The sequence below is a fragment of the Zoogloea sp. genome, from assembly GCF_028689785.1.
Taxonomy (GTDB): domain Bacteria; phylum Pseudomonadota; class Gammaproteobacteria; order Burkholderiales; family Rhodocyclaceae; genus Zoogloea.
Genome location: NZ_JAQVCN010000006.1, coordinates 57,672 through 152,110 on the forward strand (window position 1 = coordinate 57,672; position 94,439 = coordinate 152,110).

At 65.4% G+C, this 94,439-nt stretch carries 92 protein-coding genes (1 of these 92 only partly in view); 46 read left to right on the forward strand and 46 right to left on the reverse strand.

All coding sequences use genetic code 11. The features are described from left to right. Nucleotides 1-1,254, reverse strand: partial view of a methyl-accepting chemotaxis protein gene (locus PHI64_RS04880; protein WP_299879463.1) — the 5' portion only. The gene continues 30 nt to the left of window position 1, outside the view; the window shows 1,254 of its 1,284 coding nt (coding positions 1-1,254); its start codon is at nucleotides 1,252-1,254; its stop codon lies off the left edge, out of view. A gap of 8 nt (nucleotides 1,255-1,262) precedes the next feature. Further along, the gene (locus tag PHI64_RS04885; RefSeq protein ID WP_296570625.1) at nucleotides 1,263-1,628 is read right to left on the reverse strand and encodes a response regulator; all 366 of its coding nucleotides are present in this window, start codon (nucleotides 1,626-1,628) and stop codon (nucleotides 1,263-1,265) included. A 443-nt stretch (nucleotides 1,629-2,071) separates the two neighbouring features. Here PHI64_RS04885 and mnmG point away from each other — a divergent pair, with 443 nt between their 5' ends. Genes mnmG through PHI64_RS04905 form a run of 4 tightly spaced genes read left to right on the forward strand, consistent with a single transcriptional unit; the run spans nucleotide 2,072 to nucleotide 6,259 of the window. Then, on the forward strand, nucleotides 2,072-3,973 hold the full coding sequence (gene mnmG, locus PHI64_RS04890) for a tRNA uridine-5-carboxymethylaminomethyl(34) synthesis enzyme MnmG (RefSeq protein ID WP_299879466.1): 1,902 nt from the start codon (nucleotides 2,072-2,074) through the stop codon (nucleotides 3,971-3,973). After that, the gene (gene rsmG / locus PHI64_RS04895) at nucleotides 3,970-4,605 is read left to right on the forward strand and encodes a 16S rRNA (guanine(527)-N(7))-methyltransferase RsmG (protein WP_299879469.1); all 636 of its coding nucleotides are present in this window, start codon (nucleotides 3,970-3,972) and stop codon (nucleotides 4,603-4,605) included. Before mnmG ends, rsmG begins: the two co-directional genes overlap by 4 nt. Before the next feature lie 2 nt (nucleotides 4,606-4,607). Further along, the gene (locus PHI64_RS04900; protein WP_299879472.1) at nucleotides 4,608-5,378 is read left to right on the forward strand and encodes a ParA family protein; all 771 of its coding nucleotides are present in this window, start codon (nucleotides 4,608-4,610) and stop codon (nucleotides 5,376-5,378) included. 8 nt (nucleotides 5,379-5,386) lie between these two features. Further along, the gene (locus PHI64_RS04905; protein ID WP_299879475.1) at nucleotides 5,387-6,259 is read left to right on the forward strand and encodes a ParB/RepB/Spo0J family partition protein; all 873 of its coding nucleotides are present in this window, start codon (nucleotides 5,387-5,389) and stop codon (nucleotides 6,257-6,259) included. A gap of 157 nt (nucleotides 6,260-6,416) precedes the next feature. On the opposite strand, the gene PHI64_RS04910 is transcribed toward PHI64_RS04905, so the two are convergent. From PHI64_RS04910 to PHI64_RS04920, 3 genes are all read right to left on the reverse strand, one after another. Beyond that, complete coding sequence (locus PHI64_RS04910) at nucleotides 6,417-6,635, reverse strand: hypothetical protein (RefSeq protein WP_299879478.1); 219 nt, start codon at nucleotides 6,633-6,635, stop codon at nucleotides 6,417-6,419. A 3-nt stretch (nucleotides 6,636-6,638) separates the two neighbouring features. Next, nucleotides 6,639-6,851 (reverse strand): hypothetical protein, encoded by a 213-nt coding sequence (locus PHI64_RS04915; RefSeq protein WP_299879481.1) that lies wholly within the window; start codon nucleotides 6,849-6,851, stop codon nucleotides 6,639-6,641. Nucleotides 6,852-6,930: 79 nt separating this feature from the next. After that, nucleotides 6,931-7,581, reverse strand: coding sequence for a Crp/Fnr family transcriptional regulator (locus tag PHI64_RS04920; protein ID WP_299879484.1), 651 nt, complete (start codon nucleotides 7,579-7,581; stop codon nucleotides 6,931-6,933). Between the two features lie 56 nt (nucleotides 7,582-7,637). Here PHI64_RS04920 and PHI64_RS04925 point away from each other — a divergent pair, with 56 nt between their 5' ends. The 3 genes from PHI64_RS04925 to PHI64_RS04935 all read left to right on the forward strand — a co-directional run bounded on the left by PHI64_RS04925 (nucleotide 7,638) and on the right by PHI64_RS04935 (nucleotide 13,639). Then, nucleotides 7,638-9,650, forward strand: coding sequence for a CHASE2 domain-containing protein (locus PHI64_RS04925; RefSeq protein ID WP_299879487.1), 2,013 nt, complete (start codon nucleotides 7,638-7,640; stop codon nucleotides 9,648-9,650). A 120-nt stretch (nucleotides 9,651-9,770) separates the two neighbouring features. Next, nucleotides 9,771-13,199, forward strand: a complete 3,429-nt coding sequence (locus PHI64_RS04930) for a FecR domain-containing protein (RefSeq protein ID WP_299879489.1) — start codon at nucleotides 9,771-9,773, stop codon at nucleotides 13,197-13,199. A gap of 50 nt (nucleotides 13,200-13,249) precedes the next feature. Beyond that, nucleotides 13,250-13,639, forward strand: coding sequence for a hypothetical protein (locus PHI64_RS04935; RefSeq protein WP_299879492.1), 390 nt, complete (start codon nucleotides 13,250-13,252; stop codon nucleotides 13,637-13,639). 68 nt (nucleotides 13,640-13,707) lie between these two features. On the opposite strand, the gene PHI64_RS04940 is transcribed toward PHI64_RS04935, so the two are convergent. From PHI64_RS04940 to PHI64_RS04970, 7 genes are all read right to left on the reverse strand, one after another. After that, nucleotides 13,708-13,884, reverse strand: coding sequence for a hypothetical protein (locus PHI64_RS04940; RefSeq protein WP_299879495.1), 177 nt, complete (start codon nucleotides 13,882-13,884; stop codon nucleotides 13,708-13,710). A gap of 446 nt (nucleotides 13,885-14,330) precedes the next feature. Then, nucleotides 14,331-15,398: a septal ring lytic transglycosylase RlpA family protein gene (locus tag PHI64_RS04945; RefSeq protein ID WP_299879498.1), complete on the reverse strand. Its 1,068-nt coding sequence runs from the start codon at nucleotides 15,396-15,398 to the stop codon at nucleotides 14,331-14,333. Nucleotides 15,399-15,442: 44 nt separating this feature from the next. Beyond that, nucleotides 15,443-16,516, reverse strand: a complete 1,074-nt coding sequence (rodA, locus tag PHI64_RS04950; RefSeq protein ID WP_299879725.1) for a rod shape-determining protein RodA — start codon at nucleotides 16,514-16,516, stop codon at nucleotides 15,443-15,445. 62 nt (nucleotides 16,517-16,578) lie between these two features. Beyond that, the gene (gene mrdA, locus PHI64_RS04955) at nucleotides 16,579-18,480 is read right to left on the reverse strand and encodes a penicillin-binding protein 2 (RefSeq protein WP_299879500.1); all 1,902 of its coding nucleotides are present in this window, start codon (nucleotides 18,478-18,480) and stop codon (nucleotides 16,579-16,581) included. Between the two features lie 6 nt (nucleotides 18,481-18,486). Beyond that, the gene (gene mreD / locus PHI64_RS04960) at nucleotides 18,487-19,008 is read right to left on the reverse strand and encodes a rod shape-determining protein MreD (RefSeq protein ID WP_299879502.1); all 522 of its coding nucleotides are present in this window, start codon (nucleotides 19,006-19,008) and stop codon (nucleotides 18,487-18,489) included. Nucleotides 19,009-19,011: 3 nt separating this feature from the next. After that, nucleotides 19,012-19,923, reverse strand: a complete 912-nt coding sequence (gene mreC / locus PHI64_RS04965) for a rod shape-determining protein MreC (protein WP_299879504.1) — start codon at nucleotides 19,921-19,923, stop codon at nucleotides 19,012-19,014. A gap of 116 nt (nucleotides 19,924-20,039) precedes the next feature. Next, entirely contained in the window at nucleotides 20,040-21,083 is a 1,044-nt protein-coding gene (locus tag PHI64_RS04970; RefSeq protein ID WP_296407110.1) for a rod shape-determining protein, read from the reverse strand. A 108-nt stretch (nucleotides 21,084-21,191) separates the two neighbouring features. On the opposite strand from PHI64_RS04970, the gene gatC reads away from it, so the two are divergent. From gatC to gatB, 4 genes are read left to right on the forward strand one after another with little or no spacing between them, the layout of a single operon-like run. After that, nucleotides 21,192-21,479 (forward strand): Asp-tRNA(Asn)/Glu-tRNA(Gln) amidotransferase subunit GatC, encoded by a 288-nt coding sequence (gatC, locus tag PHI64_RS04975; protein WP_299879507.1) that lies wholly within the window; start codon nucleotides 21,192-21,194, stop codon nucleotides 21,477-21,479. Nucleotides 21,480-21,530: 51 nt separating this feature from the next. Next, nucleotides 21,531-22,997: an Asp-tRNA(Asn)/Glu-tRNA(Gln) amidotransferase subunit GatA gene (gatA, locus tag PHI64_RS04980; RefSeq protein ID WP_299879509.1), complete on the forward strand. Its 1,467-nt coding sequence runs from the start codon at nucleotides 21,531-21,533 to the stop codon at nucleotides 22,995-22,997. Nucleotides 22,998-23,008: 11 nt separating this feature from the next. Further along, nucleotides 23,009-23,527, forward strand: a complete 519-nt coding sequence (locus PHI64_RS04985; protein ID WP_299879511.1) for a hypothetical protein — start codon at nucleotides 23,009-23,011, stop codon at nucleotides 23,525-23,527. Nucleotides 23,528-23,551: 24 nt separating this feature from the next. Next, nucleotides 23,552-25,012, forward strand: coding sequence for an Asp-tRNA(Asn)/Glu-tRNA(Gln) amidotransferase subunit GatB (gene gatB / locus PHI64_RS04990; protein ID WP_299879513.1), 1,461 nt, complete (start codon nucleotides 23,552-23,554; stop codon nucleotides 25,010-25,012). Nucleotides 25,013-25,136: 124 nt separating this feature from the next. Here the strand turns inward: gatB and PHI64_RS04995 are convergent, their stop codons facing one another. Together PHI64_RS04995 and PHI64_RS05000 are read right to left on the reverse strand one after the other, a co-directional pair. After that, nucleotides 25,137-25,922 carry a hypothetical protein gene (locus PHI64_RS04995; protein ID WP_299879515.1) on the reverse strand — a complete coding sequence of 262 codons (786 nt, stop codon included), beginning with the start codon at nucleotides 25,920-25,922 and terminating at the stop codon, nucleotides 25,137-25,139. Between the two features lie 86 nt (nucleotides 25,923-26,008). Continuing rightward, nucleotides 26,009-31,195: a PAS domain S-box protein gene (locus tag PHI64_RS05000; protein WP_299879517.1), complete on the reverse strand. Its 5,187-nt coding sequence runs from the start codon at nucleotides 31,193-31,195 to the stop codon at nucleotides 26,009-26,011. A 185-nt stretch (nucleotides 31,196-31,380) separates the two neighbouring features. Here PHI64_RS05000 and PHI64_RS05005 point away from each other — a divergent pair, with 185 nt between their 5' ends. The 17 genes from PHI64_RS05005 to PHI64_RS05085 all read left to right on the forward strand — a co-directional run bounded on the left by PHI64_RS05005 (nucleotide 31,381) and on the right by PHI64_RS05085 (nucleotide 43,432). Then, the gene (locus tag PHI64_RS05005) at nucleotides 31,381-31,512 is read left to right on the forward strand and encodes a hypothetical protein (RefSeq protein WP_299879519.1); all 132 of its coding nucleotides are present in this window, start codon (nucleotides 31,381-31,383) and stop codon (nucleotides 31,510-31,512) included. A gap of 174 nt (nucleotides 31,513-31,686) precedes the next feature. Continuing rightward, nucleotides 31,687-32,121 (forward strand): CBS domain-containing protein, encoded by a 435-nt coding sequence (locus tag PHI64_RS05010; RefSeq protein ID WP_299879521.1) that lies wholly within the window; start codon nucleotides 31,687-31,689, stop codon nucleotides 32,119-32,121. Nucleotides 32,122-32,257: 136 nt separating this feature from the next. Further along, nucleotides 32,258-32,857, forward strand: coding sequence for a riboflavin synthase (locus PHI64_RS05015; protein ID WP_299879523.1), 600 nt, complete (start codon nucleotides 32,258-32,260; stop codon nucleotides 32,855-32,857). Nucleotides 32,858-33,222: 365 nt separating this feature from the next. Then, on the forward strand, nucleotides 33,223-34,323 hold the full coding sequence (ribBA, locus tag PHI64_RS05020) for a bifunctional 3,4-dihydroxy-2-butanone-4-phosphate synthase/GTP cyclohydrolase II (RefSeq protein WP_299879525.1): 1,101 nt from the start codon (nucleotides 33,223-33,225) through the stop codon (nucleotides 34,321-34,323). A 33-nt stretch (nucleotides 34,324-34,356) separates the two neighbouring features. Then, on the forward strand, nucleotides 34,357-34,827 hold the full coding sequence (gene ribH, locus PHI64_RS05025; RefSeq protein ID WP_299879527.1) for a 6,7-dimethyl-8-ribityllumazine synthase: 471 nt from the start codon (nucleotides 34,357-34,359) through the stop codon (nucleotides 34,825-34,827). Continuing rightward, the gene (gene nusB, locus PHI64_RS05030; RefSeq protein ID WP_296570542.1) at nucleotides 34,824-35,300 is read left to right on the forward strand and encodes a transcription antitermination factor NusB; all 477 of its coding nucleotides are present in this window, start codon (nucleotides 34,824-34,826) and stop codon (nucleotides 35,298-35,300) included. The genes ribH and nusB overlap by 4 nt, the downstream gene beginning before the upstream one ends. Nucleotides 35,301-35,331: 31 nt before the next feature. Further along, nucleotides 35,332-36,300: a thiamine-phosphate kinase gene (thiL, locus tag PHI64_RS05035; RefSeq protein WP_299879531.1), complete on the forward strand. Its 969-nt coding sequence runs from the start codon at nucleotides 35,332-35,334 to the stop codon at nucleotides 36,298-36,300. Then, a complete protein-coding gene (locus PHI64_RS05040) occupies nucleotides 36,297-36,776 on the forward strand; it encodes a phosphatidylglycerophosphatase A (RefSeq protein ID WP_299879533.1) in 480 nt (159 codons plus the stop codon). Before thiL ends, PHI64_RS05040 begins: the two co-directional genes overlap by 4 nt. Further along, a complete protein-coding gene (locus PHI64_RS05045) occupies nucleotides 36,776-37,261 on the forward strand; it encodes a CinA family protein (RefSeq protein ID WP_299879535.1) in 486 nt (161 codons plus the stop codon). The genes PHI64_RS05040 and PHI64_RS05045 overlap by 1 nt, the downstream gene beginning before the upstream one ends. 161 nt (nucleotides 37,262-37,422) lie before the next feature. Further along, nucleotides 37,423-38,460 carry a recombinase RecA gene (gene recA, locus PHI64_RS05050; RefSeq protein WP_299879537.1) on the forward strand — a complete coding sequence of 346 codons (1,038 nt, stop codon included), beginning with the start codon at nucleotides 37,423-37,425 and terminating at the stop codon, nucleotides 38,458-38,460. A gap of 14 nt (nucleotides 38,461-38,474) precedes the next feature. Continuing rightward, nucleotides 38,475-38,924 carry a recombination regulator RecX gene (recX, locus tag PHI64_RS05055; protein WP_299879539.1) on the forward strand — a complete coding sequence of 150 codons (450 nt, stop codon included), beginning with the start codon at nucleotides 38,475-38,477 and terminating at the stop codon, nucleotides 38,922-38,924. Beyond that, nucleotides 38,911-39,633 (forward strand): LPS export ABC transporter ATP-binding protein, encoded by a 723-nt coding sequence (gene lptB / locus PHI64_RS05060; RefSeq protein ID WP_296570515.1) that lies wholly within the window; start codon nucleotides 38,911-38,913, stop codon nucleotides 39,631-39,633. Before recX ends, lptB begins: the two co-directional genes overlap by 14 nt. A 15-nt stretch (nucleotides 39,634-39,648) precedes the next feature. Then, nucleotides 39,649-41,112: an RNA polymerase factor sigma-54 gene (locus tag PHI64_RS05065; RefSeq protein WP_299879542.1), complete on the forward strand. Its 1,464-nt coding sequence runs from the start codon at nucleotides 39,649-39,651 to the stop codon at nucleotides 41,110-41,112. Nucleotides 41,113-41,128: 16 nt separating this feature from the next. Continuing rightward, entirely contained in the window at nucleotides 41,129-41,452 is a 324-nt protein-coding gene (raiA, locus tag PHI64_RS05070; protein WP_296570510.1) for a ribosome-associated translation inhibitor RaiA, read from the forward strand. A 158-nt stretch (nucleotides 41,453-41,610) separates the two neighbouring features. Next, entirely contained in the window at nucleotides 41,611-42,096 is a 486-nt protein-coding gene (ptsN, locus tag PHI64_RS05075; protein WP_299879544.1) for a PTS IIA-like nitrogen regulatory protein PtsN, read from the forward strand. Further along, nucleotides 42,065-43,000, forward strand: coding sequence for an HPr(Ser) kinase/phosphatase (gene hprK, locus PHI64_RS05080; RefSeq protein ID WP_299879546.1), 936 nt, complete (start codon nucleotides 42,065-42,067; stop codon nucleotides 42,998-43,000). The genes ptsN and hprK overlap by 32 nt, the downstream gene beginning before the upstream one ends. A 138-nt stretch (nucleotides 43,001-43,138) precedes the next feature. After that, nucleotides 43,139-43,432: a PsiF family protein gene (locus tag PHI64_RS05085; RefSeq protein WP_299879548.1), complete on the forward strand. Its 294-nt coding sequence runs from the start codon at nucleotides 43,139-43,141 to the stop codon at nucleotides 43,430-43,432. A 72-nt stretch (nucleotides 43,433-43,504) separates the two neighbouring features. On the opposite strand, the gene PHI64_RS05090 is transcribed toward PHI64_RS05085, so the two are convergent. From PHI64_RS05090 to PHI64_RS05100, 3 genes are all read right to left on the reverse strand, one after another. Continuing rightward, entirely contained in the window at nucleotides 43,505-44,365 is an 861-nt protein-coding gene (locus PHI64_RS05090; protein ID WP_299879550.1) for an FHA domain-containing protein, read from the reverse strand. Between the two features lie 99 nt (nucleotides 44,366-44,464). Continuing rightward, nucleotides 44,465-45,403: a tRNA 2-thiocytidine(32) synthetase TtcA gene (gene ttcA, locus PHI64_RS05095; RefSeq protein ID WP_299879552.1), complete on the reverse strand. Its 939-nt coding sequence runs from the start codon at nucleotides 45,401-45,403 to the stop codon at nucleotides 44,465-44,467. 68 nt (nucleotides 45,404-45,471) lie between these two features. Continuing rightward, a complete protein-coding gene (locus PHI64_RS05100) occupies nucleotides 45,472-46,221 on the reverse strand; it encodes a pteridine reductase (RefSeq protein WP_299879728.1) in 750 nt (249 codons plus the stop codon). A gap of 111 nt (nucleotides 46,222-46,332) precedes the next feature. On the opposite strand from PHI64_RS05100, the gene PHI64_RS05105 reads away from it, so the two are divergent. Further along, entirely contained in the window at nucleotides 46,333-47,493 is a 1,161-nt protein-coding gene (locus PHI64_RS05105) for an SAM-dependent methyltransferase (protein ID WP_299879554.1), read from the forward strand. A 77-nt stretch (nucleotides 47,494-47,570) separates the two neighbouring features. On the opposite strand, the gene PHI64_RS05110 is transcribed toward PHI64_RS05105, so the two are convergent. Together PHI64_RS05110 and PHI64_RS05115 are read right to left on the reverse strand one after the other, a co-directional pair. Next, on the reverse strand, nucleotides 47,571-47,789 hold the full coding sequence (locus tag PHI64_RS05110) for a hypothetical protein (RefSeq protein WP_299879556.1): 219 nt from the start codon (nucleotides 47,787-47,789) through the stop codon (nucleotides 47,571-47,573). 210 nt (nucleotides 47,790-47,999) lie between these two features. Next, on the reverse strand, nucleotides 48,000-48,803 hold the full coding sequence (locus tag PHI64_RS05115) for an alpha/beta fold hydrolase (protein ID WP_299879558.1): 804 nt from the start codon (nucleotides 48,801-48,803) through the stop codon (nucleotides 48,000-48,002). Between the two features lie 188 nt (nucleotides 48,804-48,991). Here PHI64_RS05115 and PHI64_RS05120 point away from each other — a divergent pair, with 188 nt between their 5' ends. Further along, nucleotides 48,992-49,189, forward strand: coding sequence for a DUF2905 family protein (locus tag PHI64_RS05120; protein ID WP_296570482.1), 198 nt, complete (start codon nucleotides 48,992-48,994; stop codon nucleotides 49,187-49,189). A 7-nt stretch (nucleotides 49,190-49,196) separates the two neighbouring features. Here PHI64_RS05120 and PHI64_RS05125 read toward each other — a convergent pair whose 3' ends face one another. The 4 genes from PHI64_RS05125 to PHI64_RS05140 all read right to left on the reverse strand — a co-directional run bounded on the left by PHI64_RS05125 (nucleotide 49,197) and on the right by PHI64_RS05140 (nucleotide 55,475). Next, on the reverse strand, nucleotides 49,197-51,200 hold the full coding sequence (locus tag PHI64_RS05125; RefSeq protein WP_299879561.1) for a transglycosylase domain-containing protein: 2,004 nt from the start codon (nucleotides 51,198-51,200) through the stop codon (nucleotides 49,197-49,199). A 46-nt stretch (nucleotides 51,201-51,246) separates the two neighbouring features. Next, complete coding sequence (locus tag PHI64_RS05130; RefSeq protein WP_299879563.1) at nucleotides 51,247-52,515, reverse strand: multifunctional CCA addition/repair protein; 1,269 nt, start codon at nucleotides 52,513-52,515, stop codon at nucleotides 51,247-51,249. Further along, nucleotides 52,512-53,468 (reverse strand): complex I NDUFA9 subunit family protein, encoded by a 957-nt coding sequence (locus PHI64_RS05135; protein WP_299879565.1) that lies wholly within the window; start codon nucleotides 53,466-53,468, stop codon nucleotides 52,512-52,514. Before PHI64_RS05135 ends, PHI64_RS05130 begins: the two co-directional genes overlap by 4 nt. 69 nt (nucleotides 53,469-53,537) lie before the next feature. Beyond that, on the reverse strand, nucleotides 53,538-55,475 hold the full coding sequence (locus PHI64_RS05140) for a lytic transglycosylase domain-containing protein (RefSeq protein WP_299879568.1): 1,938 nt from the start codon (nucleotides 55,473-55,475) through the stop codon (nucleotides 53,538-53,540). Nucleotides 55,476-55,557: 82 nt separating this feature from the next. Here PHI64_RS05140 and PHI64_RS05145 point away from each other — a divergent pair, with 82 nt between their 5' ends. Continuing rightward, complete coding sequence (locus tag PHI64_RS05145) at nucleotides 55,558-56,172, forward strand: 5-formyltetrahydrofolate cyclo-ligase (RefSeq protein WP_299879571.1); 615 nt, start codon at nucleotides 55,558-55,560, stop codon at nucleotides 56,170-56,172. Here the strand turns inward: PHI64_RS05145 and PHI64_RS05150 are convergent. Next, nucleotides 56,162-57,079: a hydrogen peroxide-inducible genes activator gene (locus PHI64_RS05150; protein WP_299879574.1), complete on the reverse strand. Its 918-nt coding sequence runs from the start codon at nucleotides 57,077-57,079 to the stop codon at nucleotides 56,162-56,164. The genes PHI64_RS05145 and PHI64_RS05150 overlap by 11 nt on opposite strands. 188 nt (nucleotides 57,080-57,267) lie before the next feature. On the opposite strand from PHI64_RS05150, the gene PHI64_RS05155 reads away from it, so the two are divergent. Both PHI64_RS05155 and PHI64_RS05160 read left to right on the forward strand, forming a co-directional pair. Then, nucleotides 57,268-58,794 carry a DegQ family serine endoprotease gene (locus tag PHI64_RS05155; protein WP_299879577.1) on the forward strand — a complete coding sequence of 509 codons (1,527 nt, stop codon included), beginning with the start codon at nucleotides 57,268-57,270 and terminating at the stop codon, nucleotides 58,792-58,794. Nucleotides 58,795-58,973: 179 nt separating this feature from the next. Further along, nucleotides 58,974-61,019: a TonB-dependent siderophore receptor gene (locus PHI64_RS05160; RefSeq protein ID WP_299879580.1), complete on the forward strand. Its 2,046-nt coding sequence runs from the start codon at nucleotides 58,974-58,976 to the stop codon at nucleotides 61,017-61,019. A 34-nt stretch (nucleotides 61,020-61,053) separates the two neighbouring features. Here the strand turns inward: PHI64_RS05160 and PHI64_RS05165 are convergent, their stop codons facing one another. The 5 genes from PHI64_RS05165 to PHI64_RS05185 all read right to left on the reverse strand — a co-directional run bounded on the left by PHI64_RS05165 (nucleotide 61,054) and on the right by PHI64_RS05185 (nucleotide 67,353). Then, complete coding sequence (locus PHI64_RS05165; protein WP_299879583.1) at nucleotides 61,054-61,389, reverse strand: P-II family nitrogen regulator; 336 nt, start codon at nucleotides 61,387-61,389, stop codon at nucleotides 61,054-61,056. Between the two features lie 58 nt (nucleotides 61,390-61,447). Further along, a complete protein-coding gene (locus tag PHI64_RS05170; RefSeq protein ID WP_299879585.1) occupies nucleotides 61,448-64,546 on the reverse strand; it encodes a CusA/CzcA family heavy metal efflux RND transporter in 3,099 nt (1,032 codons plus the stop codon). Between the two features lie 9 nt (nucleotides 64,547-64,555). Next, nucleotides 64,556-65,758 carry an efflux RND transporter periplasmic adaptor subunit gene (locus PHI64_RS05175; RefSeq protein WP_299879588.1) on the reverse strand — a complete coding sequence of 401 codons (1,203 nt, stop codon included), beginning with the start codon at nucleotides 65,756-65,758 and terminating at the stop codon, nucleotides 64,556-64,558. A gap of 14 nt (nucleotides 65,759-65,772) precedes the next feature. Then, nucleotides 65,773-67,005, reverse strand: a complete 1,233-nt coding sequence (locus PHI64_RS05180; protein ID WP_299879590.1) for a TolC family protein — start codon at nucleotides 67,003-67,005, stop codon at nucleotides 65,773-65,775. A 111-nt stretch (nucleotides 67,006-67,116) separates the two neighbouring features. Then, the gene (locus PHI64_RS05185) at nucleotides 67,117-67,353 is read right to left on the reverse strand and encodes a hypothetical protein (RefSeq protein WP_299879593.1); all 237 of its coding nucleotides are present in this window, start codon (nucleotides 67,351-67,353) and stop codon (nucleotides 67,117-67,119) included. Nucleotides 67,354-67,538: 185 nt separating this feature from the next. Here PHI64_RS05185 and PHI64_RS05190 point away from each other — a divergent pair, with 185 nt between their 5' ends. From PHI64_RS05190 to lipA, 4 genes are read left to right on the forward strand one after another with little or no spacing between them, the layout of a single operon-like run. Beyond that, a complete protein-coding gene (locus PHI64_RS05190) occupies nucleotides 67,539-68,663 on the forward strand; it encodes a D-alanyl-D-alanine carboxypeptidase family protein (RefSeq protein ID WP_366945135.1) in 1,125 nt (374 codons plus the stop codon). 13 nt (nucleotides 68,664-68,676) lie between these two features. After that, nucleotides 68,677-68,946 (forward strand): DUF493 domain-containing protein, encoded by a 270-nt coding sequence (locus PHI64_RS05195; RefSeq protein WP_299879596.1) that lies wholly within the window; start codon nucleotides 68,677-68,679, stop codon nucleotides 68,944-68,946. Further along, nucleotides 68,943-69,560 carry a lipoyl(octanoyl) transferase LipB gene (lipB, locus tag PHI64_RS05200; RefSeq protein ID WP_299879599.1) on the forward strand — a complete coding sequence of 206 codons (618 nt, stop codon included), beginning with the start codon at nucleotides 68,943-68,945 and terminating at the stop codon, nucleotides 69,558-69,560. Before PHI64_RS05195 ends, lipB begins: the two co-directional genes overlap by 4 nt. Nucleotides 69,561-69,578: 18 nt before the next feature. Next, entirely contained in the window at nucleotides 69,579-70,526 is a 948-nt protein-coding gene (gene lipA / locus PHI64_RS05205) for a lipoyl synthase (RefSeq protein ID WP_299879602.1), read from the forward strand. Between the two features lie 68 nt (nucleotides 70,527-70,594). Here the strand turns inward: lipA and PHI64_RS05210 are convergent, their stop codons facing one another. Both PHI64_RS05210 and ppk2 read right to left on the reverse strand, forming a co-directional pair. After that, on the reverse strand, nucleotides 70,595-71,029 hold the full coding sequence (locus PHI64_RS05210) for an NUDIX hydrolase (protein ID WP_299879605.1): 435 nt from the start codon (nucleotides 71,027-71,029) through the stop codon (nucleotides 70,595-70,597). Nucleotides 71,030-71,233: 204 nt separating this feature from the next. Then, nucleotides 71,234-72,157, reverse strand: coding sequence for a polyphosphate kinase 2 (gene ppk2 / locus PHI64_RS05215; RefSeq protein WP_299879608.1), 924 nt, complete (start codon nucleotides 72,155-72,157; stop codon nucleotides 71,234-71,236). Nucleotides 72,158-72,293: 136 nt separating this feature from the next. On the opposite strand from ppk2, the gene PHI64_RS05220 reads away from it, so the two are divergent. After that, on the forward strand, nucleotides 72,294-74,078 hold the full coding sequence (locus PHI64_RS05220) for an alkaline phosphatase D family protein (RefSeq protein ID WP_299879611.1): 1,785 nt from the start codon (nucleotides 72,294-72,296) through the stop codon (nucleotides 74,076-74,078). A 156-nt stretch (nucleotides 74,079-74,234) separates the two neighbouring features. Next, nucleotides 74,235-75,221, forward strand: coding sequence for a LysR substrate-binding domain-containing protein (locus PHI64_RS05225; RefSeq protein ID WP_299879614.1), 987 nt, complete (start codon nucleotides 74,235-74,237; stop codon nucleotides 75,219-75,221). A 23-nt stretch (nucleotides 75,222-75,244) separates the two neighbouring features. On the opposite strand, the gene PHI64_RS05230 is transcribed toward PHI64_RS05225, so the two are convergent. Continuing rightward, nucleotides 75,245-77,158, reverse strand: coding sequence for a sigma-54-dependent Fis family transcriptional regulator (locus PHI64_RS05230; RefSeq protein ID WP_299879736.1), 1,914 nt, complete (start codon nucleotides 77,156-77,158; stop codon nucleotides 75,245-75,247). A gap of 493 nt (nucleotides 77,159-77,651) precedes the next feature. On the opposite strand from PHI64_RS05230, the gene PHI64_RS05235 reads away from it, so the two are divergent. The 5 genes from PHI64_RS05235 to aldA all read left to right on the forward strand — a co-directional run bounded on the left by PHI64_RS05235 (nucleotide 77,652) and on the right by aldA (nucleotide 83,037). Beyond that, on the forward strand, nucleotides 77,652-78,269 hold the full coding sequence (locus tag PHI64_RS05235) for a Rieske (2Fe-2S) protein (RefSeq protein WP_299879661.1): 618 nt from the start codon (nucleotides 77,652-77,654) through the stop codon (nucleotides 78,267-78,269). A gap of 72 nt (nucleotides 78,270-78,341) precedes the next feature. Further along, nucleotides 78,342-80,060 carry a methanol/ethanol family PQQ-dependent dehydrogenase gene (locus PHI64_RS05240; RefSeq protein ID WP_299879664.1) on the forward strand — a complete coding sequence of 573 codons (1,719 nt, stop codon included), beginning with the start codon at nucleotides 78,342-78,344 and terminating at the stop codon, nucleotides 80,058-80,060. A 100-nt stretch (nucleotides 80,061-80,160) separates the two neighbouring features. Beyond that, entirely contained in the window at nucleotides 80,161-81,039 is an 879-nt protein-coding gene (locus tag PHI64_RS05245; RefSeq protein ID WP_299879667.1) for a transporter, read from the forward strand. A 58-nt stretch (nucleotides 81,040-81,097) separates the two neighbouring features. Beyond that, entirely contained in the window at nucleotides 81,098-81,565 is a 468-nt protein-coding gene (locus PHI64_RS05250; protein WP_299879669.1) for a DUF1097 domain-containing protein, read from the forward strand. Nucleotides 81,566-81,597: 32 nt separating this feature from the next. Next, nucleotides 81,598-83,037 (forward strand): aldehyde dehydrogenase, encoded by a 1,440-nt coding sequence (aldA, locus tag PHI64_RS05255; protein ID WP_299879671.1) that lies wholly within the window; start codon nucleotides 81,598-81,600, stop codon nucleotides 83,035-83,037. Nucleotides 83,038-83,215: 178 nt separating this feature from the next. Here the strand turns inward: aldA and PHI64_RS05260 are convergent, their stop codons facing one another. The 12 genes from PHI64_RS05260 to PHI64_RS23555 form a co-directional block, all read right to left on the reverse strand. Next, on the reverse strand, nucleotides 83,216-83,479 hold the full coding sequence (locus PHI64_RS05260) for a hypothetical protein (protein ID WP_299879674.1): 264 nt from the start codon (nucleotides 83,477-83,479) through the stop codon (nucleotides 83,216-83,218). Between the two features lie 163 nt (nucleotides 83,480-83,642). After that, complete coding sequence (locus PHI64_RS05265; protein ID WP_299879677.1) at nucleotides 83,643-84,140, reverse strand: metal-dependent hydrolase; 498 nt, start codon at nucleotides 84,138-84,140, stop codon at nucleotides 83,643-83,645. A 50-nt stretch (nucleotides 84,141-84,190) separates the two neighbouring features. Then, nucleotides 84,191-84,550: a VOC family protein gene (locus PHI64_RS05270; protein ID WP_299879680.1), complete on the reverse strand. Its 360-nt coding sequence runs from the start codon at nucleotides 84,548-84,550 to the stop codon at nucleotides 84,191-84,193. A gap of 60 nt (nucleotides 84,551-84,610) precedes the next feature. Then, nucleotides 84,611-84,925, reverse strand: coding sequence for an antibiotic biosynthesis monooxygenase (locus tag PHI64_RS05275; protein ID WP_299879683.1), 315 nt, complete (start codon nucleotides 84,923-84,925; stop codon nucleotides 84,611-84,613). 75 nt (nucleotides 84,926-85,000) lie between these two features. Beyond that, complete coding sequence (locus PHI64_RS05280; protein ID WP_299879686.1) at nucleotides 85,001-85,387, reverse strand: VOC family protein; 387 nt, start codon at nucleotides 85,385-85,387, stop codon at nucleotides 85,001-85,003. Nucleotides 85,388-85,398: 11 nt separating this feature from the next. Further along, a complete protein-coding gene (locus PHI64_RS05285) occupies nucleotides 85,399-85,932 on the reverse strand; it encodes a DinB family protein (RefSeq protein WP_299879689.1) in 534 nt (177 codons plus the stop codon). Nucleotides 85,933-86,062: 130 nt separating this feature from the next. Next, on the reverse strand, nucleotides 86,063-86,563 hold the full coding sequence (locus PHI64_RS05290; RefSeq protein ID WP_299879692.1) for a hypothetical protein: 501 nt from the start codon (nucleotides 86,561-86,563) through the stop codon (nucleotides 86,063-86,065). 432 nt (nucleotides 86,564-86,995) lie between these two features. Continuing rightward, nucleotides 86,996-87,406 carry a hypothetical protein gene (locus tag PHI64_RS05295; protein WP_299879695.1) on the reverse strand — a complete coding sequence of 137 codons (411 nt, stop codon included), beginning with the start codon at nucleotides 87,404-87,406 and terminating at the stop codon, nucleotides 86,996-86,998. Between the two features lie 603 nt (nucleotides 87,407-88,009). Beyond that, nucleotides 88,010-88,459, reverse strand: coding sequence for a hypothetical protein (locus PHI64_RS05300; RefSeq protein WP_299879698.1), 450 nt, complete (start codon nucleotides 88,457-88,459; stop codon nucleotides 88,010-88,012). Between the two features lie 448 nt (nucleotides 88,460-88,907). Then, on the reverse strand, nucleotides 88,908-89,228 hold the full coding sequence (locus PHI64_RS05305) for a DUF6228 family protein (protein WP_299879701.1): 321 nt from the start codon (nucleotides 89,226-89,228) through the stop codon (nucleotides 88,908-88,910). A gap of 168 nt (nucleotides 89,229-89,396) precedes the next feature. Beyond that, entirely contained in the window at nucleotides 89,397-89,768 is a 372-nt protein-coding gene (locus PHI64_RS05310; protein WP_299879704.1) for a hypothetical protein, read from the reverse strand. A 40-nt stretch (nucleotides 89,769-89,808) separates the two neighbouring features. Next, a complete protein-coding gene (locus PHI64_RS23555) occupies nucleotides 89,809-90,351 on the reverse strand; it encodes a DUF2199 domain-containing protein (RefSeq protein ID WP_366945136.1) in 543 nt (180 codons plus the stop codon). A 138-nt stretch (nucleotides 90,352-90,489) separates the two neighbouring features. Here PHI64_RS23555 and PHI64_RS05320 point away from each other — a divergent pair, with 138 nt between their 5' ends. Continuing rightward, complete coding sequence (locus PHI64_RS05320; protein WP_299879710.1) at nucleotides 90,490-90,612, forward strand: hypothetical protein; 123 nt, start codon at nucleotides 90,490-90,492, stop codon at nucleotides 90,610-90,612. 221 nt (nucleotides 90,613-90,833) lie between these two features. Here the strand turns inward: PHI64_RS05320 and PHI64_RS05325 are convergent, their stop codons facing one another. Continuing rightward, on the reverse strand, nucleotides 90,834-91,538 hold the full coding sequence (locus PHI64_RS05325) for a tetratricopeptide repeat protein (RefSeq protein WP_299879713.1): 705 nt from the start codon (nucleotides 91,536-91,538) through the stop codon (nucleotides 90,834-90,836). 591 nt (nucleotides 91,539-92,129) lie between these two features. Beyond that, nucleotides 92,130-93,650: a transposase gene (locus PHI64_RS05330; RefSeq protein ID WP_299879716.1), complete on the reverse strand. Its 1,521-nt coding sequence runs from the start codon at nucleotides 93,648-93,650 to the stop codon at nucleotides 92,130-92,132. A 237-nt stretch (nucleotides 93,651-93,887) separates the two neighbouring features. Here PHI64_RS05330 and PHI64_RS05335 point away from each other — a divergent pair, with 237 nt between their 5' ends. Further along, entirely contained in the window at nucleotides 93,888-94,238 is a 351-nt protein-coding gene (locus PHI64_RS05335; protein WP_299879719.1) for a hypothetical protein, read from the forward strand. The last annotated feature ends 201 nt before the right edge of the window (nucleotides 94,239-94,439 follow it).

The window sequence follows — 94,439 nt, forward strand, 5'->3', positions numbered from 1 at the left end:
CGCCGCGCCGCTCATGCCCGAGGGCGCGGCCCGACCGCTGCGGCGCGCGTGTTCGTCGCGCTCCCGGTCCATCACGTAACTCTCGAACAGGCGATCGATCTGCTCCGTCATGGCCGGGATGTCGTCCGCCGCCACGGTGCCGGCGAGGCAGGCCGAGAGCTTGAGCACATGGGCATCAAGGCGCTCCAGGGCTTCGATCACATGCCCGATCTGCTGCCGGGTGACGTCCTGGAACTGCACGCTGGCCATGGTCTCCATGAACATGTCGGCCAGGCGGCCACTGGACTCCCGGAACACGCCGAGGATGCGGCCTTCGTGCTCAAGCAGCTGGGCGTAGCTCTGGCTGACCTCGTCGAACTGGTCGGCCACGGTGCGCAGGGCGCTCTCCTCGGCATTCGAGATCGACTGGTCGAGCTGGGCCCGGAACTTGGACTCGATGGTGTTCACCACCCGGTCGATGCCTTCATTGATCTTCAGCACGGCCTGGTCGGTCTGGCCGGCGAGCTTGCGCACCTCATCGGCCACCACCGCAAAACCCCGCCCGGCCTCGCCGGCCCGGGCCGCCTCGATGGCCGCGTTCAGGGCCAGCAGGTTGGTCTGACCGGAGATGTCGCGCACCAGGTTGACGAACTGGGCCAGGGAACGGGCTTCGGCCAGGGCCGACATCACGTGCTCCTGCTCCTCACCCACGTTCTCAAGGCGGCTGTGGATGTAGCGCTGCAGGGATTCGAGGGTCTTCTGGTTGCGGGCCGCGCGGGTGTTGGCCTCCTCGACGATCTGGCTCGACTCCTGGGAAAAGGCCTGCACCACCCCGTCCAGGTCACGCACCACGTCGTCCACTGCCTGCAGGCGCTGCACCATGCCCAGGGCGGCCGCTTCGGTCTGCTCGGTCACCGCGTTGAGCTGGCCGACCAGGATGCTGTTGAGATGGGGCACCTGATCCAGGGACTGGCCCACCTGCGCCGCCACCCCGTGCTGCCGCGCCGCCTCGTCACGGGCGTGCTGCAGGGCATTCTCGGCGCCGTAGCTCGGATCGCGGTAGCGGGCGATGGACAGCAGGTGGTGGGCCACAAAGCTGATGATGACCGCGAAGGCCGCACCGAGCGCATCACCCAGCGAGTGGCTGAGCCCGAAGCGGTCGAGGAGGACCTCGTGGTACAGGGGGTTGGCGAAGTACACCACGCCAAACACCCCGGCCGCCGTCACGCCGGACAGCAGCACCCTCCGCCGCAGGGACTTGTTCTGGATGGTCATGGAAGCGCTCAGCGCAGAACCAGCTTGATCGTATTGAGCAGGGTGTCGGCGGTGGCCGGCTTGACGATCCAGCCGGAGGCGCCGGCGGCCTTCGCCTCGGCCCGCTTGCTCTGCTGGGACTCGGTGGTGAGGAACAGGATGGGCATGAAGCGCAGCTCGGCCCGCTGGCGCACAACCTTGATGAACTCGATGCCGTTCATGCCGGGCATGTTGAGGTCGGTGATGAGCAGATCGGGCTTGGTCCCGGCGGCCAGCTTCTTCTGGCCGTCCTCGGCGCTGCTGGCGGTGACGACCTGGAAACCCGCCTTGGCGAGAATCCCGGAGATGGAAAGCAATACGGTGGCGGAATCGTCCACCAGCATGATGGTCTTCACGTGCTGACTCCCTGACCCTGACGGCCACATGCAGGCGCGGGCCCTACATTCATAATTGATTGACGACAGCTGCCCGGGTGGCGATCCTTCGCGCCCCTGCGAGGGCAGCCTTTGTGCTGCAAGGCTCAACGGACGCCCGGCGGCAAACTTGAGGCCAAAGTGGCATCCCAGGGCTGGAAGTTTGTTCAACCCAGCAATGGACCGGCCTGATCCGGGTGCCGGGCACCCGTACCACCAGCCCGGCCCGTGACAAACACGGCGGCAGGCTTGCGGCAACGCACCCGAAAAGCACCTGCAAAGCTCGCCCAAGGGCAGCCCCGAAATTGGGGTAAGCCGTTGTAAATCCGCCGTTTTTCGCCACAAACAGGGCCCACGGCGCTGTATTTTTGCAGCGCAAGGTCGTATCATTCGGCTCCCCCGATTCACCTTCCCCGGTTTTCTCCATGCTCCATCCCACCCGATTCGACGTCATCGTTGTCGGCGGCGGCCATGCCGGCACCGAAGCCGCGCTGGCAGCGGCACGGGCCGGGTGCGCCACCCTGCTGCTCACCCACAACATCGAAACCCTCGGCCAGATGAGCTGCAACCCGTCCATCGGCGGCATCGGCAAGGGGCACCTGGTGAAGGAAGTGGACGCCCTGGGGGGAGCCATGGCCGCGGCCACCGACGAAGGCGGCATCCAGTTCCGCATCCTCAACGCCAGCAAGGGCCCGGCCGTGCGCGCCACCCGCGCCCAGGCCGACCGGGTGCTGTACAAAGCCGCCATCCGCAAGCGCCTCGAAAACCAGCCCAATCTATGGCTGTTCCAGCAGGCCGTGGACGACCTCACCGTGGTGGGCGACCGGGTCACCGGCGTGGTCACCCAGATCGGGCTGCGCTTCGAGGCCCCCGCCGTAGTGCTCACCGCCGGCACCTTCCTCAATGGCCTGATCCACGTGGGCCTGCAAAATTACTCCGCCGGCCGCGCCGGCGACCCGCCGGCCATCAGCCTGGGCCAGCGCCTCAAGGAACTCGCCCTGCCCCAGGGCCGCCTCAAGACCGGCACCCCGCCGCGCCTGGACGCCCGCAGCATCGACTTCTCGGTGATGCAGGAGCAGCCCGGCGACGACCCCGTGCCGGTATTCAGCTTTCTCGGCAGCGCGGCCCAGCACCCGCGCCAGCTGCCGTGCTGGATCACCCACACCAACAGCCGCACCCACGACATCATCCGCGCCAACCTCGACCGCTCGCCCATGTATTCCGGCGTGATCGAGGGCGTGGGCCCGCGCTACTGCCCGAGCATCGAGGACAAGATCCACCGCTTCGCCGACAAGGACAGCCACCACGTCTTCCTCGAGCCCGAAGGCCTGGACACCCACGAGATCTACCCCAACGGCATCTCCACCAGCCTGCCCTTCGACGTGCAGCTGGACATCGTGCGCTCCATCAAGGGCCTGGAAAACTGCCACATCCTGCGCCCCGGCTACGCCATCGAGTACGACTACTTCGACCCGCGCAACCTCAAGTCCAGCCTCGAAACCAAGTCCATCGGCGGGCTGTTTTTCGCTGGCCAGATCAACGGCACCACCGGCTACGAAGAGGCCGCCGCCCAGGGCCTGCTGGCCGGCATCAACGCCTCCCTGCAGGTGAAGGGCCAGGAGGCCTGGTGCCCGCGCCGCGACGAAGCCTACCTGGGCGTGCTGGTGGATGACCTGATCACCCGCGGCGTCTCCGAGCCCTACCGCATGTTCACCTCCCGCGCCGAGTTCCGCCTGAGCCTGCGCGAAGACAACGCCGACCTGCGCCTCACCGAAGCCGGCCGCAAGCTGGGCCTGGTGGACGACGTACGCTGGGCCGCCTTCTGCGCCAAACGCGAGGCCATCGAGCGCGAAACCGCCCGTCTGCGCGCCACCTGGGCCACCCCGGCCAGGGTGCCGGCTGAAGCCGCCGAGGCCGTGCTCGGCAAGGCCATCGAGCGCGAATACCCCTTCTTCGAGCTGCTGCGCCGCCCCGACGTGCGCTACGCCGACCTGATGACCCTGCCCGGCGCCCCCGAAGGCCCCGAGACCGACCCCCAGGTGGTCGAGCAACTCGAGATCGCCGCCAAATACCAGGGCTACATCGACCGCCAGCTCGACGAAGTGGCCCGCCAGGCCGACGCTGAAGCCACCCGCCTGCCCGCCGATCTCGACTACGCCAGCGTGCGCGGCCTGTCCAAGGAGGTCCAGGGCCGCCTCAACCAGCACAAGCCCGAGACCATCGGCCAGGCCAGCCGCATCCAGGGCATCACCCCGGCGGCCATCAGCCTGCTGCTGGTGTGGCTCAAACGCAGCGAGCTGGCCCGCGGCCGGGAGAAGTCGGCATGAGCGCCATCGCGACCCTCGAACAGGGCATCGCCGCCCTTGGCCTGGACCTGCCCGCCGACACCGCAGAGCGCTTGCTCGCCTTCGGCCACCTGCTGATCAAGTGGAACAAGGTGTACAACCTCACGGCCATCCGCGACGAAGGCCAGCTGCTCACCCACCACCTGCTCGACTCCCTGTCGGTACTGCCCCACTTGAGCGGCCTCACCCGGCTGGTGGACGTGGGCTCCGGCGGCGGCCTGCCCGGCATCGTGCTGGCCCTGTGCCGCCCCGGCCTGCAGGTGGATTCCGTTGAAACGGTGCAGAAGAAAGCCAGCTTCCAGAATCAGGCGAAGATCGAGCTAAAGCTCGCCAACTTCCGCGCCCACCATGCGCGCATCGAAGCCTGGCAGCCGGCCTACGCCCCGCAGGCCCCCGACGGCATCATCTCCCGGGCCTTCGCCGACCTGGCCGACTTCGTCAACCTCACTGCCCACCTGGCCGGCCCCGACACCCGTCTGCTGGCCATGAAGGGCGTTTACCCCGAGGACGAGATCGCCCGGCTACCCGCCGGCTTCCGCCTCGAACAGGCCATTCGCCTCAGCGTGCCCGGCCTCGACGCCGAGCGCCACCTCCTCATCGTGAAACGGATCTGAGCATGGCCCGCATTTTCTGCATCGCCAACCAGAAGGGCGGCGTCGGCAAGACGACCACCTGCGTCAACCTGGCCGCCGGCCTCGCCACTGCCGGCCAGCGCGTGCTGCTCATCGACCTCGACCCCCAGGGCAACGCCACCATGGGCAGCGGTATCGACAAGCGCACCCTGAGCAAATCGGTGTACCACCTGCTGGTGGGCCTGGGCACCGTGGCCGACGCCCGGGTGCGCTCCGAGAGCGGCGGCTACGATCTGATCCCGGCCAACCGCGACCTGGCGGGTGCCGAAGTCGAGCTGGTCGGCCTCGACCGGCGCGAGAACCGCATGCGCGACGCCCTCGCCCTGCATCAGACCGAATACGACTTCGTGCTGGTGGACTGCCCGCCGTCCCTCTCGCTGCTCACCCTCAACGGTCTGTGCGCCGCCCACGGGGTGATCATCCCCATGCAGTGCGAGTACTACGCCCTCGAAGGCCTCTCCGACCTGGTGAATTCCATCAAGAAGGTGCACGCCAACCTCAACCGCGACCTGTCCATCATCGGCCTGCTGCGGGTCATGTTCGACCCCCGCGTCACCCTGCAGCAGCAGGTCTCGGCCCAGCTCGAGGCCCACTTCGGCGACAAGGTCTTCAAAGCCATCGTGCCGCGCAACGTGCGCCTCGCCGAAGCCCCCAGCCACGGCATCCCCGGCGTGGTCTTCGACCGCAGCGCCAAGGGCGCCCAGGCCTACCTGGCCTTCGCCAAAGAAATGATCGAACGGGTCAAGACCCTCTGAACCCCACCATGGCACCTCCCAAACTCAAAGGCCTCGGCCGCGGCCTCGACGCCCTCCTCGCCGCCAACAACGACAGCGAGCAGAGCCAGGGTGAGCTCCAGACCCTGCCCGCCGCCGAGCTGCAGCCGGGCAAATACCAGCCCCGCACCCGCATGGACCCGGGCTCCCTGGAAGAGCTGGCCGCCTCGATCAAGTCCCAGGGGGTGATGCAGCCCATCCTGGTGCGCCCCATCGGCGGCGCCTACGACGCAAAGCGCTACGAGATCATCGCCGGCGAACGCCGCTGGCGCGCCGCCCAGCTGGCCGGCTTGAACGACGTGCCCTGCCTGGTGCGCGAGATCCCGGACGAGGCCGCCCTGGCCATGTCCCTGATCGAGAACATCCAGCGCGAAGACCTCAACCCCCTCGAAGAAGCCGGCGGCATCCAGCGCCTCATCGACGAATTCGGCATGACCCACCAGCAGGCCGCCGACGCCGTCGGCCGCTCCCGCCCCGCCGCCTCCAACCTGCTGCGCCTGCTCCAGCTCGCCCCCCCGGTGCAGGAGCTGCTGATGGCCGGTGACATCGACATGGGTCACGCCCGCGCCCTGCTGCCCCTCGACGGCGCCTCCCAGGTCGGTCTCGCCAACCTCATCGCCGCCCGCGGCCTGTCGGTGCGTGAAGCCGAACGGCTGGTGCACCAGGCCCTCAACCCGAAATCGAAACAGCTCGCCCCGGCACCCGACCGGGACATCCTGCGCCTCGAAGAAGAAATCGCCGACCGCCTCGGCGCCACGGTGAAGATCAAGGCCAACAACAAGGGCGTCGGCGCCGTCACCATCCAGTTCGGCAGCCTCGACCAGCTCGACGGCCTGCTCGACCGGCTCAATCTGAAGTCCTGACCCGGCAGCCCGCTGCCCCGCGGGGGATCTGCCAGGACGACGCGGAGAGGGAGCGATGTGTAGGGGCGACTTCAGTCGCCCATCCACGCGTTGATCATCGGCATGCCCCTGGTCCGAAAGTCCGCGGGCGACTGAAGTCGCCCCTACAGAGTCGCCCCTACTGGTCTTCGTCCGTCCGGCTGCGCAGGATGCGTTGCGCTTCCTGGCGTTTGGCGCCCTGGGACTTTTCGTGGGGCCCGGCCTTGCGTTGCAGGGCGGGCACGACCAGCGGGTTGCGGGGCCCTTTGGGCACACCCTTGCCGCCCCCCTTCCCCGGCCCCTGATCGGGGCCGCGGAAGATCATTTTCTGGCGGGTTCCAAGCGTGCGATTGGCCATGGATCAGGCGGCGGGATGGGCGGCTGCGGCCTCGGCCACCGCACGCCGGGTGGTCTCTTCGGTGATGCCGGAAACCTCGGCAAAGCACCCGTCCAGCGGGCACTGACGCCCCGGCGGACATTCATGTTCATGGGCGCACTGGCCTTGGGTCTGGTCGGTCAGGACCATTTCACGGACGGCTTCGCAGCGGCTGATGGGTGTATCGATGAAGCTCATGATGTGTCTCCCTTGGTTTATTCCAGTGTAGTCAAGGGATGGGAAATTACCTTACCAACAGCAAGGTTTTTACATCAGGCTACCAGTGCTCGGGGAGCTTCTTGCGCAGGATGATGCGCTGGGGCTCGATCTCCACATAACCGCCGGAGACCATGTCGCGCAGGATGCGATTCACCATCTCCCGGGAGGCGCCGACCATGTTGGCCAGATCCTGCTGGGTGAGGCGGCGGTCGATGATGGCCACGCCATCCTCCTCCACAGCGAGGGAGTCGAACAGCCGCGAGATCCGCCCGAAGACATCCACCAGGGCCAGGGCGCGCACGCTCTCGGTCAGGGTGCGGATGCGCCCCACCAGGTTGCGCACCACGATCTGCATGCACGCAGGGTAGGCCTCGATGAGGGCCAGGAAGGCCACCCGGGGAATCTGCAGCACCTCGCTGCGACTCAGGGCGATGACCGAGGCGGAGCGAGGTGCGTCGTCGAGCAGGGCCAGCTCGCCAAAGTAATCACCCGGATCAAGGAGCGACAGGGTCACCTCGCGGCCGATGTTGTCGGTCAGGAAGACCTTCAGTGACCCGCTCTGCACCACGAACAGGCTGCTGCCATCGTCACCCTCATTGACGACAATGGTGTTGGGCGCAAAACTGCGGATGCGTGAACGCCCCCTCAGCACCTCGGCCTGCTCATCACTGAGGCCGTCGAACAGATCCACCCGATCCAGATACTTCACAGCCCGCTTCCCTCTCCGATGACAGCGTGCCCCCGAGCCCAGCCCTGAGACCGCCATTGCAACGCCTCGATAAAACCCTCTTCGGACTGGTCCTGGCCTCGCTGCTGACGATGGCCGCCGCCCTGTTTTCCCCCGCCCGGGACATGGAACAAGGTGCCGGGCTGGAGTTGCTGTATGCCCTGCGGGGAACACGCCAACCACCGCAGGAAGTGGTGATTATAACCCTCGATTCCCGCTCGGCCCGGGCCCTGGGCCAGTCCGAGCGCCCCGAGCGCTGGCCGCGCCACCTGCACGCCCGGCTGATCAACGGGCTGGTGGACCGGGGCGCCCGGGTGATCGGCTTCGACGTGCTCTTCGAGCGCGCCCGCGAGCCGGAGGGCGACCAGGCCCTGGCCGCAGCCATCCACCGGGCTGGCAACGTGGTGCTGATGGAGGGCCTGTCCCGGGAGGCCGTCACCCGCCCCGACGGGCAGATCATCGCCCACGTCGATCACATCACCCGCCCTCTGCCCATGCTCCAGGACGCAGCCTGGGCCAGCGGGCCCTTCATCATGCCCAAGACGCCGGAGGGCATCTTCGAGTTCTGGGGCTTCATCCCCAGCATCGGCGACCACCCCTCCCTGCCCATGCTGATGGCCCAGCTGATGACCGCCGGCACCCCCGCCGCCATCTCCCCCTCGCCGGACACCCGCCTGCACGCCCTCAACCTCTACGGCCCCCTCGGCAGCATCCGCACCCTGTCCTACACCGAAGCCCTAGAACGGGTGGCCGACCCCGTGAGCGGCGACGCCGCCTTCCGCGGCAAGGCCGTGCTGATCGGCTTCTCCGAGTTCAACCAGTCGCGCCAGGGTGACATCTTCCGCACCCCCTACAGCACCCCGGACGGGCTCGACATCAGCGGCGTGGAGCTGTGCGCCACGGCCCTCTCCAACCTCCTCGACGGCTCCACCCTGCTGCGCCCCCAGGGGGCCACCCTGCTCGCCGCCCTGCTGGCCTGGAGTGCCGCCCTCGCCGCCCTGTGGCGCTTCGCCTCCACCCCCCAGGCCCTGGCCCTCAGCGCCGGCCTCGGCCTGGCCTGGATCGGCCTCGCCGCCTGGAGCTTCGCCGGGCACCAGGTATGGCTGCCGGTGATCCTGCCGGGGCTCGTCGCCCCCCTCGCCGCCACCGCCTTCGGCCTGCTCAGCCATGGCCGGGCCGCCCGCCAGCGCGAGCGCGACCTGGAGAAAGCCCTCGCCCTGGGCCTCAGCCGCAAGGGCAGCGAAAAGCTCGTGGCCCTGCTGCGCGGCCACGACGGCGGGCGCAGCGTGCATGGGGTGTGCCTGTGCAGCGACATCGAGGCCTACACCGGGCTGTCCGAAACCCTCAGCCCCGCCGCCACCACCGAGGCCCTGAACCGCTACTTCGCCCGCTTCCTGCCCGTGGTCGAAGCCCACGGCGGGCATGTGATGGACATCGTCGGCGACTCCGCCATGTGCCTGTGGCTGGCCGACGACGACCCCGCCGAAGCCTGCCGCCGGGCCTGCGCAGCCGCCCTCGAACTGGACCGCCTGATGAACGAGGCCCCGCAGGAGGACGGCACCGCGCTGCGGACCCGCTTCGGCCTCCACTACGGCCCGGTCTTTCTCGGCGAAGTCGGTGCTGAAGCCCGCCGGGAGCTGCGCGTGGTGGGTGACATCGTCAACACCAGCAGCCGCATCCAGAGCGCCAACAAGGCACTCGGCACACGCATCCTGGCCTCGGCGGCGGTGCTCGACCAGCACACCGACACCCCTGGCGCGGGGTACGCGCGGCACCTCGGGCGCTTCGTGCTGGCCGGCAAGCGCAGCCCCATCGAACTCCACGAACTCAGCCCCACCCTCCCGCCTGCCGACGCCCGCCAGGCCTTCGACACCGCCCGCCAGGCCTATGCCGCCGACGCCCTCGACGTGGCTCGCCTGCACCTGCGCATCGCCCTCGCCGCCAGCCCCGGCGACGGCCCCGCCCACTTCTACGTGGAACGCTGCGAAAGCCGTCTGGCTGGCCAACCCACCCCCGACACCGACGGCTGCATCGTGCTCACCCAGAAATAAAAACCCAAGGACAACGGCAAACTGCGCGTGCAACGCTGTAAGTCACATCCTTTTGCAGTTAATATTCCAAATAATCTTGGCAAATCGCCACACACTGCCCTTAGCTCCGGTACGCCCGCAATGCAGTCCCCTGACCGACCGCCGCAGATATTCCTCCTGCGACCGCTCAGCCGCGGCCTGAGTCTCGCCATTGCCGGCCTGGCAACCCTGTCTCTCGACGCTCTCGCCTGCGAGCCGCCCAGCGGGCGCCTCGCCGCCACCGAGGGGCGCATCGAGGTACGCAGCGCCGGCAGCCCCCAGTGGCACACTGCCACCCCACGCCAGGCCCTGTGCCCCGGAGACCAGGTCGCCGTGCCCGGCCCCGGCCGGGCCGCCATAGTGCTGGCTCAGGACGTGTTGGTGCGCCTCGACCAGAACACCACCCTGACCCTGCCCGAGGCCAGTACCGCCGGCGAATTGCAGCTGCCCAAGGGCGTAGTGCACGTGATCAGCCGCTTCAACAAGCGCTTCGGCATCATCACGCCCTTCGTCAACGCCTTCGTAGACGGCACCGAGTTCACCGTAGCCACCGACGACGGCCAGGCCCGCGTAGTGGTGGCCGAAGGCCGCGTACGCACCGGCAACAGCGCCGGCGAGCAGCGCATCGGTGCCGGCCAGGCCATCGAAGCGCGCGCCGGCAGCGCCCCTGCCAGCATCACCGTACGCCCCCTCGACGCCGTGGCCTGGGCCATCCATTACCCGCAGGTGCAGCATCTCCGCCCCGCCGAACTGGCCACCTACCCCGATGCCACCCGCCAGGCCGTGAGCGCCGCCCAGGCCGATCTGGCCGCCGGCCGCGCCCGCGACGCCCTTGATCGCCTCGCCCCCCTCGCCGACGTGGACAGCACCCCTGCCCTGGCCGCCTTCAAGGCCGGCGTGCTGCTGGGCCTGGGCCGTGCCGACGAGGCCGGCGCCCTGCTGGCCCGCTTTGCCCCGGGTACCCACCCGGCCCTCGACGCCACCGCCGCCGTGATTCAGGTGGCCCGCAACAACCCCGCCGCCCTCGAAACTGCCCGCCAGAACGTCGAACGCAACCCCGATTCACCAGCCGCCCAGCTTGCCTACAGCTACGCTCTGCAGGCTGCCCGCCAGCTCCCCGCCGCCCTCGAAGCTGCCCGCCGGGCCACCGCCCTGGGCCCCGACGCCCCCCTCGCCCATGCCCGCCAGGCCGAGCTGGAACTCAGCCTGGGCCGCGCCGAAGCCGGCGGCGTCAGCGCCCGGCGCGCCCTGGCCCTGGCCTCCGACACGCCCCGGGCCGCCGCCCTGGCTGCCTTTGCCCGCCTGCTGGTGGGCGATACGGCCGCAGCCGCCGCCGACTTCCAGGCCACCCTGGCCCGCAACGACGCCGACCCCCTCGCCCACTTCGGCCTCGGCCTGGCCCTGATGCGCCAGGGCCAAACCGCCGACGGCCGCCGCGAAGTGGAGATCGCCGCCCTCCTCGACCCATCCAACGCCGAGCTGCGCAGCTACCTGGGCCGCGCCTACATGGAAGAAGCCCGCAGCAAGGTGGCCGGTGACCAGTTCGACCTGGCCCGCCGCCTCGACCCGGCCTCGCCCACCCCCTGGTATTTCGACGCCTTCCGCCAACTGCGCGAGGGCGAGCCCCTGGCCGCCCTCTACAACGGCGAAGAAGCCCTGGCCCGCAACACCAACCGCTCGGTACTGCGCTCCGGCACCCTGCTCGACCAGGACAGGGCCGCCCGCAGCGCCAGCCTGGGCGCCGCCTACCAGCAGGTGGGCCTGACCGCCCCGGCCCAGGGCGCCGCCATGAACGCCATCGAGGACGACCCGGCCAGCCCCGCCGCCCACCGCCTGCTGGCCGACGCCTACGCCGACATGCCGCGCTTCGAGGGCGCCCGCCTGTCCGAGCTGCTTCAGGCCAACCTGCGCCAGCCCATCGGCCAGTGGCCCCAGGCCCCCCAGTTCGTGATGCCGCCGCTGCCTCTGTTCGACGGCCCGCGGGCCGTGTCGCCCGACGAAGCCACCGCCTTCTTCGAGCGCAAGCCCACCCGCTTTGCCGCCACCCTGGGCGGCGGCAGCCACAGCGCCCTGGCCGCCAGCGCCCTGCTGTCCCATGCCTGGGAGCAGGGCCAGCTGTCCTTCGGCAGCTTTGACTACCGCTACGCCGGCCTCAAGCCCGCCGGCGCCGACACCCACCTGGCCGGCAGCCGCCTGGACGCCCGCTTCCAGCTCGCCCCGGGCACCACCCTGCTGGCCGAAGCCCGCCACACCGAGCGTAGCGCCAGCACCGCCTACCGCCCCCTGTTCGACAGCCAGGCCACCAACCTGCTGCAGCGCAACCTCAACGACCTGGGCCGCATCGCCCTGCGCCACGAGCTGGGCAACGGCGACGAAATCCTCGTCGAAGCCAACACCCAGCGCTTCCGCATCCTGCAGCAGGACTTCTTCCGCTACAGCGACCCCCTGTATGGGCTGGAGCTGGACATCAACAGCGAGGTCACCCCAGAACTCCGCACCCGCGGCCTGTCGGCCCTGTACACCCGCCAGCGCGACAGCTATGCCCTGAGCGCCGGCACCACCATCGCCCGCCAGTCCGGCAACCAGAACCTCACCGTGGCCACCGCCCTGAGCATGGACCCGAGCCTGGTGCTGGACGTGACCCGGCTGCCCACTGTGCCCCTCAAGACCGACCGGGACACCGCCTTCGGCTATGCCCAGTGGCGCGTGCTGCCCAGCCTGACCCTGCACGGCGGTGCCGACTTCGTGCGCTTCAAGGACCTGGATCTGCCCCACGCCGAACGCATCAACAGCAAGCTCGGCGCAGTGCTCCGCCCCGCCGGCGGCACCACCCTGCGCGCCGCCGTCTTCCAGGGCGTGTCAGGCTCCCGCTACGACGCCGAGAACCTGGCCCCCACCCAGTTTGCCGGTTTCAACCAGGTCTTCGACGAGATCGCCGGCACCCGCTGGCGCCGCGCCGCGGTGGCCGTGGACCAGCGCCTGGGCGAGCGCCTGAGCGGCGGGCTGGAGGCCTCCTGGCGCTGGCTCGATGCGCCCATGGTCGATTCCGGCGCGAGCACCGGCTACCACCTGGCCGACTGGAAAGAGACCCTGCACCGGGCCCACCTGGCCCTGCCCCTGGGCCGCCACGCCCTGCTCAGCGCCGAATGGCGCCACGAGACCATCCGCTACGACGCCGGTGACGGCCTGCTGCGGGACACCCCCTGGAAGGTGGCCACCGACCAGCTGCCCCTGCGCCTGTGGCTCAAGACCGGCCCGGTGGACACCCTGCTGGAGCACTGGGTGGTGCGCCAGCGGGCCAGCCAGATCGCCGGCGACGGCAGCGCCGCCGACGCCCGCTCCACCTTCACGGTGAGCAACCTGCGCCTGTCCCTGCCCGTGCTGCCCCAGCGCCTCAGCACCAGCCTGGGGGTGTACAACCTCTTCGACCGGGACTTCCGCTTCCACAACACCGACCTCAACGGCGACCCCCGGGTGGCCCTGTTCTACCCCCGGCGCACCCTGATGCTGCAGGCCCAGCTGCGCTTCTGAAACCCGCCTTCGAACCCGTTTCCCCCTCACGCTCCGGAGCACGCTCACCCATGAAATTCCGCCTGACCACCCTGCTGGCCCTCGGCCTCCTGGCCGGCAGTGCCCTGCCCGCCCAGGCCGCCGGCGGCCTCGCCCCCCTGGGGCGCGGCCTCATCGCCCCCGCCGACATCACCGGGGGCATCCTGTTCGGCAAGAACGGCGAAGTGATCCCCCTCGACGCCCAAGGCAAGCCCCAGTCCCCCTGCGTCATGTCCAAGGCCGTCGATGGCAAGGCCAAAGCCAGCAAGCTGCCCGAGTGCCCCAGCGGGCCCGAGGCCGGGCAAGGCGAGGGCAACGGCCCGAAACCCAAGGCCGCCGTGCCCTGCCAGGGCTACTACATCATTTGGATCAACAACAGGCCGGTGAAGGTCTGGTACCCCGCCGGCTGCACCCCGCCGTAAGCCCCGCACGGAGTACGGTCAACGACACAGGGCGCCCGGGGGCGCCCTGTGTCGTTGTGGAGGCCGGATCAGGCCGGCAGGCGTTCGCTGCAGGCGCCCCGGACCCGCGCCCACATCACCAGCAGCAGGTCGATCTCGTCGGGGATGGCCTCGGGGTCCATCTCGGCCATGGCCGCGCGACGGCAGGTCGCTTCTGAACACAGGGGGCAGGGTTGGGTGCAGCGAGGGGCAGAGGCGGCGGCCATGCGAGGACTCCCGTTCAGCCGGGCGGCGGAAAGACACCCCGATGAGCGCTCCGTTTGACCCGTAAGGCCGCTAGTCTAGGCAAAGCGGCATCGGGCCGAAGCCCCGGAAGGCACTACGGAAGTGTGACAAAGGTCACGCCGCCGGGCGGGGCTTGTGCCGAGTGGGGTCGGACTCACCCTGCTTTCCTCGGTTTGAAGTCGTCTGCCACCTCAAGCCCCGCCGCTTGTCCCGTGGGGTCGAATTCATTCGACCTCGGACGCGGGTCACAGGCAAGCCGATGATTCAAGGGACGAAGACCCCACAGGGAGAGGGATCGCGTCTGCGCGGCATTTTCCCGTGGGGTCGAATTTATTCGACCGCGGACGGTGGTGAGCGCCATGCCGATGATCAACGTGCCAAGGTCGAATGAATTCGACCCCACAGGAGAGAGCCTCAGGCGCGCCGCTCAGTCACGGCCCTTGAGTTCGGGGCGGAGCTTGAGGGTGGTGGCGATGCGCTCGGCAATGGCCCGGGCTTCGGGGGCTGAGGGGAAGGGGCCGAGCTGCAGGCGGTACTTGCCTTCGGCGGCCAGCACCGAGACCGATGACTTGAGCCACTTGAGCTCGTGCTCGACAAAGCCCTTGAAGTGCTCGGCATTGACGGCATTGGCGAAGGCCCCGAGTTGCAGGAAGACGGGTTCGCCGCTGCGGGCAGGGGCGGCGGCGACAAGCGGCGCCGACACGACGGGGGCCGGCGTAGCCTGGGCCAGGGCCGGCGCCTCGACGGGCCGGACGGGCTCGGCCAGGGCGGCCTGCGTTGCCGCCTGGGGAGCGGCCGGGCGGGCCGGTGCTGCGGCCAGATGCGCCGAGGGAGTGGGCGCACGCCGCCGGATGGGCGGCACACTGCGGCCGGGCTGCACCATGGCCACCCCCTCGGGCAGCATCAGCGCCACTTCGACGTTGGCATGGCCGTTATCGGTGTAGCCGAGCTTATAGGCGGCGGCATAGGAGAGGTCGATGATGCGCCCCGGGTGGAAAGGGCCACGGTCGTTGATGCGCACCACCGCCGAACGCCCGTTGGCCAGGTTGGTGACGCGCACGTAGCTGGGGATGGGCAGGCTGGGGTGGGCGGCGGTCATGGCGTACATGTCGAAGCTGTCGCCACTGGATGTCTTTTTGCCGTGGAAGGGCTTGCCGTACCAGCTGGCCACGCCCTTCTGGCGGAAGGAGCTGCCGCTGTTGCCCAGGGCCACGCCCTGGCCGAGGGCGTAGTCTTCCTTTTCGAAGCGCGGAGCTTCAAGGGAGGGCGTTTCATCGGCCGCGTCATCGGGGCCGTCATAGCGGAAGGGGCTGGAAAAAACCCGCTGAGGAGAACCGGCCTTGAGGCTGGACTGGAAGACGGGCTCTGCCTGGGTATCGGCGGCCACAGCGATAGTGCTCAGGGTACAAGCTGCGAGCACCGGGACAAGCGACTGGACACGACAAAGCTTGGCCAGCCGGAACCCGGCTCGCGGGTGTTTCGCTACAGGGTGCATGACGCTCTTTCCTGTTCGGGCGCGCGCGTCAGGCGCGCGCAGGTTCAGGTGCCTACCCGGCGTCGGTGTCGCTGAATGCTCATGAGCATTCCGACACCCAGACACAGGGTAACGAGTGCAGTGCCACCGTAACTGACGAAGGGTAACGGGACCCCGACAACGGGGAGAATTCCGCTCACCATGCCCATGTTCACCAACGCGTAAGTGAAGAAGATCAGCGTCAGGGCGCCGGCAAGCAGGCGCGAGAACAGGGTCGGGGCACCAGCGGCAATAAAAAGGCCGCGGAAAATCAATAGGATATAAATTACCACAAGTATGAGGGCGCCGACTAGCCCGAATTCTTCGGTGAGCACGGCGAAGATGAAGTCGGTGTGACGCTCGGGCAGAAAGTCGAGGTGGGTCTGGGTGCCGTTACCCCAGCCCTTGCCGACGACGCCGCCGGAACCGATGGCGATGGTGGACTGGATGATGTGAAAGCCCTTGCCGAGGGGGTCGGAAGTGGGGTCGAGCAGGGTGCACACCCGGTGTTTCTGGTATTCCCGCAGGCCCGGCCAATCCACCCCGGGCTGGCAGATGGTGTCGCCCATGGCCACGATGGAGGCAACGCCGACGATGCCGACCACCGCCACCGGCAGGATCAGGCGCCAGGTAAGGCCGGCGAAGAAGAGCACAAAGAAGCCCGAAGCCGTCACCAGAATGGCGGTGCCCAGGTCGGGCTGCTTGGCGATGAGCCCTACCGGCAGCAGGAGCAAGCTGGTGGCGATCAGAAAGTCGCGGCCACGGATCATGCCCTCACGACTCTGGAAGTACCAGGCGAGAGTCAGGGGCATGGCGATCTTCATGAGCTCGGAGGGCTGGATGCGGGTGATGCCGATGTTGAGCCAACGCCGGGCGCCCTTGGAGACGTCACCGAACAGGGCCACGGCGATGAGCAGCAGAATGCCGAGAACGTACAGGGGCAGGGCGATGCTCATGAGCCGCGGAGGGGGGGTGCGCGCCGCCAGCCACATGGCAAGAAAGGCGACCCCCGCATTGACGGCCAGGGTGCCGAGGCGCTCCGGTGAGGCGCTGACCATGATCACTGCCGAATAGGTGGTGAGGATGAGGATCAGCACCATCAAGGGGCCATCGAGGGGCGAGAGCAGAAAGTGCAGCCACTTGCGGGGGTCGAGACGCGGGTTCACTCGGCCCCCTCCGCGGACTCTTCAGCCGCCGGGTCTTCGGGGGCGATGCCCGCCGGCACCTTGCCCAGCAGGTAGTAGTCGAGGGCCTGGCGGGCGATGGGCGCCGCCGACTGGGCGCCGAAGCCGCCGTTTTCCACCAGCACGGCCAAGGCGATCTTGGGCTTGTCGGCGGGGGCGAAGGCAATGAACCAGGAATGGTCGCGCAGGCGCTCGGCGATCCGCCCTTCCACATACTTGCCCCCGCGCAGGGAATACACCTGGGCGGTGCCGGTTTTGCCGCCCACTTCATAGGGCGCCCCGGCAAACGCCCGGGCGCCGGTGCCGGCCTTGTTCACGCCGACCATGGCGCGTTTGATGAGGTCGATGTGGGCCTGCTTGAGGGGAATGGTGCGCAGCGGTTGAGGTTCGATGGTACGCCGCTCACCGGTCTTGGCATCAACCACGTGGCGGGCGAGGTGAGGGCGATAGAGCACGCCGTTATTGACCAGCGCAGCCAGCCCCTGAGCCATCTGCAAGGGGGTGTAGGCGTTGTAGCCCTGGCCAATGCCCACCGAGATGGTCTCACCGCCGAACCACTTTTGCTGTTCGGGCCGCTTGAAGCGCTTCTTCTTCCATTCGGGGGAGGGCAACACGCCCTCGGCCTCGCCGGGCAGATCGATGCCGGAGCGCTGGCCGAAACCGAAGGGGCGCATGAAGCCGGCGATGGCATCGATGCCCATGTCGTTGGCGAGGACGTAGTAGTAGGTGTTGCAGGAGACGACGATGGATTTGTAGAGATCGACGCTGCCATGCCCGCCAACCTTGTCATCCATGAAACGGTGCCCGCCGAAGTTGAAGTAGCCCGGGTCGGCGAGCGCCTGGTTGGGGGTGCGCTTGCCGGTGGTGAGGGCACCCAGGGCCATGAAGGGCTTGAAGGTGGAGCCCGGCGGGTAGGCGCTGTAGATGGCCCGGTTGAGCAGGGGCTTGTCCTGGTCGGTATTGAGCTGGTCCCAGTCCTGGGGGGCGATGCCGTCCACGAACAGGTTCGGATCGAAGGTGGGCGTGGACACCATGGCCAACACGCCGCCAGTTGAGGGCTCGATGGCCACCAGGGCGCCACGCCGATTGCCAAAGGCCTTTTCGACGATTTCCTGGAGCTTGAGGTCGAGAGTCAGGATGACGTTGTTGCCAGGCACCGCCGGGGTGCGGCGCAAGAGGCGCACGGCACGGCCGCCGGAATCCACCTCGACCTCCTCGAAGCCGGTGATGCCGTGGAGATCGCGCTCATAGCTCTTTTCGAGGCCGGACTTGCCGATGTGGTCGGTACCCCGATAGTTGGCCGCGTCGTCGTTCTCCTCGATGCGTTCGAGGTCGCGGTCATTGATGCGTCCGATGTAGCCGATGACGTGGGACGCGAAGCTGCCCATGGGGTAGTCACGGAACAGGCGGGCCTTCAATTCGACCCCCGGGAAACGGTAGCGCTGGGCGATGAAGCGGGCGACCTCTTCATCCGACAGGCGGTTGCGCAGGGGCAGGGATTCAAAGCTCTTGGATTCGTCCATGAGCTTCTTGAGGCGCTTGCGGTCTTTGGGCTGGATATCCACCAGCTTGGACAGCGCTTCGATGGTGGCTTCCAGATCGTCGACCTTGGAAGGAGTGATCTCGAGGGTGTAGGCCGAGTAGTTTCGCGCCAGTACGGTGCCGTTGCGATCGGTGATCAGGCCCCGGTTGGGGACGATGGGCACCAGGGAGATGCGGTTATCCTCGGCACGGGTGGAGTAGTAGTCGTAGCGCACCACCTGCAGGTAGGAGAAGCGCGCCACCAGCAGGCCGAAACCGATCAGGGCAACGATGCCGGCCACGGCCAGGCGGCCACGAAAACGGGCAAGCTCCTGCTCGGGGGTGCGGATGTCGGCCATGGGCGTTCAGATGGGGCGGTTCTCGTCCCGCTCCGTGGGCTGATACTGAGGCAGCAGCAACACGTAGTGCAGGGGAATCCACAGCACGGCGGCAACGAAGCTGCCGAAGAACATCCACCAGCCGGGAAACTCGGCACCGGCCATGAGACGCACGATGACCATCACCACCTGGGACAGGAAGAGCAGGGGCAGCACGTGCAAGGCCTGCTCCACCGGAGTGAACCAGAGCACCCGACGCGACAGCTCGTTGGCGGCGTAGGCCACCAACACGTAGGCAAAGGCGTGCTGGCCGAGGGCCGCGCCCACCCCGATGTCGGTCAGCAAACCAAACACGAAGCCCGCGCCGATGCCGATCTTGAGGGGCTCGCGGATGCACCAGAAAGCCAGCACCAGAGCCACGAAATCAGGTACGGCGGGCAGATGGCCGGTGGGGATGTAGTTGAGAAACAGGGCGGTGAAGAGGGTGGTGTAGACAAACCACATCTTCACCGGCAGCAGGATGCGACGGGAGCGGTTGGTGGGCTGCACGGCTTACTCCTTGGCAGGCCGGGCCTTGCGGCCCTTGAGCTTGCCCACCACCGGCTCCACCTCCGGCGGCCGGGCCGGCAGGCTCTCCCGGTGGCCGAGGACGAGCACATGGGTGAAGCGCTCGACGCCGGCAGCCGGCAGACAGGGAATGCGGGCAAAGGTCTGGGCCTGATCGCGCTCGACCCGGGCCACGGTAGCCACGGGCAGACCGGCCAGGAAGACCCCGTCGAGGCCCGAGGTGACGATCTTGTCGCCCGGCTGGACGTCGGCATTGGCGGCCAGGTAGCGCAGCTCCATCAGGCCGTCGCCGGAGCCGAAGAGCACGGCCCGGAGCCCGCTGCGTACCACCATCACAGGAATCGCCTGGTCTTTGTCGGTGAGCAGGGTCAGCTCGGACTGCATGGGGAAGACACGGGTGATCTGACCAACCACACCGACATCGTCCACCACCGCCTGGCCGGCTTCGATGCCGGCCTGGGCCCCCTTGTCGAGGATGACCTTGCGCGAAAACGGGTCCTTGGCGGTGTACATGATCTCCGCCACCGTGGATTTCACCGGCTGACGCTCGCGAGCTTCAAGGAGGGTGCGCAGGTGGCGGTTCTCCTGTTCGAGCTGCTCCAGACGCAGCAGACGCTCGCCGCCCTGCAACTGCTTGCTCTTGAGCTCCTTGTTCTCGATCTGCAGGCGCACCAGGGAGGCGAAGTAGTCGGAGGCGTTGCGCACGAAATCCGCCGGGGTGGCCGCCGCCATCTGCAGCGGGTAGGCCAGCACCGACAGCCCCTGGCGGAAAGCGTCGAGGTAGCGCAGCTTGAGGTCGCTTACCAACAACGCCAAAGACAGGACGAGAAAAAAGACGAGTTTGGCCAGCGGAGCCGGCCCGCGTTTGAAGAAGGGAGGGGGGGAATGGCCGACCATGGGACGGGATCGCTCAGGTCGATCGGCAAACGGCGGCGCCCGGGACAAGCCCGGGTGGGTGGCAGCGGCTGGAGAACACGGGGTTCAGCGCCGACGCCCTGGCCGCCAGGCCGACTTTATTCGCTGGTAAAGATGGAGCCGAGCTGGTCCATCTTTTCGAGGGCCATACCGGAACCGCGCACCACGCAGGTCAGAGGGTCGTCGGCGACGATGACGGGAAGACCGGTTTCTTCCATCAGCAGGCGGTCGAGGTCACGCAACAGGGCACCGCCACCGGTCAGCACCATGCCGCGTTCGGCGATGTCGGCGCCGAGTTCGGGCGGGGTCTGCTCCAGGCCGATCTTGACCGCGGAAACGATCTGGTTCAGGGGCTCGGTGAGGGCTTCGAGGATTTCGTTGGAGGAGATGGTGAAGGCCCGGGGGATACCCTCGGCCAGGTTGCGGCCCTTGACTTCCATTTCCTTGACTTCGGAGCCGGGGAAGGCGGAGCCGATTTCCTTCTTGATGGACTCGGCGGTGGTTTCACCGATGAGCATGCCGTAATTGCGGCGGATGTAATTGACGATGGCCTCGTCGAACTTGTCACCGCCGACGCGGATGGAGCCGGCATAGACCATGCCGCCCAGGGAGATCACCCCCACTTCGGTGGTGCCACCGCCGATATCGACGACCATCGAACCCGTCGCGTCGGCCACCGGCATGCCGGCACCGATGGCCGCGGCCATGGGTTCTTCGATGAGGTAAACATTGCTGGCACCGGCGCCGAGGGCTGATTCACGGATGGCGCGGCGCTCGACCTGGGTGGAGCCGCAGGGCACGCAGATGATGATGCGCGGGCTGGGAGAGAACAGGCGGGTGTCGTGAACCTTCTTGATGAACTGCTTGAGCATCTGCTCGGTGACGGTGAAGTCAGCGATCACACCATCCTTCATCGGCCGGATGGCCGTGATGTTGCCCGGCGTCTTGCCCAGCATCTGCTTGGCAGACATGCCCACCGACAGGATGGTTTTCTTGGCATTTGGCCCACCTTCGGTGCGGATCGCCACCACAGACGGTTCGTCGAGGACGATTCCCTTGCCGCGAACGTAGATCAGGGTGTTGGCGGTGCCGAGGTCGATGGCGAGATCGTTCGAAAAATAGGAGCGCAGAGAACCAAACATCGGAGAAAAATCCCGGAAAAACCGTTAGGAGGGGTTGGGAATTGGGGCAACAGAATCGCTTATGATAACCTACAAACCTTTGTCGTTTAAGCAACTTTGTAAATTACCATGTCCCTCTCCCTCGACGAAGTCCGGCATATTGCCAAGCTCGCCCGCCTCGAACTCGCCGGGGGCGACCTGGATGCCACCCAGGCCAAACTGAACGGTATTTTCGGTCTCATCGAGGAGATGCAGGCGGTCAATACCGACGGGGTCGAACCCATGAGCCACCCCCAGGACCTGGCCCAGCGCCTGCGTGAGGATCGTGTCGCCGAGAGCGACCGTCGCGCCGCCTACCAGTCCGTCGCCCCGCAGACCGAAGCCGGGCTGTACCTGGTGCCCAAGGTCATCGAATAAGCCCCGCCTCCCCGGCCCTCCTACACAGTCCCACGCCCAGCCCCACGCACCATGATCGACTCCAGCCTCAAGGACATCGCCGCGGCCCTCCGCGACAGGAAAGTCTCCGCCGTCGAACTCGCCACCGAGAGCCTGGCCCGCATCGACGCCGGCAACCCGAAGATCAACGCCTTCGTCACCGTTGACCGGGACGGCGCCCTCGCCGCGGCCCGCGCCGCTGACGAACGCCTGGCCGCCGGCAATGGCGGTCCGCTCACCGGCATCCCCCTGGCCCACAAGGATGTGTTCTGCACCGAAGGCGTGCTGACCACCTGCGGCTCGAAGATGCTGTCCAACTTCGTCAGCCCCTACGACGCCCACGTGGTGAGCCTGCTCAAGGCAGCCGGCACGGTTATGGTGGGCAAGGCCAACATGGACGAGTTCGCCATGGGCTCGTCCAACGAAAACTCCCACTTCGGCCCCACCCGCAACCCCTGGAACACCGACAAGGTGCCCGGCGGCTCGTCCGGCGGCTCGGCCGCGGCGGTGGCGGCGCGCATGGTGCCCATCGCCACCGGCACCGACACCGGCGGCTCGATCCGCCAGCCGGCGGCCCTGTGCGGCATCACCGGCATCAAGCCCACCTACGGCCGGGTGTCCCGCTACGGCATGATCGCCTACGCCTCGTCCCTCGATCAGGGCGGCGCCTTTGGCCGCTCGGCTGACGACTGCGCCGTGCTGCTGTCGGCCATGGCCGGCCACGACCCCCGCGACTCCACCAGCCTGGAGCAGGGCCCCGAGGACTTCGGCCGTGAGTGCACCCCGGCGAAGGCCCAGCCCCTCGCCGGCCTGCGCATCGGCCTGCCGAAGGAGTTCTTCGCCGAGGGCATGTCGGACGACGTGCGCGCTGCGGTGGATGCCGCCATTGCCGAGTACCGCAAGCTCGGCGCCACCATCGTCGAGGTGAGCCTGCCCAACACCCGCCTGGCCATCCCCGCCTATTACGTGATCGCCCCGGCCGAGGCAAGCTCCAACCTGTCCCGCTTCGACGGGGTTCGCTACGGGCACCGGGCTGCCGAATATGGCGATCTCAACGACATGTATTGCAAGAGCCGCGCCCAGGGCTTCGGCGGCGAGGTGCAGCGGCGCATCCTGGTGGGCACCTACGTGCTCTCCCACGGTTACTACGACGCTTACTACATCAAGGCCCAGAAGCTGCGCCGCCTGATTGCCAATGACTTCGCTGCCGCCTTTACCCAGTGCGACGTGATCGCCGGCCCGGTGAGCCCCAGCGTGGCCTTCGGCATCGGCGAGAAGAGCGACGACCCGGTGCAGATGTACCTTTCGGACATCTACACCATCGCCGTCAACCTGGCCGGCCTGCCCGCCCTGTCCCACCCGGCCGGCTTCGGTACCGGCGGCCTGCCGGTGGGTCTGCAGCTGATCGGCAACTACTTCGGCGAGGCACGCCTGCTGGGCACCGCCCACCAGTTCCAGCAGGCCACCGACTGGCACCGGCAGACGCCGGCCGGCTTCTGAGGCTGCCGCCGATGATGCCCCTGCGCGTCACAGGCCGCATCGCGGCCGGCCTGTCCCTCGCCGTACTGGCCGGGTGTGCCGCCGTGGATCAGGTCACCCACCGCCCCGAGACAGCCCCCGCCGCCCGCGGCCAGAGCCCCTCGGCGCCGGTGGAGCGCCCCGCCGGCAAGCTCAAGCCCATGCCCCTGCGCACCTTCACGGTGAAGACCGAATGCCGCTTTAAGGACGAAGCCGGCAACTTCGGCAAGGCCACCGTGGACGTGAGCGACTCCAAGGTGCGCGCCTTCAACGTGGAAATGACCATGCCGAAGCGCGGCAGCTGCCGCTACGACCTGGCCCAGTTCCGCCAGACCCAGGCCCTGCCGTCCATCGAGCTCACCGGCGCCCGCGAATGCCGGGTGCGCATGTGGGAACAGGGCGAGCAGATCACCGTGGCCTTCGCCGGTTGCCATCACCTGTGTTCCCCTTCCAGCGCCCACGACTACGTGTGGCCGCTGCTGATCGACAAGCCTACGGGCCAATGCGACTAAGCGACTAATTTAGAGAGCCTCCTCATGAGCAGAACCGACTGGGAAGTCGTCATCGGGCTGGAAGTGCATACCCAGCTCAACACGCAGTCCAAGATCTTCTCCGGCGCCAGCATCGCCTTCGGCGCGGAACCCAACGCCCAGGCCTGCGCTGTGGACATCGCCCTGCCCGGCGTGCTGCCGGTGCTCAACAAGGGTGCCGTGGAACGGGCCATCCGCTTCGGCCTGGCAGTGGGCGCCACCATCGCCCCGAAGAGCATCTTCGCCCGCAAGAACTACTTCTACCCCGACCTCCCCAAGGGCTACCAGATCAGCCAGTACGAGCTGCCCGTGGTGGTCGGCGGGCAGATCCCCCTGCTGGTGCCCGACGGCAAGGGCGGCACCTATGAGAAGACGGTCAACCTGACCCGCGCCCACCTGGAGGAAGACGCCGGCAAGAGCCTGCACGAAGACTTCCACGGCATGACCGGCATCGACCTCAACCGGGCCGGCACGCCGCTGCTGGAGATCGTCTCCGAACCCGAGATGCGCTCCTCCGCCGAGGCCGTGGCCTACGCCAAGGCCCTGCACGCCCTGGTGCGCTGGATCGACATCTGCGACGGCAACATGCAGGAAGGTTCCTTCCGCTGCGACGCCAACGTATCGGTGCGCCCCCGCGGCCAGGCCGAGTTCGGCACCCGCCGCGAGATCAAAAACCTCAACAGCTTCCGCTTCCTGCAGCAGGCCATCGACTTTGAAGTTCAGTGGCAGATCGACCTGATCGAGGACGGCGGCAAGGTCCAGCAGGCCACCGTGCTGTTCGACCCGGACAGCGGCGAGACCCGCGCCATGCGCAGCAAGGAAGACGCCCACGACTACCGCTACTTCCCCGACCCCGACCTGCTGCCGCTGGTCATCGACAACGCCTGGATCGAACGGGTGAAGGGCGAGCTGCCCGAGCTGCCGGCCGCCCTGTCGGGCCGCTTCCAGGGCGAGTACGGCCTGTCTGCCTACGACGCCACCACCCTCACCGCCAGCCGCGAAGTGGCCCAGTTCTACCTGGACACCGTCGCCGCCGCCGGCACCGCCAACGCCAAGACCTGCGCCAACTGGGTGATGGGCGATCTGGCCGCACGCCTCAACAAGGCCGAGCTCGACATCACCGCCAGCCCGCTGAGCGCGGCCCAGCTGGCCGGCCTGGTGGCGCGCATTGCCGACAACACCATCTCCAACGCCATCGCCAAAAAAGTCTTCGACGCGCTGTGGAACAAGGAAGGTGATTCGGCCGACGCCATCATCGACGCCCAGGGCCTCAAGCAGGTCACCGACACGGGAGCCATCGAGGCCATCATCGACGAGGTACTGGCCGCCAACCCGAAGTCGGTCGAGGAGTTCCGTGCCGGCAAGGAGAAAGCCTTCAACGCCCTTGTCGGCCAGTGCATGAAGGCGAGCGAGGGCAAGGCCAACCCGGCCCAGGTGAATGAGCTGCTGAAAAAGAAGCTCGGCTGAAAACCGTCCCCCGGGGCACGGCGCCTTTATGGATGCCGTGTCACGGACGATGAGGCGTGCAGGGTCGAAATCACTCGACCTCACGGGAGAGTCGACTCCCTGGTCGCCTGCCTCTGCCCACCTCTCAGGGAAAGTAGGGCAGCAAAGCCTTCGCGGCGTCAATGCGCAGCTCTGCACTGGCGCCCGGATCGTTCATCACCGCCAGCAGAAAGCTCTTCGGATCGACAAAGCCGCTGCCCACGGCCAGCCCGGCGGAGGGTGTTGTGCCAGGCCGGGCCGGTGCTTCCATCACCAGCCCCGTGACCGGCCCACCCAGCGCCGGCACCATCGCTCCGCCGGGCGCCAGCACGCCCAGCACACGCTGGAAATCCGCCAGGGCAATCGACTTGAAGCCCGCCAGCAGCTCGGCCTGACGCTCCGGGCTGGGAGCCATGTCGAGCCAAGTCTCGTCGGCGAACATGCCGCCCATGGCGGGGTCGATGAAGGCCGTCCAGCGGCCGTCGCCCCGCTCGTGGGCCGGCGCCAGGGGCACCGTACGCGCCGCAGCCGAGGGCAGCAGGCTCAGCTGAGCCACGGGCAGCTCGCCCAGGAAACGCGCCTGCAGCCCAGCGAGAAAGGCCTCTGCCCGGTCCAGGGGCACCGGGTCCGCCAGCGAGAACCACACCCGGAAGCCCGCCGGGCCGGCCACAGACACCGCCGGCGCCGGCAGCTCCAGTACGTTGACCACGCCTTCGCACAGGGCCACCACCGGCGTCCAGCCAGCCGCAGGCGCCAGGCCGATCACCATCGTCCACACCCACTCGTCCGGACTCACCAGATCCAGCGCCAGCCCCGTCTCCGGCAGCGGATCAGGCAGATCCTGGCCCGGCCGGCCGAAGAGACGCTGGAGTTCAGCACTCAGGGATTGCATGGCTACCCTCCATCAAGGTCATGTCGAAGGGGCCCGAATGTACAAGCCTCGCCCTCGCTTGCAAAGCCAGCAGCCAGGCCCCTGCCTCAGCCGCCTTGCTGCCCGCGGCGCAGCCAGCGCAGGAGGGTAGCGTAGAGGCGGTCCGGCTCCACCGGCTTGGACAGGAAATCGTCCATACCGGCCGCCATGCACTGGGCCCGGTCCTCGGCAAAGGCGTTGGCGGTCATGGCGACGATGGGCAGGTGCAGCCCGCCCGGCATGCGACGGATCTGGCGGGTGGCCTCAAGCCCGTCCATCTCGGGCATCTGCATGTCCATCAGCACAAGCTCGAAGGGCGAGTTGCGCACCATGTCCACGGCCACTGCACCATTACCGGCCACCGCCACGTCGAGCCCGGCGTCCTGGAGGAAGAGCCGCGCCACCTCCTGATTCACCGGCTCGTCCTCCACCAGCAGAATGTGGGTGCCCGCGTGCTCGCGGCGCAGAATCGCCTCTGCCCCTACTGCTGCCCCAGGGGCCGACAGGACATGGGGAATGCTGCTGCCAATCCCCAGCCAGGCGGTGAACCAGAAGGTGCTGCCCTCGCCCGGAGTACTGTGGGCGCCGGCCTCGCCGCCCATCAGCTCGGCCAGGCGCCGGGTGATGACCAGCCCGAGGCCGGTTCCCCCGTACTTGCGGGTATTCGAGGCATCCGCCTGCTCGAAGGCCCGGAACAGCTTGGGCAGGGCTTCGGGCGGAATGCCGATGCCGGTGTCACTGACCTCCACCCGAAGCAGCAGGCGCTCGCCCTCCCGCGCCGCCACACGGATGGTGAGGGTCACGCTGCCGGCTTCGGTGAATTTGACCGCGTTGCTGGCCAGGTTGAGCAGGGCCTGGGTGAGCCGCGTGGCATCCCCCCGCAGCAGGCACAGCAGCGGCTCGCACTCCACCGACAGCTGCAAGCCCTTGGCGCTGGCCTTTTCATGGACCATGGAGGCCACATTGGCCACCAGGCTGTCGAGGGCGAACAGGCCCTCATCAAGGAGAAACTTCTCTGCCTCGATCTTGGAGAGGTCAAGGATATCGTTGATCACCGCCAGCAGGTGGCGGGCCGCATTGTCGATCTTGCCAAGCTGCTCTGCCTGGCTGGGGCTGGCCCCTTCGCGCTGCATGATGCGGGTCATGCCGAGCACCGCATTGAGGGGGGTGCGAATCTCGTGGCTCATGTTGGCCAGGAAGGCGCTCTTGGCCCGGCTGGCACTTTCGGCGGCATCCTTGGCCAGGGCCAGCTCACGGGTCCGGGCCTCGACCAGGCTCTCAAGCTGGAGACGGTGGCGGGCCAACTCCGCCTCGTTGCGCTTCTGTTCGGTGATGTCCTGCTTGATTCCGAGGTAATGGGAGACACTGCCATCGGCCTGGCGCACCGGGGAGATGATCGCCGCCTCCACGTACACTTCCCCGGTCTTGCGCCGATTGACCAGTTCGCCCCGCCACACCTGGCCCTGGCTCAGGCAATCCCACAGCTCGCGGAAAACCTCGGGCGGGGTTTCACCAGAGTGCATGATCCGCGGGTTCTCACCACGCACCTCGTCGAGGGTGTAGCCGGAGGCCTGCTCGAAGGCCTTGTTGACGTAGAGGATGCGTGCATCCAGATCGGTCAGCACGATGCTGCCCGGGCTCTGCTCCACCGCGGTAGATAACATGCGTAGCTGCTCTTCGGCCCGTTTGCGCTCGGAGATGTCGGTGGAAATGCCACACAGGGCGTAGATGCTGCCATCCTCCCGGCGCAGGGGCAGCTTGATCGACAGGTAGCTGCGCGCCTCGCCAGTGCGGCGGTCCACGTTGGTCTCCTCGACCTCGATGCGCTCACCGCCCCTGATGATGCGGCGGTCGTTGACCCGCAGCGCGTTGGCGGTCGCTTTGTCGAAGTAGGCCGCGTCGGAAGTGCCGACGAGTTGCTCGCGGCTGACGCCGAACAGCTCGGCCAGCGCCCGGTTGGCGTAAGTGTAGTGGTACTCGTGATCCTTGATGTAGATGTAGGCACCCACGTTGTCGAGGATGGTCTCGAGCATCTCATCGCTTTGCCGGCGCAGGATCTCGGCCTGACGACGGGCGGTGACGTCAAGGACGATGCCGATGTAGCTGCCTATCCGACCATCATCGCCCACCACTGGCTGGCCCCGACACATCAGCCAGCGCGGCACCTCGCCGGGTTGCGGGCACAGCGGGTACTCTGCCTCGAAACCCTCACCCCTCTCCCGGGCTGCCCGGATGATCCCCTCAACCCGGTCCCGGTCATCGGGGCGGATCGTATTGCGCCAGGCCTCATAGGACGGAGTGCATGACTGGGCGGGCAGGCCGTAGAGCGCCCACAACTCGTCGGACCAGTAGCTGTTGTTAGTCTCCAGGAACCACTCCCAGGACCCGGCCCGGGCGGCATCCAGAGCCAGGCGCAAGCGTCGCTCGCTGGCCCGCAGCAAGGCCTCGGAGAGGCTGCGCTCAGTCACGTCGGAGACCGTAGCCAGCACATGCTCGATGCCATCCAGTTCGAGGCTGCCCAGGCTGATTTCGATGGCGATCTCGTCGCCAGACTTGCAGCGCCCACGCAGGTTGCGCCGGGCCATCAGGGCGTGGGCCTGCTCGGGTGCCCTGTGGTACAGGGCACGCTGGTTCGCGTGGGCGGGGCGCAGGGTTTCAGGGACAAGAATATCCACCGACTGTCCGGACAGCTCGCCCGGGGCATAACCGAACATGCGCTCCATGGCCGGATTGACCAGCACGATCCGCCCGTCCGGATCCGCCACCAGCAGCCCCTCCACACTGGAATTCCAGACCTGCCGGAAGCGTGCCTCGCTGTCGGCTTGAGCAGCTTCGGCGCGATGCAGGTCGGAGATGTCGGTAAAGGTCAGCACCGCACCAGCGTGTTCGCCCAGCTCGTTGCGGTAGGTGTCGATCTGCATCAGATAGTGGAAGCCGCGCTGATGTACGTGCTCCACCCGGGACTCGCCGCCGCTCACCACCGCTCCCACCCACTCCCGCAGCTGGGGCAGGTCCAGGTGGCAGGGCACGCCGTAGAGAAACTGGCCGATGTCGTTCGGCAACAGCCCGAAGATCCGGCTGGCGAGGGCGTTGAAGCGGGTCACCCGCCCGTCCCGGTCCACCACAACCAGGCTGGTGCGAATGGAGTTCTGGATATTGCCCAGGGTGGCATTGAGCTGGACGTACTCAAGGGACTTGACCCGCAATTCGTCGTTGAGGGTGGTGAGCTCTTCGTTGGAAGCCTGCAGTTCCTCGTTGGAGGACTGCAGCTCTTCGCTGGACGACTGGATCTCCTCATTGAGGGACTGCAGTTCCTCGTTGGACATCTCCAGCTCTTCGATCACGGTCTGCAGGTGGGCCCGGGTATCGGCCAGTTCCTCCCTCAAGCGGGCGATTTCGCCCATGGCATCGACGGAAAGGAGGGCTGAGCCTGCCCCACTCTCGACCAGCGGCGGGAGCACCGGACTCTCTTCGAAGCAGATAAGTACCGCCGCCTCACTGGCCCCATCTGGCCCGAGCAGACGACGCAGCACCGGGCGCACGCGCAGGGTCTGTTCGCCAAACTGGACCAGCACGCCACCGCCCTGCAGCACCTCGGCTTTGTCCTGCCGCAGGCGATAGCACAGGGCCTTCAACTCGCCTCGCAACTCTGGGAGACATAGGGAAAACACCGAAAAATCAGCACTTTCCACAGGCAGCGAAAAATAGCGCCGACTGGCGCCAAAGAAATGCAGGGGCGCAAACGCCGCATCCACCAGCACCCCTGGTGGGCCATAGGCCTCAAACATCAGTCGGCGGCTGTGTTCGACCAGATCCTGCACCGGGCTGCCGTGGGCCGGCACCACCACCGAACGCACCGGACGCTCGGCGAGGCCGAGGCGGGGAGCCCTGACCACCCGCACGCCGGCCGCCGCCCTGCGCCGGTAAAGCTTGACGGCCGGATCGATGGCCTCGAACAACCCGGCCACGCTGCCCACCGACTCGGACTGGCCGAGCAGCAACAGCCCCCCCGGATTGATGGCAAAGTGGAAGGTGCGGATCAGCTCCGCCTGCTGAGCCGGCTTGAAGTAGATCAGAATGTTGCGGCAACTCACCAGGTCCATCCGGATGAAAGGGGGATGCCCGGTGAGATCGTGGGCCGAGAACACACACAGCTCACGCAAGCGCTTTACCACCCGCCAGCCGCCACCATCCGGCCGGAACCAGCGGTTGCGCCGCTCGGGGTCGAGACCGGCGAGATCCGTCGCCGCGTACACGCCGGCCCGGGCAAAATCCAGGGCCTCCTGATCGATGTCCGAGGCAAAAACCCGCAGCTCCCGCTGATCCAGCCGGTCGCCGAGGATCTCGGCGAGCAGGATGGCGATGGAATAGGCCTCTTCGCCAGTGGCGCAGGCCGGCACCCACACCCGCAGGGCATCCCCCGGACGCTTGGCCGCCACCAGGGTGCGCAGACTGCGCCCCAGGGCATCGAAGACAGCCCCGTCACGGAAGAAGGATGACACCGAGATCAAAAAACTGTGCTGCAGCATGCCCAACTCGCCAGGGTCCGCCTGCACGTGGGCAAAGTAAGCCTCGATACTGGTAAAACCCATGGCCTGGCTGCGGCGCAGGGTCTGACGCCGCAGGGTGCTTTCCTTGTAAACACCCAGATCCACCCCTGTTTCACGGGAAGTCAGGGCAAGCAGGGTGCGGAAGGCTCTGTCCTCGGCCTCGGCGCGCTGCTCGGCCAGGCTGTCGAGGCGGATCTCGACATCGTTGAGCCAGTCAGCCGCCGCCTCCAAGGTGTCCAGCCCTTCGTCTGCCAGATAGAGCACCGCGCCCCCCGCCACACGGACGGCACGGGCACCGGCAATCTCAGCGCCGTCCCGCGGCACGGGCAACACCCCCACCACCGCCGCGCCGCCCACGTCGGCCGCCGATTCAAGCAACCTGTCGAGCACGCTTGTGGCCGTGTCTCCGGGGCCGGTCGGCAGGACACCCAGCCCACGCTCATGAAAGATCAAGGCCTGCCCGGCCGGGCAGACGTGAACCCAATCGACCTCGGGACTGACGCCATCCTGCGCATGACGCACCTGCAGACGCGACTCCACAGCAAGCTCACTCAGCCCCAGCGGGTCGGCCAATACAAATGCAGCGCGGCCTCGCGGATCAAGGCGCCGCAGGAGTTCCCGGACACGCCAGGGCCTGTCCGCAAAGCCCCCCAAGACCACCAGGCAGGGGCGCTTGCCGGTATCCGGAATATCGGTGCCGACCATCCTTATTGCCGTCATAGCGTGTTGCGAATCGCCGATTTCAGGAAACTGTTTCGCGATGGTATGCCGAAGCTGCGGGGTTTTCCATGACATGGGCGAGGCTGCCGTTTCAAGGGCCCCTCACACCCCTTGCGAAACCCGCCCAGACGTTCCATGATGAAGCATCAACCCGATCCGGAGATGCCATCATGATTCGTTCCGTTGCCCTGCTGCTCGCCCTGGCCCTGGGTTTCACCGCCGCTGCCCAGGCCTGTGGCGACAATGCCAAGCACACCAAGCCCGACATGAGCAAGCCGGCAGCCCCCAAGACGGGTACCTGACCGGCCAGAAGAGTGGGCGCCCATGGGCGCCTTTTTTGCCACTAAAACATCCCCGGGGCCGGCAGCACTCCCACGGGGCGGCCCCCGTGCAGATGAGCACGGGTGGCTCTTGTTCCTGATCGCCTTTTTCCTGTTTCAACGCATCGGCCATTAAACCCATAATCGGAGACACCTATGCCCAACAGAACGCTGCGTCAGGTCGTGGAAGGCCAGACCCTCATTTCCGCCATCGCCGACACCTCCGTCCGCGCTGCAGCCATTGCCATGGCCAACAGCAAGGTCGGCGCCATCATGGTGGTGGACGACAAGGGCCAGCTTGCCGGCCTGTTCACCGAACGCGATGTGCTCAACCGGGTCGTGGCCAAAGGGCTCGATCCGGACAAGACGCCCCTGTCGGCGGTCATGACCAGCTCGCTGCAGACGGCCTCGCCCGACAAGCCCCTGGCCCACGCCCTGCACATGATGTTTGAAGGCGGCTTCCGGCACGTGCCGGTCGTCGAGAACGACAAGCCGGTGGGCATGGTGTCGGCCCGCAACGCCCTCGGGCTGGAAATCTGCCAGTTCGAGAAGGAGCTGAAAGACCGCGACCACATCGCCGAGATCCTCTGAGCCAGACCCAGGCGCACAACCCCGAAGGGCCCCGCAAGGGGCCTTTCGCCGTTAACCGTAACGGCCCCGACGCGCCCGCGCCCGGTCAAATCGCCTAAGATTGCGCTTTCCCCACCACCAAGAAAGCGTCAAACCCATGTTTTCCGGAATCGTTGCCGCCACCGGCCGCATCCTGAATGTGTCTCCCCTCGAAGAAGGCGTGCGTCTCACGGTGGACGTCGGCACCCTGGATCTGGACGATGTGCAACTGGGCGACAGCATCGCCAACAACGGCGTGTGCCTCACGGTGATCTCCCGGGACGGCAACACTGTCCAGTTCGATGTCTCACGCGAGAGCCTCAACTGCACCGTCGGCCTGGATGCCCCCGGCGAGGTTAACCTCGAAAAGGCCCTGCGCCTGGCCGACCGCCTGGGCGGTCACCTGGTGACCGGCCACGTGGACGGCCTCGGCGAGGTGCTGCGCTTCGCCCCGGTCGGCGAAAGCCACGAGTTGGTGATCCGCGCACCGGCAGCCCTTGCCGGCTACATCGCCCGCAAGGGCTCAATCACCGTGGATGGAGTGAGCCTGACCGTGAATCAGGTCGATGGCTGTGATTTCTCCATCAACCTGATTCCCCACACCGTGCAGGTAACCACCCTGCGCCGCCTGGTGATCGGCAGCAAGGTAAACCTGGAGATCGACCTGATCGCCCGCTACTGCGAACGCCTGCTCAGCATGGACCGCAGCGCCGACTGAACCGTTTCGGCCACGCCGGTGACGTGCCGGCCCGCCCACCCGTCTCATTCTTATCACGTCCACCGGGACATTCCGGGGCCAGGCAGCCGCTTCGCATCGCCCTGCGCAATCCGGCCTATCCGGCCGGCAGGGCCTCCAAGCTATAAAGTCGCGCTTGGCCGCCCGGGTGTGGGAAAATGGCCGGCCCAGGAAACACTATACGGCCTGACTGCCCGCCGTCGATCCGAGCGGACACTCAGCACCATGCTCATGAATCGCAGAAGATCACAGAAGAACCCGCCCCTGCGGCAGGGCGGGCCCGTCGCCCGCGCGCATGAGCGCCTTCAGGGTCAGCACCACACAACCGTTGCCGGAGAATCCTTGCCATGAGCGCACTCGCCCCCATCCAGGACATCATTGCCGACATCAAGGCGGGCCGGATGGTCATCCTCGTGGACGAGGAAGACCGGGAGAACGAAGGCGATATCGTCATCGCCGCCGAGTTCATCACCCCTGAAACCATCAATTTCATGGCCAAGCACGCCCGTGGCCTGATCTGCCTGACCCTGACCGAAGAGCGCTGCCGCCAGCTCGGCATCAACCACATGGCGCGGGACAACCGCAGCCAGTTCAGCACCGCCTTCACCGTCTCCATCGAAGCCGCCGAGGGCGTCACCACCGGCATCTCCGCAGCCGACCGGGCTCGCACCGTACAGGCGGCGGTCGCCCGTCATGCCAAGGCCAGCGACATCGTGCAGCCAGGCCACATCTTCCCGATCATGGCCAAGCCGGGCGGCGTGCTGATCCGCGCCGGCCACACCGAAGCGGGCTGCGACCTGGCCGGCATCGCCGGTCTCGAGCCCGCCTCGGTGATCTGCGAGATCATGAACGACGACGGCACCATGGCTCGCCTGCCCGAGCTCATCGAGTTCGCCCGGGAACACGATCTCAAGATCGGCGCTATCCGCGATCTGATCGAATACCGGGCCCGCACCGAAAAGCTGGTCGAGAAGGTCAGCGAGAAGAGCGTGGACACGCCCTACGGCCCCTTCCGCCTGTCAGCCTTCGAAGACAAGACCTCCGGCGAAGTGCACCTGGCCATGTCCTTCGGCGACATCCACCCCGAGGTGGACACCCTGGTGCGCGTCCACGAGCCGGTCTCGGTGCTCGACTTCCTCGACCCCACGAGCGGCCGCCACAGTTTTCCGGTGGATACCGCTCTCAAGCACATCGCCGAGCATGGTCACGGTGTCATCGTGCTCCTCTACCGCCCCCAGACCGGCCAGGATCTCCTGGCCCAGCTCTCCGGTGAAACCAGCACCAGCCGTCCCGCTCAGAAGTGGGATCCGCGCCTGTTCGGCATCGGCGCCCAGATCCTGTCCGGCCTCAATGTGGGCCGGATGAAGATCCTCGCCAGCCCGCGCAAGATCCCCAGCATGGCCGGCTTCGGCCTGACCGTCGTCGGCCACGTGGCCCCCGGCGCCTGAGCCCCACGCTCCGCCTCCATTACAGGACATCCCATGCCCCGCTACGAAAACATCCGCGAAATCGAACCTAACCTGGACGGCCGCGGCCTCCGCGTCGGTGTCGTCATGTGCCGCTTCAACCTCGACGTCTGCGAAGGCCTGCTGTCCTCGTGCACGACCGAGCTGCAACGCCTCGGCGTCGCCAGTGACGCAATCACCATCGCCACCGTCCCGGGTGCCCTCGAAGCCCCGCTGACCCTGCAGGCGATGGCCCGGAGCGGCCGTTTCGACGCTCTGGTGGCCCTCGGCGCGGTGATCCGCGGCGAGACTTACCACTTCGAACTGGTCTCCAACGAACAAGGCGCCGGCATCACCCGCGTCACCCTGGATACCGGCGTTCCCATCGCCAATGGCATTCTCACCACCGAAGACGACGACCAGGCCCTGGCCCGCATGCAGGTCAAGGGCGCCGACTGCGCCCAGGCCGCTGTCGAAATGGCCCGTCTCCTGAAAGCACTGGCATGAGCACACCCAACAAGTCCCCCCGCCGCCGCGCCCGCGAATTCGCCCTGCAGGGCGTATACCAGTGGCTGCTGAGCCAGGCCCAGCTCACCGCCATCGAAAGCCAGCTCGGTGAAGTCGGCGGTTTCGACAAGTGCGACCGTGATCTCTTCCTTGGCCTGCTGCGCGGCACCATCAGCAACGCCCCCGAGCTGCAGGTCGGCTTCGCGCCCTACATCGACCGCCAGCTCAACGAGCTGTCGCCCATTGAGCGCGGCATCCTGCTGATCTCCACCTTCGAGCTGATCCACCGCCCGGAAACCCCTTACCGGGTCATCATCAACGAGGCCATCGAGTTGGCCAAGGGCTACGGTGGCACCGACGGGCACAAGTTCGTCAATGGCGTGCTCGACAAGCTGGCTGCCCGCGTGCGCGCCGACGAAGTGGAGGCCAACGCCCAGCAACGCCGCGCCGCCCGCAACGGCAACCCGGGCTGAACCCGGCCCTGACGGCGCCCACGCCATCGCGATGCCCTCCGAATTCGCCCTGATCCGCCGTCATTTCACCCGCCCTGCCCGCCATACCGACCTGGCGGTGGGCGACGATGCGGCCCTGATCCGCGCCCGCCCAGGCATGCAGCTGGCCATCTCCACCGACATGCTGGTGGCCGGCACTCATTTCTTCGCCGACACCGGCCCGGAAGACCTGGGCTGGAAGACCCTGGCGGTCAACGTCTCCGACTTGGCCGCCATGGGGGCGGAGCCCCGCTGGGTAGTACTGGCCGCCAGCCTGCCGAGTGCTGATGAAAGCTGGATCGCCCCGTTCGCCAAAGGCTTCTTCGCCTGCTGCGAGGCTTTTGGCATCGACGCCATCGGCGGCGACACCACCCGCGGCCCGCTCAACCTGTGCCCGACCATCTTCGGCGAGCTGCCCCTCGGCCAGGCCATCACCCGCAGCGGCGGCCGGCCCGGTGATGATCTGTGGGTATCCGGAGCGCCGGGCCGTGCGGCCCTCGGCCTGGCCCATCTGAAAGCCGAGATCCAGCTTGCTCCCGCCTGGCGTGACCCATGCGTGGCGGCGCTGCAGCGGCCCCAGCCCCGCGTCGCCCTGGGCCTGGCCCTGCGCGGCCTGGCCACCGCCATGCTCGACGTCTCCGACGGTCTGCTGGGCGACCTGGACCACATCCTCGAACTGTCCGGCGTCGGCGCCGAGGTGGACGAAGCCGCCCTGCCCCTGGCCCCGCTGATCGAAGCCTGTGGCGATACAGACCGGGCCTTCCAGGCCTGCACTGCCGGCGGTGATGACTACGAGCTGCTCTTTGCTGCCCCTGCCGGGCGCCGCGACGATCTGGCCGCCCTGTCGGCCCGCCTCGATCTGCCCCTGCACCGCATCGGGCGCCTCACCGACACACCGGGCCGGCTGCAACTGCGCCGCGCCGACGGCCGGCTCGACAGTCTTGCCGTCCGCGGTTACGACCACTTCGGGCGTGACGCATGAAGCCGACCCTGCGCTTCCTCGTCTCCGATCCGGCCCACTTCATTGCCCTCGGCTTCGGCTCCGGCCTGATTCCGAAAGGCCCGGGCACCGCCGGCACCCTGCTGGGCTGGCTGCTCTTCCCCTTCGTCCATGCACCCCTGTCCGAACCCCTGTTTGGCGGGCTGCTGCTGGCCAGCTTCCTGTTCGGTATCCTGGCCTGCGAACGCACCGGACGAGCCCTCGGGGTGGCCGACCACGGCGGCATCGTGTGGGACGAGATCGTCGCTATCTGGCTGGTGCTGTGGCTCACCCCTCCCACCCTGGCCTGGCAGGCCACCGCCGTCGCCCTGTTCCGCTTCTTCGACATCGTCAAGCCGCCCCCCATCCGCTGGGTGGACGAACGCACCCGCGGCGGGCTGGGCGTAATGTTCGACGACCTGCTGGCCGCCGGCTACACCCTGCTGGTGCTGGCCTTGTTCGTGAGGTTTGCAAGCTGATGGATACCCGACTCGAAGCCCTGTCCCGCGCCGTCGGCGACCACCTCCAGTCCCGCGGCTGGCGGCTGGCCACGGCAGAATCCTGCACCGGCGGCTGGGTCGCCGAGGTGGTCACCGCCACGGCCGGCAGCTCGGCCTGGTTCGACTGCGGCTTCATCACCTACTCCAACGACGCCAAGTGCGCCCTGCTGGGCGTCTCCCCCATGACCCTGGCCCGCCACGGTGCGGTCAGCGAGCAGACCACCGCGGCCATGGTGCGGGGTACCCTGGAGCGTGCCGAGGCCGACCTCGCCCTGTCCATCTCGGGGGTCGCCGGCCCTACCGGCGGCTCTCCGGAGAAGCCCGTCGGCACCGTGTGCTTCGGCTGGGGGCGTGCCGGCGAGACACCAGGGACGGCAACCTGCCATTTCAGTGGCGACCGGGAATCCGTGCGTTACCAGGCCGTCGTCTTCGCCCTCGAAGAGCTCCTGCGCCGCTACGCCTGAACGGCCACAAGGGGGACACCTGCGATCGAGGTAGACGTTCGCAGAGAACTGTATAAAATATCAGTTATGCACAAGCATAGTCCGTACCTGCTGCAGCGCGTCCACCTGCACGCAAACTCTGTGCCATAATCCCCAAAACCCTTTACGCAAGGATCAGTCAAATGGATGACAACAAGGCCAAGGCCCTCGCAGCCGCGCTTTCCCAGATCGAAAAGCAGTTCGGCAAGGGCTCGATCATGCGTCTCGGCGACGGTGAGGTCGAAAGCGACATCCAGACCGTCTCCACGGGTTCACTGGGTCTCGACATCGCCCTCGGTATCGGCGGCCTGCCCCGTGGCCGTGTCGTCGAGATCTACGGCCCCGAATCCTCGGGCAAGACCACCCTCACCCTCCAGGTCGTCGCCGAAATGCAGAAGCTCGGCGGCACCGCGGCCTTCATCGACGCGGAGCACGCCCTCGACGTTACCTATGCCCAGAAGCTCGGCGTCAACATCGGTGACCTGCTGATCTCCCAGCCCGACACGGGCGAGCAGGCCCTTGAGATCGCCGACATGCTGGTACGCTCCGGTGGCGTGGATGTGGTCATCATCGACTCTGTAGCAGCCCTCACCCCCAAGGCTGAAATCGAAGGCGAGATGGGCGACCAGCTGCCCGGCCTGCAGGCCCGCCTGATGAGCCAGGCCCTGCGCAAGCTCACCGCCAACATCAAGCGCACCAACACCCTGGTCATCTTCATCAACCAGATCCGCATGAAGATCGGCGTGATGTTCGGCAGCCCCGAAACCACCACCGGCGGCAACGCCCTCAAGTTTTATGCATCCGTGCGCATGGACATCCGGCGCATCGGCACCATCAAGAAAAACGACGAGGTGATCGGCTCCGAGACCAAGGTCAAGGTCGTCAAGAACAAAGTCGCGCCGCCGTTCCGCGAGACCCTGTTCGACATCCTCTATGGCGAAGGCACGTCTCGCGAAGGCGAGATCATCGATCTGGGCGTCCAGCACAAGTTCGTGGACAAGTCGGGCGCCTGGTACGCCTACAACGGCGAGAAGATCGGTCAGGGCAAGGACAACGCCCGCGAGTTCCTGAAAGCCAATCCGCACATCGCCCGTGAGATCGAGAACAAGATCCGCGTGGCCTGCAACCTGCCCGAGATGGCCGTCATCGCACGCGCCCCCGTGGCAGCTGCCACCGAATAGGGCCCGGGCAATCCATGGCCGCCAGCCTGCACGAACGTGCCCTGCGTTGCCTGGCCCAGCGGGAGCACTCCCGCGTCGAGCTGGCACGCAAGCTGTGCGGCCTGGGCAGCGAAGACGAAGTCAATTCCGAGCTCGACCGTCTGGCCGAGCTCGGCCTGCTTTCCGACGCCCGCTTTGCGGACGCCTATGTAAGAGCCAAGGCCCGCCGCTTCGGTGCCTCTCGCCTGCGCCTGGAGCTGTCCCGGCGCGGAGTGGCAGCGGAACTGATTGGCGAGGCCATCGAGGACAACTGCGGCAACAGTGAGCAGGAACGTGCGCGGGAGGTGATCCGCCGCAAGTTCTCCAGCGCGCCGGCGGATCAGCAGGAATGGGCCCGCCAGGCGCGTTTCCTTCAAGGTCGTGGTTTTTCCACCGAAATAATACGTAAAGTCCTGAGAGAACACCCCGGCGATGAGCCTGCTTAAAGTCAGCAACCTGCGCAAGAAGTACAAGGCACGTACCGTTGTCCACGACGTCTCCTTCAACGTCGGCAGCGGCGAAGTCGTGGGGCTGCTTGGCCCCAACGGCGCAGGCAAGACCACCTGCTTCTACATGATCGTCGGCCTGGTGGCCGCCGACGGAGGCGAGATCACCCTCGATGATCAGGTGCTGACCCACCGCCCGATCCACCAGCGCGCCCGTCTCGGCCTGTCCTACCTACCCCAGGAGATGAGCGTGTTCCGCAAACTCACCGTGGCCGAGAACATCCAGGCCGTGCTGGAGTTGCAGCACCACGGCAAAGCCCAGATCGCCGCCCGCCTCGACGAGCTGCTCAACGAGCTGGGCATCGAACATCTCCGCGACAGCACGGCCATCTCCCTTTCGGGTGGCGAACGGCGCCGCTGCGAAATCGCCCGCGCCCTGGCCACCGACCCGCGACTGATCCTCCTCGACGAACCCTTTGCCGGCGTCGACCCGATCGCCGTGATCGACATCCAGAAGATCATCCGTTTTCTGAAGGACAAAGGTATCGGTGTGCTGATCACCGATCACAACGTCCGCGAAACCCTCGGCATTTGTGACCGCGCCTTCATCATCAACGCCGGCGAGGTGCTGGCCAGCGGCCGCCCCGACGAGATCGTCCACAATGAGCAGGTGCGTCAGGTCTACCTTGGCGAGCACTTCCGGCTCTGAGCACCGAGACGACTCATGAAGCCCAGCCTCCAGCTCAAACTCTCCCAGCACCTTGCGCTGACCCCGCAACTGCAGCAGTCCATCAAGCTGCTCCAGCTGTCCACCCTTGAGCTCAATCAGGAGATCGAGAAGATCCTTCTCGAAAACCCGATGCTCGAACGGGAGGAACCTGAAGGCGATCTGGGCTCCAGCCGCGTCGAGGCCCCCGGCCCGGTGGCACCGGCAGGCAGCGAGGCCGCCCACGAGCGAGATCAGGAGCAGTCCCGCGAGGCCGACCGGGAGCGCGAGCCAGACCAGGACTTCGACAATAGCGGCGAAGCCGGCGAATGGATGGCCGCGGGCAGCGGCAGTGGTCAGCGAGACGACGATGACGACGCCGACTTCCAGGAGTTCCAGGCCGCCGTCCCGTCCCTGCGCGACCACCTGGATGCCCAGATCGCCCTCACCCCCCTGTCCGACCGGGACAGGGCGCTGGTGCGCTTCCTGATCGAAGCCCTGGACGATGACGGCTACCTGAGCCAGGAGCTGGAAGACCTCCTGCCCCTGCTGCCCCCTGAACACGAAATCGAGATCGACGACCTCAACATCGCCCTGCGCCAGATCCAGAGCCTCGACCCGGCCGGTGTCGGAGCCCGGGACGTGGGCCAGTGCCTGGCCCTGCAGCTTCAAGCTCTGCCCCGCACCGACACTCGCCAGCTGGCCCTGGCCATTGTTGCCGAGCATCTGGAGCTGCTGGCGGCCCGGGACTTCCTCAAGCTCAAACGGGCTCTGCGCTGTAACGACGATGCCCTGCGGGAGGCCCACAACCTCATTCTGGGTCTGAATCCCCGCCCTGGTGCCCAGTTCTCCCAGGCGGATACCCGCTACGTTGTGCCGGATGTCGTGGTACGCAAGGTCCGCAGCACTTGGGTCGTCAATCTCAACCCCGACGCGATGCCGCGGCTACGCGTCAATCAGCTGTATGCCCAGATCCTGCGGGACAACCGGGGCGCCAGCGGCTCCCTGTCCAGTCACCTGCAGGAAGCCCGCTGGCTGATCAAAAACGTGCAGCAGCGTTTCGAGACTATCCAGCGTGTCTCACAAGCGATCGTTGACCGGCAGCGCCAGTTCTTCGATTATGGCGATGTGGCAATGCGCCCGCTTACCCTGCGGGAAATCGCCGAGCAGCTGGATCTACACGAATCCACCGTCTCGCGGGTGACCACCCAAAAGTACATGGCCACGCCGCGGGGCATTTTTGAGTTCAAGTATTTCTTCGGCAGTCACGTCGCCACCGACAGCGGTGGTGCTGCCTCCTCGACGGCGATTCGGGCGCTGATTCGCCAGCTCGTGGGGGCGGAAGACAAGAGGAAACCCTTGTCCGACGCAAAGATTGCCGAGTTGTTAGGCCAGCAGGGTATCGTGGTGGCGCGGCGGACGATTGCAAAGTACCGCGAGTCCCTCGACATCCCGCCGGTCAGTCTGCGCAAAACCATCTGACAGAAAGGTAGCAACCATGAACCTCAACATCACGGGGCATCACGTCGAAGTTACGCCGGCGATCCGCGAGTACGTCACCTCCAAGCTCGACCGCGTGATCCGTCACTTCGACAACGTCACCAGCGTCGGCGTGATCCTCTCGGTGGAAAAGCTGCGTCAGAAGGCCGAAGTCACCGTTCACGTACGCGGCAAGGACATCCATGTCGAAGCCGAGGATTCCGACATGTACGCCGCCATTGACGCCCTCACCGACAAGCTGGACCGCCAGGTTCTGAAGTACAAGGACAAGGTCTCCGACCACGGCCATGACTCTCTGAAGCACCACGTGGCCGAATCCTGATTCGTCCGCGCAAGTAATCCCGTTTTCCCCGGGACCGTTGTGGCTATAATGCGCCCCAGTTGACACAACGGCCCCGGCGGCTGAAGCCTCTGGATCCCCTGAATCGCCCTTCATCGGAAACCTGTGTCGGTTCTTGCCGCATGCAGGAGAGTCCACGCATGAATCTCATCGCGAAATTACTGCCGCCGGCCAACGTGGTCGTCGGACTCGAAGCGAGCAGCAAGAAGCGCGCTTTCGAGCAAGCGGGTCTGCTGTTCGAGAACAACCACGGAATAGGCCGAAGCACTGTCTTCGACAGCCTGTTTGCCCGGGAGAAGCTCGGCTCCACCGGTCTGGGGCAAGGCATCGCGATCCCCCACGGCCGCATCAAGGGCCTCAAGGATGCACTCGGCGCCTTCATCCGCCTCGCCGAACCAGTTCCCTTCGATGCCCCCGATGGCCGCCCGGTCTCCCTGCTGTTCGTGCTGCTGGTGCCCGAACAGGCCAACGAGCACCACCTGCAACTGCTCTCCGAACTGGCCCAGATGTTCAGTGACCGTGCTTTCCGCGAGCAACTCCTGAACGCCCCGGATGCACTGGCCGCCCATGCCCTCTTCGCCCAGTGGGGAAGCGATGCGCCAGACGACAGTAACGCGGCTGTTTGACGACAATCTCGAACGCCTGAGGCTGCGGCACATCTGCGGCAGTCTCTCCACCCGCATTTCGGTCTCCGAAGACCGCATCTGGCCGGCCGACATGGTCGGCCACCTGAACCTGATCCACCCTGACCGCCTGCAGATCCTTGGCGCATCCGAGATTGCCTGGGCCCGGCGTCAGACCCGCGAGAAGGTCATCCACCACGTCCGGGAGATCCTCTCCTACGCCCCCCCCGCCCTGATCGTCGCCGACGACGAGGACATCCCCAGCATCATCCGCACCCTGTGTGCCAATGAGGATGTGTCCCTGTTTGCCAGCCCCCTGCCGGCAGCCAATGTCATCGACCATCTGCGCAGCTACCTTTCGCGCAAACTGGCCGAGCGGGTCGCCCTGCATGGGGTGCTGATGGACGTACTGGGCCTGGGTGTGTTCATTACCGGCGACTCCGGTGCCGGCAAGTCCGAACTCGCCCTGGAACTGATCTCCCGCGGCCATGGCCTGGTGGCCGACGACATCGTAGAGTTTTCGCGCATCGCCCCGAATGTACTGGAAGGCCGCTGTCCGGAGCTGCTTCAGGATGTGATCGAGGTCCGCGGCCTGGGCATCCTCAACATCCGCACGATCTTCGGTGAAACCGCCTGTCGCCGGAAGATGAAGCTCAAGCTGGTGGTTCACCTGCAGCGCCGACAGCCCGGTCAGGAAGACCCCCTGCGTCTCAGCCACGATGCGGAGGAGCAGCTGATCCTGGGCATCCCCGTGCGGCGGGTGGTCCTTCCCGTTGCGGCAGGCCGCAACCTCGCCGTGCTGCTCGAAGCCGCCGTGCGCTCCACCATCCTGCTGCTGCGCGGCATCGACTCCACTCAAGAGTTTGTCGACCGCCAGCGCCGGGCGATGGAAGAGAACGGGATCTGAGACCCGCAGAGCTGCAAAAAACTGTGGCGCGAGCGGCATATTGGCACCGCGCTGCAGCCCCTCGTCAACGCCATCGCACATGCGCCGTTTATGATGGTGTCGCAGTTCCCGATAATCCTTCCTACGAGGAGTGGCCTGATGAAGAAAATGATCCTGAGCGTCGCCGTTTCCCTGTTCGCCGCCAGCCTGGCACCCGCCGCTCTCGCGGCCGGCGCCCAGCAGAACAAGATGAAGGAGTGCAATGCCTCCGCCGGTGAAAAGGAGTTGAAGGGCGATGAGCGCAAGGCATTCATGAAGGAATGCCTGTCCGCCAAGCCTGCCAAAACCACCCAGCAGGACAAGATGAAGACCTGCAACAAGGATGCTGGCGAAAAGGCGCTGAAGGGCGACGAACGCAAGAAATTCATGAGCGACTGTCTCAAGGCGAGCTGATTCGCCCTCCCCTACAGCACGAAGGGCCGCAAATTGCGGCCCTTCTGCATTTCAGCCGACGTCCAGCCCCGCTCAGTCGACGGCGAAGGCCACCGCGTCGGACATGTTCTCGGCCGGCGAAAAGCCGCAACCGATGTGCCCCTTCTCACCCAGGATGAATTCGTCACGCTTGATGCAATGCTCGGCGTTGCCCTCTTCGAGCAGGTAGGTGCCGTTGGTGCTGGAGTCGGCAAGATAGAACAGGCCGCTGCGCAGCTCGATGCGGGCATGCTGCCGGGACACCCGTGGATCGGCGACCACGATGTCGTTACCAGTTTCGCGCCCGAAAAGCAGAGTCGGATGTGCCGCATCGATGACCCAGCTCTCCCCGCGAAAGCTCACCCGCAACTGCTTGAGCGCCTGTGCCGCCTCCTGGCGCAACTCGGCCGGGGTCGGTGGGGGGAGATCGCCCAGTTCAAGGGTTGGAAACGGCGCCCCACTGCTCTCTTCCAGGCGGCTGAGCATGCGGCGCATGGAAGGCGACAGGACCTCGCTGAAGCTCTCGGACACCGAGATGGTGTCGGGGTTGTGGCTGGCGACCAGCCTGACAGCCATCACCTCGGCCTTTTCGTCGGCTTTTTCGGCCTCGGCTTCGAGGACCACCCCGGCCCGCAGGACGAGCTTGATGCCACTCATCGGTGGCAGCGCCCGCACCCGCTCGCGCATCTCCCGGGCGGCCAGCAAGGCCGAATCCGCCTCCGCAAAGCGCGCCACCAACCCGTCCGGGTGCAGTTCCAGGCCGCTGGCCGAGTAGGCCTCCGCGCATCGGGACATCCGGTTCAGGCAACGCTCGACCGCATAGCCGGCCTCGGCTTCGCCGAGTTTGACGGCAAGGCGTGCGCCGCCGGCCACATCGGCATACAGCAGGCACGCTGCGGAGGGACGCTCACTCATTCTCACAGACTCCGACGACGGAATTTGACGACTCGCCCGGTACGCTGCCGGTCTCACCGGAGAAAGCCCGGCACAGACCTGGCGCAAGGTACTCCGGCACTAGCTTCTCCACACTCCGATGGGAATCGCATCGGACTCGGGCTGGATCACGGGCATGTCGGGGCTATCGAAGACCACGTCCCCCTGCTCGACCTGGGTTTCGCAGGACACACCCTGGAAATCAAACAGCGCATTGTCGGCCAGATGGGACGGCACCACGTTTTTCAGGGCCGTGGCGATGGAGACGATCCGGCCCGGAAAACGCGTGTCCCAGTCACGAAGCATAGCCTTGATCTGCTTGCGCTGGGCATTCTCCTGACTACCGCACAAGTTGCACGGGATGATCGGATATTCCATACCCCGGGCGAAGCGCTCGATGTCCTTTTCGGAGCAATAGGCCAGCGGCCGGATCACCACATTCTGGCGATCGTCACTGACCAGCTTGGGGGGCATGGACTTCATCTTTCCACCGAAGAACATGTTGAGAAACAGGGTCTCGATCATGTCATCCCGGTGATGGCCGAGGGCAATCTTGGTGGCGCCGATGTCCTTGGCCGTGCGGTAGATGATGCCCCGGCGCAGCCGCGAGCACAGGGAGCAGGTGGTCTTGCCCTCGGGGATCTTGTCCTTGACGATCTTGTAGGTGTTCTCGGTGACGATGCGGTACTCGACCCCGATGGACTCGAAGTAGGCCGGCAGGACATGGTCGGGAAAGCCGGGCTGTTTCTGGTCCAGGTTCATGGCCACGATGCGGAAATCGATCGGCGCACGCTCACGCAGGGCCAGCAGGATGGACAGCAGGGTGAAGGAGTCCTTGCCCCCCGACACGCACACCATCACCACATCACCGTCGGCAATCATGCCGTAATCACCGATCGCCTCGCCGACCTTGCGCTCAAGGTGTTTCTTGAGGCGCAGGAAGGTGTTCGAGAAACGGGACTCTTTCTCCGGGGCGGGCTCGGCGGGTGAAAAAGCGGGGGCTGCCACTACGTGTTCCATGTCAATCCAGTTCAGATGATTATAGTCCGACCGAATATCCACACGGCCGGCCAGAAGTGTAAAACAAACTACAGGTGGGCACTGCGCCCCCCATCGACGGCGATGACCTGGCCGGTGATGTAGGGGGCGTCGAAGAGCAGGAAAGCCACCGTCCGGGCGATGTCCGACGGCGCGCCGGTCCGGCCCAGCAGGGTGTGGCGGACGATGGCCTCGCGCTCGGCCGGCGAAAACTGCCCGTCATCCGGCCACTCGATGGCCCCCGGCGCCACCCCATTGACGCGTACCCGCGGCGCCAGCTCGAGGGCCAGGGCGCGGGTCAGGCCGAGCAGGCCGGCCTTGGCCGCCGAATACAGGGGATAGCCCTTGAGCGGACGCTCGGCGTGGATGTCCACGATGTTGATGATGGCACCGCCGCTGGCCTTCAGATGGGGCGCCGCCGCCTGGGACAGGAACAGGGGCGCCTTGAGGTTGGAACCGATCAGGTCGGCCCAGGCCGCTTCGTCGATCTCGCCGACGGCGGTAGGGAAGAAGCTAGAGGCATTGTTCACCAGCCCGTCCAGGCGCCCGAAACGTTCCAGCACGGCGGACACCAATCCCGGCAGGCCTGCCGTGTCGAGCAGGTCGGCCTGCAGCACCAGCGCAGAATCGGGCCGCGCTGCGTTGAAGCCGGCTGCCAGCGCCTCCGCATTGGCCGAAGAACTGCGGTAATGCAGGGCCACCCGGGCGCCGGCAGCATGCAGGCGGCGAGCGATCTCCGCACCGACGCGGCGGGCGCCGCCGGTCACCAGCACGACGGGCGCGATGAAGTGAGTGTTCATGTGTTGCAAGAGGAAATCGACTGCGGGGATCGCCATGATACGGTGCCTCAGCCCTGCCGGGGCACCGGCCGGGGCGGGTAGAATGCCGCCTTTATCTACGGCGCCCTTCCCATGAGCCTTCCCCAGCCTTCCCCCGACGCCCTCGAGCAGAGCGGGCGCCTCCTGACCCGCCTGCGCGCGCTGATCGAAGCCGAGGGCGGCTGGATCTCCTTCGCCACTTACATGGCCGAAGCCCTTTACGCCCCCGGGCTGGGCTACTACAGCGGCGGCGCCCGCAAGTTCGGCGCGGGGGGAGACTTCATCACCGCCCCCGAGCTCACCCCCCTGTTCGGGCAGGCCCTGGCCACTCAGGTCCAGCAGATCATGGATCTCTCCGCCCCCCACGTGATCGAGGCCGGCGCCGGCACCGGCCTGCTGGCCGCCGACCTGCTGCTGGAGTTGGAGCATCGTGGCGCCCTGCCGGAAAGCTACGGCATCCTCGAAGTGTCCGCTGAGCTGCGCGAGCGCCAGTTCGACACCCTGGCCAGCAAGGCGCCGCACTTGGCCAGCCGGGTCAGCTGGCTGGACGGGTTGCCCGAGCGCTTCTCCGGCGCCATGGTGGCCAACGAAGTCCTGGATGTGATGCCGGTGCACCTGATCGCCTGGCGCCCGGACGGGATCTTCGAACGGGGCGTGGCCCTGGATGAGGAAGGCCGCTTTGCATGGGCAGACCAGCCGGCGACCGGCCGGGTTGCGGAGGCCGCCGAAGCCCTCGGGCTGCCGCTGCCGGACGAAGGCGAGTACGTCAGCGAGCTGAACCTGGCCGGGCGGGCATGGATCGGCGAATGGGCGGCCCGGCTGGAACAGGGCGCCCTGCTGCTGGTGGACTACGGCTACCCGCGGGCCGAGTACTATCTGGCCAGCCGCAGCACCGGCACACTGCTGTGCTACTTCCGGCACCACGCCCACGGCGACCCCTTCCTGTGGCCGGGGCTCAACGACATCACCGCCTTCGTGGACTTCACCGCGGCGGCCGAGGCCGGCTTCGAAGCCGGGCTGGATGTGCTCGGCTATGCCGACCAGGCCAACCTGCTCTTCAATTGCGGGATCCTGGAATGCCTGGCGCGGCGGGCGCCGGAGGAGAGCCCCGATTACATCCGTGCCGCCAAGGCCGTGCAACGCCTGACGGGGCCCCATGAGATGGGCGAGCTGTTCAAGGTGATCGCCCTGGGCAAGGGTATCGTGCAGCCCCTGATCGGCTTCCGACGCGGCGACCGGCTGCACACGCTGTAGGCGCACAGCGCCCCCGCATGACAAGGAAACGCCGGCTCAGAGGCCGGCGTTTCCTTGTCATGCGGACATCGGAAGGCTTATTCCTGGAAGCGATACACCGCGCTCAGGAAGGCATCCACGTCCGTGGGAACGAAGTGTCGCTCGGGAGACGACACCGGGATTTCCTGCAGGCCAAGGGCGAGCTCGGGGGGCAAAAGATTGGCGTTCAGCACTTCTTCGCTGTAGGCCAGGCCGGACTCACCATCCAGGTCCAGGGGGGTGCAGGCACCGCTTTCCATATCCATGCAGATCACCATTTCGGCCTCCGTTGCGGGGTGAAGGGAGCAATCCCCGCTGATTTTCTTAACGGCTGCAGCGTCCAAAGGTTGAAGGGACTCCGGCACGAGGCAGGGGGACAAGGGATTTTCCCCACCGATACATCGGCCGTGTGCATGGCTCTAGAATGGGCTGCCGGAACGCCCGTCGCAATGACGGAGTTCACAATCTGACGCCTTTTGACCCGGTGCTTACAAATCCTGACTTTTCAGCCAGGCGATGATCGGATCTGCCGCCACCCGCCAGTCGCTCTCCATCATCATGCCGTGCCCCAGCCCCGGCAGGATCTGCGCTTCGACGCCGTAACGGCGGGCGGTCATGCGCACCTGATCGGGCGGAATCAGCACATCGTGCTCGGCCCCGATGACCAGCATGGGCGGCAACTGCATGCGCGACACGAAGGGCAGGTCGAACAGGGACATATCCCAGATCGCGCGGTGGGATTCGGGTTGGCACAGGTGGTAGTAGCGCTGCAGGCGCTCCAGCTCCACCACCTCGTGGAACATGGCCTGGCGCAGGGTCTCCATCTGCGGCTGGCCGCCCCCCATGATGCGGTTCAGGTCACCCATCAGGTTGGGCTTGGAGAAGGCCAGCCCGAAGGCCGAGCCGAGCAGCCCCTGGGGCGGCACCGACGACATCAGCACCACGGCCGGCGCCGAACGCCTCTCGAGATACTTCTGCAGCACCATGCCACCCATCGAGTGGCCGATCAGCACCGGCGGCACCGGGAGCTTGTCCACCACCTCGGCCACATCGTCCACGTAGTCGGCGATGGAAAAGCTGTCCAGATAGGCACGCCCGCGGCTGCTGCCATGCCCCGACAGGGACAAGGCGTAGGCGCTGTAGCCCTGCGCAGCAAAATGGCGCAGGAAGAACTCGTCCCAGCACCAGGCGCCCGTGTAGGCACCATGCACGAAGAGCAGCGGAGTCTCCCGCGCCTCGCCTTCAGGGCTGCGGCACAGGACCTCAAGATCACCGAAACGGGAGCGGTTCATGCAGGAAAGCCCCGCGGACAGGCGTGCAGGGGCACGGGAAAGAGGGTCAGGGTCATGAGCTGTTCTGGATTGCTATTGTTGTGAGGACACAACTTACAGCACCCCATCCAAGTGGGAAAGCAGAAAACCTGCCCGCCCACCCCGATCCGCGGTTAAATCGCGCTTTCGACGCAGACGGGTCAAGGGCAATGCTCAAGTGGTTGCTGGCAATCGTGATACTGGCGGTGGTGTCGGGCCTGGGCTCCGGCCTGGCGCTGCGACGCTGGCGCATCGGCCACCTTCCGGGTGACCTGCACTTCGACCTGTTCGGCCGCCACATCCACATTCCGCTCACCAGCACGCTGCTCATGTCGCTGCTGGTCTTCCTGCTGATCCGCTGGCTGTAGCCGGGGTTCAGTCCAGGGGCGCACGCACCGCAAAGATCACGCTGTCGAGGATCTGCCCCTCGGCCGACATCAGCTCCAGCACATGCCGGCCAGCCACCGGACGCCAGGCCAGACGCAGGCCGTTGCTGCCGCTCAGCTTCTCACCATTGAGCCGCCACCATGCCCCCGGCGGTGCATGGCTGGCATCGAGGCTCACCCGGAAGGCGGGGTCGTCGGCCAGGGCCATCGCATCCACCAGGAGGCCGTTGGCCGGGTAGGCGATGCGCGGCAGGCTGCGCGGCAGCCCGACCCGCTCCAGCTCGGTGCCACGGATGAACCACTCCCGGCGCGGGCTTTCGATGGGCGGCTCGAACACCACCAGCGCCGACACCACCCCCGGTGGCGGCACCAGGCGATGGGCCACCTGCTGCCGATGCAACCCGCGCAGGACGTCCTGCCAGGCCTGACCGGCCAGCGCCGGAGTGCCCCGCCCGCCCGATGCCCACAACACCACCGTGAAACGGTCCGAATAGCCCGCCCCCAGCGCCTCCCGCCCGTCCATCGCGTACTGGCGATGGACCACCGGCAGGCTGCCCCCCTCGAGCTCGGTATCCACCAGGATCTCGCTGACGATGAAGGCCGCCTCGGCCCGCAGGATCCGGCGCGGCTGACGCTCCGGCGCCGCCAGCAGGCGCGGCGCCAGCCACTGCCCCCCGGCGGGCAGGGCCCGGTACAGGCCGGCCAGCTGGAGCAGGCCGAGCTCCGGCTGCATGCCCCGGGGCCAGTCCACTTCAACCTGACGCAGGCGTTCGGCGAGCCCCTCGCCCACCATGCGGGCAACCGCCTGGGCCGGATCTGCCATGCCGCTGGCCAGGGCCTGGCGCACGCTGACCCAGGTGTGATCCTCGGGCACGGTGGGGGCGTGATTGGACAGCGGCTCCTCGATCAGGCTCGCCGCGGTGAGCAGGCGGCGCTCGAGGGCAAAACCGTAAACAAGGGGCTGCAGCAGGGTGCCCATGCCCCGCGACACCGGGACCTGGTCCGGCTGGGCCGCGTCGCCGCTCCCCACGTAGGCCAGGATGTCGCCCGTGGCATTGTCCAGCCCGACCCCGGCACCCTCCACCAGACCGGGGCGCCGCAATCCGCCCAGCAGAACGCGCTGGGCTTCCGGGTCAAGGGTGCTGATCAGCCGCTCACCGGGGTGCTGCAGCAGCTGGCGCGCCACGTGGGGCGCCAGATCCCAGCGCGGGGCGGTGTTCTGGCGGTCGAGGCTGGCATTGATCAGGCGCTGGGCCGGGGTGCAGGCGCCCGGCGCATTGATGCGCTCCGCCAGCACGCAGGCCCGGTGGGCCACCACCTCGGCACGGGCATTGGGGCCCCTCAGCAGCACCGCCAGCACCAGGGCCTCCGGCCGGCCCAGGGCCTCCGGCCCTTTACCGAAGAATGCCCGGGACGCCGCATGGACACCCTGCAGATCGCCCCGGAAGGGCGCCAGATTAAGATAGGCTTCGAGGATCTGCTCCTTGGTCCAGCGGGCCTCCAGCGCCTGGGCTGCCAGGGCCTGGTCCCACTTCTGGCCCAGGGAGCGCCGCGGCGCGCCATTGCGCCCGAGGGCCAGTTCAGGGTCGAGCAGCCCGGCGACCTGCATGGACAGGGTAGACGCTCCACGCTTGCGGTCGTACCACAGGTTGTGCCACAGGGAGCCGGCGAAGGCCCGCCAGTCCACCCCCGAGTGTTCGAAGAAGCGCTTGTCCTCGGCTGCCAGCAGGGCCTCCTTGAGCGCGGGCGAGAGGCTGTTGAGGCTGACCCATTCAAGCCGCCGCACCCCCATGTCGAGGCGCCGCTCGGCCAGGGGCGTGCCGTCCCGGGCGAGCAGCACTGCCACCGACGGTCGCGCCCCGGCCCGGACTTCGGCAAAGCCGGGGATAGGCTGCACCGCCTGAGCCGGCAATGCGGCAAGAAGCAGCAGGGCCGGCAGCGCAAGACGCCAGATCAAGGGATTAAGGGCAGAAAAAGGGCGGGACGGGTGCATGAGTGGCGGGCATTGTATGCCCCATCCCCCCTGGCCGGACGCGGGATTACTGACGCTCCCCAAGGGGAAAAGTGTCAATCTTCGTATCTTTCCCCGCCGCTGTAACGTCGAGTGCCTTGACCGCCACCACGCGGGCCTGGTGGACCTCTGCCGGTATACGCGATTTGTCGTCAAGCAGCCGGGCGATGGATCCTGCATCCACCCCACGCACGGCGTCCAGAGCCGCCAGAAGACGTGCCTGCTGTGGATAGGGCCGCCCACCCGCGGGCTCACCACGCCCCCTGTGATCGCAGGCACAGGCCGCCAGCATGGCCTCGAAGCGCTCCGGCCGACGCAGGCCATCGCAGCGCTCGATGAGTTTCACCACGGTTTCCGGGCGCAACTGCAGGGCCTGATGGACGATGCCGTGTTCGCGAGCCGTCATCACGGCCAGGTCGCGGCAGTCGGCCGGACATTTGAGGCGGTCGCACACCTGGCGCGCCAGGGTCTCGCTGGCCGCCTCGTGGCCGTAGTGATGGGGCAGGATGTGCGCCGGGGTCAGGCCCTTGCCCAGGTCGTGGAGCAGGCAGGCCAGGCGCACGGCCAGGGGCTGACCGGAAGCAGCGGCCGCATCAATGACGAGTAGTTGGTGCACACCCGTGTCGACCTCGGGGTGATAGCGGGCCGGCTGGGGAACCCCGAACAGGCAGTCCAGCTCGGGCAGGATGCGGGCCAGGGCGCCGCAGTCCCGCAACACTTCAATCATGCGCGACGGCCGGGTTTCCATCAGGCCACGGGCCAGCTCCTGCCACACCCGCTCCGGTACCAGGGCGTCCACCTCGCCGGCAGCCACCATGGCCTGCATCAGTTGCAGGGTTTCCGGCGCCACGCGAAAGTCGGCGAAGCGGGCGGCGAAGCGCGCCAGGCGCAGAATGCGCACCGGGTCTTCGGCAAAAGCCGGGCTGACATGGCGGAAGACCCGCGCCTGCAGGTCAGCCTGGCCGCCGTAGGGGTCGACAAGCACGCCGTCGTCGCCCCGGGCGATGGCGTTGATGGTGAGATCACGCCGGGCCAGGTCCTCTTCGAGGGTTACCGTCGCATCGGTGTGGAAGACGAAGCCGGCATAGCCCGGTGCCGTCTTGCGCTCAGTGCGGGCCAGGGCATGCTCCTCGTGGGTGCGGGGGTGGAGGAAGACCGGGAAATCCTTGCCGACCGGGCGATAGCCCTCGGCCAGCAGGGTTTCTGGGGTGGCACCGACCACGACCCAGTCCCGGTCCTTGACCGGAAGCCCAAGGAGCTCGTCGCGAATGGCGCCGCCAACGCAGTAGATCTTCATGGACGGTGCAACTGGAAGCTGGCAAAGCGGCTACGCTTGTTGGCCTTGCCGAGGTAGGTGGGCGCGATCGCCTCCAGGGCGGTGGGCGCCCGCCCCCAGGGCTGGGGTGGACCCGCGGTGACGTTGGGGGCGCGCATGGAGCGCACGTTGTCACGGCTCATCAGCGGGCCGGGGAGCATTTCCAGCAGGCCCGCCTGGAGCATGGCCAGCCCTTCGGGCAGGGGAATGACGGGCTGCGGGTAGCCGGTCAGATCCCCGACATACTCCACCAGCTCTTGCAGGGAATACTGGGTGGGCCCCGCCATGTCGAAGGTCTGGCCCGCCGCATCGCTGCGCTGCAGGGCTTCGGCCACCACGTCAGCCACATCTTGCACGTACACCGGCTGGAAGCGGGCGTCGGCACCGCCGAGGGGCAGCACCGGGAAACGCCTGAGCAGGCCGGCAAACAGGTTGAGGAAGCTGTCACCAGGCCCGAAAATCACCGAGGGGCGCAGGATGGTCCAGGCGACATCCGGCGCGGCAGCACGGATTGCGGCCTCGCCATCGGCCTTGGAGCGCTGGTACTCGGAGGGCCCGTCGGCACTGGCGCCCAGGGCGCTCACATGCACGATGCGCGACACGCCTGCTTGGCGGGCGGCGGTGACCAGACGCTTCGGGAGCTCCACATGGGCACGGGCAAAATCCGGCCCGTAGGGCGTACCGGTACGCGAATGGAGCACGCCGACAAGGCTCACTACCGCATCCATGCCGGCCATCAGCCCCGCCAGGGTGGGCGGGTCGAAGACGTCGGCCTCGACCACCTCCGCGGTGGGCAGAGGCAGCAGGTGGCGGGCACGCTCGCGGCGGCGCGTGGGAATAACAAGACGGAAGCCGGTGCCCGTCAGGCGCTCGGCCACGGCGGCACCGACGAAGCCGCTGCCACCGACGACCAGCACGTTACGGATTGGGGTCATGACTGTCTCCACGAAAGCTGCATGCTGACAGATCGAAACCGGGGCAAAGAATTCCCCAGCTGACTGTGCTTATTCGAGCCCCGCCCCCGGTGCCGGGCTACCCATGCCGCCAGCGCCGACGTCCCTGACGTCGCCGTTGCTGGCCGCAATGGTACCCAACCGACTCTTCAGGGAGGGGGAGCGCCCGTCCAGCAGGAGAGCATAGACGACGGAATTGGCCATCACCTTCTTGACATAGTCACGGGTCTCGCCGAAGGGGATGGTTTCAGCGTAGATGGCGCCCTCCAGGGGCTTCACATCCTTCCAGCGCTTGGCCCGGCCGGGGCCGGCGTTGTAGGCGGCTGAGGCCAGCACCGGGTGGTTGTCGAGGCCTTCGAGGACCATCCGCATGTAGGTGGTGCCGAACATCACGTTGGTGTCCGGGTCGCGCAACCAGCCCACGTTGTAGCCCTTCATGCCGAGCTTGCCGGCAATCCACTGCCCGGTGGTCGGCATGATCTGCATCAGGCCCTGGGCGCCGACGCCCGAGCGGGCCGAGGTGACGAACCGGCTCTCCTGGCGCATCAGGCCGTACACCCAGCCGGTGTCCAGATCCCGGCTGCGGGCGTTGGGCTCGATGCGTTCGCGGTAGGGGGCGAGGTAGCGCAGGCTGTAGTCGTGCTCGCTGCGGGTCCGGTCGGCGGCGTTGATGGCCCGGTCGTAGATACCAAGCTGCTGGGCCAGTTGGGCGGCGGCGAGGAGGAAGCGATCGTCCCGATTGCGCAGAGTCCAGTTCCATTCCCGCGTGCCTTCGGTGCGCATGTCGAGGCGGAACAGCGCCAAGGCGCGCTGCACGCCCGGGGTCTGGCGCACCCGCTCGGCTTCCTCGTCACTGGTGGCACGGGCCTTGTCGGGCAGCCTGAAGCTGCGGCCGAGCTCTTCATCGGCAAGAATGCTGTAGAAGGTGGGGTGCCCGGCCAGGCGCTCGAAGGCCTGGCGCGCGGCCTCCTTGTTGCCGAGCGCCTGCTGGGCACGCCCGAGCCAGTAGGTCCAGTCGGGCAGATCGCGCTGAGCCGCGGACATGGCTTCAACGGCAGCTTTCACTGCCCGCCAGTCGCCGGCACGCAGCGCGGCGCGCACGCGCCAGGCTGCCTGCTCTTCGGACATGGGCGTGTCACCGGCCGCCTTGTACCAGGCATGGGCCTGGGGGAGCAGCTTGGTGGCGGCCTGCCAGGCGATCTGGCCGAGGGCATAGCCCCGCTCGGCCGCGCTGAAGCGCTCGTCGAGCCGGGAATAGCGCATGTAGGCGCCCATCGGGTCATCGCGGGACAGACGGGCCAAGGCGATCAAGGCCAGCTCGCGCCCCTGCCGGCTGGCGGCAAAGTTGACGGGCTGACGGTCGAGCCAGGTGGACGGGTTGGTGCTGGCCTTGTCCAGATCGGAGGAGCCCGGCGCCTGCTCGGCCGGCAGCCAGCTGGCCACCGCCCGGGCGCCCGTGATCCGCTTGGCCTCCATCAGGCGGCGGATGCGCAGCCACAGGTCATCCGGCGCCACCAATGCCTCACGGGCCAGGGTCTGGAGCAGCGGGACACAACTTTCCGGCGTGTCCACCAGGGTGAACCACAGGGGACGCACCTCACCCAGCACACTGCCATCACCGTTCTGCAGGCGGGCCTGGTAGTGATAGCAGCGCAGCTCCTGGTCCGGCTGCTCCTGGTTGGGATATTCGGCCACGAAACTGCCCCACTCGCCGCGCTTGCCCAGGCTGCGCAGCCATTCGCCGCGCAGCTTTTCGGCCAGCCAGCTACCGCTGTTGCGCTCGATGAAATCCTGTATGCGGCTGGAATCGAAATCAGCGGGCGGGCGGGCAACCAGGTTGGACAGAGCCCAGTATTCGGGGTAGGAATCAAGCACGTGACCGGTGGCCGGCGCATTGAGGGCCAGGCGGCTGCGATCAGCACTACGCGCTGCGTCCCGAGCCAGCAGGATGCGCTCGTCCCCCGGGTCGCCGCCGGCTGGCAGGGCCATCCATAAAACTGCCGCCAATACGGCCCACGCGCTATTCTTCATTGATTTTTGCCCCGCCAAAATGCCGCCGGAGAATAGCACAATGGACACCCCTACCCTCCCCGCCGGGAGCGATATTGCTGCACTGCGAAGACGCCTGCGCCAGGCTGCCATCGCCGCGCGGGAAGCACTGCCCGCAGAGGCGCGCGCAGAACGCTCGGGGCGCATCGAAGACCACCTGGAGAGCCTGCTGAAAACACTGACCCCCCGGACCCTGGCCTTCTGCTGGCCATGGCGCGGAGAGGTGGACCTGGTGGCCTGGGTAGAGCGCTGGCTGGCGGCCGACTCCCTGCGCCAGGCCGCCCTGCCGGAGGTCACGGCGCCAGAGCAGCCGATGGGCTTCCGGCGCTGGCAACCGGGCGACACCATGGAAACGGATCATCACGGCATTCCGGTGCCGGCACACGGGGAACGGGTGGAACCGGACGTGATCTTGGTGCCCCTCAACGCCTTTGACACGGCGGGCTACCGGCTGGGCTACGGCGGCGGCTACTTCGACCGCACCCTGGCTGCCCTCGACCCGGCGCCCCTGTGCATTGGCGTGGCCTTCGAACTGGCCCGCACTGAAACCACCCACCCCCAGCCCCACGACCAGCCCATGGACTGGATCGTCACCGAGGCCGGCAGCTTCCGCGCCAGGCCAGACCTCAGCGACTGACCGGACGCACCCCTTGCAGGGGGCTGCCGAGAATGGCCGCCCGGATCACATCGATGGCCCCGCTGCGCGGATAGGTCACCCGCCAGGCCAGGGCAATGCGCCGGAAAGGCTCCGGCGCCTCGAAGGGGCGCACGGTGAGGAGAGAATTGCCACCGGGCAGGGGGTCGGCAGCAGAACTGGGCAACACGGTGATGCCGGCACCAGTGGCTACCATGTGGCGGATGGTTTCCAGGGAACTCCCCTCCAGGGTGCGCTGCAGCCCCTCACCGCCTCGGCACAGGGGGCACACCTCAAGCACCTGGTCGCGGAAGCAGTTGCCGGCGCCAAGCAGCAGCAGGGGCGCCTCGGCCAGGCGCGCGGCGGGAATCGTCGCATCGTCCTCCCAGGCATGGCCGGCGGGCATCAGCACCCGGAAGGGTTCGTCATATACCGCCTGGGTGACGATGCCGGGCTCTTCGAAGGGCAAGGCCACCACGATCACATCCAGGTCACCGCGCTTCAGGGACTCGGCCAGGCGGGCGGTGTAGTTTTCCTGGATCAGCAGGGGCATCGACGGCGCCGCGGCATGGACTCGGGGAATCAGGTGCGGCAGCAGGTAGGGGCCAATGGTATAGATCACGCCGAGCTTTAGCGGGCCGGACAGAGGATCGCGCCCCGCGGTCGCCAGCTCCTTGATCTGCCCGGCTTCGAGCAGCACTTTTTCGGCCTGGGCGACGATGCGCGCACCGATGTCGGTGATCTTCACGTCGGCCGCACTGCGTTCGAACAGAGTGACCGCCAGCTCGTCCTCAAGTTTCTTGATGGCCACCGAGAGCGTCGGCTGGCTGACATTGCAACGCTCCGCCGCATGGCCAAAGTGACGCTCACGGGCCAGCGCAACGAGATAGCGAAGATCGGTAAGCGTCATCAGGCAGCCCCAGTTAGCAATAGTGATTAACTATACATCTTCATCGCCCCAAGGGCCCACCCGGGCAGGCCGTCGTCACGGGGGCTTGCACTCCGCCAAAGCACCCCCATTTTGTAAGCACTTGTTCAAAAACGGAACGTGATACCCCCTGGAAACGTCAATTTTCAGGCCATCCACTGGAGCAACAGATGAAACCTGTACTGGTTCGATCGACCTTTGCCTTTTCCGCCCTTGTCCTGGCCCTCACCGGATGCCTGCAGGAGGGCGGCGCCATCTCCCCGTCTCATGCCGCCAATGGCGCACCTGCCAGCGTCGCCCCCACGCCTCAGGCGGCCCCCGCCGTCGCTGCGCCGGCCAGCCGCTACGGGCTGCCCGACTTCTCCGCACTGGTCGAGCAGGTAGGCCCCGCTGTAGTCAATATCAGCGTCACCCAGAAGGTCTCCCGCGGCGGCGGTGCCACAAGCGGGGAAGACCCTTTTGCCGGCGACCCCTTCTATGACTTTCTGCGCCGCTTCGGCGTCCCCGTGCCGGGCATGCCGGGCGGTGGTGGCAATGGCGGCGGAAACCGCAGCCCGGAACAGATCCAGCAAGGCGTAGGCTCGGGCTTCATTGTCAGCGCCGATGGCTATGTGCTGACCAATGCCCACGTGGTTGATGGCGCGAGCGAAGTCACCGTGCGCCTCACCGACAAGCGCGAATTCAAGGCCAAAGTGGTGGGTGCAGACAAACGCACCGATGTGGCCCTGCTGAAGATCGACGCCAGTGGCCTGCCCTTCGTCAAGACCGGCGATGCCGAGCGCACCAAGGTCGGCGAATGGGTGGTGGCCATGGGCTCGCCCTTTGGCTTCGAGAACACGGTCACCGCCGGTATCGTCAGTGCAAAGGCCCGCCGCCTGCCGGACGAAAACTACGTTCCCTTCATCCAGACCGATGTGGCCATCAACCCAGGCAACTCCGGTGGCCCCCTGTTCAACCTGGCCGGTGAAGTGGTCGGTATCAACTCCCAGATCTACTCCCGCTCGGGCGGCTTCATGGGCATCTCCTTCGCCATCCCCATCGACGTGGCGATGAAGGTGAAGGAACAGTTGCAGAAATACGGCAAGGTTTCACGAGGCCGCCTCGGCGTGACCATCCAGGGGCTCGACGCCGATCTGGCCCAGAACTTCGGCCTCGACAAGCCCGCAGGCGCACTCGTCGCCAACGTGGAAGCGGGTTCACCGGCCGAGAAGGGAGGGTTGCAACCTGGCGACGTGGTTCTCGGGGTCAATGGCCAAAAAGTGGACAACTCCGCCGATCTGCCACGCATCATCGGCGAACAGAAACCCGGCACCACCGTCCGCCTGTCGGTCTGGCGGGATCGCAAGACCCGGGAGGTCGCCGTCACCCTGGGCGAACAAGCCGGAGAGAAGGCCCTCGCTGCCAGCCCCGAACGCAAGAGTGACAGCACCAGCAACAAGCTGGGCCTGAGTGGCCGTGCCCTGACCGGACAGGAGGCGAGCCGCCTGGGCATTCCCGGCGGGATCGTCGTGGAAGGTGTCAGCGGCCCGGCGGCAAAGGCCGGCCTGCAGAACGGCGACCTGATTCTCGGCATCAACAATCAGCCAATCACCTCGGTCGAACAGTTCCGCAAACAGCTTGATGCGGCCGGCAACCGCTTTGCCCTGCTCATCCAGCGGGGCGGCAGCCGGATCTTCCTGCCCATCCGGATCAACTGAGTACATCAACCGGGTCTGGTGGTGCCCGCAGCCGGGCGGGCACCACCAAGGTGCATCAATTCACAATATAAGAGTAAAAGAATACACAGGCGGACCAACATGCAAGCTTTATAATCGGAACGTTGGGGCGTGGTTGAAAATAGGGAAGGCCCCGACTCACCATAACAAAAACTCGTCCGATGCCCTCGCTGTTCTCCCGGCGGTCCTTGCTCACCGCGCTTGCGGGCCTTGCATGCACACATACCGTTTTCGCTGATGACAGCCAGGCGGGCTACAGTGCGGAGTCGCCGTTTTTCGAGGATCTGCCAACGGTCCTGTCGGCGTCGCGACTGCCCCAGGTACTCAACGAAGCCCCCGGTGCGGTCACCATCCTCGACCGGCATTTCATCCAGGCAACCGGCTACCGCGATGTGGCACGTCTGCTGCGTCTTGTACCGGGCATGCAGATCGGCCAGGAGCGCGGGCACTCCCAGTGGGTCACCTACCATGGCCTGGGTAGCGACTTCCCCACCGAAATCCAGGTGCTCGTAGATGGGCGCTCGGTATATGCGCCCAGTTCCTTTGGCGGTGTCGACTGGTCGTCCCTACCCCTGACCATCGATGAGATCGAGCGCATTGAGGTGGTGCGCGGCACCAACTCCAATGCTTATGGCGCCAACGCCTTCCTCGGGGTGATCAATATCATCACCCGCCACAGCCACCAGGAACGCGGCGCGTCCGGCCAGGTCAACGCCGGCAATCACGGCATTGCCGATATCCGCGCCAGTTGGACTGGCGGCAGTGATGACCTGGGCCTGCGACTCTCCGCAGGGCAGATCCGCGACAACGGTTTCAGCCGCGTCAATGATGCCCGCGTCAGCCAGACCCTCAGCCTGCGCAGCGACTACCGTCTCAATGCCCGCGACGAACTCACCCTGCGTGCTGGCTACAACCGCCTCGAACGCGGCATGGGTTACCCCGACTCCATCTACAACAACAACGGGGAACGCACCGCCGGCGCCGAAGCAAGCACCATCCACCTGACCTGGCGGCGCACCCTGAGCCACGAGGAAGAGTGGCTGGTCAGCCTCTATCGCAACCATGAATCCAACGTTGACCGGTGGACCGCCAGTTCGCCCGCCTTCCCCAACGTACCTCTCAACCGCAACCGCAGCAGCGACCGGACCAACATCGAGCTGCAGCACCGCCTTGCCCTCAACCCCCAGGCGCGGCTGGTGTGGGGGCTGGAAGGGCGGCGCGACGAATCCCGTGCGCCCTTCCTGTTTGCCGGCACTAAACCACCCAGCATGAGCATGTACCGGGCCTTCTCCAACCTGGATTGGCATCTGACCCCGGCCTGGCAACTGAACCTGGGTGGGCTCCTCGAGAAGAATGGCGACATCGCCGCCCAATTCATTCCCCGGGCCTTTGTAAACTGGCAGGCCAGCCCCACCGACACCTTCCGGGCCGGCTATGCCCGGGCCTGGCAGCAGCGCAACATGTTCGACATCCACGGTGACGTGCGCGCGTATGCGCTCAACACCGACCCCCTGACCAGCGCCCCCATCGCTTGGCCATATGTCCCCAATCCCAACCTGCGCACTCCGTCGGTAGACACCGTGGAAGTGGGTTATCTGGGGCGCTTCCAGAGCATCGACGCGACCTTCGACCTGCGGATCTTCAACGAACGCATCCGCAACTTCGTGGTCCGCCGCAATGTGCCCTCACCCATCGGCCCCCTGGCGCTGAGCGCCCTGCCGTCATCCCAGTTCGTCAATCTGGATTCCCCGGTGGTGCTGCGCGGCCTCGAATACCAGTTCCGCACCAAACCCCGGGCGGGCACCGAGATCCTGCTCAGCCACACCCTGATCGACCGCCACACCGACGAGCCCGAGGTGGCCAAGCGCACTGCACCGTACTCGGCCAGCCTGACCTGGCTGCAGGACTACGGCAACGGCTGGAAGAGCACCGCCAGCATCCTGCGTATGGGCTCCCTGGCCGGTGGCTATGGTTACGTACCCGGCTGCGATTACACCTCGCCGGCCTATACCAGCCTTGATCTGCGCATCGCCAAGGCCTTTCAGGTGGACGGCCGGCGGGTGGAGGTGGCGATCAACGGCATCAACCTGGGCGAACGTCACCAGGAAATCGCTGATCGCTCCGAACAATGCCTGCCGGTGCACCTCAACAAGCCCGTCAACCCGGCCTCCAGCATGGTCTGGCTGTCCCTGGGCATCGAACTCTAGGCGAGCGCTCTGCCCCGGACGCCAAACTGCAGGCTCAGACGCTGTCCGAGCCGACCGTCTTGTGGATGAACACCGCTCTCTGGATTTCCGTCACCCACACCAACCCGTCTCCGGTCTGACCGGTGCTGGCCACCTGGACGATTTGATCAACCAGCGTATCGGCCATTTCGTCGGGCGCGATGATCTCGATCCGCACCTTGTCGGTGAAGTCGGTGAGCACCTCGCGGATGGTATTGGGGATATGCCGGGAGGTGGCTCCACATCCTGCCACCTTGCTGATGGTCATGCCCGGGAAGCCCGGAATCGCCCGCAGCACCTCACGCAGGCGGGGCAGCTTCTGGGGGCGGATGACAGCGCGAATTTCCTTCATGTGCACTCCTTCATTCTCAGGGACGAGCCACCGTCAGCGGCGGCCCGTCCAGCGGTGATCAGGCTTCGTAGGGCGTGTCGTCGAACCACTTGTACAGGGTCGGCAACACCACGAGGGTCAGCAGCGTGGAGGTGATCAGGCCGCCGATCACCACGATGGCGAGGGGGCGCTGCACCTCTGAACCCGGTCCAGTGGCGAACAGGAAGGGGATCAGCGCCAGCAGGGCTACCGTCGCCGTCATCATGACTGGCCGGAAACGCAGGGTCGCACCCTGCACCACGGCCTGGGCCACAGGCATCCCCTCGGTGCGCAGGCTGCGGATGTAACTCACCAGCACCACCCCGTTGAGCACCGCGATGCCCCACAGGGCGATGAAGCCCACCGACGCCGGCACAGACAGGTATTCACCTGTAAACAGCAAGCCCAACACCCCGCCCACGCTGGCAAAAGGCAGCACCAGGATGATCAGGCTGGCCAGCTTCAACGACCCGAACAACAGGAAGAGCAGGAAGAAGATCGCCGCCACCGTCACCGGGATGATGATGGTCAGGTGGCCCATGGCCCGCTCCAGGTTCTGGAACTGGCCACCCCACTCCAGGTAATAGCCGTCCTTCAGCTCCACCTTGGATTCCACCGTCTTCTGCAGCTCCGCCACGAAACCACCCAGGTCACGGTCCTTCACGTTGATGGCCACCACGACTCGACGCTTGGCCAGCTCGCGGGAAATCTGTGCCGGGCCATCGACGATATGGATCTGGGCCAGATTTTCCAGGGCTACCTGCACGCCGCCCGGGGCATTCACCAGAATGTTGCCGATCTTCTCCACGTTGTCGCGGAAGCTCTCGGGCAGGCGCACCACCGACGCAAAGCGTCGTTCGCCCTCGTACACCTCGGTAGCCTGCTTGCCGCCGATGGCCGCCTCGATCACGTCGTTGACATCCGACACATTGAGGCCGTGGCGGGCGATGGCGCTGCGATCGATCTCGATGGACAGGTATTGCTGCCCCGTCACCCGCTCGACGCGGATGTCGGTGGCCCCGGTGATGCCCGACGCCACCCGGGCGATCTCCTCCGCCTTCTTCTTCAGCAGATCCAGATCGTCACCAAACACCTTCACCGCCACGTCGGAGCGCACCCCGGTGACCATCTCATCCACCCGGTCGGAGATGGGCTGAGCCATCACCACCTGGGCACCCGGCAAGACCTTGAGCTTCTCGCGCATGGCGTCGGCGATGGTGTCCTGGGTCCAGCCGGCGGGCCACTCGTCCCGGGGCTTGAGGCTGACGATGGGGGTCGACTCGTTCTGGCCCTGAGGGTCGGCCGGGGATTCGCCACGCCCCACACCGGAGATGGCCGATTTGACGCCCGGCACCTCCATGACCAGCTTCATCGCCTGCATCTCCATCTTGATGGATTCATCCAGGGAGATGTTGGGCACCCGGTTGATACCCGGCACCACCGAACCTTCCTTCATCTCGGGGATGAAGGCCGTTCCCAGGAAGGGGAACATACCGAGGGTCACCACCAGCAGCACCACGCCGCCCACCACCGTCTTGCGACTGTTGCCCACCGACCAGTGGAGCATCTTCAGATAAGGCGCCTTGATCTTCGCAATCAGCCAGGTGTCGTGCTCCGCACCACCCTTGAGCAGGTAGGAGGAAAGCACCGGGGTCAGCGTCAGAGACAGGAACAAGGACGCCGCCAGGGCAATGGCGATGGTGTAGGCCAGAGGCGCAAACATCTTGCCCTCCATGCCCTGCAGGGTCATCAGCGGCAGAAACACCAGGATGATGATGCCGACCCCGAAGATCACCGGCGTGGCCACCTCCTGCACCGCGTCGAAGATCACCCGCACCTTGCTCTCCCCCTCACCCACATGGCCGAGACGGGCGAAGGCGTTTTCCACCACCACCACCGAGCCATCGACCATCAAGCCGATGGCGATGGCCAGCCCCCCCAGAGACATCAGGTTCGCCGAGATGCCGTAATGGTTCATGGCCATGAAGGTAAGCAGCGGCGTCAGCACCAGGGTGGCCACCACGATCAGGCTGGAGCGTACATCCCCCAGAAACAGGAAAAGCACCACCACCACCAGGGCAATACCCTCCAGCAGCACCTTGATCACCGTCCACAAGGCTGCGTCCACCAACTCGGAGCGGTCATAGTAGGGCACGATCTTGAGGCCGTCGGGCAGCATCCCCTTGTCGTTGATCTCGGCCACCCGGGTCTTGATGCGGCCGACCACCTCCTTGGCGTTGCCGCCACGCAGCATCATCACAATGCCACCCACCGACTCGGTGACACCGTTCTTCACCACCGCCCCCTGACGCACCTCATGGCCAAAAGTCACCTCGGCCACATCGCGGATGTACACCGGCGTACCACCCACCTCCTTGAGCACGATCGAGCCGATGTCGCCCAGGCTCTTCACCAGGCCGATGCCGCGGATCAGATACTGCTCCGAATACTGGGGCAATACCCCGCCGCCGGAGTTGGCGTTGTTGCGGGCCACCGCCTCGTACACATCCCTCACGGTCAAGTGGTGGTGGCGCAGGCGGTCCGGGTTCACCAGCACTTGGTACTGCCGGGCATAGCCGCCCTGGGAGTTGATCTCGGCCACACCCGGAATTGAGCGCAGCAGCGGTCGCACCACCCAGTCCTGCACGATGCGCCTCTCGGTCAGCTCCTTCTCGGTGAGTTTGCGATCACCGTCATCGGGATGGTCGAGGGTGTACTGGTATACCTCGCCCAGGCCCGTGGACACGGGGCCCAGCACCGGCACCACGCCCTCGGGCATGCGGCTGCCCACCTCCAGCAGGCGCTCCATGACCAGCTGGCGGGCAAAGTACACATCGGTGGCATCGGTGAACACCAGGGTGATCAGCGACAGGCCGGGTTTGTTGAGGGAGCGCATTTCCTCCAGCCCGGGCAGGCCGGTCATGGAGATTTCCAGGGGCACGGTGACAAAGCGTTCCACCTCCTCGGGGGAGCGCCCCTTGGCTTCGGTGGCGATCTGCACCTGCACGTTGGTTACATCGGGAAAGGCGTCCACCGACAGCTTGCGAGCGGCATTCATGCCAAACGCCAGCAGCACGACGGCCACCACCACCACCACCAGGCGCTGCTGGAGGGCGGCTCGGACTAATGATTGGATCATGGCCGGTCCTTACTCCAGTTCCTTGCGCTTGCGCTCGTTGTTCAGGTGGAAGGCACCCTCGACGAGAATCGGCTGTTCAGGCTTGAGCCCCGACAGGACGGCACGCTTGCCCTCCATGTCCGGCCCCAGGCGCACCGGCGTCAGGCGGAACTGCCCCTTGGCCACCTCGACGAACACATTGTCGGCGTCGCCGTCACGTACCACCGCCTGAGCCGGCACCACCACCCGCTCCACCGGCGCGGCCTGGATCAGCATGGTAGCCAGCATGGCCGGCTTGAGCTGACGGTTGGCGTTATCCACCACGCTGCGCACGGTGATGGTGCGCGTTTCCGGATTCACCGTATCGGCCACGTAGATCAGCTTGCCGGTCAGGCGCGAACCCAGCGCCGGCACTTCGATATCCACCGTCTGCCCCGACTTCACCAGGGCGCCCTGCTGCTCCGGCACCTCGGCGGTCACCCACACCCGGGACAGGTCGGCCACCACATACAGGGCATCGGCAGGCTGCACCACTTGCCCCGGCGCCACCTGGCGCTCGACCACCGTACCGGCCATGGTGGAGGCCACCGAGGTCACCGAGTTGATGGCACCGCTGGAGCCCAGCTTGTTAATGGCCCCTGACGACATGCCGAGCACCCGCAGCTGGTCGGCCGCGCCGCGCTGCTCTGCCGAAGCAATCGACAATTCGCTCTCCCGGCGCTGCAATTCGGCCTTGCCGATCACGTCGGCGGCAAACAGCTGGCGGGCGCGCTCAACGCTGCGCGCCTGCAAATCGGCCTGGGCGCGCGCCTTGAGGTAGCTGAGCTGGGCCTCACCCAGCTCGGTACTGTTGATGACGGCGAGGGAATCGCCGACACGGACCTGCTGACCCAGATGGGCCTGGATCTCGATGACCCGCCCCGTCACGGTGGCCCCGATGCGGGTCACCCGGGCCTGGTCGAAGTCCACCTTGCCGGCCACCCGCAGGGTGTCGGAAACCTGGGTGTTGCCTGCCGAGGTAACCTTGATGGGCGCACCAAAGTTGGGCGGAACAGTGACCAGCAGCGGGTCGGGCGGCGCCACGCTGACGGCCTCGCCAGTCCCTTCACTGAGGGTGGTGGTGGCCTGCTCGGCCGTGGCTGCGGGCTTGCCCGCGGAGTTCGGAGCGTCCTTGCAGGCGGCAAGAACCATGGCGGCCATCAAGATGGCCAGGGTAGTCGGTCGTAGCTTCATGGGAAGATTCCGGATCATTGGGCAGCGCGCAGGCGCTCGATTTCGATGACAGCCAGTTGCAGCTCGTAACGGGCGGCGATGAGTTCATTGCGGGCGGCACGGAAGACGCGCTGAGCATCCAGGTAATCCAGGATGCCGCGCTCACCGAAGCGATAGGCCGCCTCTGCCACCTTCAGGGCAGCCTCGGCTTCGCGCAGGATGCCGTTCTCCAGGGCGTTCACCTGATTACGGGCGATTTCGTAATGGCGGTAGGCCGCCTCCAGGGCCTGCAGCAAGGACAACTCCTGGTTTTCCCGGTCACTGCGGCTCTTCTGCAGCAAGGCCCCCGCCTCGGCCACCTGACCGCGACGCTGGTCCCACAGGGGCACGGTGGCCATCACGCCGATGCGCGTGTTGCGCAGCTCGACATCCCGGTCCTCGGCCACTTTCACGGCCAGCTCGGGGTGACGCCGCAGGCGCTCCAGCTCCAGCTGACGCTCAGCACGCCGCACCTCGGCCTGGGCCCGGGCCAGCTCCGGGTTGCGGGCCACCACCTCGGAGCGCAGCGCCTCCAGGGCCGGCACCACCGGGGCACTGGCCAGCGTCCCTTCCACCTCGAACTCCGCAGGCAGGGACGGCCCCGCCAGGCCCCGCAGGGCCGCACGGGCCTGGGCGACGCGCAGGATGGCGCTCTCCGACGCCTTCTGGGCGTTCAGAAGCTCGGTATCCGCCTTGATCAGCTCATAGCGCGGCGCCTCACCAGTCTGCACGCGCACAGCCACCCGGGCCCGGATCTGTTCAGCCAGGCTCAGATCCTCCTTGGCGGCACGCTGCTCCGCCTGGCGCCGCAAGAGATCGAAGAAGCGCTGATCAAGCCGGGCCAGCAGGTCCACCTCGAAGCTGCGCCCTTCGGCCTGACGCGCCTCCAGTCCGAAGGTGGCGGCATCAATGCGCGCCTCCCGCTGCCACGGATTGTCGATACGCTGGCTGAGGGACAGGCTCTGCGCCCCGCCGGTGGCCACACCAGACATCCGGGCCTGGGTGCGGCCGGCCAGAAATTCAACCTCCGGGTTGGGGTAAGCGCCGGCACTGGTGACCTGCGCCCGGCCGGCATCAACCATGGCCCGTGCGGCCTGCAAGGACGGGTGGCTGGCCCTGGCGGCGTCGCGCAAGGCCTGCAATTTGTAGGGTTCGGTGCCCGGCGGAGCGGCCAGGGCAGGCAGAAGCGTCGCAGCAAGGGCGACGGCCAGGGAGAGCTTCCTGAGCATGGAGATCCTTCAGCGATTTTTTAACGCTGTTAATCAAGTCGAGAGAGGGCGAGCCGGCATGCGGCCCACCTGAACCAAAGCGCAGCGCCCCCAGCGGAGGGGGCGTGATACTCAGGCCCGCCTGGGTGGCGGTGAGGTCAACCTGGGCATCACCGAACGCCAGATGAAACGGACATCGTTCGGAGGATCGTCAAGCAGAAAGCGGGCCCGTGACCACGATTTGCAGGCAAGCGCCGGACAATCGAGGGGGTCGAGGCTGCTCAGGTCAAACTTCTCTTCGGCGGCCGGGTCCAGGGTCTGTGCCTGCTCGGCGAGATCTGCCGCCGCATGGTAATTGTCGACAGCCATGGAATTGCCCGCCCACAGCAGAACGAGACAAGCGATAACGAGAGAGAGGCTTCGACGGATCAGATGCATTGCAGCAATAAAGACCACCCACTACACGTCGAGTTCCGCATTCACTTACGATTCAAAGGCGGCTGACGGTGGGAGGCGTGACTATAATCGCACTTTTTTCGCTTTTGTACCCTGCCATGCTGCGTCGCATCATCCTGCTTCTGCTCATCCTGCCCTCCCTCGCCTTTGCCCAGATGACGCCACCGACGGTCGCGGCCCGGGCCTGGATTCTCCTCGACGTGGGCTCTGGCCAGGTGCTCACCGCAGAGAAGCCTGACCAACGCATCGAGCCCGCTTCGCTGACCAAGCTGATGACGGCCTACCTGGCCTTCTCGGCGGTCAAGAACAAGACCCTGAGCCTCGAACAGACCGTTCCGGTGTCGGAAAAGGCCTGGAAGGTGCCCGGCTCCAAGATGTTCATCGAGCCCCTCAAGCCCGTTACCGTTAACGAACTGCTCCACGGCATGATCGTCCAGTCGGGCAACGACGCATGCGTGGCCCTGGCCGAGGCCATCGCCGGCTCCGAAGAGAACTTCGCCCAGCTGATGAACAAGGAAGCCGCCCGGCTCGGCATGAAGAACACCCACTTCGAGAACGCCACCGGCCTGCCCCACCCGTCCCACCTCACCTCGGTGCGCGACCTGTCCATCCTGGCCACGGCCATCATCCGCGACTTCCCCGAGTTCTACCCCATCTATTCCCTCAAGGAATACAGCTATAACAAGATCAAGCAGCCCAACCGCAACCGCCTGCTCTTCATCGACCCGACGGTGGACGGCGTCAAGACCGGCCACACCGACAGCGCCGGCTATTGCCTGATCGCATCAGCCAAACGCAATGACCGCCGTCTGGTGTCGGTGGTGGTCGGCACCACCAGTGACAGCGTGCGGGCCCAGGAGTCCCAGAAGCTGCTCAACTGGGGTTACCTGGCCTTCGACACCGTCAAGGTGTATGGCGCCAACCAGGCAGTGAACGAGTTCCGCATCTGGAAAGGCTCGGAGAACATGGTCAAGGTCGGCTTCCTGAACGATTTCGTGCTCTCCCTGCCGAAGGGTGACGGCGACAAGCTGAAGGCCAACGTGGTCAGCCAGCAACCCCTGATGGCGCCCGTGACCAAGGGCCAGACCGTCGGCACCCTGCAGCTGAGCCTTAACGACAAGCCGGTGGGTGACTACCCCATCGTGGCCCTCGACGACATCCCCGAAGCCGGCTGGTTCGGCCGACTGTGGGACGCCATCCGCCTGTGGTTCAAGAACCTCTGAGGAGAGCACCCGGATGACTGACGAACGCACCACCCTGCTCGAATTTCCCTGCGAATTCCCCATCAAGATCATGGGTGCGCGGGTGGATGCCTTTGCCCAGACGGTGATTGAGGTGGTGTTGCGCCACGCGCCGGATTTCGATCCGGCCACCGTGCAGATGCGCCCGTCCGCCAAAGGCAACTACCTGGCCATCACCTGCACCCTCAACGCAAGCTCCAAGGCCCAGCTCGACGCCCTTTACATGGAGCTGTCGTCGCACCCCATGGTAAAGGTCGTCCTGTGATCGTCCGTCACCTGGGCGTTGCGCCCTACGAACCCACCTGGCACGCCATGCAGGCGTTCACCGCCAGCCGCGACGCGACCACCCCGGACGAGCTGTGGCTGGTGCAACACCCGCCGGTCTACACCCTCGGTCAGGCCGGCAAGCCCGAACACCTGCTCCACGCCACCGAAATCCCCCTGGTCAAGATCGACCGGGGCGGCCAGATCACCTACCACGGCCCCGGCCAGGTCGTGGCCTACCTGCTCCTCGACCTGCACCGGCGGCGCCTCAAGGTGCGCGAAATGGTGCAGCTGCTGGAGCAGGCCCTCATTGACTGCATCGCCGACTACGGCCTCGACGCCCGCCGCAAAGACGGCGCGCCAGGCGTTTACATCGACGGCGACAAGGTGGCAGCCCTGGGCCTGCGCGTGCGCAATGGCTGCAGCTACCACGGACTGTCCCTCAACGTCGATATGGACTTGACACCATTTACGTGGATCAACCCTTGCGGCTATAGTGGGCTCAAGACCATACAACTCAAGGACTTCGGCGTGACTGAAGGCCCCGACGAAGTCACCGAACGACTTCTCGGCCACCTCCAGCGACATTTTCCCGACGTCCCCCCCACCGCCTGACCAAAGGACGACAGCCTCATGGATTCCGAGAGCCGCAAGCAGCGTGGCGCGGCCAAGACCGCCCGCATCCCCATCAAGATCGTTCCCGCCGAACGCCTCAAGAAGCCCGACTGGATCCGCATCAAACTGGGCGCCGGTGCCGAGGTCGAGCGCTTAAACGAAATCAAGGACACCCTGCGCGAGCACAAGCTGCACACCGTCTGCGAAGAAGCCTCCTGCCCCAACATCCACGAGTGCTTCGGCAAGGGCACGGCCACCTTCATGATCATGGGTGACATCTGCACCCGCCGCTGCCCCTTCTGCGACGTGGGCCACGGCCGCCCCGAGCCCCTCGACGTCAACGAGCCGACCAACCTGGCAAAAACCATCGCCGCCATGCGCCTCAACTACGTGGTGATCACCAGCGTCGACCGGGACGACCTGCGTGACGGCGGCGCAGACCACTTCGTGCAGTGCATCAGCGCCACCCGCGAGGCCAGCCCCAAGACCACCATCGAAGTGCTGGTACCCGACTTCCGCGGCCGCATGGAAATTGCCCTGGACATCTTCGACCAGGCCCCGCCGGACGTGATGAACCACAACCTGGAAACCGTGCCGCGCCTCTACAAGCAGGCCCGCCCGGGTTCCGACTACGCCTACTCGCTGGAACTGCTGAAGCAGTTCAAGGCCCGCCATCCGGAGGTCAACACCAAGTCCGGCCTGATGGTCGGCCTGGGCGAAACCGATGACGAGATTCTCGAAGTGATGCGTGACATGCGCGCCCACAACGTGGACATGCTCACCATCGGCCAGTACCTCCAGCCCTCCGGCGGCCACCTGCCGGTGCTGCGCTACGTGCATCCCGACACCTTCAAGATGTTCGAGACCGAAGCACTGAAGATGGGCTTCAAGAACGCCGCCTGCGGCCCCATGGTGCGCTCAAGCTACTGGGCCGACCAGCAGGCTCACGGGGCGGGGGTGGTCTGACCCGGCCACTGCCGCGGCCCGGGCAAACCGGGCCCGACAGGCCGCACAGCAAATTTACTCACACCCGCTCAGTGCTGACGCAGGCTGCCGAGCAGGCCTTTCTTGATGGCGATGGTGGTGGGCCGGTTGAATCTGCCCGGCAAACGCCCGGGCTTGAACCAGCCAAAATTTGAATGTTCCCGGTTGAGGCGCGGCGCCACCTCTCGCTCAAGCCGCAACAGATAGTAGTGCAGCTCCCGATCTCCACTACGGTGCCGGCCCTGGCCCAGCTTCACCAGCTGCTTCTCCTTCACCCGCAGGCCGGCCTCTTCGACGAGCTCCCGCAGCAGCGCCGTGCGGGGCGACTCCCCCCGGTCTACCCGGCCGCCAAAGAAATTCCACGCCCCACCGTTGTTCACCACACTGGAACGCTTGCCGAGCAGGACCTTGCCGGATTCGGCGCACTGGATGATGGCCCACACGCCAGCCTTGCGTAAGGGGGAGTTGAAACGTTCCTTTGCCATAAGACGGGGATGATCCAGGGGTCAGTCAAACCGGGCGGAGTCATGCTCGCGCAGCCGGGCATATGCGTGCTTTATATCGGTATTACGTTTCAGGAAGCTTACGGCCACGCCAGGCTGCCCTTGCTTCCAGCAGCCGCTTTTATACTACCCCTGGATTTTTTTATGCAAGGCCGGCGTGCACATCCGTCCGGCCTTGCCTCCCCGTCAGCGGAAATAGGCCGGCACAAACATCTCCGGCGGCACCTCGTGGCGCACGTAATCCGGATGCCGCACCCGCTCGGGCAGGGCTACCAGCGGGCGCTGGACTTCCTCATAGGGCATCTGCCCCAGCAGGTGATGGATGCAGTTGAGGCGCGCCTCCTTCTTGTCATCGGCCTGGACAATCCACCAGGGCGCCTCGGGGATGTGGGTCCGCTCCAGCATCGTCTCCTTGGCCTCGGTGTAGCGCTCCCAGCGGGCCCGGGACTCCAGGTCCATTGGGCTCAGCTTCCACTGCTTGAGGGGGTCGTGGATGCGCGACAGGAAGCGGAAATGCTGCTCGTCATCGGTGATGGAGAACCAGTACTTGATGAGCTGGATGCCCGAACGCACCAGCATGCGCTCGAACTCCGGCACTGAGCGGAAGAACTCCTCGTACTCCTCGTCGGAGCAAAAGCCCATCACCCGCTCCACCCCGGCCCGGTTGTACCAGCTGCGGTCAAACAGCACCATCTCGCCCGCCGCCGGCAGATGCGACACATAGCGCTGGAAATACCACTGGGTGCGCTCCCGGTCGTTAGGCGCGGGCAGGGCCACCACCCGGCACACCCGCGGATTGAGGCGCTGGGTGATGCGCTTGATCACGCCGCCCTTGCCGGCCGCGTCCCGCCCCTCGAACAGGATCACCACCCGCCGCTTCTCGGTGGCCACCCAGTCCTGCAACTTGACCAGCTCGCCCTGCAGGCGCAGCAACTCGGTGAAATAGCGGCGGCGGAAAGCCCGCTCATCGTCGGTCGGCGGGCAGGGCTCGCCGGCACCGATCTCCTCGAAACGCCGGTCATCCAGCTCCAGCTCCAGCTCTTCGTCGTAACTGTCCTGCAGCTCGCGTTCGAGGCGGCGGTGCAACTCACCGACATCGTGGTTGTTCATGGTGACTCCGGGGGTATTTGACAGGTGCTCATCGTCCCAGCAGGGCGTTGCAGCCACATGACTATCCGCCATGGTGGCGTCACGGCCCGGTCATGCGCCCTGTGTCTAATCGGGGCTCACCTCCGGAACCCCAACCATGCCCCTCGACACCACCCGCCGCGACTTCATCCGCCACTCCGCCACCCTGCTCACCACCGCTTCGGCCAGCGGCCTCCTCAGCGCCTGCGGCAGCAGCAACAACAGCGCCACCCCGCCCGCGGACTTTCAGTATGGCGTTGCCAGCGGCGACCCCCTGGCCGACCGGGTGATCTTGTGGACCCACGCCCGCTCGGGCAGCCTGAACGACAGCGTCGCCCTCAGCTGGCAGGTGGCCAGCGATGCGGAGTTCCGCGAGATCGTCTCGTCCGGCCAGGTCTCGGCCAGCGCCGACACAGGCTTTACGGCCAAGGTGGATGCCACCGGCCTCAGCGCCGGCAAGCGCTACTACTACCGCTTTCTCGACGCCACGGGCAAGGCCTCGCCGGTGGGCATCACCCGCACCCTGCCGGCGGCCGACGTCAGCAGCGTGAAGTTTGCGGTGTTCTCCTGTGCCATCTACTCCGAAGGCTATTTCAACGCCTACGATGCCGCCGCCCGCTCGGATGCCGACTATGCCCTGCACCTGGGGGACTACATCTACGAATACGGCGCCGACCCCGCCAAGTACGGCAATACCGACGCCGTGGCGCTCAATCGGGTCACCGCCCCGGCCCACGACATCGTGAGCCTCGACGACTACCGTACCCGCTACGCCCGCTACCGCTCCGACGCCAACCTCCAGGCCGTGCACGCCCGCATGCCCTTCATCGCCATCTGGGACGACCACGAGTTTGCCAACAACGCCTACGTGGCCGGTGCCGAAAACCACGACAGTGCCACCCAGGGCGACTGGGCCACCCGCAAGGCCAACGCCGCCCGCGCCTACCACGAGTGGCTGCCCATCCGCCGCGACGCTGGTGGCGACCCGCTGAAGATCTACCGCCGCTTCGATTTTGGCCGCCTGCTCAGCCTGCACATGCTCGACACCCGCATCGAGGGGCGCGACCGCCAGTACGACAACTATGGCGACGCCGACGGCGGCCTGGCCCGCTACGCTGCCGCCCTCGGCTCGGGCAGCGACGCCACCCACCGCATGATCAGCACCAGCCAGCAGGCCTGGCTGGTGGACGGCATCACCCAGTCGGCCGCCACCTGGCAGGTCCTTGGCAACCAGGACATCATGGCCCGCATGTGGATGCCCGCCTCGGTACTGCAGGCCCAGAACACCGCCTTGACCAACCCCAGCGCCGCCAACCAGGCCGCCGTGCAGACCGCCATCAGCGACTACCTGGGCGCCAAGATCACCCGCGCCGCCGGCCAACCCCTGAGCGCCACCCAGAGCGCCCTGCTGTCTGCCACCAGCAACCCGCGCCTGCCCTACAACCTGGACGCGTGGGACGGCTACCCTCTGCAGCGTGAGGCCATCCTGCAATCCGTCCGCCCCCTCGGCAAACGCCTGGTAACCCTCTCCGGCGACTCCCACAACGCCTGGTTCGCCGCCCTGACCACCCTGGCCGGCCAGACTGTCGGCCACGAATTTGCCGGCACCTCGGTGAGCTCCCCGGGCTTCGAAGCCCTCGGCCTTGGCAGCCTGGGCCCCGCCCTGGACGGCAGCGCCGCTACCGCCCAGCTCGGGGCCGCCGCCATCGGGGCCGGGCTGGGGCTGGTGGACGACCTGGCCTATGCCGACACCCGGCAGCGTGGCTACCTGCAATTCACCGTCACCGCCGACACAGTAAAAGGCGAATACGTGTTCGTGAGTACGGTAAAGAGCAGCACCTACTCGGCCAGCGTCGGCAAGACCATCAGCGTGTCCGCCGCCGGCACCGTCAGCTACGCCTGACGCGCCGGGCGCACCAGCCCGGTGCCAGAACCGTGCCCGGCCCGGCCCGGGGCACCGGGATGGCACCGGGCAGGGCAGCGCAGGGCCCCTGGACAGGGCTTTTGCCATGGAACGATTTTTGCACTGCAGCACGGATATCGTTCAAGGAGCACCGACATGGCCGCGAACTGCACCTGGGATTCCATGGATGTCCACCTGCTGCGCGTACTCCACGCCCTGCTTACCGAATGCAGCGTGAGCAAGGCGGCGCGCCGCCTCAACCAGTCTCAACCCGCCGTCAGCACCGCCCTGCGGCGGCTGCGCGACATTACCGGCGACCAGCTGCTGGTACGCAGCCGTAACGGCATGACCCCGACCGAACGGGGCGCCGGGCTGCTCGAACCGGTCAAGATCGCCCTTCAGCAGATCGAGGCCATCGCCGTGCGCCAGGTGAAGTTTGATGCGGCCAGCTCACGCCGGATCTTCAACATCGCCACCCCCGACTACCTCAACGCCGTACTGCTGGGCAAGATCGTGGCCCAGCTGCGCAAGTTTGCTCCCCACTCCCAGGTGGCTTTCCATTCCCTGGGGCCGGACTTCGACTACGCCCGGGCCCTGGAGAGTGGCGAGCTCGACGTAGTCATCGGCAACTGGCCCCAGCCCCCGGAAAACCTGCGCATGGCGCCGCTCTTCGAAGACGAGGTGGTGTGTCTGATGCGCAAGAGCCACCCCCTGGCCGGGCGCCCCCTGAGCGCCGCCGACTACCTGGCCGCCGAGCATCTGGTGCCCACCCCCTACGCAGTGGGCCAGCGCGGTGTGATCGACCTGCACCTGGCCCGGGAGCGCCTCAAGCGCAACGTGGTGGCCTACGTACCCTACTTCGGCCTGGTGCCCTACCTGCTGCAGGAGACCGACATGCTCTTCTCCAGCCCGCGGATCTTTGCCGAACACTGCGCCCGGATGATGCCCCTGGCCATTGCCGAGGCCCCCATCGATTTTCCGAAGATGAGCTTTTACCTGCTGTGGCACGACCGCAGCCACTACGAGGAGGAATGCCGCTGGTTCCGCGAGCAGATCACCTCGGTGGCACGCAGCTCCCCGGCCATCCCCCGCGTCCAGGCGACCAGCCTTGCCAGCGGCGGCATGGCCCTGGCCCCGGCCTGAATACCGGCTTGGAGAAGCCGCGCTCAGTGGGTGGTGCGCTGGACGGCCATCACATCGGCCGCGTTGGGGGCCACGATGCCCTGGCGCTGCATGCGCCGGTAAAGGGTTGAACGGGACACCCCGATGCTCTCCGCGGCAGCCGAGATATTCCAGTGGCAACGGCGCAGCACCTGCAGCATATGTTCCCGCTCGCTCCCCCCCTCGGCCAGGCCGGCCGGCAGCACAGCCTCGACAGCCGGGCCGAAGGAGGCCGCCGGTGGCAGGCTGGGAGCGATCTCGGCAGGCAGGGTCACCGACTCGGGGAAATGCGCCTCGTCCAGCACATCGCCGTCACACACCGCGACGGCAAAGCGCAGCGCATTGCGCAACTCGCGGATGTTGCCCGGCCAGGGATAGGCCGCCAGCCGCTCCAGCACCGGCTCGGGCAGCTGCAGCTGGCGCCCGGCAGTGGCCATCTCCTCGTCCAGCACCTGGCGGATCACGTCACGCCGGTCGCTGCGCTCGCGCAGGGGCGGCAGGCGGAACACCGCCGCGTTGAGACGGTAGAACAAATCTTCGCGAAACAGGCCGCTGCGCACCATGGCCGCCAGATCCCGGTGGGTGGCGCAGATCACGTTGAGATCCACCTTCTCGGGCTCGGAGGCTCCCAGCGCCACCACCTCCCCCTCCGCCAGCACCCGCAGCAGGCGGGTCTGCAGGGCCAGCGGCATGTCGCCGATCTCGTCGAGAAACAGGGTGCCGCCGCTGGACTGCTGCACCTTGCCCTTCGCCCCCTTGGTCCTGGCGCCGGTAAAGGCCCCTTCCTTGTAGCCGAACAGCTCGCTCTCGATCAGGGTTTCGGGGATGGCGGCACAGTTGAGGGCCACAAAGGGCTTGTCCCGGCGCTGACTGAAGGCATGGGTGGCCTTGGCAAAGGCCTCCTTGCCCGAGCCGGTCTCCCCCAGCAGCAGCACGGTCAGCTTGCGATCCACCACCCGCTTGACCCGCTCGATGCACTCCAGCACCTGGGGGTCACGGGCCGCCAGGGCATCGAAATCACGCTTCACCGACACCGTCGGCGGCGACATGCAATCCCGCACCGGGGCCCTCAGCTGGGCCTCGAAAAGCAGACCGTTGGCCAGGCAGCGCAGGGGGATCGGCGCCCCCGGACGCTCATGGGCACGCCTCATCAGCGCGCTGGCCGACTGGTCGAAGACATCCTCCAGGCGCCGGAACGGCAGGCTCGCCCCGGCAAACAGGCCGGCCCGCAGGCGCCGGCTGGCGGCCACGATGCGCCCGCTGTCGTCGAAGGCCAAGAAATGCACCTCACCCAGGTTCCAACAATCGCCAGGGGCACTGATGGAGAGAATCCACGCCGACTTGCAGGCCTCGACGAAGAGCGCGTTCTCGATGGCCAGCGCATTCTGCTGGACCAGGCGATACACCACCGACTGGCTGTTGCGGCTTTCGGGCGCAGAGAACGCCGAAGCGTTGAGCACCCCCACCAGCTCGTCACCGGGGCCGAACACCGGCGCCGCGCTGCAAGTGATGCCGCTGTTGTGGCTGCGGAAGTGCTCCTCCCGGTGCACCAGAATAGGAGCCCGGTCCACGATGGCGGTGCCGACACCACAGGTGCCCTCCTCCACCTCCGACCAGCAGGCCCCAACCAGAAAGCCGCGGCGGTGAAAATCCGCGTCGAGGCTCGGCGTCCCCCTGAAATCGACGGTAGCCCCCTGGGCATTGGTCAGCAGCACGCAATAACCCGAATCGCGCACCTGCTCATGCAGGCGTGACACACCCAGCTGCGCGATACGCAGGAAGGAAGACAGGCGGTCGCGCAGCTCCCGGTATTCGGACGCGGTCAGCACCCGCGCACTGGCCCGGGTCGAAGGGTCGATGCGATAGGTTTCCTCCGAGCGCCGCCACGACTGGCGCAAGCGCTCTTCGCAGGAGAGCATGCTCACCCCGCCTCCGGGGAAAGCCCCCCCGGTCAAGGCATCTCCGTGCCTGCCCTGCATGATTACCTCCTCCGTATTGCCAGCCTCATGGTGCGGGCCTCCTGCGGTGTGTCTGCACACCTGCGAAAGCACCTGTTTGTGGCTGGATCATAGCGCACGTGAAATAGAACGGAGAATAAACTTTCCTCATTGCGGAATACCCCCACAAATACCGCATCGCACCATGAAAAAACGATCGGCAAATTGCACAATCGTTACGCTACACCTGGATCGCCCCCCGCTACACCTGTAGTACACACCACGTTTCGCCCACCCCTTAATTAGAATTCAATTCAGATACAAATTAATTCACTCATCACAGAGCATATATACAACCATCTGTATTAAATCACTTTTTATAAAAATATCGGCACATTCAAATTCATTCACCCAGCCCTGTGGCACAGCCCTTGCCTAATAAGCCAGGCCTCAACCCAGAACGCAGGACAGGAAAATGAATAAGACTCCGTGCTCTCAACAAAACGCCGACACACCAAACGCGCTGTCGTCACCCGATAGAAGGGAAGCCCTGCGGGCCAGCTCGGCGCTACTGCTCTGTGCCGGTCTCGGAATAGGGAAATCAGCACTTGCCGACGGCAGCGCCCATTCCCGCCCGAAAGTCGGTGACCAGCTTGTGCGCAGCGACGCCAACGGGCAACCCGTACCCCTGCGTGGGGCCGAGATCCTGCCCGACGCCAAGCCCCTGCAGGCCTTTCCCCTGGAACCCGCCAGCGGCGAGGTGCGCAACGGCACCCGCCTCAACAAGGTGATCCTGGTGCGGGTCGCCCCCGCCGACCTGACCGACGAAACCCGCCCCTTCGCTGCCGGCGGCGTGCTCGCCTACTCGGCCGTATGCACCCATCAGGGCTGCGAAGTCTCCGAATGGGTGGCCAAGGACAAGACCCTGATGTGCTACTGCCACTTCTCCAAGTTCTCCCCCGGTCGCGCCGGCGAGGTGGTGGCCGGCCCGGCGCCGCGCACGCTCCCCCTGCTCCCCCTGAAGGAAGAGGACGGCGTGCTGGTGGTGGCCGGCCCCTTCACCTCGAACCCCGGCGTATCCAAGTCCGCCTGATTTCCCGCAGCACCCGTCACGCCTGAAGCCGCAGCACCCGCTCACCTACACCAATAACTGGAGACACCAGACATGACCATCCGACTCAAGGCCCTGTGCGCCAGCCTGGCCGCCCTGCCGATGCTCGCCAGCGCCGCCCTGCCGGCCTATTCCCCGGTCACCGATGCCCGGCTCACCAAGCCCGAAGCCGCCAACTGGCTGATGTACCGTGGCAACTACGAAGGCTGGGGCTACAGCGCCCTCAAGCAGATCAATAGCCAGAACGTGGGCAAGCTGGTGCCCGCCTGGTCCTACGCCACGGGCATGACCGAAGGCCACCAGGCCCCGCCCATGGTCAACAACGGCTACATGTACGTGACCACCCCCAACAACCAGGTGATCGCCCTGGAGGCAGCCACCGGCAAAGAGCTGTGGCGCTACAAGAAGACCATCCCCGACGAGCTGATGCAGCTCCACCCCACCAACCGGGGCGTCGCCCTGTACGGCGACAAGCTCTACCTGGCCACCACCGACGCCTACCTGGTGGCCCTGGACGCCGCCACCGGCAAGGAGCTGTGGAAGGTCGCCGTGGCCGACTGGAAGAAGGGCTACTACATGACCCTCGCCCCCCTGGCCGCCCGGGGCAAGATCATGGTCGGCTCATCGGGTGGCGAGCTGGGCGTGCGCGGCTTTGTGGCCGCCTTTGACGCGGAGACCGGCAAGGAGGCCTGGCGCACCTACACCATCGCCGGCCCGGGCGAAGCCGGCGCCGAGACCTGGCCCGGCGACACCTGGAAGACCGGCGGCGGCTCGGTGTGGATCACCGGCACCTACGACTCCCAGACCAACCTGGCCTTCTGGGGCGTGGGCAACGCCGGCCCGTGGATGCCCGACACCCGCCCCGGCGACAACCTCTACGCCAACTCCACCATCGCCCTCGACGTGGACACCGGCAAGATCAAGGGCCACCACCAGTATCACTGGAACGACGCCTGGGACTGGGACGAAGTCTCCGCCCCCCTGCTGATCGACGTGGACTACAAGGGCAAGAAGGTGAAATCCCTGGTCCATGCCGGGCGCAACGGCTACCTGTGGCTGCTGGAGCGCACCAAGGACAAGGTCAACTACGTGGACGCCTGGCCCTACGTGACCCAGAACGTATTCACCAAGCTCGACCCCAAGACCGGCCGCCCCAGCTACAACCCCGAGCGCATCCCCGGCACCGGCAAAACGGTGAACTTCTGTCCGTCCCTGTGGGGTGGCAAGGACTGGCCGCCCGAAGCCTACAACCCGGGCACCGGCCTGCTGTATATCCCGGCCAACAACAACCTGTGCTCCGAGCTCACTGGCGAACCCGTCAAGTACAACGCCGGCAGCCTCTACATCGGCGTCGCCCTCGACAACATCCTCACCAATGTGCGCATGACCGAAAAATCCCGCAAGCACATCGGCGAGATCCAGGCCTGGGACCTGAAGACCGGCAAGCAGGTATGGACCCACACCTACCCTGAAATGAACTGGGGCCCGCTGATGACCACCGCCGGCAATCTGGTGTTCGGTGGCGGCACCAATGACCGCATGTTCCGCGCCTTCGACGCGAAGAACGGCAAGGTGTTGTGGGAAACCCCCATGCCCTCCGGTGTCACTGGCGTGCCCTCGACCTTCGAGGTGGATGGCCAGCAGTACATCGCCGTGCTGTCGGGCTGGGGCGTCGATGCCCAGCGCATGCAGGGCGCCTTCGACGCCGTCCTCCCCCACAAGACCGTGGTGCCCCAGGGCGGCACGATCCACGTGTTCAAGCTCCAGAAGTAAGCCCACCCCGGTTCAGCCCACCCGCACAGCGGGCCCCGCATCGTCCTCCCGACGGCGCGGCGGGGCCCGCTGCGCCCAAAAACCAAAAAGGAGACACTTCATGCACACCCATCGCCCCGCGGCACCCCGTCACATCCCGCGCCTGCTGTCCGCCCTCGTGGTGGCCGGTCTGGCAGGCGGCCTCGCCCCCGCCGCCTTTGCCCAGACCACCTTCGACGTCATCGGCCCCCACGAATACGAGCTGCCGGTGGACTTCAAACCCTTCAACGTCTTCGTGCAGTACGCCACCGTGCAGAACAACAAGGACACCTTCAACGCCGCCGGCGACAAGGTGAAGGGCAACGGCAGCCAGACCATCGTCGGCATGTCCAAGTACGTGCGCTTCTGGACGCCCGAATCGAACCCCCGGATCGGTCTGGCCTATGAGGTGATCGTGCCGGAGATCGGCGTGCGCAACCGCAGCGCCACCAACTCCGCCGACCGCCACAGCAGCGGCATCGGCGACCCGCTCACCGGCTTTGCCATCTGGATGAAGCCCACCCCCAACTCCACCTTCGGCTTCCAGTCCTTCCTGCAGGTGCCGGTGGGCGACAGCCGGGTGAGCGACACCAACTGGAAGAACCTCTCCAGCTTTCTGTGGGACGTTCGCCTCACCGACAAGCTGGGCTGGACCGCCGATGCCGGCATGGTCTTCCAGAGCCAAAAAACCGACGGCACCCGCCCGGGCAACACCTTCCACACCAACCACCGCCTGGGCTACCGCGTAACCGGCCTGCTCGAACCCTTTGTCGCCCTCGACTACGAGAGCACCAGCAGCCGCAACGGCAACCCCAGCGCCCGAGCCCTGGACGGCGGCGTGGGGATGATGTTCCACACCTTCGACAACCAGTCCATCACCCTGCGCTACTCCGCCAGCATCGACGGCAAGAACCACGCCGCCAACAACAGCCTGAACCTCAAGTACGCCTACGTGTGGTGACCCCCCGGCCGGCCGCCCGAGGTGGCCAGCCCTTCGAACCTGCCCAAGGAGTGTCCTCATGAAGATCCTGCATGCCCTCGCCTTCAGCATCGCCATCCTCGTCGCCGCCTGGGTCTATCTCAGCGTCGGCAACCCCGACCTGGGCTTCAACCCGTGGATAGGCTTTGTCGCCTGGGCCGCCTTCTTTGCCGCCGGCGGTGGCAATGAAGGCATCGGCAAGGCCCTGCCCGCCGGCATCGCCGGCATCCTGCTCACCGCCCTGACCCTGGCCGCCGTGCAGGCCCTGGGGGGCAGCCTCGTCACCCTCATCGCCCTGGTTGCGGTGCTGGCCTTCGTGCTGGTGGCCATGGCCGACATCGGCGCCCTGTCCTACACCCCGGCGGCCTTCCTGGGCGCGGCGTCCTTCTTCGGCTCCGGCGGAAAGATCGACCTCAGCATCGCCCTCGTCGCCCTTACCTGGGTAGCCGGCCTGGCCTTCGGCTACGTATCCGAAACCGTTGGCAAAAAGCTCGCCCGCCCCGCCTGACCCCCTGCCCCACCCCAAAACGGAGAAAGACCATGAGCACCCTGTACCAGAACTTCATCGACGGCCGCTTCACCCCGGCCGACCCGGGCACGGCCATCGACGTGCATAACCCCGCCACCCATGCCCTGCTGGCACGCATCCCCACCGCCACCCCGGGCGAAGTGGAAGAGGCCATCGCCGCCGCCCGCCGGGCCCAGCCCGCCTGGGAGCGCACCCCGGCCATCCAGCGCGCCGCCCACCTGCGGGCCATTGCCGGCAAGCTGCGCCAGCACAAGGAGCGCCTGGCCGAGATCATCACCCGCGAGCAAGGCAAGATCCTCGGCCTGGCCCGGGTCGAGGTGGACTTCACCGCCGACTACATGGACTACATGGCCGAGTGGGCCCGCCGCATCGAAGGCGAGGTGCTGCAGAGCGACCGCCCGGGCGAGACCATCTTCCTGCAGCGCAAGCCCATCGGTGTCACCGTGGGCATCCTGCCCTGGAACTTCCCCTTCTTCCTGATCGCCCGCAAGATGGCCCCAGCCCTCATCACCGGCAACACCATCGTGGTCAAGCCGAGCGAGGAGACGCCCATCAACGCCTTCGAGTTTGCCCGCCTGGTGGCCGAAACCGACCTGCCGGCCGGCGTCTTCAACCTGGTGGGCGGGCGCGGCGCCGACGTGGGTGCCAGCCTGTGCAGCCACCCGGACGTGGGCCTCATCAGCTTTACCGGCAGCGTGCAGACCGGTTCCACCATCATGCAGGCGGCCGGGCGCAACCTGACCCGCGTCAACCTGGAGCTGGGCGGCAAAGCCCCGGCCATCGTGCTGGCCAGTGCCGACCTGGACCTGGCCGCCAAAGCCGTGGTGGACTCCCGCGTCATCAACACCGGGCAGGTGTGCAACTGCGCCGAACGGGTGTACGTGGAGCGGGCCGTGGCCGATGAATTCACGGCGAAAGTGCGCGCCCTGATGGCCGCCACCCGCTACGGCGACCCGATGGCCGAAGCCGACCTGCACATGGGCCCGCTGGTGAACCAGATCGGCCTCGACAAGGTGGCCGCCATGGTGAACCGCGCCCGCGAGCAGGGCGGCGAGGTGATCCTCGGCGGCCGCAAGGCCGACCGCCCGAGCGGCTACCACTACGAGCCCACGCTGATCACCGGCTGCAATGCCGACATGGAGATCATGCGCAAGGAGATCTTCGGGCCGGTGCTGCCCATCCAGGTGGTGGACGGCCTGGACGAGGCCATCGCCCTGTCGAACGACTCCGACTACGGGCTCACCTCATCCATCTTCACCCGGGACATCAACGCCGCCATGAAGGCCTGCCGCGAGCTGCGCTTTGGCGAAACGTATGTGAACCGGGAGCACTTCGAGGCCATGCAGGGCTTCCACGCCGGCCGCCGCAAGTCGGGCATCGGCGGCGCCGACGGCAAGCACGGCCTCTACGAATACACCGAAACCCACGTGGTGTATATGCAGCACGGCTGAGTGTCCGGGCGCGGGGCTCACCCCCTGCGCCAACGCTCGATCATCGATTGTTCTCCGTGTCGTCTTGCGGCTGCCGTCCTCCCGGCATCGCCGCCGGGTGGCCGGGCATTCCTCCCTCGTGCCCGGCCACCCCCCTTTTTTTCCTATTCCGCCACCCGCGCCCCAACTCCCACACAGCTCAGACCGACGAGGGCCGCTTCCGGCGGTGGAACAGATACACCACGCCCCCCCCCAGCGCGCCCCCCGCCACAAAGCCCTCCCAGTGCTCCATGGGCAGCAGGGTCAGCCCGAGCAGGTAAAGCATGAGCAGCGGCAGCACAACCGCAAAAATCGCGTTCCCCGCATCCCCGGTCCGGATCAGCATGCCGCCGAGCATCCAGAGAAAGCGGAACAGCGCCACCAGGGCCAGCGCCAGAAAGAAATTGCCGAGAAAATCGAACACGGGAGCCACACTGCTTTTGTCAGATGGGCAGATGATGCCAGTCAGCCCGCCAGAAGAGCCGGAAATGCACATGAACAAGTGCCGGCGCCAGCCCCCCTGGGGTCGAATTCACTCGACCGCGAACGCCAATCAAAGGCCTGCCGGTGATTCAAGGCCCATGGGCTCAGCAGCGATGCGCCCCCGGCCTTCTCGTCCCCACGAACACCGCCAGCAGCGCACCCGCCACCCCGCTCCCCAGGCAGAACCAGTGCATGGCCTGCACCGACATCAGCCCGAGCAGGCCATTCGCCCGGGTCAGTGGCCAGAAGGGCTCCACGTCGGCATGCATGATGCCGTCCAGCAGCACATGACTGAAGGTGCCGATGAAAGCCGACACCAGCGCCACCGGCCAGCGGATGGGCACAAAGCGCCGGCACCCGATCAGGCGCAAGCCCAACTCCGACAGGTACTTTCCACTCAGGGCCGACGCCACCCCCAGCAAGGACGCCCCGATCCAGGTGTGCGTGAAACCATGCAGATGCCCCTCACCGCTCAGGATCACCACTAGCGGCTGAATGTCCATCACGATCTGTGCCCAGCCGAAGACCATCAAGGAAAACGCCCCCTGCATCACTGCCTTGATCAGCAGGCCGGGGCCCATGTGGAAAGGTGTGAATGGCATGTGTGCTTCCTGGCATTGGCGTGGCAGAGACGGTGGCCTGCCCCATTTCCTCAAACATCACTGGCAAAACGCAGGCGATTTCCATCGGGGTCGGTGACCAGGAGTTCGCGCGTTCCCCAGGGCGTATCGACCACCCCACCCATGCTCACCACACCATTCCCGGTGAACTCGGCACAACACGCCCTGGCATCCGGCACACGGAAATAAACTGCACCGCCCACCTGGCAATCTCCGCTGTGCTCCGTGAGAAACAGGGTCTGCCCGGCACGCGTCAGCTGAACAAACAAGGGGTAGCCCGCTTCGAACTGGTGCGTCCAATCCACCTGGAACCCGAGACCCTGCACGTAAAACGCCAGGCTGCGTTCCGCGTTGGTCATTCTGAGCTGGGGAATCACGGTTTGTTGCGTCACAAGGCTCTCCGCCAAACCCAGGTGCGAGGGGCCGGTGGCTGCACTTCGCCGTTCCACATCTCAATAGCCATACTCGCGCTCCACGCGACATACCCGCACCCGGAAGTGCGCGTACCAGTCCTTCGCCCGCCCCTGGGCCTGACCATGTGCGGCGTTCGCCTTCCACGCCGCAATGGCCTCCTCGCTGGCCCAATACGAAACCGAAATGCCGATCTCATTCCGCGCGCTCTCGAACCCCAGAAAGCCCGGCTGCACGGCGGCAAGTGCCAGCATCTCCTCGGCCATCTGCGCATAGCCATTGTCGCCATCAGTACGGACGGAGGTAAAAATGACCGCGTAGTAAGGCGGCTTTGGGGTATGCGCAGGAGAAGTCATAGGCAGCGATCCTTGAACAGTAAAACCTCGATTGCCAGAAGCAGGGAATGGCGCAAGTCGGCATCAAGCCGCCGATCAGGCGGAGAACTCCCGCATCTGAAACACGTTCCCCTCCGGGTCCATCCCGTTGCACACGGTAAAACCGGGCCCCTGCCAGTTCTCGGCAAACACGTCACCCCCCAACCCCCGGGCCGCAAGCCGGGCCGCCGCCAGGCTGGGCACGCTGAAGAAGAACTTCAGCGCCGTGTCCTCACGCCGCTGGGGCGGTGAGGTGATGACGATACCCTCGGCGAAGGGCGGCGGAATCCGGTGCACCAGCAACTGGATGTCGCTGGATTCGAGCACGATCAGCTCCGGGGTGGCATGCAGGCGGGCCATGCCGGCCACGGCGCAATAGAAGTCGGCAACGCGCTCGGGATCGAGGGCGTAGATGAAAAGTCCGGCACGGGCGGGGCCTGGCATGGGAAGAGTCCTTATGCTGCGGTCGGAATGACCGCCAATAGATCGGTGACACCCACCTCCACACCAGCCTGACACAACAGCGTCGTGACCTGACCGCGGTGGTGCGTCTGGTGGTTGAAGAAGTGCTGCAGCAAGGCCCCGAAACACCGGCTCGAATGGACGCCCGCCATATTGCTGTAGGCCAGATCGGCCGCGAGCTGCTCGGCCGTCAGCTCCGCAACCCAACGCTCGATCAGCGCATCCAGCCCCCGCCGGTAATGGCCCAGCCCCGCCAGATCCGGCGCGAGGGGCTGGGTGAGGGACGACGGCCGGGGAAACCCGGACAGCGCGCCCAGCGCCGGAAATGCCGCCTCATGCTGCGCAAAGCGATGCAGCCAGATCGTATCGGCCACTGCGATGTGATTGAGCGTGCCCAGGATGGAACCAAAGAACGCCCCCTTGTCCGCCGTCAGCGCCGCCGGGTCGAGAGTCGCCGCCGCGGCATACAGGCGGTCATTCATCCAGCGGTTGTATTCGGCCATGAGGGAAGCAGTTTGTGGGGTCATTGGGGTGCCTCGGGTGGGTGGATGCAGGACGGGCCGGCGGGTGAGAAGTTAAGCACAGCCTGGATCGGCATTGCAGTCGCTTGACCCGAAAGGATTCAAGGACGCTGTTTGATGATTCACACATTGCTGGTCACAAACACTCATTTCCCCCAATGCCGCGTAATCGTCGAATCGGAGGCGCGACAGCAAAAGCCATCGCGGCAAGGAGCGCCGAGGTTGCATAGCCAATCATGCTCCATGCACCAGACTCCGCATTCGAGTAATTGCGTGGACTCTTCCGGAGCGCAAGCAGTTCGGACTCCGGGATGACAATCGGGCCTGTTTCCGCTGTGATCCGGAGCTGCCTGTCGGCACAGGCCAGCGTGTGCAATTCAGGGCCGCCGTAGACATACAGGATCTGCCTTTCGAGGGAAAGGAAGCCGGCTTCAGTCGTTACGGAGTACCAAAACGCCGTCAAGAAGCCGCTGCCAAGGTACAGACGTACCCTTGTTCCGTCCGTGGTCGTACAGGAATCGACCAGTTCCTCCATCCACGGGTTTCCATAGGTATTGCGGCCCGGCAACGCAATCCAAACGGCAACGACCAGCAACCATACTGAAGCTACGACTCGAAAATGAGTTCTGATGGACATGGGGTGACTCTCGAGTTGGACGGCAACCTACATCAATGAAACAGACGAAACAAGCCAACGAAACGTCATTCAGGCGTGAGGCATGGCGACGATTGCGCCGCCGCATTCAAAAAAACAACTACTTCAGCCCTTCAGCCCCTCTTGATCTCTCAGGCCGTGGTACTCCAAATCAAGCACAAGCGTATTACTGGAAACCCTCACGGCACCCTTTACGTTGATTATTCGCTGCCCGCAACGATAGAACTCCACCTCACCTGCCGAAAGGTCGGAATTTCTCCGAACAAAAGCTTGAGGCACCACGTCAATACCGTTCGCAAAATAGCATCCAGATACTGAGAAAGCGCATGCAGCCATCCCGAGCAATCGAGCGACCAAACGAATGGACCTGGCTACTGCAACCAACGCACCCACAACCCATCAATCTCCCCGAGATCAATCATAAAGACCCGAACGCTCTCCCGGGCTTAGCTTTCTGCAAGACAAATACTGCTTTACAACCAGCTCACGAGGATACTTTCCAAGATGTCCAAATTTCCCTACAGAGCTCAGCTTTCCGACGACCTCAACAAACAGAATCGGCGTCCCTCCGCTGGCCTTCTCAGCCTGTTCAACACAAGTGGGGAGTTTATCCAGCCACCAGCGCTCCTTGCTACCAACAGGTGAAAACCTGCTCTCCTCAAAGCCATAGGCATAGTATCCAGAAAAAATATCTTCCTCATCTCTGGCATGCAAATAGCCCGAAAAAAGAAAGAGCAACATAAAAACTGCACCGCACTGGCGGCGCCAAGACACCCGCCCCCAACTGCCCTGACATAGCAATGAGAAGCTCGTAAAACCGCTCATATCTCACCCCCAAAATCTTATTCACTTACACCCAACACCAAGCTGGTACGAGTACTTTATGTTTTTCTGAAGACCCACGATCGTGTACTCAAGCGCTTGCGCATACGCAACAGCATGAATAGCTACCGCGCGAATGAAACCATCTTCCCTCAAGGAAAATCTGGATGGGCGCTCGGAGGCTCAGACATCAAACTCATTTCGCCACCCCTGAAGAATGCGCTCGATGAGTAACGCGTCATTCAAGACTCCACGGACCGGCAGGTGTTCCATCCCGGGCTGCAGGTTGCCGATCAACCACTTCCGCTCACCGTCCCAAAGCCAATAAGGCCCATGACCACCCTTCGTTCTGACGCTAGGGAGACGCTGATTAAATCGGCTTTTGTCGAACTGGTTGTTTGCAACTTGTTGATTTTTCAACACGGGGAAAGCCGGATTTGGATTAAATCAGTGCTTCCTCAGCTCGAAATAATGAAAACTTCTTGAAATGCGCCGGGATTGTTTCACTTGCAACCACAGTCACCACTCTCCGATTACACGAAGCCCCCAACAAAAAGAAGGCATCAAACTGACTCGACTGGCTGATGATAAACCAGAAAATCTCCACTACCACTTTGGAAAAAAAGTAGCTTCCAACGTTGGCGGCCAGTTCCTCTTTGGATTATCCAAATCCCTTATAAAATCCTTTGCCATCCCTGCAGTTTTTTTGTCGCAAAGCTCAATACACCTTTTAAACAAGTATTTTGCTCGACGCTGATGTTTGGGATCTGGACTGGTACTTAGAAAATAGCCAAGAGAATAATACGCATCCACGCTGCCATTTTCTATAGCGATCATTCCCCACAAGATAGCCCCACGATAGTCATTGACATAGGCATAGTGCCTAGACAAAGAAATCCCCGCCTCAGCATCACCATCCAATGCCTTAACCTGAAACTCATTAACCACTTTCTCGCTCAGAAACCAATTCTGCAATGCAGCCTCGCATCCTTGGGGGGACGCAGCCGCAAGCAAGAAAGCACAACAGCCCCCGAGTCTAAACAACGAAATCACCATACCAGACCTCCAATCATTAAAAGGGGGAAACTACACCCCTCATTAGACTACGATAACGCCAGAATCATGCGGGATGGAAAAGGATTCATAGCCACTATGCTCAACACACGCGAGGAGTTTAGCTTTGTTTGAGAACGTGAGGAGCAATCCTTTGCATGCGGACCACTGTGCGTTGACAACTACCCGCCTGCATCTCATTCTTACCAAAGGTGCTCGGTGAGGCATTCGGCGCCTGGATTACAAATCCAGCCTCTACGCTCAGTCTGGTGTCATTGAACACCAACCCCACGTGGTGCGCTCCAACTACAAAGGAAAGCACTTCCTGCCCATGCATTGGCGAAAGGTCTATGTCAGCAGGAAGATCATCACGCATAATTGACTAGCGCTACTTAGCAGGCAGCGGCTATTACCGCACAGCCCAGTTCAGCGGGTTTTCAGAGGGCAATCCTTACCCTAACAACTGAAGAATTTCATTGGCCATGCTTTCTAATTGCCCGGCCTCGTATTGAAGCACCACACGAAGATGGCTGTCGTAGTCTTGACCTGCAAGCTCGACGATTAGATCTATGTGCCCAGTTGAATCCGACTGAGCCGCGAACGTGACCCTTGCATCAAGATCCTTCCATTCCTTCAGGCCTTTCCATCCCTGCCATTCAGACGCCATTTCACGAAAAATCGTGCTTGGTGAGCCGACAAAATAGGTTGATGCAGAAGCAATGCATGCAAACCACGGGGTTTTTTGCAGCCACATCAAAGTCTGCTTCGCCATCCCTGCTTTTCCGGACAAGGGTGATCGCCAATACAGAGCCATCTCTTGGTGACTTAAGTTCCAGATCGGCCATACGCTGAGCTCTCTAAGGTTTGAAACAAGAGGCGGCGCCTCGCTTACCGGACGACGTGCTAACGATGGATGGGATAGACATCACCGGCCGGCAGCTCATAGGCCGGACTCATCTTGACAAAAATCTATCCCTGCGTATTCGGGCCAGTACTCGTGCAGAAAACGTTTGAACTCGTGCCCGTTTTCATCTCGCAAAGATATGAGTGCGGTTTCCGCGAGTGACGTTCCGCCATCCAGGGTGACCAATACGGAATGAAGTAAACCAGACATCAGCTCAGAGGCTACCTCCAAGAAGGCGTCTGTTGTTCCCGTCTGCTTCAAGCCGTCAGCCAGTTGTAACCATGCATTGGCGTTTTCAATCCACACAGCGCTTGGGTTCGCAATGCCCTCAGCCGCTGCGGCTGTCCAGGAAGCCTTTGCTGCTGCGAGATCAAGCAGAAATGCAATCTCCGATGGGTGTAGTTTCATGCCGTACCTAGTGTTTAACCTGGGGGAGTCGTGACTCGGCCTACCCGGACACGTCCTCTCGATGGAAGGGTTGAGCGTCAACCTCCCCATGTAGTGCTGCCTCTGCAATTTTCTGGACGCGAGCCATTTTTATGCCAAGGCGTTGCTCTACGGAAAGAGGATGAGTGGTTTTCTCAAGCACAATATTTGGGCGCTCACCAAGCGGCATAGTTTGAAGCTGTATCTTGAGATTCAGCGTTGTTGGTTCATAGGGCAGCGCGTTCTGCAACCAGCCAAAGTATGGCGGCTCAGTTTCCCTGCCCTCACTTTCCCAAAGCTCACACGTGCGAAGGACGTTCGCTTCGCTCAACGAGACCCAGGCCAACCAGATGAAGGGGCCGGGCCCGTCGACTACGGGGATGAGAATGCGACCAAGGACAAAGAAGTACTTGCCATCTATCACGCACTGATCCGATGAAAGCTCGCCTCGCTCTTCTCGCTCTGCTTCTGGTATTGAGTACCAAAGGTCTGGAGCTCTCGGGCCAAAGCACATTGGGAGCTCTTCGTGCTGTTTGCCGCAGGTCGTGCAGAGATAGCCGCTCATCGTGATGCTCAACGAAGAAGGTCGACGGCTTGCCGCGGCCTTAGGCGCCAGAGGAAGACTGCGCCGCACACAAAACCTAGCGGCGTGTGAAGCGCATAGAGAGCGTTACGGAAGAACGACGCATCTAAAGGAAATTGCATGAAGAACAACGCTCCAACAGAAAGAGCCACAAGAAAGACGATGGGCAACGCCGACCTCTGTGGCGACCAGTGGGCGGCAAGTGCTCCAGCGATTACCGATGCACAGAACCCAAAGCTCTGAACAAAGAGCCACTCACCACTGTCAGGCGGATACGGTCCCGGCTGGGAGCGATAGGGCTCGGAATAGATTGCAGCCCAAACAAAGGGACGAAGAGCCCAATACACCATGCTCAATAGAACCACGGATAGCGGTTGTGCCACCAATCCGACCAAGACGGCGCGCCAAAAGGACTGAACCTTGGGAGGATGCTTCAGAGAGAGTAATTTCATGATGCCCAGCGATCAAACTCGACCACAGCCCCTCAGGGCCGGATCGATGACTGGAGCCAATTGTTGGGCAACGAGCAGGCTGCGCAACCCAAGTTCGGTAACGGAATGCTCAATCCATTGATCAAGAAGTTCATCTGTTTTGCCAGTCTCTATCGCAGTTAGTAGTGATCTGATGCGCCCGACCTCAATCTCGCACCACTCGCGACCATCCTGCTCATATAGCTTCGCTGCTTTCCTTAAGCAACGCTCTGCTTCTGATAGGCGATGAAGTTTTGCCAGGCAGCACCCTATTTCGAAATTCAGGTGGTGCTCTGAGCCCCATTGTTCCTTCTCTAACTGGAGGCAGAGCCCGCTGACTGATCCAGTTTTTGAGAAGAACGGTAGTGCCTGAGTCTGAAAGATCTCGACCAGCACGGTCATCGAAGCGCTCGCTTCCTGAATACATGCGCCCGGAAACCCGGTCTGCCGCCCCTTAATCCAAAAAATCTGTTGCCAGAATGTACTCGGAGGTGTGTTTCGAAACAGCCTGCCTCCGGGCCGCAAAGGCAGAGTATCTCGAGGACGAAACAAGCATAAGGAGGCATATTCGATGCCAAACCATCGGTTGCCGCGCCTCGAAAGGTCGACCATGACTACCTGAAGCACGTCTTCCACAACCTTGGCAAAAATGCGGTTTGTGAATCGATAAAAACCGAATGACGTCAGTAACGGCATCAAGATCGACGACGTTGCGCTTGAAATAGGGTCACTTCGCATAGGAGGAATCAGAGCTTGTCGAACGTGAAGCCAAGGGCGCACCGAGGACTTGCCCCAGCGCCCGAAAGGACGCGAACTTGAGAAAGGTTAGAGCGCATCGACGTAAGCCTGCTGTACTGCAAACCAAGTATCGGGGAAGGGCTCAAAGTCTCGTTCGTCGTCAGATGAGAAAATTCCATATTCAACTACTGAGTAATAGTACTGCATCGCTTCAAGGCGCGAATTAGCCCAAAAAACTAGAAAACATATGCTACCTGACTCAAGCAGCTCGCGTGCTGGATCACCTGCTGGGCCAAAATCGAGGCATGCGGGAAGTAGTTGGCCCTGATAATCGGGGCACAGCCATATTTCGAACAAATAGCCAGGAAGCGATCGCATAGATCTAACTACGCTGTAGAAAAACCCCATTTCGGGGGAATAGGTTTCGTCCGGCCGGTGTCGGCTTGAATTCATATTTCATCATCCCGCCTCTTTCAGCCCGATCCGTTCATCTCGCCGTTCCTTCTCGCCGCATTCACGCTTTCAAGGGCATTCCTGGCGCCTCTCTCCGCTTCATTCCCCATAGCCATGGTGCGCCAGCTTCTCGATGTTGTGCATCATGCAATAGAGCTTCCACTGCCCATCCACCTTCGCCCGGCCCCGCAGGGTGAAGGGGGTGAGCCGTTTGTTGTGGCGCAGGTTGCCGAACACCGGTTCCACCGTCGCAAAGCGGGCCGCAATCATGTGCTTGCCGGCGGCCGAGTCGATCTTTGCTTTCATCTGATCGGTATGGCTTTGCTGGCCTGCGCGCTTGCCCTGGAAGAAGGCGACTTGCCGGGCCTTGGTGGTGTCGGGTTTGCGCAGGCACTGCTGGCGCAGCGGGCAGGGCATGCAGTCCCGCTCGGCCCCGCGGAATTTCATCGCGGCGTAGCCGTTGAGAGTGCAGTCCTTGCCGTTGCCGTAGAGGCGTTTGCCGGCCGGGCAAATGCAATGACTGCGGTCCTCGGCCAGTTGGAAGTCGGCCGGGGTGAAGCGGGCAGCCTTCTTATCCTTGGGGCTCTTGTCCCACAGGGGGTCGGGCTTGGCTTTGTGTTTGGCCTGCTCGGCGTAGCGGGGGTCGCGGTGGCGATAGCCGTTGTCGCAGATATAGGCATCGACCTGACTTTCGGCAAGTTTCGCCAGGTTCGCTTCCGAGTGGTAGCCGGCATCGGCGCAGAGCACCGTTTCTGTCTTGCGCCAGACGGCGGTGGCCTCGACCACGGGGAGCAACAGTTCTTGCTCCGAGCCGGTGCCATGGGCCTGGGCGTCGAGGATGATCTGGGCCTGGTCATCCACGGCGGCGACGCCGGTGTAGCCCTGGATCACGCCCTTGCCGGCGGCCATCTTGGCCGACTCGTTATCGGTTCGGTTGCTGAGCCGGGTGCTGCCCTTGCTGCCCTGGCGATCTGCCGGGTGCTCGGCCAGCCACTGGCGGATCTGGGCGGCTTCGCGACTGAGGCGCTCCCGCGTGTGGGTGGCACGCGCTTCGTCCGCTTCGGTCGGGAGGGCATCGGCGGCCACCTGGCGCTCCATCATGGCCTTGACGGCGGCTTCCATCTTCGCCGCCTGCCGCTCGAAGTCGGCCCGCGTACCGCTCTTTTCCTTGGAAGCGTTCGAGGGCAGCTTGATGCCGTCGATGGCGAAGAGCGCCCGCCCGATCAGCTTCTGGCGGTCACACACCACCAGCACCTGGGCGAAGAGCCGGGCCACCTCGTCACCGAGTTCCGAAACGAAGGCGGCCAGCGCGGTGAAGTGCGGGCACGAGTCGCCTGAGACGGCCATGAAGAGGACGTTGTGTCGACAGGCCGCCTCAATGCTGCGGGAACTGACGAGACCCCGCGAATAGGCGAGCAGGACGATCTTGAGGAGCACGGCCGGATCGAAGGCGGGGGCACCCCCTGCATCGTTACGAAAGCGCGAACGCAGGGCGGAGAGATCGAGTTCCTTATCGACCAGATGGCACAGGGCGAACTCGAAGGAACCGGGCAGAACCTGGCGCTGGAAATCCACCGGAATCATCTTCAAACCGTAATCGGGGGTCTTGAAGCGGGGCATTGGGGAGTTCCGGAGATGGGATGTCCAATTATACCGAAGGCATTCGGTGGGCGGTGGGAGAAGGTTTTTCTACAGCCTCAACGTAGAGCTAACCAGCGCTGCGCGGCTTTATCGCGCAGCGTCCAGCGACCGAAGGGAGCGAGGTTGAGCGCCGTGTTGGGCGCTTTAGGCAGCTTGACGCGCCAGAAACATAGGTTGTAGAATTCAATTACTTTAATAACCTTCAAGGGCGCCCTTATGAGTGACGATCTCATTGTTAACGACGATAAATCGAAACATCCATTACCCGCTGCGTTCGAGCGCCTCGGCATAAAAAATGTGAAGCCCTCTGACGAGCTTACGCTTGTACTGCGGAATGGGATTCTGGAGGCAAGCGTTAAGCGTAAATCAGGGCTGACCCAGACAGCTACGATGCATGTAGGTAGTGGTGGCTTTAAGGCTATGACAGAGTTTGATCCACTAGCAATGCAAAAAGATGAGCGTGACGCGCTTATTCGGGCGAAATATTCAAAAGGTGAAAGACAGAGTGCCTTGGCCAAAACTTTTGGCATGTCACAGGCGATGATTTCGAAGATCGTTCGTGATTGATGGTTCAATTTGCCGCCCAACGTTTGAATTCACCGGCCTGCGCGGCTTTTCGCGCAGGTCCGGTGGAATGATGGGTTGGACGAAGCCGCTCCGCGGAGAAAGCCCTCTCCGCCCGCGCACGATTTACTGTGTGATCTCACGCCCTCGCTCATGAGGGGTGATTCTGCACAACATCGTGAGGATAGGCCAGCATGAACACAG

Coding starts and splice junctions, on each gene's coding strand:
- PHI64_RS05145 (WP_299879571.1), top strand. CDS start 55,558: ATGGACACCCCTACCCTCCCCGCCGGGAGCGATATTGCTGCACTGCGA.
- PHI64_RS05265 (WP_299879677.1), bottom strand. CDS start 84,140: ATGCCATTCACACCTTTCCACATGGGCCCCGGCCTGCTGATCAAGGCA.
- PHI64_RS05210 (WP_299879605.1), bottom strand. CDS start 71,029: ATGGCAAAGGAACGTTTCAACTCCCCCTTACGCAAGGCTGGCGTGTGG.
- PHI64_RS05085 (WP_299879548.1), top strand. CDS start 43,139: ATGAAGAAAATGATCCTGAGCGTCGCCGTTTCCCTGTTCGCCGCCAGC.
- PHI64_RS05125 (WP_299879561.1), bottom strand. CDS start 51,200: ATGCACCCGTCCCGCCCTTTTTCTGCCCTTAATCCCTTGATCTGGCGT.
- PHI64_RS05330 (WP_299879716.1), bottom strand. CDS start 93,650: ATGCCCCGCTTCAAGACCCCCGATTACGGTTTGAAGATGATTCCGGTG.
- PHI64_RS05130 (WP_299879563.1), bottom strand. CDS start 52,515: ATGAAGATCTACTGCGTTGGCGGCGCCATTCGCGACGAGCTCCTTGGG.
- thiL (WP_299879531.1), top strand. CDS start 35,332: ATGCCCTCCGAATTCGCCCTGATCCGCCGTCATTTCACCCGCCCTGCC.
- PHI64_RS05180 (WP_299879590.1), bottom strand. CDS start 67,005: ATGCTCAGGAAGCTCTCCCTGGCCGTCGCCCTTGCTGCGACGCTTCTG.
- PHI64_RS04900 (WP_299879472.1), top strand. CDS start 4,608: ATGGCCCGCATTTTCTGCATCGCCAACCAGAAGGGCGGCGTCGGCAAG.
- PHI64_RS04905 (WP_299879475.1), top strand. CDS start 5,387: ATGGCACCTCCCAAACTCAAAGGCCTCGGCCGCGGCCTCGACGCCCTC.
- PHI64_RS05310 (WP_299879704.1), bottom strand. CDS start 89,768: ATGAAACTACACCCATCGGAGATTGCATTTCTGCTTGATCTCGCAGCA.
- PHI64_RS05010 (WP_299879521.1), top strand. CDS start 31,687: ATGCCCAACAGAACGCTGCGTCAGGTCGTGGAAGGCCAGACCCTCATT.
- PHI64_RS05245 (WP_299879667.1), top strand. CDS start 80,161: ATGCACACCCATCGCCCCGCGGCACCCCGTCACATCCCGCGCCTGCTG.
- aldA (WP_299879671.1), top strand. CDS start 81,598: ATGAGCACCCTGTACCAGAACTTCATCGACGGCCGCTTCACCCCGGCC.
- PHI64_RS05165 (WP_299879583.1), bottom strand. CDS start 61,389: ATGAAGGAAATTCGCGCTGTCATCCGCCCCCAGAAGCTGCCCCGCCTG.
- PHI64_RS05185 (WP_299879593.1), bottom strand. CDS start 67,353: ATGGCTGTCGACAATTACCATGCGGCGGCAGATCTCGCCGAGCAGGCA.
- PHI64_RS04930 (WP_299879489.1), top strand. CDS start 9,771: ATGCAGTCCCCTGACCGACCGCCGCAGATATTCCTCCTGCGACCGCTC.
- PHI64_RS05230 (WP_299879736.1), bottom strand. CDS start 77,158: ATGCTCTCCTGCGAAGAGCGCTTGCGCCAGTCGTGGCGGCGCTCGGAG.
- PHI64_RS05175 (WP_299879588.1), bottom strand. CDS start 65,758: ATGAAGCTACGACCGACTACCCTGGCCATCTTGATGGCCGCCATGGTT.
- PHI64_RS05065 (WP_299879542.1), top strand. CDS start 39,649: ATGAAGCCCAGCCTCCAGCTCAAACTCTCCCAGCACCTTGCGCTGACC.
- PHI64_RS05290 (WP_299879692.1), bottom strand. CDS start 86,563: ATGTCCATCAGAACTCATTTTCGAGTCGTAGCTTCAGTATGGTTGCTG.
- recA (WP_299879537.1), top strand. CDS start 37,423: ATGGATGACAACAAGGCCAAGGCCCTCGCAGCCGCGCTTTCCCAGATC.
- PHI64_RS05285 (WP_299879689.1), bottom strand. CDS start 85,932: ATGACCCCACAAACTGCTTCCCTCATGGCCGAATACAACCGCTGGATG.
- PHI64_RS05105 (WP_299879554.1), top strand. CDS start 46,333: ATGAGCCTTCCCCAGCCTTCCCCCGACGCCCTCGAGCAGAGCGGGCGC.
- lipA (WP_299879602.1), top strand. CDS start 69,579: ATGGATTCCGAGAGCCGCAAGCAGCGTGGCGCGGCCAAGACCGCCCGC.
- PHI64_RS23555 (WP_366945136.1), bottom strand. CDS start 90,351: ATGAGCGGCTATCTCTGCACGACCTGCGGCAAACAGCACGAAGAGCTC.
- PHI64_RS05235 (WP_299879661.1), top strand. CDS start 77,652: ATGAATAAGACTCCGTGCTCTCAACAAAACGCCGACACACCAAACGCG.
- PHI64_RS05240 (WP_299879664.1), top strand. CDS start 78,342: ATGACCATCCGACTCAAGGCCCTGTGCGCCAGCCTGGCCGCCCTGCCG.
- PHI64_RS04995 (WP_299879515.1), bottom strand. CDS start 25,922: ATGCAATCCCTGAGTGCTGAACTCCAGCGTCTCTTCGGCCGGCCGGGC.
- PHI64_RS04945 (WP_299879498.1), bottom strand. CDS start 15,398: ATGCACCCTGTAGCGAAACACCCGCGAGCCGGGTTCCGGCTGGCCAAG.
- PHI64_RS05160 (WP_299879580.1), top strand. CDS start 58,974: ATGCCCTCGCTGTTCTCCCGGCGGTCCTTGCTCACCGCGCTTGCGGGC.
- PHI64_RS05155 (WP_299879577.1), top strand. CDS start 57,268: ATGAAACCTGTACTGGTTCGATCGACCTTTGCCTTTTCCGCCCTTGTC.
- PHI64_RS05120 (WP_296570482.1), top strand. CDS start 48,992: ATGCTCAAGTGGTTGCTGGCAATCGTGATACTGGCGGTGGTGTCGGGC.
- PHI64_RS05015 (WP_299879523.1), top strand. CDS start 32,258: ATGTTTTCCGGAATCGTTGCCGCCACCGGCCGCATCCTGAATGTGTCT.
- gatB (WP_299879513.1), top strand. CDS start 23,552: ATGAGCAGAACCGACTGGGAAGTCGTCATCGGGCTGGAAGTGCATACC.
- PHI64_RS05275 (WP_299879683.1), bottom strand. CDS start 84,925: ATGACTTCTCCTGCGCATACCCCAAAGCCGCCTTACTACGCGGTCATT.
- recX (WP_299879539.1), top strand. CDS start 38,475: ATGGCCGCCAGCCTGCACGAACGTGCCCTGCGTTGCCTGGCCCAGCGG.
- PHI64_RS05225 (WP_299879614.1), top strand. CDS start 74,235: ATGGCCGCGAACTGCACCTGGGATTCCATGGATGTCCACCTGCTGCGC.
- PHI64_RS05040 (WP_299879533.1), top strand. CDS start 36,297: ATGAAGCCGACCCTGCGCTTCCTCGTCTCCGATCCGGCCCACTTCATT.
- PHI64_RS05115 (WP_299879558.1), bottom strand. CDS start 48,803: ATGAACCGCTCCCGTTTCGGTGATCTTGAGGTCCTGTGCCGCAGCCCT.
- PHI64_RS05195 (WP_299879596.1), top strand. CDS start 68,677: ATGACTGACGAACGCACCACCCTGCTCGAATTTCCCTGCGAATTCCCC.
- nusB (WP_296570542.1), top strand. CDS start 34,824: ATGAGCACACCCAACAAGTCCCCCCGCCGCCGCGCCCGCGAATTCGCC.
- rodA (WP_299879725.1), bottom strand. CDS start 16,516: ATGGTGCTGATCCTCATCCTCACCACCTATTCGGCAGTGATCATGGTC.
- PHI64_RS05005 (WP_299879519.1), top strand. CDS start 31,381: ATGATTCGTTCCGTTGCCCTGCTGCTCGCCCTGGCCCTGGGTTTCACC.
- PHI64_RS05150 (WP_299879574.1), bottom strand. CDS start 57,079: ATGACGCTTACCGATCTTCGCTATCTCGTTGCGCTGGCCCGTGAGCGT.
- PHI64_RS05190 (WP_366945135.1), top strand. CDS start 67,539: ATGCTGCGTCGCATCATCCTGCTTCTGCTCATCCTGCCCTCCCTCGCC.
- mrdA (WP_299879500.1), bottom strand. CDS start 18,480: ATGGCCGACATCCGCACCCCCGAGCAGGAGCTTGCCCGTTTTCGTGGC.
- PHI64_RS05300 (WP_299879698.1), bottom strand. CDS start 88,459: ATGGTGATTTCGTTGTTTAGACTCGGGGGCTGTTGTGCTTTCTTGCTT.
- lptB (WP_296570515.1), top strand. CDS start 38,911: ATGAGCCTGCTTAAAGTCAGCAACCTGCGCAAGAAGTACAAGGCACGT.
- PHI64_RS05220 (WP_299879611.1), top strand. CDS start 72,294: ATGCCCCTCGACACCACCCGCCGCGACTTCATCCGCCACTCCGCCACC.
- ribH (WP_299879527.1), top strand. CDS start 34,357: ATGCCCCGCTACGAAAACATCCGCGAAATCGAACCTAACCTGGACGGC.
- PHI64_RS05280 (WP_299879686.1), bottom strand. CDS start 85,387: ATGCCAGGCCCCGCCCGTGCCGGACTTTTCATCTACGCCCTCGATCCC.
- mnmG (WP_299879466.1), top strand. CDS start 2,072: ATGCTCCATCCCACCCGATTCGACGTCATCGTTGTCGGCGGCGGCCAT.
- gatA (WP_299879509.1), top strand. CDS start 21,531: ATGATCGACTCCAGCCTCAAGGACATCGCCGCGGCCCTCCGCGACAGG.
- PHI64_RS05140 (WP_299879568.1), bottom strand. CDS start 55,475: ATGGCCCTGCCAGCCGGCGGCGACCCGGGGGACGAGCGCATCCTGCTG.
- PHI64_RS05295 (WP_299879695.1), bottom strand. CDS start 87,406: ATGAGCGGTTTTACGAGCTTCTCATTGCTATGTCAGGGCAGTTGGGGG.
- PHI64_RS05100 (WP_299879728.1), bottom strand. CDS start 46,221: ATGAACACTCACTTCATCGCGCCCGTCGTGCTGGTGACCGGCGGCGCC.
- PHI64_RS05305 (WP_299879701.1), bottom strand. CDS start 89,228: ATGGCGAAGCAGACTTTGATGTGGCTGCAAAAAACCCCGTGGTTTGCA.
- PHI64_RS05000 (WP_299879517.1), bottom strand. CDS start 31,195: ATGGTCGGCACCGATATTCCGGATACCGGCAAGCGCCCCTGCCTGGTG.
- ribBA (WP_299879525.1), top strand. CDS start 33,223: ATGAGCGCACTCGCCCCCATCCAGGACATCATTGCCGACATCAAGGCG.
- rsmG (WP_299879469.1), top strand. CDS start 3,970: ATGAGCGCCATCGCGACCCTCGAACAGGGCATCGCCGCCCTTGGCCTG.
- PHI64_RS04935 (WP_299879492.1), top strand. CDS start 13,250: ATGAAATTCCGCCTGACCACCCTGCTGGCCCTCGGCCTCCTGGCCGGC.
- ttcA (WP_299879552.1), bottom strand. CDS start 45,403: ATGGAACACGTAGTGGCAGCCCCCGCTTTTTCACCCGCCGAGCCCGCC.
- PHI64_RS05045 (WP_299879535.1), top strand. CDS start 36,776: ATGGATACCCGACTCGAAGCCCTGTCCCGCGCCGTCGGCGACCACCTC.
- PHI64_RS05110 (WP_299879556.1), bottom strand. CDS start 47,789: ATGGTGATCTGCATGGATATGGAAAGCGGTGCCTGCACCCCCCTGGAC.
- PHI64_RS05090 (WP_299879550.1), bottom strand. CDS start 44,365: ATGAGTGAGCGTCCCTCCGCAGCGTGCCTGCTGTATGCCGATGTGGCC.
- ptsN (WP_299879544.1), top strand. CDS start 41,611: ATGAATCTCATCGCGAAATTACTGCCGCCGGCCAACGTGGTCGTCGGA.
- hprK (WP_299879546.1), top strand. CDS start 42,065: ATGCGCCAGACGACAGTAACGCGGCTGTTTGACGACAATCTCGAACGC.
- PHI64_RS05320 (WP_299879710.1), top strand. CDS start 90,490: ATGAAGAACAACGCTCCAACAGAAAGAGCCACAAGAAAGACGATGGGC.
- mreC (WP_299879504.1), bottom strand. CDS start 19,923: ATGGTCGGCCATTCCCCCCCTCCCTTCTTCAAACGCGGGCCGGCTCCG.
- PHI64_RS04940 (WP_299879495.1), bottom strand. CDS start 13,884: ATGGCCGCCGCCTCTGCCCCTCGCTGCACCCAACCCTGCCCCCTGTGT.
- ppk2 (WP_299879608.1), bottom strand. CDS start 72,157: ATGAACAACCACGATGTCGGTGAGTTGCACCGCCGCCTCGAACGCGAG.
- PHI64_RS05335 (WP_299879719.1), top strand. CDS start 93,888: ATGAGTGACGATCTCATTGTTAACGACGATAAATCGAAACATCCATTA.
- gatC (WP_299879507.1), top strand. CDS start 21,192: ATGTCCCTCTCCCTCGACGAAGTCCGGCATATTGCCAAGCTCGCCCGC.
- PHI64_RS04910 (WP_299879478.1), bottom strand. CDS start 6,635: ATGGCCAATCGCACGCTTGGAACCCGCCAGAAAATGATCTTCCGCGGC.
- PHI64_RS04985 (WP_299879511.1), top strand. CDS start 23,009: ATGATGCCCCTGCGCGTCACAGGCCGCATCGCGGCCGGCCTGTCCCTC.
- PHI64_RS04970 (WP_296407110.1), bottom strand. CDS start 21,083: ATGTTTGGTTCTCTGCGCTCCTATTTTTCGAACGATCTCGCCATCGAC.
- PHI64_RS05250 (WP_299879669.1), top strand. CDS start 81,098: ATGAAGATCCTGCATGCCCTCGCCTTCAGCATCGCCATCCTCGTCGCC.
- raiA (WP_296570510.1), top strand. CDS start 41,129: ATGAACCTCAACATCACGGGGCATCACGTCGAAGTTACGCCGGCGATC.
- PHI64_RS05170 (WP_299879585.1), bottom strand. CDS start 64,546: ATGATCCAATCATTAGTCCGAGCCGCCCTCCAGCAGCGCCTGGTGGTG.
- PHI64_RS05135 (WP_299879565.1), bottom strand. CDS start 53,468: ATGACCCCAATCCGTAACGTGCTGGTCGTCGGTGGCAGCGGCTTCGTC.
- PHI64_RS04915 (WP_299879481.1), bottom strand. CDS start 6,851: ATGAGCTTCATCGATACACCCATCAGCCGCTGCGAAGCCGTCCGTGAA.